Annotated in this window: 128 protein-coding genes, 1 other RNA gene, 1 pseudogene and 3 riboswitches (2 of these 133 cut by a window edge); of the genes and pseudogenes, 16 read left to right on the top strand and 114 right to left on the bottom strand. The window is 46.0% G+C overall.

The features are described from left to right. A protein-coding gene (locus AR442_RS08050) for a GNAT family N-acetyltransferase (RefSeq protein ID WP_014418173.1) crosses the window boundary here: on the top strand, positions 1-164 show its 3' portion. The gene continues 445 nt to the left of window position 1, outside the view; the window shows 164 of its 609 coding nt (coding positions 446-609); its start codon lies off the left edge, out of view; it ends in the stop codon at positions 162-164. Positions 165-192: 28 nt separating this feature from the next. On the opposite strand, the gene AR442_RS08045 is transcribed toward AR442_RS08050, so the two are convergent. Then, positions 193-501: an MGMT family protein gene (locus AR442_RS08045; protein ID WP_014418174.1), complete on the bottom strand. Its 309-nt coding sequence runs from the start codon at positions 499-501 to the stop codon at positions 193-195. A gap of 222 nt (positions 502-723) precedes the next feature. Between AR442_RS08045 and AR442_RS08040 the strand changes: the two genes are divergently transcribed. Further along, positions 724-987, top strand: coding sequence for a hypothetical protein (locus AR442_RS08040; protein WP_017418009.1), 264 nt, complete (start codon positions 724-726; stop codon positions 985-987). Between the two features lie 839 nt (positions 988-1826). Here the strand turns inward: AR442_RS08040 and AR442_RS08035 are convergent. Beyond that, positions 1827-2393: a cysteine hydrolase family protein gene (locus tag AR442_RS08035; protein WP_014418176.1), complete on the bottom strand. Its 567-nt coding sequence runs from the start codon at positions 2391-2393 to the stop codon at positions 1827-1829. 345 nt (positions 2394-2738) lie between these two features. Between AR442_RS08035 and AR442_RS08030 the strand changes: the two genes are divergently transcribed. Beyond that, the gene (locus tag AR442_RS08030; protein ID WP_007409505.1) at positions 2739-3014 is read left to right on the top strand and encodes a hypothetical protein; all 276 of its coding nucleotides are present in this window, start codon (positions 2739-2741) and stop codon (positions 3012-3014) included. 235 nt (positions 3015-3249) lie between these two features. Here AR442_RS08030 and pbuX read toward each other — a convergent pair whose 3' ends face one another. The 5 genes from pbuX to AR442_RS08005 all read right to left on the bottom strand — a co-directional run bounded on the left by pbuX (position 3250) and on the right by AR442_RS08005 (position 9295). Beyond that, entirely contained in the window at positions 3250-4554 is a 1305-nt protein-coding gene (gene pbuX, locus AR442_RS08025; protein WP_053284885.1) for a xanthine permease PbuX, read from the bottom strand. After that, positions 4551-5135: a xanthine phosphoribosyltransferase gene (gene xpt, locus AR442_RS08020; RefSeq protein ID WP_021494223.1), complete on the bottom strand. Its 585-nt coding sequence runs from the start codon at positions 5133-5135 to the stop codon at positions 4551-4553. Before xpt ends, pbuX begins: the two co-directional genes overlap by 4 nt. A gap of 98 nt (positions 5136-5233) precedes the next feature. Further along, positions 5234-5333: riboswitch (purine riboswitch) on the bottom strand. A 133-nt stretch (positions 5334-5466) separates the two neighbouring features. Beyond that, on the bottom strand, positions 5467-6969 hold the full coding sequence (locus AR442_RS08015) for a carboxypeptidase M32 (RefSeq protein WP_017418012.1): 1503 nt from the start codon (positions 6967-6969) through the stop codon (positions 5467-5469). A gap of 111 nt (positions 6970-7080) precedes the next feature. After that, a complete protein-coding gene (locus AR442_RS08010; RefSeq protein WP_017418013.1) occupies positions 7081-9000 on the bottom strand; it encodes an ATP-dependent DNA helicase in 1920 nt (639 codons plus the stop codon). Between the two features lie 103 nt (positions 9001-9103). Continuing rightward, complete coding sequence (locus AR442_RS08005) at positions 9104-9295, bottom strand: hypothetical protein (protein WP_003153550.1); 192 nt, start codon at positions 9293-9295, stop codon at positions 9104-9106. Between the two features lie 166 nt (positions 9296-9461). On the opposite strand from AR442_RS08005, the gene AR442_RS19905 reads away from it, so the two are divergent. After that, positions 9462-9614: a YpzG family protein gene (locus AR442_RS19905; protein ID WP_003153548.1), complete on the top strand. Its 153-nt coding sequence runs from the start codon at positions 9462-9464 to the stop codon at positions 9612-9614. A gap of 40 nt (positions 9615-9654) precedes the next feature. Here the strand turns inward: AR442_RS19905 and AR442_RS08000 are convergent, their stop codons facing one another. From AR442_RS08000 to AR442_RS07970, 9 genes and pseudogenes are all read right to left on the bottom strand, one after another. After that, the gene (locus AR442_RS08000) at positions 9655-10821 is read right to left on the bottom strand and encodes a THUMP domain-containing class I SAM-dependent RNA methyltransferase (protein WP_022553050.1); all 1167 of its coding nucleotides are present in this window, start codon (positions 10819-10821) and stop codon (positions 9655-9657) included. A gap of 96 nt (positions 10822-10917) precedes the next feature. Next, positions 10918-11299, bottom strand: an RNA gene (gene rnpB / locus AR442_RS07995) — RNase P RNA component class B. 55 nt (positions 11300-11354) lie between these two features. After that, positions 11355-11654 carry a cell division regulator GpsB gene (gpsB, locus tag AR442_RS07990; protein ID WP_003153541.1) on the bottom strand — a complete coding sequence of 100 codons (300 nt, stop codon included), beginning with the start codon at positions 11652-11654 and terminating at the stop codon, positions 11355-11357. Positions 11655-11733: 79 nt separating this feature from the next. Next, positions 11734-12282, bottom strand: coding sequence for an SLOG family protein (locus AR442_RS07985; protein WP_007409499.1), 549 nt, complete (start codon positions 12280-12282; stop codon positions 11734-11736). A gap of 88 nt (positions 12283-12370) precedes the next feature. Further along, complete coding sequence (gene cotD / locus AR442_RS19900) at positions 12371-12607, bottom strand: spore coat protein CotD (RefSeq protein WP_003153539.1); 237 nt, start codon at positions 12605-12607, stop codon at positions 12371-12373. Between the two features lie 83 nt (positions 12608-12690). Then, positions 12691-12798 (bottom strand): annotated as a pseudogene (locus tag AR442_RS20465) (hypothetical protein); the annotation flags it as partial. A 121-nt stretch (positions 12799-12919) separates the two neighbouring features. Next, complete coding sequence (locus tag AR442_RS07980; protein WP_053284886.1) at positions 12920-14158, bottom strand: ribonuclease H-like domain-containing protein; 1239 nt, start codon at positions 14156-14158, stop codon at positions 12920-12922. A 19-nt stretch (positions 14159-14177) separates the two neighbouring features. Then, positions 14178-16424 (bottom strand): DEAD/DEAH box helicase, encoded by a 2247-nt coding sequence (locus tag AR442_RS07975; RefSeq protein WP_014418230.1) that lies wholly within the window; start codon positions 16422-16424, stop codon positions 14178-14180. Positions 16425-16522: 98 nt separating this feature from the next. Further along, positions 16523-17029 carry a PTS sugar transporter subunit IIA gene (locus AR442_RS07970; protein ID WP_012117833.1) on the bottom strand — a complete coding sequence of 169 codons (507 nt, stop codon included), beginning with the start codon at positions 17027-17029 and terminating at the stop codon, positions 16523-16525. A 138-nt stretch (positions 17030-17167) separates the two neighbouring features. Between AR442_RS07970 and AR442_RS07965 the strand changes: the two genes are divergently transcribed. Further along, positions 17168-17581, top strand: a complete 414-nt coding sequence (locus AR442_RS07965; RefSeq protein ID WP_007612169.1) for an Hsp20/alpha crystallin family protein — start codon at positions 17168-17170, stop codon at positions 17579-17581. 29 nt (positions 17582-17610) lie between these two features. Here AR442_RS07965 and AR442_RS07960 read toward each other — a convergent pair whose 3' ends face one another. Then, on the bottom strand, positions 17611-18078 hold the full coding sequence (locus AR442_RS07960) for a YppG family protein (protein ID WP_014418231.1): 468 nt from the start codon (positions 18076-18078) through the stop codon (positions 17611-17613). Between the two features lie 186 nt (positions 18079-18264). Between AR442_RS07960 and AR442_RS07955 the strand changes: the two genes are divergently transcribed. After that, the gene (locus tag AR442_RS07955; RefSeq protein WP_003153532.1) at positions 18265-18447 is read left to right on the top strand and encodes a YppF family protein; all 183 of its coding nucleotides are present in this window, start codon (positions 18265-18267) and stop codon (positions 18445-18447) included. 38 nt (positions 18448-18485) lie between these two features. Here AR442_RS07955 and AR442_RS07950 read toward each other — a convergent pair whose 3' ends face one another. Together AR442_RS07950 and AR442_RS07945 are read right to left on the bottom strand one after the other, a co-directional pair. Further along, positions 18486-18854, bottom strand: a complete 369-nt coding sequence (locus tag AR442_RS07950; protein WP_014418232.1) for a YppE family protein — start codon at positions 18852-18854, stop codon at positions 18486-18488. A 45-nt stretch (positions 18855-18899) separates the two neighbouring features. Continuing rightward, positions 18900-19145 carry a DUF5446 family protein gene (locus AR442_RS07945; protein ID WP_014418233.1) on the bottom strand — a complete coding sequence of 82 codons (246 nt, stop codon included), beginning with the start codon at positions 19143-19145 and terminating at the stop codon, positions 18900-18902. 205 nt (positions 19146-19350) lie between these two features. Between AR442_RS07945 and sspM the strand changes: the two genes are divergently transcribed. Beyond that, a complete protein-coding gene (sspM, locus tag AR442_RS07940; protein ID WP_003153525.1) occupies positions 19351-19455 on the top strand; it encodes an acid-soluble spore protein SspM in 105 nt (34 codons plus the stop codon). Positions 19456-19498: 43 nt separating this feature from the next. Here sspM and AR442_RS07935 read toward each other — a convergent pair whose 3' ends face one another. Next, a complete protein-coding gene (locus AR442_RS07935; RefSeq protein ID WP_053284887.1) occupies positions 19499-20461 on the bottom strand; it encodes a DUF2515 domain-containing protein in 963 nt (320 codons plus the stop codon). Between the two features lie 41 nt (positions 20462-20502). Here AR442_RS07935 and recU point away from each other — a divergent pair, with 41 nt between their 5' ends. Both recU and AR442_RS07925 read left to right on the top strand, forming a co-directional pair. Beyond that, entirely contained in the window at positions 20503-21111 is a 609-nt protein-coding gene (gene recU, locus AR442_RS07930; RefSeq protein WP_014418235.1) for a Holliday junction resolvase RecU, read from the top strand. Positions 21112-21149: 38 nt separating this feature from the next. Then, the gene (locus AR442_RS07925; protein WP_053284888.1) at positions 21150-23933 is read left to right on the top strand and encodes a PBP1A family penicillin-binding protein; all 2784 of its coding nucleotides are present in this window, start codon (positions 21150-21152) and stop codon (positions 23931-23933) included. Between the two features lie 77 nt (positions 23934-24010). Here the strand turns inward: AR442_RS07925 and AR442_RS07920 are convergent, their stop codons facing one another. The 18 genes from AR442_RS07920 to AR442_RS07840 form a co-directional block, all read right to left on the bottom strand. Then, a complete protein-coding gene (locus AR442_RS07920; protein ID WP_022553044.1) occupies positions 24011-24502 on the bottom strand; it encodes a YpoC family protein in 492 nt (163 codons plus the stop codon). Beyond that, on the bottom strand, positions 24499-25158 hold the full coding sequence (gene nth, locus AR442_RS07915) for an endonuclease III (RefSeq protein WP_007612187.1): 660 nt from the start codon (positions 25156-25158) through the stop codon (positions 24499-24501). Before nth ends, AR442_RS07920 begins: the two co-directional genes overlap by 4 nt. Before the next feature lie 18 nt (positions 25159-25176). Continuing rightward, on the bottom strand, positions 25177-25875 hold the full coding sequence (gene dnaD / locus AR442_RS07910; RefSeq protein ID WP_003153516.1) for a DNA replication protein DnaD: 699 nt from the start codon (positions 25873-25875) through the stop codon (positions 25177-25179). A 94-nt stretch (positions 25876-25969) separates the two neighbouring features. Further along, on the bottom strand, positions 25970-27262 hold the full coding sequence (gene asnS / locus AR442_RS07905; protein WP_003153515.1) for an asparagine--tRNA ligase: 1293 nt from the start codon (positions 27260-27262) through the stop codon (positions 25970-25972). Positions 27263-27396: 134 nt separating this feature from the next. Then, positions 27397-28578, bottom strand: a complete 1182-nt coding sequence (locus AR442_RS07900) for a pyridoxal phosphate-dependent aminotransferase (RefSeq protein ID WP_007612190.1) — start codon at positions 28576-28578, stop codon at positions 27397-27399. 22 nt (positions 28579-28600) lie between these two features. Further along, positions 28601-29086, bottom strand: coding sequence for a cell wall elongation/penicillin-binding protein regulator TseB (gene tseB / locus AR442_RS07895; RefSeq protein WP_022553042.1), 486 nt, complete (start codon positions 29084-29086; stop codon positions 28601-28603). Positions 29087-29095: 9 nt separating this feature from the next. Further along, positions 29096-29266, bottom strand: a complete 171-nt coding sequence (locus AR442_RS19895; RefSeq protein ID WP_003153512.1) for a YpmA family protein — start codon at positions 29264-29266, stop codon at positions 29096-29098. A gap of 147 nt (positions 29267-29413) precedes the next feature. Next, positions 29414-32200 carry an ATP-dependent DNA helicase DinG gene (gene dinG / locus AR442_RS07890; RefSeq protein WP_053284889.1) on the bottom strand — a complete coding sequence of 929 codons (2787 nt, stop codon included), beginning with the start codon at positions 32198-32200 and terminating at the stop codon, positions 29414-29416. Between the two features lie 121 nt (positions 32201-32321). Then, a complete protein-coding gene (gene panD / locus AR442_RS07885; protein ID WP_003153510.1) occupies positions 32322-32705 on the bottom strand; it encodes an aspartate 1-decarboxylase in 384 nt (127 codons plus the stop codon). Position 32706: 1 nt separating this feature from the next. Then, the gene (gene panC, locus AR442_RS07880; RefSeq protein ID WP_029973653.1) at positions 32707-33567 is read right to left on the bottom strand and encodes a pantoate--beta-alanine ligase; all 861 of its coding nucleotides are present in this window, start codon (positions 33565-33567) and stop codon (positions 32707-32709) included. 3 nt (positions 33568-33570) lie between these two features. Continuing rightward, complete coding sequence (gene panB / locus AR442_RS07875) at positions 33571-34404, bottom strand: 3-methyl-2-oxobutanoate hydroxymethyltransferase (protein ID WP_007409480.1); 834 nt, start codon at positions 34402-34404, stop codon at positions 33571-33573. Between the two features lie 244 nt (positions 34405-34648). Further along, positions 34649-35626 (bottom strand): biotin--[acetyl-CoA-carboxylase] ligase, encoded by a 978-nt coding sequence (locus AR442_RS07870; protein ID WP_053284890.1) that lies wholly within the window; start codon positions 35624-35626, stop codon positions 34649-34651. After that, positions 35611-36801: a CCA tRNA nucleotidyltransferase gene (locus AR442_RS07865; RefSeq protein WP_053284891.1), complete on the bottom strand. Its 1191-nt coding sequence runs from the start codon at positions 36799-36801 to the stop codon at positions 35611-35613. Before AR442_RS07865 ends, AR442_RS07870 begins: the two co-directional genes overlap by 16 nt. A 4-nt stretch (positions 36802-36805) precedes the next feature. Next, positions 36806-37939: an N-acetyl-alpha-D-glucosaminyl L-malate synthase BshA gene (gene bshA / locus AR442_RS07860; protein WP_015240093.1), complete on the bottom strand. Its 1134-nt coding sequence runs from the start codon at positions 37937-37939 to the stop codon at positions 36806-36808. Beyond that, entirely contained in the window at positions 37936-38649 is a 714-nt protein-coding gene (gene bshB1 / locus AR442_RS07855; RefSeq protein WP_014418244.1) for a bacillithiol biosynthesis deacetylase BshB1, read from the bottom strand. The genes bshA and bshB1 overlap by 4 nt, the downstream gene beginning before the upstream one ends. After that, complete coding sequence (mgsA, locus tag AR442_RS07850) at positions 38642-39055, bottom strand: methylglyoxal synthase (protein ID WP_003153499.1); 414 nt, start codon at positions 39053-39055, stop codon at positions 38642-38644. Before mgsA ends, bshB1 begins: the two co-directional genes overlap by 8 nt. A gap of 23 nt (positions 39056-39078) precedes the next feature. Beyond that, positions 39079-39882: a 4-hydroxy-tetrahydrodipicolinate reductase gene (dapB, locus tag AR442_RS07845; RefSeq protein WP_014418245.1), complete on the bottom strand. Its 804-nt coding sequence runs from the start codon at positions 39880-39882 to the stop codon at positions 39079-39081. A gap of 8 nt (positions 39883-39890) precedes the next feature. Continuing rightward, positions 39891-40226 (bottom strand): nucleotide pyrophosphohydrolase, encoded by a 336-nt coding sequence (locus tag AR442_RS07840; protein ID WP_003153495.1) that lies wholly within the window; start codon positions 40224-40226, stop codon positions 39891-39893. Between the two features lie 142 nt (positions 40227-40368). Between AR442_RS07840 and AR442_RS07835 the strand changes: the two genes are divergently transcribed. Further along, on the top strand, positions 40369-41241 hold the full coding sequence (locus AR442_RS07835; protein WP_003153493.1) for a YitT family protein: 873 nt from the start codon (positions 40369-40371) through the stop codon (positions 41239-41241). 23 nt (positions 41242-41264) lie between these two features. Here the strand turns inward: AR442_RS07835 and AR442_RS07830 are convergent, their stop codons facing one another. The 35 genes from AR442_RS07830 to AR442_RS07655 all read right to left on the bottom strand — a co-directional run bounded on the left by AR442_RS07830 (position 41265) and on the right by AR442_RS07655 (position 73143). Then, positions 41265-42440 (bottom strand): oxalate decarboxylase family bicupin, encoded by a 1176-nt coding sequence (locus AR442_RS07830; RefSeq protein ID WP_014418246.1) that lies wholly within the window; start codon positions 42438-42440, stop codon positions 41265-41267. 29 nt (positions 42441-42469) lie between these two features. Further along, on the bottom strand, positions 42470-43252 hold the full coding sequence (gene ypjB, locus AR442_RS07825; RefSeq protein WP_025649791.1) for a sporulation protein YpjB: 783 nt from the start codon (positions 43250-43252) through the stop codon (positions 42470-42472). Positions 43253-43319: 67 nt separating this feature from the next. Next, positions 43320-43913, bottom strand: a complete 594-nt coding sequence (lhaT, locus tag AR442_RS07820) for a lipoprotein heptaprenylglyceryl N-acetyltransferase LhaT (RefSeq protein ID WP_014721418.1) — start codon at positions 43911-43913, stop codon at positions 43320-43322. A 107-nt stretch (positions 43914-44020) separates the two neighbouring features. Then, the gene (locus AR442_RS07815; RefSeq protein ID WP_007409471.1) at positions 44021-44788 is read right to left on the bottom strand and encodes a menaquinol-cytochrome c reductase cytochrome b/c subunit; all 768 of its coding nucleotides are present in this window, start codon (positions 44786-44788) and stop codon (positions 44021-44023) included. Between the two features lie 31 nt (positions 44789-44819). Next, a complete protein-coding gene (gene qcrB, locus AR442_RS07810; protein WP_003153485.1) occupies positions 44820-45494 on the bottom strand; it encodes a menaquinol-cytochrome c reductase cytochrome b subunit in 675 nt (224 codons plus the stop codon). Between the two features lies 1 nt (position 45495). Continuing rightward, positions 45496-45999: a Rieske (2Fe-2S) protein gene (locus AR442_RS07805; RefSeq protein ID WP_003153484.1), complete on the bottom strand. Its 504-nt coding sequence runs from the start codon at positions 45997-45999 to the stop codon at positions 45496-45498. 137 nt (positions 46000-46136) lie between these two features. After that, the gene (locus AR442_RS07800) at positions 46137-46583 is read right to left on the bottom strand and encodes a YpiF family protein (protein ID WP_003153483.1); all 447 of its coding nucleotides are present in this window, start codon (positions 46581-46583) and stop codon (positions 46137-46139) included. A 54-nt stretch (positions 46584-46637) separates the two neighbouring features. Further along, positions 46638-47177 carry a ReoY family proteolytic degradation factor gene (locus AR442_RS07795; protein ID WP_003153482.1) on the bottom strand — a complete coding sequence of 180 codons (540 nt, stop codon included), beginning with the start codon at positions 47175-47177 and terminating at the stop codon, positions 46638-46640. A gap of 73 nt (positions 47178-47250) precedes the next feature. Next, on the bottom strand, positions 47251-48522 hold the full coding sequence (locus AR442_RS07790; RefSeq protein WP_014418250.1) for a tetratricopeptide repeat protein: 1272 nt from the start codon (positions 48520-48522) through the stop codon (positions 47251-47253). 317 nt (positions 48523-48839) lie between these two features. Beyond that, on the bottom strand, positions 48840-50126 hold the full coding sequence (gene aroA / locus AR442_RS07780) for a 3-phosphoshikimate 1-carboxyvinyltransferase (protein ID WP_032863584.1): 1287 nt from the start codon (positions 50124-50126) through the stop codon (positions 48840-48842). Positions 50127-50137: 11 nt separating this feature from the next. After that, the gene (locus AR442_RS07775) at positions 50138-51253 is read right to left on the bottom strand and encodes a prephenate dehydrogenase (protein WP_025649795.1); all 1116 of its coding nucleotides are present in this window, start codon (positions 51251-51253) and stop codon (positions 50138-50140) included. A gap of 51 nt (positions 51254-51304) precedes the next feature. Next, a complete protein-coding gene (gene hisC, locus AR442_RS07770; protein ID WP_014418253.1) occupies positions 51305-52387 on the bottom strand; it encodes a histidinol-phosphate transaminase in 1083 nt (360 codons plus the stop codon). Positions 52388-52398: 11 nt separating this feature from the next. Continuing rightward, the gene (gene trpA / locus AR442_RS07765; protein WP_053284892.1) at positions 52399-53196 is read right to left on the bottom strand and encodes a tryptophan synthase subunit alpha; all 798 of its coding nucleotides are present in this window, start codon (positions 53194-53196) and stop codon (positions 52399-52401) included. Beyond that, the gene (gene trpB, locus AR442_RS07760; RefSeq protein WP_053284893.1) at positions 53189-54391 is read right to left on the bottom strand and encodes a tryptophan synthase subunit beta; all 1203 of its coding nucleotides are present in this window, start codon (positions 54389-54391) and stop codon (positions 53189-53191) included. Before trpB ends, trpA begins: the two co-directional genes overlap by 8 nt. Further along, positions 54372-55025: a phosphoribosylanthranilate isomerase gene (locus AR442_RS07755; RefSeq protein WP_053284894.1), complete on the bottom strand. Its 654-nt coding sequence runs from the start codon at positions 55023-55025 to the stop codon at positions 54372-54374. The genes trpB and AR442_RS07755 overlap by 20 nt, the downstream gene beginning before the upstream one ends. A gap of 4 nt (positions 55026-55029) precedes the next feature. Then, positions 55030-55782, bottom strand: a complete 753-nt coding sequence (gene trpC, locus AR442_RS07750) for an indole-3-glycerol phosphate synthase TrpC (RefSeq protein WP_029973645.1) — start codon at positions 55780-55782, stop codon at positions 55030-55032. After that, positions 55775-56791 carry an anthranilate phosphoribosyltransferase gene (gene trpD / locus AR442_RS07745; RefSeq protein WP_017418038.1) on the bottom strand — a complete coding sequence of 339 codons (1017 nt, stop codon included), beginning with the start codon at positions 56789-56791 and terminating at the stop codon, positions 55775-55777. The genes trpC and trpD overlap by 8 nt, the downstream gene beginning before the upstream one ends. Then, the gene (trpE, locus tag AR442_RS07740) at positions 56763-58310 is read right to left on the bottom strand and encodes an anthranilate synthase component I (protein ID WP_053284895.1); all 1548 of its coding nucleotides are present in this window, start codon (positions 58308-58310) and stop codon (positions 56763-56765) included. The genes trpD and trpE overlap by 29 nt, the downstream gene beginning before the upstream one ends. Before the next feature lie 223 nt (positions 58311-58533). Further along, positions 58534-58917 (bottom strand): chorismate mutase, encoded by a 384-nt coding sequence (gene aroH, locus AR442_RS07735; protein WP_003153463.1) that lies wholly within the window; start codon positions 58915-58917, stop codon positions 58534-58536. Beyond that, positions 58914-60002 (bottom strand): 3-dehydroquinate synthase, encoded by a 1089-nt coding sequence (aroB, locus tag AR442_RS07730; RefSeq protein ID WP_053284896.1) that lies wholly within the window; start codon positions 60000-60002, stop codon positions 58914-58916. The genes aroH and aroB overlap by 4 nt, the downstream gene beginning before the upstream one ends. Beyond that, entirely contained in the window at positions 60002-61174 is a 1173-nt protein-coding gene (aroC, locus tag AR442_RS07725; RefSeq protein ID WP_029973644.1) for a chorismate synthase, read from the bottom strand. The genes aroB and aroC overlap by 1 nt, the downstream gene beginning before the upstream one ends. 71 nt (positions 61175-61245) lie before the next feature. Then, complete coding sequence (locus AR442_RS07720) at positions 61246-62016, bottom strand: protein-glutamate O-methyltransferase (protein WP_053284897.1); 771 nt, start codon at positions 62014-62016, stop codon at positions 61246-61248. Between the two features lie 189 nt (positions 62017-62205). Continuing rightward, positions 62206-62652 carry a nucleoside-diphosphate kinase gene (gene ndk / locus AR442_RS07715; protein ID WP_007409456.1) on the bottom strand — a complete coding sequence of 149 codons (447 nt, stop codon included), beginning with the start codon at positions 62650-62652 and terminating at the stop codon, positions 62206-62208. Between the two features lie 120 nt (positions 62653-62772). Beyond that, positions 62773-63735, bottom strand: coding sequence for a heptaprenyl diphosphate synthase component II (gene hepT / locus AR442_RS07710; RefSeq protein ID WP_003153454.1), 963 nt, complete (start codon positions 63733-63735; stop codon positions 62773-62775). A 28-nt stretch (positions 63736-63763) separates the two neighbouring features. Then, complete coding sequence (menG, locus tag AR442_RS07705; protein ID WP_053284898.1) at positions 63764-64465, bottom strand: demethylmenaquinone methyltransferase; 702 nt, start codon at positions 64463-64465, stop codon at positions 63764-63766. 5 nt (positions 64466-64470) lie between these two features. Then, entirely contained in the window at positions 64471-65226 is a 756-nt protein-coding gene (hepS, locus tag AR442_RS07700; protein WP_007409455.1) for a heptaprenyl diphosphate synthase component 1, read from the bottom strand. A 156-nt stretch (positions 65227-65382) separates the two neighbouring features. After that, positions 65383-65610, bottom strand: a complete 228-nt coding sequence (mtrB, locus tag AR442_RS07695) for a trp RNA-binding attenuation protein MtrB (RefSeq protein ID WP_003153449.1) — start codon at positions 65608-65610, stop codon at positions 65383-65385. A 20-nt stretch (positions 65611-65630) separates the two neighbouring features. Next, positions 65631-66203, bottom strand: coding sequence for a GTP cyclohydrolase I FolE (folE, locus tag AR442_RS07690; protein ID WP_003153448.1), 573 nt, complete (start codon positions 66201-66203; stop codon positions 65631-65633). A 186-nt stretch (positions 66204-66389) separates the two neighbouring features. Next, entirely contained in the window at positions 66390-66668 is a 279-nt protein-coding gene (gene hbs, locus AR442_RS07685; protein WP_003153447.1) for a non-specific DNA-binding protein Hbs, read from the bottom strand. Positions 66669-67042: 374 nt separating this feature from the next. Then, positions 67043-68521 (bottom strand): stage IV sporulation protein A, encoded by a 1479-nt coding sequence (gene spoIVA / locus AR442_RS07680; protein WP_003153438.1) that lies wholly within the window; start codon positions 68519-68521, stop codon positions 67043-67045. A gap of 185 nt (positions 68522-68706) precedes the next feature. After that, the gene (locus AR442_RS07675; RefSeq protein WP_053284968.1) at positions 68707-69441 is read right to left on the bottom strand and encodes a hypothetical protein; all 735 of its coding nucleotides are present in this window, start codon (positions 69439-69441) and stop codon (positions 68707-68709) included. Between the two features lie 19 nt (positions 69442-69460). Continuing rightward, the gene (locus AR442_RS07670; protein WP_003153435.1) at positions 69461-69664 is read right to left on the bottom strand and encodes a DUF2768 domain-containing protein; all 204 of its coding nucleotides are present in this window, start codon (positions 69662-69664) and stop codon (positions 69461-69463) included. A gap of 318 nt (positions 69665-69982) precedes the next feature. After that, complete coding sequence (locus AR442_RS07665) at positions 69983-71020, bottom strand: NAD(P)H-dependent glycerol-3-phosphate dehydrogenase (protein ID WP_029973642.1); 1038 nt, start codon at positions 71018-71020, stop codon at positions 69983-69985. 17 nt (positions 71021-71037) lie between these two features. Next, positions 71038-72348 carry a ribosome biogenesis GTPase Der gene (gene der / locus AR442_RS07660; protein ID WP_003153433.1) on the bottom strand — a complete coding sequence of 437 codons (1311 nt, stop codon included), beginning with the start codon at positions 72346-72348 and terminating at the stop codon, positions 71038-71040. A gap of 192 nt (positions 72349-72540) precedes the next feature. Next, a complete protein-coding gene (locus AR442_RS07655; protein ID WP_014418265.1) occupies positions 72541-73143 on the bottom strand; it encodes a YphA family membrane protein in 603 nt (200 codons plus the stop codon). Positions 73144-73219: 76 nt separating this feature from the next. On the opposite strand from AR442_RS07655, the gene AR442_RS19890 reads away from it, so the two are divergent. Then, positions 73220-73351 carry a YpzI family protein gene (locus tag AR442_RS19890; protein WP_003153429.1) on the top strand — a complete coding sequence of 44 codons (132 nt, stop codon included), beginning with the start codon at positions 73220-73222 and terminating at the stop codon, positions 73349-73351. A gap of 34 nt (positions 73352-73385) precedes the next feature. Here AR442_RS19890 and fni read toward each other — a convergent pair whose 3' ends face one another. The 17 genes from fni to AR442_RS07575 form a co-directional block, all read right to left on the bottom strand. Further along, positions 73386-74435 carry a type 2 isopentenyl-diphosphate Delta-isomerase gene (gene fni / locus AR442_RS07650; RefSeq protein WP_053284899.1) on the bottom strand — a complete coding sequence of 350 codons (1050 nt, stop codon included), beginning with the start codon at positions 74433-74435 and terminating at the stop codon, positions 73386-73388. A 14-nt stretch (positions 74436-74449) separates the two neighbouring features. Next, positions 74450-75598 (bottom strand): 30S ribosomal protein S1, encoded by a 1149-nt coding sequence (gene rpsA / locus AR442_RS07645; protein ID WP_003153426.1) that lies wholly within the window; start codon positions 75596-75598, stop codon positions 74450-74452. 227 nt (positions 75599-75825) lie between these two features. Continuing rightward, entirely contained in the window at positions 75826-76500 is a 675-nt protein-coding gene (gene cmk, locus AR442_RS07640) for a (d)CMP kinase (protein WP_014418267.1), read from the bottom strand. A 78-nt stretch (positions 76501-76578) separates the two neighbouring features. After that, the gene (locus AR442_RS20460) at positions 76579-76755 is read right to left on the bottom strand and encodes a YpfB family protein (RefSeq protein WP_014418268.1); all 177 of its coding nucleotides are present in this window, start codon (positions 76753-76755) and stop codon (positions 76579-76581) included. A gap of 46 nt (positions 76756-76801) precedes the next feature. Further along, complete coding sequence (locus AR442_RS07635) at positions 76802-77458, bottom strand: flagellar brake protein (protein ID WP_014418269.1); 657 nt, start codon at positions 77456-77458, stop codon at positions 76802-76804. 87 nt (positions 77459-77545) lie between these two features. Then, entirely contained in the window at positions 77546-78895 is a 1350-nt protein-coding gene (gene ypeB, locus AR442_RS07630) for a germination protein YpeB (protein ID WP_007409448.1), read from the bottom strand. Positions 78896-78919: 24 nt separating this feature from the next. After that, positions 78920-79789 carry a spore cortex-lytic enzyme gene (sleB, locus tag AR442_RS07625; RefSeq protein WP_007409447.1) on the bottom strand — a complete coding sequence of 290 codons (870 nt, stop codon included), beginning with the start codon at positions 79787-79789 and terminating at the stop codon, positions 78920-78922. Positions 79790-79919: 130 nt separating this feature from the next. Further along, positions 79920-80576 carry a glutamic-type intramembrane protease PrsW gene (prsW, locus tag AR442_RS07620; protein ID WP_003153415.1) on the bottom strand — a complete coding sequence of 219 codons (657 nt, stop codon included), beginning with the start codon at positions 80574-80576 and terminating at the stop codon, positions 79920-79922. A 96-nt stretch (positions 80577-80672) separates the two neighbouring features. Further along, positions 80673-81656 carry a YpdA family putative bacillithiol disulfide reductase gene (locus tag AR442_RS07615; RefSeq protein ID WP_014418270.1) on the bottom strand — a complete coding sequence of 328 codons (984 nt, stop codon included), beginning with the start codon at positions 81654-81656 and terminating at the stop codon, positions 80673-80675. A gap of 105 nt (positions 81657-81761) precedes the next feature. Then, positions 81762-83036, bottom strand: a complete 1275-nt coding sequence (gene gudB / locus AR442_RS07610) for an NAD-specific glutamate dehydrogenase (RefSeq protein ID WP_003153413.1) — start codon at positions 83034-83036, stop codon at positions 81762-81764. Between the two features lie 160 nt (positions 83037-83196). Further along, on the bottom strand, positions 83197-83790 hold the full coding sequence (locus tag AR442_RS07605) for a genetic competence negative regulator (RefSeq protein WP_053284900.1): 594 nt from the start codon (positions 83788-83790) through the stop codon (positions 83197-83199). 151 nt (positions 83791-83941) lie between these two features. After that, complete coding sequence (locus AR442_RS07600; protein ID WP_022553024.1) at positions 83942-84730, bottom strand: metallophosphoesterase; 789 nt, start codon at positions 84728-84730, stop codon at positions 83942-83944. Positions 84731-84816: 86 nt separating this feature from the next. Further along, positions 84817-85275 carry a YpbF family protein gene (locus AR442_RS07595; RefSeq protein WP_007409443.1) on the bottom strand — a complete coding sequence of 153 codons (459 nt, stop codon included), beginning with the start codon at positions 85273-85275 and terminating at the stop codon, positions 84817-84819. A gap of 68 nt (positions 85276-85343) precedes the next feature. Continuing rightward, entirely contained in the window at positions 85344-86114 is a 771-nt protein-coding gene (locus AR442_RS07590; protein ID WP_014418272.1) for a LysM peptidoglycan-binding domain-containing protein, read from the bottom strand. After that, positions 86092-86679, bottom strand: a complete 588-nt coding sequence (locus AR442_RS07585; protein WP_007409441.1) for a CPBP family intramembrane glutamic endopeptidase — start codon at positions 86677-86679, stop codon at positions 86092-86094. The genes AR442_RS07590 and AR442_RS07585 overlap by 23 nt, the downstream gene beginning before the upstream one ends. 14 nt (positions 86680-86693) lie before the next feature. Further along, positions 86694-88184 (bottom strand): RecQ family ATP-dependent DNA helicase, encoded by a 1491-nt coding sequence (locus AR442_RS07580; RefSeq protein ID WP_014418273.1) that lies wholly within the window; start codon positions 88182-88184, stop codon positions 86694-86696. Continuing rightward, positions 88177-89235 (bottom strand): YpbB family protein, encoded by a 1059-nt coding sequence (locus tag AR442_RS07575; RefSeq protein ID WP_014418274.1) that lies wholly within the window; start codon positions 89233-89235, stop codon positions 88177-88179. Before AR442_RS07575 ends, AR442_RS07580 begins: the two co-directional genes overlap by 8 nt. 268 nt (positions 89236-89503) lie before the next feature. On the opposite strand from AR442_RS07575, the gene AR442_RS07570 reads away from it, so the two are divergent. After that, entirely contained in the window at positions 89504-89752 is a 249-nt protein-coding gene (locus AR442_RS07570; RefSeq protein ID WP_003153403.1) for a ferredoxin, read from the top strand. A gap of 135 nt (positions 89753-89887) precedes the next feature. Here AR442_RS07570 and AR442_RS07565 read toward each other — a convergent pair whose 3' ends face one another. After that, entirely contained in the window at positions 89888-90460 is a 573-nt protein-coding gene (locus AR442_RS07565) for a riboflavin transporter FmnP (protein WP_003153402.1), read from the bottom strand. A gap of 147 nt (positions 90461-90607) precedes the next feature. Next, a riboswitch (FMN riboswitch) is annotated at positions 90608-90742 on the bottom strand. Positions 90743-90949: 207 nt separating this feature from the next. Here AR442_RS07565 and serA point away from each other — a divergent pair. Beyond that, positions 90950-92527 carry a phosphoglycerate dehydrogenase gene (gene serA, locus AR442_RS07560; RefSeq protein ID WP_003153401.1) on the top strand — a complete coding sequence of 526 codons (1578 nt, stop codon included), beginning with the start codon at positions 90950-90952 and terminating at the stop codon, positions 92525-92527. A gap of 46 nt (positions 92528-92573) precedes the next feature. On the opposite strand, the gene AR442_RS07555 is transcribed toward serA, so the two are convergent. From AR442_RS07555 to AR442_RS07490, 14 genes are all read right to left on the bottom strand, one after another. After that, complete coding sequence (locus tag AR442_RS07555) at positions 92574-93677, bottom strand: hypothetical protein (RefSeq protein ID WP_022553023.1); 1104 nt, start codon at positions 93675-93677, stop codon at positions 92574-92576. Continuing rightward, on the bottom strand, positions 93613-94197 hold the full coding sequence (gene sigX, locus AR442_RS07550) for an RNA polymerase sigma factor SigX (protein ID WP_014418276.1): 585 nt from the start codon (positions 94195-94197) through the stop codon (positions 93613-93615). Before sigX ends, AR442_RS07555 begins: the two co-directional genes overlap by 65 nt. A 190-nt stretch (positions 94198-94387) precedes the next feature. Further along, positions 94388-96169 (bottom strand): ATP-binding protein, encoded by a 1782-nt coding sequence (locus AR442_RS07545; RefSeq protein ID WP_007409435.1) that lies wholly within the window; start codon positions 96167-96169, stop codon positions 94388-94390. Continuing rightward, a complete protein-coding gene (gene resD, locus AR442_RS07540) occupies positions 96166-96888 on the bottom strand; it encodes a DNA-binding response regulator ResD (protein WP_003153397.1) in 723 nt (240 codons plus the stop codon). Before resD ends, AR442_RS07545 begins: the two co-directional genes overlap by 4 nt. Before the next feature lie 81 nt (positions 96889-96969). Further along, on the bottom strand, positions 96970-98145 hold the full coding sequence (gene ccsB / locus AR442_RS07535; RefSeq protein ID WP_003153395.1) for a c-type cytochrome biogenesis protein CcsB: 1176 nt from the start codon (positions 98143-98145) through the stop codon (positions 96970-96972). 18 nt (positions 98146-98163) lie between these two features. After that, positions 98164-99792, bottom strand: a complete 1629-nt coding sequence (resB, locus tag AR442_RS07530) for a cytochrome c biogenesis protein ResB (RefSeq protein WP_021494252.1) — start codon at positions 99790-99792, stop codon at positions 98164-98166. Then, positions 99789-100328, bottom strand: coding sequence for a thiol-disulfide oxidoreductase ResA (gene resA / locus AR442_RS07525; protein ID WP_014418277.1), 540 nt, complete (start codon positions 100326-100328; stop codon positions 99789-99791). Before resA ends, resB begins: the two co-directional genes overlap by 4 nt. A gap of 84 nt (positions 100329-100412) precedes the next feature. Next, complete coding sequence (gene rluB / locus AR442_RS07520; protein ID WP_007612296.1) at positions 100413-101147, bottom strand: 23S rRNA pseudouridine(2605) synthase RluB; 735 nt, start codon at positions 101145-101147, stop codon at positions 100413-100415. Positions 101148-101240: 93 nt separating this feature from the next. Next, entirely contained in the window at positions 101241-101777 is a 537-nt protein-coding gene (gene spmB / locus AR442_RS07515; protein ID WP_003153387.1) for a spore maturation protein SpmB, read from the bottom strand. A 4-nt stretch (positions 101778-101781) separates the two neighbouring features. After that, the gene (locus AR442_RS07510; protein ID WP_003153385.1) at positions 101782-102372 is read right to left on the bottom strand and encodes a nucleoside recognition domain-containing protein; all 591 of its coding nucleotides are present in this window, start codon (positions 102370-102372) and stop codon (positions 101782-101784) included. Next, positions 102360-103511 (bottom strand): D-alanyl-D-alanine carboxypeptidase family protein, encoded by a 1152-nt coding sequence (locus tag AR442_RS07505; protein WP_014418278.1) that lies wholly within the window; start codon positions 103509-103511, stop codon positions 102360-102362. Before AR442_RS07505 ends, AR442_RS07510 begins: the two co-directional genes overlap by 13 nt. Before the next feature lie 112 nt (positions 103512-103623). Then, positions 103624-104109, bottom strand: coding sequence for a DUF3907 family protein (locus tag AR442_RS07500; RefSeq protein WP_003153380.1), 486 nt, complete (start codon positions 104107-104109; stop codon positions 103624-103626). A gap of 89 nt (positions 104110-104198) precedes the next feature. After that, entirely contained in the window at positions 104199-104792 is a 594-nt protein-coding gene (scpB, locus tag AR442_RS07495; RefSeq protein ID WP_007409428.1) for an SMC-Scp complex subunit ScpB, read from the bottom strand. Further along, positions 104782-105537, bottom strand: coding sequence for a segregation/condensation protein A (locus tag AR442_RS07490; RefSeq protein ID WP_014418279.1), 756 nt, complete (start codon positions 105535-105537; stop codon positions 104782-104784). The genes scpB and AR442_RS07490 overlap by 11 nt, the downstream gene beginning before the upstream one ends. A 207-nt stretch (positions 105538-105744) precedes the next feature. Between AR442_RS07490 and AR442_RS19885 the strand changes: the two genes are divergently transcribed. Together AR442_RS19885 and AR442_RS07485 are read left to right on the top strand one after the other, a co-directional pair. After that, positions 105745-105834 carry a YjcZ family sporulation protein gene (locus tag AR442_RS19885; RefSeq protein WP_003153376.1) on the top strand — a complete coding sequence of 30 codons (90 nt, stop codon included), beginning with the start codon at positions 105745-105747 and terminating at the stop codon, positions 105832-105834. 87 nt (positions 105835-105921) lie between these two features. Beyond that, positions 105922-106443, top strand: a complete 522-nt coding sequence (locus AR442_RS07485; protein ID WP_014418280.1) for a DUF309 domain-containing protein — start codon at positions 105922-105924, stop codon at positions 106441-106443. Between the two features lie 65 nt (positions 106444-106508). Here the strand turns inward: AR442_RS07485 and ribT are convergent, their stop codons facing one another. From ribT to AR442_RS07440, 9 genes are all read right to left on the bottom strand, one after another. Continuing rightward, positions 106509-106883: a GNAT family N-acetyltransferase RibT gene (ribT, locus tag AR442_RS07480; protein ID WP_003153373.1), complete on the bottom strand. Its 375-nt coding sequence runs from the start codon at positions 106881-106883 to the stop codon at positions 106509-106511. A 116-nt stretch (positions 106884-106999) separates the two neighbouring features. Next, positions 107000-107464, bottom strand: a complete 465-nt coding sequence (gene ribH, locus AR442_RS07475; protein ID WP_003153372.1) for a 6,7-dimethyl-8-ribityllumazine synthase — start codon at positions 107462-107464, stop codon at positions 107000-107002. Positions 107465-107496: 32 nt separating this feature from the next. Beyond that, complete coding sequence (locus tag AR442_RS07470) at positions 107497-108693, bottom strand: bifunctional 3,4-dihydroxy-2-butanone-4-phosphate synthase/GTP cyclohydrolase II (protein WP_014418281.1); 1197 nt, start codon at positions 108691-108693, stop codon at positions 107497-107499. 14 nt (positions 108694-108707) lie between these two features. After that, complete coding sequence (gene ribE / locus AR442_RS07465; protein ID WP_007409425.1) at positions 108708-109355, bottom strand: riboflavin synthase; 648 nt, start codon at positions 109353-109355, stop codon at positions 108708-108710. Next, positions 109336-110451: a bifunctional diaminohydroxyphosphoribosylaminopyrimidine deaminase/5-amino-6-(5-phosphoribosylamino)uracil reductase RibD gene (ribD, locus tag AR442_RS07460; RefSeq protein ID WP_014418282.1), complete on the bottom strand. Its 1116-nt coding sequence runs from the start codon at positions 110449-110451 to the stop codon at positions 109336-109338. The genes ribE and ribD overlap by 20 nt, the downstream gene beginning before the upstream one ends. Before the next feature lie 131 nt (positions 110452-110582). Continuing rightward, a riboswitch (FMN riboswitch) is annotated at positions 110583-110729 on the bottom strand. 119 nt (positions 110730-110848) lie between these two features. Next, positions 110849-111193 carry a hypothetical protein gene (locus AR442_RS07455; protein ID WP_003153366.1) on the bottom strand — a complete coding sequence of 115 codons (345 nt, stop codon included), beginning with the start codon at positions 111191-111193 and terminating at the stop codon, positions 110849-110851. A gap of 246 nt (positions 111194-111439) precedes the next feature. Beyond that, on the bottom strand, positions 111440-112015 hold the full coding sequence (gene lepB / locus AR442_RS07450) for a signal peptidase I (protein ID WP_014721447.1): 576 nt from the start codon (positions 112013-112015) through the stop codon (positions 111440-111442). 80 nt (positions 112016-112095) lie between these two features. Continuing rightward, entirely contained in the window at positions 112096-112587 is a 492-nt protein-coding gene (locus AR442_RS07445) for a CcdC protein domain-containing protein (protein WP_014418284.1), read from the bottom strand. Positions 112588-112736: 149 nt separating this feature from the next. Next, on the bottom strand, positions 112737-113168 hold the full coding sequence (locus tag AR442_RS07440; protein ID WP_003153363.1) for a peptidylprolyl isomerase: 432 nt from the start codon (positions 113166-113168) through the stop codon (positions 112737-112739). 284 nt (positions 113169-113452) lie between these two features. Between AR442_RS07440 and AR442_RS07435 the strand changes: the two genes are divergently transcribed. After that, positions 113453-113552: the 5' end (the start) of a DUF1002 domain-containing protein gene (locus AR442_RS07435; RefSeq protein WP_014418285.1), read on the top strand. It continues 800 nt past the right edge of the window; only the first 100 of its 900 coding nucleotides appear in the window; the start codon lies at positions 113453-113455; its stop codon lies off the right edge, out of view.

The following is a 113552-nucleotide window of genomic DNA, read 5'->3' as shown; positions in this document are numbered from 1 at the left end:
GGACTGCGATTTTGCGGATCGGAGCCCAATTTGAAGGGATCCGCCGCGCACACATTCCGGCTGTCGACGGCGGCCTCAGAGATACCGCCTACTACTCCATCCTTCGGGAGGAATGGCCTTATATCCGGCAAAACCTTTCTGGCCGGCTCAAAGCATATAACTGAAAAACCTGCCGATATACGGCAGGTTTTTTTACATATTCGGATCATAGACGTATAAATTGAGATCGATCCGTCCGTCTGACGTGACCGCTACCCCCTCAGCTTCAAGAGACAGCTTCTGTACGGAAAACATCTCTTCATCTCTCAATCCGATTTCGCCCTTTGCATTGATGACCCTGTGCCAAGGAAGATGATGCTTTTTACTCATGGAGTGAAGAATCCGCACAACCTGCCTCGCTCCCCGCGGACTTCCCGCAAGACCGGCAATTTGACCATACGTCATCACTTTTCCTTCAGGTATCTGTTTGATAATGGCTACCGCCCGTGCCGTAAATGTCATGCAACTCCTCATTTCGCAAGAGCAGATGATTTTTGAGAAAATCAGCTACTTCCTGATCTTATTTTTATAGATGATAATTGCTTCATCATCATACTTATTTCAACTCTGCGTTTAAATAGATTATCTGTTTGTTCACAAAAAATTAACAAAGATAAGCATGTACTTATTTAACATAATATGTAATAATACAATTGTATTAAAAAAAGAAAAGGAGTGTTTACAATGAAAATGAAAAAAACTTTAGCCGGCTCAGCCCTATCACTCGCTTTACTCTGTTCTGCCGCCCCTGCTTTTGCCGCAGGTCCTGCTGATACACCTTCTGCAGAAAGTAAAACGAAGGAAGTATCTGCTTTGGCGACGTTCATACTTAATGGTTCTGGCCCTGATTATCCTACTTCAATTTACCGGAATGGAATCACCTATTATTTAGACAACATCACCTTCCATGGTGCTGATGGCACTTGGACAGCCGTCTACAAAAGCTGATTTTTCATGACGGGCGGAAAGTTTGTCTTAAGTAATAACTAAAAAAAATCCGTATGTTACCGTGCAGATGAGAGAATAAATGATTGCTAACATGTTACTTTTTTCAACCAGACATTATTTTTCTCAATTCTATATTAAAGAAGTGTCAAAATTAAAACTATTGACATGTTCTGTATTAAAGAAACAAAGGGTTAAGAACTTGTGCAGCAGATCAGTTTGTTCCATGTTTGTTTTCCAGAAAAGAAGTTCCAAATATCTATTTTGACGGTGTCAATAATTGTTTTATCATGGAACGGAATCTGGTATGGGAATGATGAGCGCTGTTACGAATATGAAGGGGCTCTGTCCCCTTTTTTTAGTTTCACTGACCTTAATAATTGATCGATATATATGCCACTTTAGAAACTAATGGACAATTAGGCTACGAATTAAAAGATGACTGTAAGCCTTTAACCATCAAAGATCTTAAAAATGTGATCGATCCAAAATGTCTTAACAAAGAGCCTCGGCCTCAAAAAGATGATCAAGCCAATATATTCGAGGAAATCAAAAAACATCAGACTCAGCACAAGCCAAAAAATCTTGAATAATTCGCTGATTAGTAAAGCCTTTTGTTATTCAAAACCGAAGCCGAATCTGCCCGTTAACCGCCGAGCATTTTTACCGAAACCGGTTTACAAGAAACAAAAAAAGCATCTGAAGCAGATGCCTTTTTTCAATCGATATTGCGACGATGAAAAGAGTCGGCAACCCCCGTATTTTCCGACGAGGCCCTTGTATGCGCCTGAATATGCTTTTCAGCCGCCTATCCCTACCGCCGGGCTTAGCCATAATGTTAATCAGTTTCTTTTTTTAAAATCATTGATTAATTGATCAGTCGTTAATATTGTGGCGAATTCATCATGCAATGTTGCCAGAGATATATTGTGAATAGTCTCTGCATCATAATATGTATCATTTTGGTCTCTCATTCCAAAGGCTGCTGTTGCATCTGAAATCAGGTATGTATCAAATCCTAAATTACCGCTCATCCTTGTGGTTGTTGAAACACAGTGCGGTGTAGTCAAGCCAGTGATTACGACAGTTGTTATATCATTTGCTTTTAAAAGCTCTTCTAGATTAGTACCAATAAAGCTGCTGTTTACTTTCTTGGTTATAATGACTTCTTTATCCATAGGTTTAACGATTTCCTTTATAGCAACCCCCTCATTTTTTGGATAAAATAAAGAACCAGGTTTATCAGAAATATGTTGTATGTATATGACTGTCCATCCTTTTTCTCTCCATAATTTCAGTATTTTGCTGATATTTTCTTCCGCCTTTACGTTATTTCGTTCTCCCCACTTTTTATCATCAAAGGCTTTTTGTACATCCACAATGATTAAAGCTTTTTTCTTTTCTGCCATCAGATAACCTCCTATATTGAAAATTCGTATTTATAACATTTTAAATAAAGATTTTACTTTTGTACAATTGTTTCAGTGTTAAATTTCATATCGCACCTTCCCCGTTGGAAAAGCATTGAAATATCTAAAGCAAGCACTCACTCAAAAGCTGCAGATCACCAGAGGCCGGCAATATTCAACTCTTTTTCTCTATATACTTATCAATATCCTGAAATAAAGCCTCAACAGTGAATGATAGGATTGCCCCTAACTAAATTCACACTCACAAAATATTAACAAAAAAATCCTTGGTCATTTTTGTATTTTATGTAATAATACAATTGTATTAAAAAAGGAGTGTTTAAAATGAAATTGAAAAAGGTTTTAACTGGTTCTGCCTTGTCTCTCGCTTTACTCGTTTCCGCTGCCCCTGCTTTTGCATCCAGCCCTGGCAATACAAATAGCGACTCAACTCAAACAAAAATTTCGACACAAGCGACCAAAGATTCTTTTACAATGGATTACCTTCATAGATGGGATATCCCAAATACAACTGTTAAGAATGGTGTTACTTATTACCTTAAGAAAGTAGAGATAATCGAAGGGTTCTATCGCGCAACTTTTGAAGGATGGATTAATTAAAAGAAGGGGCTTTCCCTTCTTTTCACTCTCTTTTGTAAGGATCTGTGCACAAAATACTCGTTCACGTACATATAGTGCGGGACGGTTTTTCGGCGAAATAAGGCGGATGCCTCATCACTCAATTTAGTTTCTTTTTCAAAAAATGAAAGAGAATGCCTCGCAAAAAGTTCAGCAACTTTCGGAAGCATCCTCGATCTGGATAAAATAAGATGTTATTTTAAAGAAAAACGGATAACTAACCCTCTTGAACCCTTGTCACATCAAGGGTTTTTTTCGTTTTAGGAATCATATTATAAACAATATTCAAAATCACGGCGGTAAAGCTTCCGGCGACGATTCCGTTTGTGGTCAGCAGATTTAAGTAAGACGGCAAGTGCTTAAACATATCGGGAACGACGGTTACACCGAGTCCCAATCCGACCGAACACGCGACGATCAGAAGGTTTTCCTGCTTTTTAAAGTCAATTTGACTGAGCATTTTAATGCCATAGGAAATGACCATGCCGAACATGGCCACCATCGCGCCTCCCAATACCGAAGACGGGATGATGGTCGTGAAGGCTGCGATTTTCGGAAAAAGGCCGAAGAGCATTAAAAGTGCGCCCGTGACACCGATGACCGCGTTTTTCTTAATTCCCGTCAGCTGCACGAGGCCGACGTTTTGGGAATAAGCCGTGTACGGAAAAGCATTAAAAATGCCGCTGATGAATACCGCCAGGCCTTCCGCGCGGTAGCCTTTTGCTAAATCACGTTCAGACAGGCGCCGGTTTGTCAGGTCACCGAGAGCGAAATAGACGCCGGTTGATTCAACAAGGCTGACAATGGCAACGATGGACATCGTAATAATCGGTGCCGCATGAAATGTCGGCGTCCCGAAGTAAAACGGTTTAATCATTTGAATTGCGTCAGCACTCGCCACATTGTCAAATTGCACTTTTCCCATAAAATATGCGATGGCCGTCCCGATGACAATGCCGATTAAAATCGAAATGGATTTCAAAAATCCTTTTGTAAACCGATAAAGCAGCACGATGATGACGAGCACCGTAAATCCGAGGGCAAGGTTAGCCGGATCACCGAAATCCTCGCTGCCTTCCCCGCCGGCAATATGATTCATCGCGACCGGCATTAAGGTCATCCCGATAATCGTCACGACAGATCCGGTTACGACAGGCGGGAAAAACGATACGAGCTTACCGAAGAAAAACGACAGCAGAATGACAAGCAGACCCGATGCCAAAATGCTTCCGTAAATGGCTGAAATCCCGTACTCCTTACCGATGGAAATAATCGGCGCTACCGCGGTGAACGTACAGCCGAGCACAACGGGCAAGCCGATGCCAAAAAATTTATTCCTCCATACTTGAAGCAGCGTAGCCGCCCCGCACATAAAAATGTCAATTGATACGAGATATGTCAGCTGTTCTGCGTTCAGTCCCAATGCCGCTCCTACAATTAAAGGAACGACGACGGCGCCGGCATACATGGCAAGCACATGTTGGATACCGAGGGAAAGTGTTTTGGCATAGCCGTTTTTCATGAACGGACCTCCTGTACAAATGTCGCTTTTCCGTCTTCAAGCGATTGAATTCTCGCCAGCGATTCGACCCGGCATCCTTTTTTCACCAGCTCATCTCTTCCCGGCTGAAATGACTTTTCAATGACGATTCCGATCCCGCAAACCTCTGCGCCTGCTTGTTTTACGATGGATAAAAGCCCTTCTGCCGCCTGTCCGTTCGCTAAAAAGTCGTCAATGATTAACACGCGGTCTTCTTTCGACAGATGATTTCCGGAGATTGCAATCTGACTTTCTGTTTTTTTCGTGAAAGAATAGACGGATGCCGTCAGCAGATCATCCGTTAATGTGAGAGACTTCCTTTTTCTCGCAAAGATGACGGGAACGCCGAGTTCAAGGCCGGCCATCACCGCAGGGGCAATGCCCGAAGATTCAATTGTGACGATTTTGGTTATCTCGTCTTTTTCAAAACGGCGCGCAAATTCCCGGCCGATCTGCTGCATGAGAACCGGATCAATTTGATGGTTTAAAAAAGAATCCACTTTCAGCACTTGATCAGAAAGAACAATTCCGTCTTCTGCTATTTTTCGTTTTAATGCTTCCACAATGATTACCCCCGCTTATAAAAAATAAAAAAAGCATTGCCCGCTCTCCAAAAAAGAGCAAGCAATGCCGAATGATCTACACGCAACGGCCGAATAAAGCCGTTCCATTGCTCACTCATAGTCGGACATTTACGGTGACCGGTAGAAACTTGCGTGCCATATCCACGCGATTATATGAGTGTTCTTATGATATTAATCAAATTATAACAAGATACACTTCTTTTGCATAGTGAAATTTGAATATTTCCGAACTTTTACAAAGAATTGGTTTTCGATTATTCGTCTTTTTAGAATTTTTAGAAAAACGCCCGGTGTATACCGGGCGTTTCGTTTATAAATATAAATTTGAATATTTACCGACGAGATACTCAATGAGATATTGAACGTTCAGCTCTTCTCCCGTTGCATCTTTTATGATGTCAAGCGGCATTTTGCGTCTTCCGTGCTGATGAACCTTTTCTGTCAGCCATTGTTTGATCGGCTCAAAGTCGCCCCGTTCTATTAATTGATCAAATTCAGGCAGATCGTCAAGCATGGTATGCTTCAGCTGTGCCGCATACATATATCCGAGCGCATAGGAAGGGAAATAGCCGAAATCGCCGCCCGCCCAATGTACGTCCTGCAAAATGCCTTTTGCGTCAGATGGCGGCGTAATGCCTAAATAATCATGATATTTTTGATTCCACAATGCAGGCAGTTCTTCCACTGTCACTTCATTACTGAAAATTGCTTTTTCAATTTCATAACGGATAATAATATGAAGCGGATATGTCAGCTCATCGGCTTCAATTCGGATAAAGGTCGGTTTCGCCTCGTTGACAGCGCGTACAAAATCTTCTCTTTTCACATCTTGAAATTGATCAGGCGAAGCCTCAACCATTTTTTCATAATAGGCGGTCCAGAAATGTTGATTTCTGGCGATAAAGTTTTCATAAAATAACGATTGGGATTCATGAATTCCCATGGATGCACCGTCAGATAAGTTCGTTCCGCTCAGCGCTTCGTCAATATTCTGCTCGTAGATCGCATGCCCGCATTCATGAATCGTTCCGAAAATTGCCGTGCGGAAATCGTTTTCGTCATATCTGGTCGTCACCCGCACATCGCCCCGGTTGATTGTCGTCGCAAACGGATGCACCGTCTCGTCCAGGCGGCCGCCGTCAAAATCATACCCGAACTCTTTTAAGAAATACAAGGAGAGGTCTCTTTGTTGTTCTTTCGGAAACGTTTTCGTTATAAAGGAAGTGTCCGGTTTATTGCCGGATTCCGTCACTTTTTTGATAAGCGGAATGATCGCTTCCTTCAATTCAGAAAACAGCTGATCCAGCACCTTTACCGTAACACCCGGTTCGAAAATATCGAGCAATGCGTTGTACGGATGATCTTCATAGCCCCAATACGAAATAAACCGCTTATTAAAATCAATCAGCTTCTCAAGGTACGGAGCAAACATAGAGAAATCAGAGGCAGCCTTTGCATCCTCCCAAGCCGTTTCAGCTTTTGATGTTAAAATGACATATTCTTTATACTCATCTTCAGGAATTTTTTTATTATGATCATAATCTTTTTTCGCAAGTTCCGCCGCTTTCACTGTATCTTCAGAGAGCTCTTCTGCATGCGCGAGAAGGATGTCGATCAGCTCTTTCATCCGGTCGGATGTCTGGATTTGAAAAACGTCAGCCGAAAGCTGTCCGATGCTTTCCGCCCGATCATCAGAGCCTTTTTTCGGGGCTCCCGTTCTTAAGTCCCAATGCATAAGTGCAATGGCTTCGACATAGTGGGATACTCTTTTTAACAGATCAAAAAACTCTTTTTCATATGTATGTAAATCCATATCCGTTCCCCTCCCTTTTCACTATCAATTACAGGCTAATGGAATGCCGTGATAAAGTCAACTTCCCGGATTTAAAAAAGCCGCAGGATAAGAATCCTGCAGCTTTTGTTTTTATACAATTTTCGGTGTAACAGGCAAAACCTTTTTGACTTCGGCCAGGACCCGTTCACTTTCTCCGCCCGCATAAATGGATATGGTTCCGCTGTCCTGATTAGAACGGATAAGGCGGCCGATTCCCTGCCTGACTCTCAAGAGCATGTATGGCAGATCAACTTCCTCAAACGGATCTTTTTTCGCTCCGTTCCGCTTTGCGGTAAACACCGGATCATGAGGCGGATACGGCAATGCCCAAATGGTCACATTCCGGAGCGAGTCACCGGGAATGTCAAGACCTTCCCATAAGTGGACGGAACAAAGCACGGATTCTTCATCCCGCTGGAACTTTTCGACCAGACTGCTGATCTCTTCGTCACCTTCGTAGTATATCGGATACGGCAGCTCCCACGCGGCAGCCTGTTCTTTAAATTCTTTCATGTCTTCAAAGGAAGGGAAAAGAACGAGGGTGCGTCCTTCATTCTCCTTAATGGTTTCAATCGTTTCGGCTGTTTTCTGCTCAGACGTCATGTCACCGTGAAGCGCAACAGACATTTGCTCCTCGTAATCGTACGGAGATTCAACGGTGAATGATAAAGGATCACGGATTCCGAGGCTGTCAGCGATATAATCAAATGAACCGCCCTCAGAAAGAGTGGCCGATGAGAAGATATAAGGAATCTTTTTAGAAAAGACCTTTTCTCCCAGCACTTCGGCTACAGTTCTCGGCATAACGACAAACGTTGAGTCTGTATCCCGCGTTTCAAGCCAGCTGATGGCATCCTTCTGATACAGCGACAGCGAATATGCCATTTGTTCGACGTATTCTTCTACAACTGACAGCTCGTACTTATCAATCGTATACATTTCCGATTCAAATACGAGCGCCTCGCCGATTTTATCGAGCAGACGGCACAGTTCGTCAGCCGCACGCTTAACGCGCTGGTCGTTTTGGATGTCCAATCGGTGAGAGCCGGCGATTTCCTTCGATTCCTCTGACAGCACATAGAAAAACTCATCGTTTGCGGCAAGGGCATCTTCAATCAGTTCGGCGAATTCCTCTCTGATGTCATTTTGAAGCAGACGCTCTAAAAACAGCTCGAGCGTCGACTGCTTCACGCGATAGGTTAACGCTTTTTGCGCGGCGAATTCCAGCAGATGTCCTTCATCAAACACGACGGCGCTGTGATCCGGCAAAAGCGGCAGCTGTCCTTCCCTTTTACGTGATTCTTCCGTCCATACATGCTCCATGTAGAAATCATGGGAGCAAACAATCAGATCCGTTGATTTTCTGTAATGATCTCTTGAAAGTGTTAAACCGCATCTATGTCTCATATCACAAGTTAAACAATCTTGGAAGGAATCATAGCTGACGCCTGCCCACTCTTCATTCGTCAAATCAGCGTACTGTTTGCGGTCGCCGTACGGATAAAAGCGCTGCATCGCTTGTGATTCGTGTACGAATGAAGGCAGCGACTCATAAAGATCCAGCCACTTTTCATCATCAGAACGCTGCATTGTTTTCTCAAGCTTTTTCAGACACAGATACTGCTCATGGGATTTGGACAGCCGTGTATCAATCTGCAGATCCAAATGTTCTGTCAGCTTGGAAATGTCGCCTTCTTTTTTGACAAGCTGTTCAATTAACGTTTCATCGGCGCATGCGATAATGGCCGGTTTACCCGTATATCTGGCATAGCTGATGGCAAACAGCAGATACACCAGCGTTTTCCCCGTACCGACTCCTGCCTCAGCGAACATGACCTTTTTCTCTTTAAATGCCCGTTCAAGCTGAAACGCCATAAATACCTGCTCATCCCGAAGGTCAAAGCCTTTCTCGGGAAGGATATCGTAAAACACGTCACCAATCCAATTGTTCAATTCTTCGTAAAAATTCTTTTCTTTTGTTAAAGCAAAAGGCAAACGTGATGTTGTCACCCAACTCCAACCCCTAACTATTCGGCATTCAGACCATCTATAATATCATTTAACCCTTTTCAATACAACAAAAAAACTTGGCCTCGCCAAGTTTTTGTCATGATCATTTCCGGTTAATGATATGTGTACATAGGAACGGATGGTCTGTTGAATGTGTATGTTTTACCGCATTTTCAAGTTCTTCCTGTGCGTGTGTCATGGCGGAAGGACCGAACTCCGCTCCGGCTTCCTCCAGCCGGAAAGCAGTTGCGTCTAACGCCTTTTGTATTTTACTGAAGTGCTCGCTGTTCAGCATAAAATAAGATCACCTCTCAAATAGAAATAATCATCATTCTATGCCGATGTTTCACTTTCTATACATGCCATTCTGAATGATCCTCACCTGACCTGCACAAACTACAACAGATATTCGATCGAATATCCATCTTCACAAATTTATTCTACCCGGGAGTGATGGTTACATGAGTTATAAAGATCGATTAGATCAGCATTCTGAATTGTTTCATCACAATTGGACGCGGCCGAAACGCTCTAAATCGCAAGTGAACGGCCACACCGAAATGTCCCAGACCAACATTATTTTACGGAGCAACGCAAAAGCGCACCGCTGGTAATGGCAGAATAAAACGTAAAGATGCCGGAGAAGACGCTGTTTCAGGCGTCTTCTCTTTGTTGCGGCTTTTTCCGCTGCGGCCGCACTTTAGCCCAGTACTGATAATAATCCGTTTTGATAAAACCGTTAAAGAGCTTCCGTTTTTTGGTTGCTTTTCTTCCGTAGGCCTCTTCAAATTGTTCATTTGACGTTAACATGTAGACAGACCATGTATCAAGAGATTCAAATGCCCGGCCCATTTCTTTATACATCTGCTCGACTTCCCTTTTTTCGCCGAGCCGTTCGCCGTACGGAGGGTTTCCGACGATTACGCCGAATTCGAGTTTTGTCGTAAAATCCTGCACCCGCATTTGTTTGCATTCAATCAGGTCCCCAAGTCCCGCTTCTTCTGCGTTTTCTTTGGCGATGTTTACCATCCGGTGATCCACATCACTGGCAAAAATCTGCAGCGGCTGATCATAGTTCGCCTTTTCTTCCACTTCAAGACGCGCCTTGTCCCACAGTTCTTTTCCGATCCATTCCCAGTCTTCTGAAACAAAATCACGGTTAAAACCGGGAGCAATGTTTTGTCCGATTAAAGCGGCTTCAATGGCGATCGTGCCGGAACCGCAGAACGGATCGACGAACGGACGGTCAGGCGTCCAGTTGGTTAACTGAATTAACGCGGCAGCGAGCGTCTCTTTAATCGGAGCTCCTCCCTGATCAACCCTGTATCCCCGTTTGTGAAGGCCTGTTCCTGATGAATCCAGTGTAAGTACGGCTTTATCTTTTAAAAGGGAAATCTCCACCTTATACTCGGGTCCCGTTTCTTCAATCCATTCATTTTGTTTTCCTGATTGCAGTTTCAGCTTTTCCGCTATCGCCTTTTTGACGATCCGCTGGCAGTCAGGCACACTGGCAAGCACTGATTTCACGGATTTTCCGATAACGGGGAACTTTGCGTTTTCCGGAATGTACGCGCGCCAGTCAATCGCTTTTGTTTTTTCAAACAGCTCATCAAACGTTTTCGCCTGAAACTCGGCGACCTGTACTTTGATGCGGTCAGCCGTCCGCAGCCATAAGTTAGCGCGGCAGATCGCAAGCGCATCTCCTTCAAAAATGACTTTTCCGTTGTCTACTTTGCATTCATAACCTAAATCACGCACTTCTTTGGCGACGATCGCTTCAATTCCCATCGGCGCCGTCGCTATTAGTGTGTACTTCTTCATCGTATCACCCTGTCTCTTTTAAGCTTTCGTTTCATTCAAGATAAAAGCTCCCCTTTTAAGGAGAGCTCTAATTTGTCATATCAATAATGTTTAACGTTCTGTAAGCCATGTTTTGTTCCGTCGTACTGCAATCGGCTCATCACCTCGTACTCAGGCGGCAATCATCTATCTACAGAAAGTATTCTGTCCTTCTATCTGTTCAGTTCCTTCAAGAAGGTTCCCCTACCAAAATTTGGGTTTCTCGCTCGAGGGGTTTACCGCGTTCCACTCTCACCATTTCTGATGAGACTTCGTCACTGTGGCACTTTCAAGGATACTCAGCCATATCCGGAGACGTAGGCTTTTTTCCTGCCGTCAGCCTATCAAGGCTGCCCTAGCTTATTTCTTCGCTAGGCACGAACACTACGGGCATCTCAGCACCGTGCGAGCATGGACTTTCCTCTACAGATTCAAAGATCTGCAGCGATTACCCGAACGTTAAGAACACTTGTTCATTATAAAGCAACTTGTCTCATTTGACAAGTGCATCTGCCTTATTCGTCATAAAGTTTGCTGCCGAATACATGTTTCTCAAGGTTGGACAGCCTTTTCAGAATGTCAAAGTTGGTCGTATTGGACTGCACCGGCTGTTTTTTACTTGCTTCTTCAAGCTGTTTTTTCAGCTGCAGATTTTCCTGCTGCAGTTCTTCAATTTCTTGATGAAAGGTTTCATAATCCTTAATAATCATATCTAAAAATTTGTCAACGTCTTCTTGTCTGTAACCTCTAACGCCTGTTTTAAATTCTTTTTCCAAAATGTCTTTCGCAGAAAGCTTTACTTTATCAGCAAGCATCTTTTTCACCTCATATCGTGAATCATCATGTTATATTTTATTCAGAAACACGTCCCGTTGTCAAATATTCTCTGACGTGTTATGTAAAGAAATCTTCTTCTTCAACGGCGGCACGGAGATCATCCATCGTAATCGAATAAATCGGATATCCGTCTGTTTCACGGCGTTTTTCTGCCTGCTGCAGCATATATTTCGGCGATCCTTCCATTTCAGGATCATATAAAAGCAAAAGCGCATCTGACTTTTCAATAAAGAACGCGTTTTTCTGCCGGAATTGAAGCGGACTTTCGTACGGCCGATGCGTCAGGCTCTCCTCATAATCTGCCTGAGCAAGCACCGCTTCATACATTTCTTTATTCGGCTCCTTCCACTTTTCCTCCTGGCCGTAGAAAGGCGTGATAACGGCAACCTTTAATTCCGGATACTCTTCTCTGAGATCGTACGCCGTTTCTGCCGCCCAAAGCTCAGTCCCCAGCTGTCCGGATATGAGAATCCATTCCAAGCCTTCGTCAATAAAGCTTCTGAGTCTGGTTTCTATCGCCTTTTTTATATAAACAAGCGCCCGGTCATCCTGTTTAAAAATCCCGAGTTCAAACGGCTTGTATCCTGTTACGGCTAATACTTTCAATTGATCACCTGCTTAAAAAATGGGGCTCCCCATCGGGCCCCATTTTGATTTGCTGATATCCTAACCGATCTTGCTTAAGCGTTCAATACTAATGATCGCAGCAAGGGCTTCCGCACTGAAAATGCTGGTGAGTTGTCGGGTCAACATTTGAAAAAGTGTGCGGATAGTAATGAACGTGCTCAAAGTTGTGGTGATTTACGTTAGTTGTATGTTGCGGATGAATATGCGGCACAACTGTGTTAGAAAAACAATGGTGTTCACAGCAATGAGTCGGATGGACAATCGGCGGCATCACGTTTGGTCTGCAACAATGATGATGAAACATGCTAAATCCCCTCTCCATTAACTTTTATTACACTGTTAGGTTATGAAGAAAAGAGGGTGCATGTTCTAATTCAATCACCCAATTTAAAAGTGCGTCAGCAAGCTGTCTTTAAAATTCGAAAACACAAACGCAATCAAAAAAACCACGACAAAGAACAAGTAAAAAACACCTTTATACATACCAACTCTCCCCTATAAATAACTAACGCTATTTTACAAGATGCGGCACCATTCTACAACAAAATCGATGCGGATTCAGAAAAAAATATTTTTGGCGAAACAGCTCGGCTTTTGCGCTTTCCCGGGCAATATTTCAAGAGGAATATTTCCTCTTGAGCCGGGCAATTCTCACATGGAGCTTCTCGGCTTCTTTTTCCGATATTTCCCCGTCTTCTGCCGCCTGCTGCGCGGCCTGCAGAGCTTTTTTGTAATCTTTTGCGTGATGCTCAAAATAGATCGCCAGCTCTACCGCTGATTGGTGTCTGCATATGTGAAGATCAGAGCCCGTCAGTTTCTCCCAAAGGGGCACGGCGTCTTGCCTGCGGTTTTGTTTTTTATAAAGCATTGCTAAGTCAAAAAGGGCCCGATCTGAATCTTCAAAGGCTTTGCCTTGCAGCGCTTCCAGCTGTGAAACAGCCCGATCGGTTTCTTTATGAGCGATAAACCATTTCGCCATGGCGTATGCTTCCTGACGTTCTGACGTCTGATCAGAAGATGCAAAAATCTTTTTTGACATATGGATGTAAAGAGCGATGAGAGAAAGCACATCTTGTTCATTATGCGAGAGCACTCCCTTTAAAAGAGCCGGGTCCTCCGCCTTTAAAAATTGAAAATACAGCATCGGCGCCAAATAACCAGGGGTGTCTTCGTCCCTTTTAAAAGCAAGCTCTTCATTTTCAACCGCCGAAAGCGATACACGCTCTAATTTATGTTTCCAAAGCCGTCTCGCTCCGTGCAGAAGATCAAAGTGTCCGAAGTCAGGAAGTTTCGGAAGCCTGTCCCGCAGCAATGTATGCCTAGTTTTTACCTGCGGCCAGTCAAAGGCTTTTCCGTTATACGTAACAAGAGACGTAATGTCAACCTCACTTAAAAAGCTTTTGTAAAGAGCCGTCTCGTTTCCCGGTTTAGGAAGCAGATGCTGTTTAACCGCGACACGGTCTTCATACACTCTTGCATGACCGAGCAAAAAGATCATATTGCCGGCCCCGCCGCCGAGGCCGGTCGTTTCAGTATCAAAGAAGAACAGCTGGCTTTTTTCGTATCCTTCTGCTGATAAAGTATGTGTCAAACCGCCTTTATTCCATAATGCCATGACGTCATCAAGTTCACTGAAGCTGTACCGTCCGTGACGGTGCGAAAGCGGATAGACGGTTTCGCGGATAAGACAGTATTCATCCTCAAAAAAGAAAGGCTTCACTCCGAATGCCTCCCATTCTTCTCTAAATGGGACTTGAATATCCGGGACCGAAAATTGTGAAGCTGCCGGCTTTTTTTCAGCTTCCGGCACATTCAGGTGGTTTTTCATCCGCTTTAATTTATTTTTCAAGGACATCTTTCGTCCCCCTTTTCTTTTACACGTAATTCAAGAGCCGGAGTATCGCTTTCTTTGCATCTATTCCTTCTATTTCGGAGCCGATGCAGGAAGGACATCCGTCTTGACATGGACATTGTCTGATCAGGCGCTCAGCCCCTTCATTGATTTCATCAAATCGCTTATATACTTCATCAGCAAGTCCGATTCCGCCCGGATAATGATCATACAGAAAGATTGTCGGAAGTCCGGTATGTGCGGCTTTGATTTGCGGCACGACATGCACGTCATTTCGGTCGCACATGACGTATACAGGCACGATATGCTGCAGGACATGGGCAATGCCTAAAAGCAGCTGTTCAAGCGTTTTTTCGCCGATCTCCGAATCCGTCTCTTTCAATTCAAGCCAGGCAGCACTGGTATGCAGTTCTTCTTCTGGAAGATGAATCGGCCCTGATCCTATATTTTCAAATGTCGTCATTTTAATTTTTTTAAATATTGTCGGAAGTGCGTTCACGGTTACATCGCCGAAATGTAAGGCCGTTTTCTTTCTGCTGTCCGTTCTGTCAATGTCCAGCACTTTCAGCTGCACCGCTAAATTGGCATCTGTATAATATTCGACATCGACCTTTCGTACGTACGCTTTTTTATGGTCCCAATCAAGCTTTTCAACCTGGTACTGCACCCCTTCATGAAGATAAATCGCTTCATCATGAAGAAGCGTCATCGCGCTGAAACGGTCCATTTCTCCGATGATTTTTACATCAGCCGTCTCTGACCGGTCAACGATGACCACGTTTTCCTGTGACGCCGAACGGAGACTGATGTTGGAGGCGGGAAAAGATTCGCTCGCCCAGTGATAGCGTTCGCGGTTTTCGTGAAGCACCCCTTCTTCTTCTAAATACTCGAGAATGTCTCTTGCATCATTTTCTCCGAATGTTTCATCGGCTCTGAAAGGCAGCTCATACGCAGCGCATTTCAGGTGATCGACCAATATAATGAGATTATCAGGATTAATCCTTGCAGATTCAGGCGAGCGTTTAAAGAAATAATCAGGATGGCGCACAATATATTGGTCAATCGGATCAGAGTTCGCCACCATCACGATAAGCGCCTCTCCCTGCCGCCGTCCGGCCCGGCCCGCCTGCTGCCATGCGCTCGCGACACTGCCCGGGTACCCCGTCATCACGCAGACCTGAAGCTGGCCGATATCAACGCCAAGCTCCAGCGCGTTTGTGCTGACAACCCCGAGAATGCTGCCGTCTCTTAACCCCCGCTCTATATCTCTTCTTTCTTTCGGAAGATATCCGCCGCGATAACCTCTGACAGACTTCGCGCCGATTTCCTTTTTTACGATCTCCTGAATGTGGCTTAAAATAATTTCAACCCGCACACGGCTTCTTGCAAAAACAATCGTCTGGATCTTATTTTTCAAAAAAGTTTTGGCAAGTTCGTTCACTTCCACGGTGGCGCTTTTTCGAATATGCAACGGTTTATTTATAATCGGAGGGTTGTAAAAAGCAAAATGCTTTCTTCCGGCCGGGGCGCCGTTGTCGTCAATCAGGCGCACTGATTTTCCCGTCAGCTGCTCCGCCAATTCCATCGGATTGGCGATTGTGGCGGATGTGCAGATAAATGACGGCTTGCTTCCGTAAAAAGCGCAGATTCTCATTAAACGGCGGATGACGTTCGCCACATGGCTGCCGAATACGCCGCGATACGTATGTAATTCATCAATGACGATATATTTCAGGTTTTCAAACAGACTCACCCATTTTGTATGGTGGGGAAGAATGGCTGAATGAAGCATATCGGGATTTGTGATCACAATATGCCCGGCTTTTCTGACTTTCTGCCTGATGGCCGGAGACGTATCTCCGTCATAGGTGAAGCTTTTAATGTCCATGCCCGTCTCGTCTATGATTTCGTTCAGCTCGCTTTTTTGATCCTGTGCGAGCGCCTTTGTCGGAAATAAATAAAGCGCGCGGCTTGAGGCATCTTCCGCGATAGACTGAAGAACCGGAAGATTATAGCACAGTGTTTTTCCGGAGGCCGTCGGTGTGACAGCCACAATGCTTTCTCCGTTTTGAACCGTCTGAAAAGCGGAGTATTGATGTGTAAAGAGCCGCTCGATCCCCCTCTTTTCGAGAGCCGCCCGAATGTTCGGATCTACTTGCTCCGGCATCGGCATGGTTTTCGCCTCCCGCGGTTCCTCTTCATGCCAATGCACAATATTTTCATGATTTTTTAATTCCTGTATCAGTTCGCTCAGTGATTTTTTCTTCATCGTTCACACCTCTTTATGAGGTACAGTTTACCGAATATTTGTTTGCCTGGCTAGATGAAAATCCTGCACAAGAAAAAAAGCAGGGAATCAGCCCCTGCCTACTTCATTTTTATCGTAAAAAGCTCTGTTTGTCCTTTTTTCGCTTCATTTGCGCCTGCAAATTGCAAAGGTTCTGCGGCATCGCCATTCATAATCACCATAGGGATGACGGTGCTGCTTGCTTTTTCTTTTATTAAATCCAGCCGGCACGTTAAAAGCAGATCGCCTGTTTTCACTTTGTCGCCTTCTTTTACATGCGCTTCAAAGCCTTCACCGTTCATATTGACGGTATCCAAGCCGACATGTATCAAAAGTTCCGCTCCGGAAAGGGTGCGGATGCCGACAGCATGTTTTGTATGGAACAGCTGAATCACTTCTCCCTCAACCGGTGAAACAATGTCTCCGTTTGCAGGCTCGACGGCGATCCCATCCCCCATCATTTTTTGTGAAAATACAGGATCCGGCACTGAAGCCAAATCCATCACCGCTCCGTCAGCCGGAGAAAAAATCACTTCTTCGGCCGGCTTTTTCCGGCTGTCTCCCAATCCAAATAATTTTTTCAGCAATGTGTTGTGCTCCCCTTCCTAAATGTGAATCCGTTACCAGTTTATTCTCCACTATTTAACCATACTTTCTTTTTTCCTTCAATTCTTAACCATACGGCATAACATCGCATAGTCTGTTTGTAAAAAGGCGGTGGTCATATGGATCAATCACAAAACGATAAACTTGATCCGCAAAGAAATGAGGACATCATCAGCCATGCGATGGACCAATTTTTTCACTCAGGTCCCTTCGCAGAATTGATGCAGGGTTTTCAGCACCTTGTCAATTCGGCTTTTACTGAAGCGCAAGTGACGATTGACGTCAGAGAAGAGCCGACGGGCCTCGCGGTTGATATCGGCGTTCCCGAGACGTTCCGTGACGGGGATATGCTGGTGGAAACGAAAGGGTGCTACCTTCACGTTACAATCCGCTACGATCATAAACAGGCTCATTCATCCCACGTGTCTTCAAGCATGACAAGAACCGTTGTCCTCCCGTATAAGGTGAGTGAAGAAGATATGGAAACATCCTGGAATGAACAGACGCTTACCCTCTTTTTCCCTAAAAAATAAGCATGAATGATGGATATCATTCATGCTTTTTATTTGAAGATACTGGTGAAGCCTTTCACCAGCGATCCGACCTGATTTACGGCGCTTACCATCTGCCCCGTTGTATCCATCATTTTATTAAAGTCAAACTGTCCGTTCGTTTTTTTAAACTGGGAGAGTATGCCTGAGAATTGGGAAGACTGCTGCTGATTCGGTCTGGGAACGGGGTAAGGATTCACAAACCCCGGCTGCCCCCCGGGCATGGCTGCCTGAGGAGGAGGGGGAGCAAACGGCTGCTGCATATGACCGTATTCCTGATTCGGATAAAATTGCTGCGGGTACTGCCCTTGCTGTTGATATGGCGGCGGCTGCAATGGCTGTATCTGCTGCGGATACGGTTGCTGTAATGGCTGTATCTGCTGCGGACTCGGCTGCTGCAGCGGCTGTATCTGCTGCGGGTAGAAATATCCCGCCGGCTGCTGGTACATATTTTGATAGGGCTGCGCTCTCCATTGCATATGACATTCCCCCTTGTCTCTCACTAAGTTTCTGCTATATATGTATGAATTCCGCCTTGGTTATGTGCTTTCGGAGATTCTGATCTTTGTCAAATGCTGTCGAAAGTCTTAATTTTTTAAAAACAGAAAAAAGTCGAATCGTTATGTTACCATAATCTCAACATACATGAGAGGGGATGCACCATTATGAACGTATCATACTTAAGAAAGCGTTTTGCTGAAGTGAAAAAATATGAAACAGATTGTGCAGATAAACTGATGGACTTTGCAAAATTCCTCTATATTCAAGGCCATCTCACCGCAACCGAATTTCGAAACAGTATGAAGGTTCTCGAAGCAAGTGGAGCAGAAAACCCGGCGTATGAATAACATACCCGACCCCTTTATATAAAAGAAGGCAGCCGTTTTCAGCTGCCTTCTTTTTCAATTTCATCCCTTAATATACGAAGCGTATATAAAACAGATTCAGTTAAATCCCTGTATCTTTTTTTATGAATATGATGAACATATGATTGGAGCATCAGCTCTCCGAAATTTTCTGTAACGGCCTGAATTTGTGCGTGATGAACGTATTTCGGACGGTTTTCCTGAATAAACGCAAGCGCTGCTTTAGTCCAAAGCGCGCAAAGCCGGTCTCTTTTTTCAACATCGGGTTTAATAATCTCAAAAAAATCATATGAACGGCCTGACTCTTTTCCATCCTGATATCTTTTTTCAGCTTCCAGAACCGCCTCTATCATTTGTTCTGTCAGCTCCAATAACGACTGTGTCTGCAAACGGACTCACCTCAGTACATATGGTACCAAAGTTTTTGCATAAAATCAGCTGATCCGGCATGCTCTCGGCAAATCCTTTTTACGCCGGTCAGCCAAAAACAGGTCATCAATACAAACATGAAGCTCCCGCGCCTCTTCCTCAAGGCGGGAAAGTTTCTCCTGTCTGATTTCTTCAGCTTCCGCCTGACAGGATCTGACTGCTTGGGTAAGCGTTTTTTCAGCAGCAGAAATCCGGATTTCAATATCAGAAAGCAGACGGAGAATATCAGCCTTGCTCGTGTAAACAGACATTCATGTTCCTCCCTTTTATCACTTGCGTCTCTTTAGAATATAATTCTCGTTTTCATACCGCTCTCCTCTGCACATGACAAAACTAGAAGCAGTTCGGCAAACAAACAGAGATTATCCTAAAAGGCGTGCCTTTCGACAAAAAAGTGCCGCAAACTTTGTATGAACCGGCACGTTAATGCAAACGATACAGTTGAGGAGGTGCCGTATGAAAACGAGACCGAAAAATGCAGGTAAACAGCAAAAAACCGAAGCAAAAACGACTGATACGCTTGATAAAAAATTAGGCGGCCCAAACCGCCCTTCCACGTAACACATCAGCAGCCCGAAACCCCAGCGAACGGTTTCGGGCTTTTTCATTTCTTCAGCCACTCTTTAACCGCGAAGAGCGCATGGAGCTCCCGTCTTTTTTGGAAGTACCAGTCCGTCAGTTCAAGCTGTTTCGGCATTTTCTCCTGTAAGAAAGCCCCTTTTCTTAACCTTTTTTGAAACCAATCCGCCCTTTCGCCGTCTAATGGGTGGGCAACAATGGGATAGGTTGTCCTCAGCATCGGTGATGTTCTTTTTTTGATGCCGATCATTTTCTCCATATCAAAGCGCGAACCGGTATGAGGAACGGTATCAAGAAAACGGTAAAAAGAAGCGTGCAGATAAGGACTGAACAGAAGGCGGGCCAGCTGTTTTCCGAGCGTAATTCTTTCTTCGGTTTTCGAAAACCGTTTGACGGAAATTCCGTATAAATGTCCGTCAAATGAAGGGAATATCACCGTATTAAAGTGAAACCAATCACTTAAATAAAAAGGAATCGTGCCAAAAACATTCTTTTTAAACGAAGGATTTTGTATAATAGGTGCTTGGATAGTGTTTTGTTCATTTATAATAAGAGCATACATGAGCCGTTCCGTATCTCCGTCACGCCAAAAGCGAAACCATTCTTCCTGCATAAAAGCCGAGACGCGGAAATGAGGAAGATGACGGAAAAGAGGTTCGCCGATTTGTTTTGACCACTGGTAGACCAGAAGCTGAGGATAGGCATCAGAAAAAATCAGCCAATTCGCCCTTTCATACGAAAGGAAAAACCAGTTTTTCTGACTGCTGTCAAGGCCCTCCTGATAAAGGACGCCTCTTAAATCAGTCATCGACCAGCCCGCATTGCGGGACACAAAGGATGCCAAAAGCGGCCACTTGATCTCAGGATGGCGGTCATAATATGCTTTATAGGCATTCGTCCGGGAAATATTATCGGCATTTTTTATTTTTGTCTCTTTTTCGATCAGGCGAAGAATGGCGGTTACGGTCTGTCGTTTATGCACGTTCATTCACTTCCGTCACTATTAGTTTGATAAGGAGGATGGAAAAAGTGATTCGGTACCCGAATGGAAAAACTTTTCAGCCGAACAAAACGGTTTCATCCCAAAACAGCCAGAAACGGACCCATTCATACAGTAATCGCGGCATGACCCTCGAAGACGACCTGAATGAAACGAATAAGTATTATCTGGCTAACCAAATTGCTGTCATTCACAAAAAGCCGACACCCGTCCAGATTGTAAACGTCCACTATCCGAAAAGAAGCGCCGCAGTCATTAAGGAAGCTTATTTTAAACAGTCTTCAACAACTGACTACAACGGCATTTATAAAGGACGCTACATTGATTTTGAGGCAAAAGAAACAAAAAACAAAACGGCATTTCCCCTGCAGAATTTTCATGATCATCAGATTGAGCATATGAAGCAGGTGGTCAGGCAAGACGGCATTTGTTTTGTTATTATATCCGCTTTCGGAAAGGTTTATTTCCTCGAAGCCGACAAGCTGTTTGTCTTTTGGGACAGAAAGGAGAAGAACGGCAGAAAATCGATTCGCAAAGACGAATTAGAAGATGCTTCCTTTCCGATTTCCCTTGGATACTCACCGAGAATTGATTATATTAGTATTATTGAACAGCTTTATTTTTCGCAGGAACAGTAGACTGAGCGAAAGGTTGATAAACGAAAGGTTGAGATGTTATGTCAGATCAATTTATGAGCCGTGAAGAACGCCGTAAGGCAAGGCAGACGAAAAGCACTAAGCCCTCTTCACCGAAAAAAGGCAAGAAACAGCGTAAAGGCGGTTTATTCAAAAAGATTGTGCTGTCCTTGGTTATTCTGTTTGTCCTTGGCATAGTCGGCGGAGCGGCGGCATTTGCCGTTTTGGTTTCCGGCGCGCCCTCTTTAGACGAAGCCAAGCTGAAAACGCCTTACTCTTCAACGATTTACGATAAAAACGGCAAAGAAATCGCGGAAGTGGGCGGTGAAAAACGAACCTACGTCCCGATTAAGGATATACCCGATGTTGTGAAAGAAGCATTTATCGCAACTGAAGACGCCCGTTTTTATAAGCACCACGGTATAGACCCGATCCGGATCGGAGGCGCCTTGGTCGCAAACTTTACGGATGGATTCGGTTCAGAGGGAGGAAGCACAATCACCCAGCAGGTTGTGAAAAACTCGCTTTTGACCCATCAGAAAACGATTAAACGGAAAGCACAGGAAGTGTGGCTTTCACTGCAGCTGGAGCGCCATTATTCTAAAGATGAAATCTTAGAAATGTATTTAAACAGAATTTATTTCTCACCGCGTGCCTATGGCGTCGGTAAAGCGGCTGAAGAATTCTTCGGCGTAAAAGACTTGAGCAAGCTTACGGTTGAACAGGCGGCAACGCTTGCCGGAATGCCGCAAAGCCCGACCGGATATAACCCGGTTAAAAATCCGAAGGCTTCCGAAAAGCGCCGAAACATTGTTCTCAGCTTAATGGAAAAACAAGGATTCATTTCAAATTCTGAATACCAAAAAGCAAAGAAAGTGTCCATGAAAGATGAAGGCGTCGTCAGCCAAAAGGAATACGATAAAAAGGACACAAATAAATACAGCGCTTTTGTCGAAGAAGTTATGAAAGAAATTGAGACAAAAGAAAAGAAAGACGTCGATATTTCAACTGACGGACTGAAAATTTATACGACTCTTGATACGAAAGCACAAGATTATCTTGATCAATTGATGAACGGCGACACAGCCGGATTTACCGAAGGCATGCAGGGCGGCGTCACGCTCCTTGATACGACAAACGGAGAAATCCGCGCCATCGGAGCAGGCAGGAACAGAACTGCCGGGGGATTCAATTATGCAACACAAGGTAAAACCCAGCCCGGTTCAACGATAAAACCGATCCTTGATTACGGCCCGGTTATTGAAAATAAAAAATGGTCGACGTATGAGCAGATTGACGACTCGGCTTATACGTACTCTGACGGCACTCCGATTCACGACTATGACAATAAATACAGAAATATGATATCAATGCGAGAGGCCCTCTCAGACTCGCGTAATATTCCGGCTCTGAAAGCATATCAAGCAGCCGGTAAAGATAATGCCGTCGACTTCGCAAATGACTTAGGACTAGGATTAAACAAAGAGAGTGTAACCGAATCTTATTCGATCGGAGGATTTGGTCAGGATAACCGCGGTGTATCTACTATGACAATGGCGGGCGCCTACAGCGCTTTCGGAAATAACGGAACGTACAATGAACCGCATGCGGTCACATCGATTGAATTTAATGACGGCACTAAGCTTGATTTAACACCGAAACCGAAAAGTGCTATGAGCGATTACACGGCATTCATGATTACCGATATGCTCAAAACAGTCGTGCAGTCAGGAACAGGCAGACTAGCTCAAGTACCGAACGTGGAAGTCGCCGGTAAAACGGGTACCACTAACTTTACTAAAGAGGACATTCAAAAATATAATATCGCACAAGGCGGAGTCCCAGACTCATGGTTTGTCGGATACACCCCTCAATATACAGCAGCGGTTTGGACCGGAGTTGAGTCTGGCAACAAAGCAGGTAAGAAATCACTGTCTTCTGCTGACCAGCAAGTCGCAAAACGGATTTTCCAAAAGCTGATCTCATACGTTGATGACGGTAAAGGAAGCTTCAAGCAGCCTGACAGCGTCGTCAAAGAAACGGTTGAGAAAGGCTCGAATCCTGCCGCTTTAGCCGGACCGAATACACCGGATGATAAAAAAGTGACGGAGTACTTCGTGAAAGGAACGCAGCCAACTGCCGTTTCTAAAACGTACACGAAAGAAAAAGCCGATAAACCGACAGGATTGCAAGTGAAATACGACAAAGATAAAAAATCATTAACCTTAAGCTGGGATTATGACGGTGATGCAACATTCAATGTCAAACAATCCGTTGACGGCGGAAGCTACAGTGACATTCAAAACAGTTCGGCAAAAGAAGCCGTCGTCTCAGATGTCACGCCAGGCTCCACATACAGCTTCCAGGTGACAGCGGAAAACGATGACGGAAAAAGCGATACGGCATCAGCATCTTTCAAAGTCCCGAAAGATGAAGAAGACGATGCAGATAAAGATAAAGCGACTGACGATGAACAGAAGTCTGATGAAGATAAAGATAAAGACAAGACGCAAACCGATGATTCAAACACAGATGACAATCAGACAGATACGTCTGACGGATCGGATCAAACACCCACTGATGACTCAGATAAAAATCAGGATCAATCCGATAAGGATCAAACGGATGACAACAATCAGAATCAGCCCGGTAACGGGACGGATAACAACGGACAGCAAGATAACGGCTCTGATAATGATTCCGATTCCGGTTCAGACGGCACAAATAAACCTGACAGCGGTCAAACGGACAAAAACCAAGACTCATCTTCAAATATCAACGGGCAGTCCAATTCGTCAACCATCCAGTCAAATTCCGCTCATTAGCGGACGAAATCCTTCACCTCAAACAGGTGAAGGATTTTTTTCATACAAAAAAACCTCCTTATGAGAAAAGGAGGTTTTTAACATTTGTTCATGGCTTCATGTTTATGATATTGCTTCTTCATCTCCGTCATCAATTCATCAAGCTGAATAAACGAGTGAAATTGAGTCGGTTTCGTTAAAATAAACGCCATTCGCTCCGCCCAATTGATCGGTTCGGCGGGAAAATGTTTTGTTTCAAGCACAGTCCAGTCGAGTGATGTAACCCGCTCCCCTGCCGTCCAGTGAAAAGCGGCAATCAGACAGGCAATTCCCTTCAGCATGTCATTTTGATCACATCTCGATTTTCTTGTTTGAAAAACGGGAAGCAGCGTTTCTTTCGTTTCGTTCCAAATCTGAAACAGAAACGGGACATATTCGCCCCTTTCCCTCCATGGCTGCACTGTTGGCTGACCGCTGAAATCCATATACAGCGGATGGCGGCGCAGCGCCGTTTTGATCTCGTGGCTTTCCAAGTCCGTAAGGCTGCGCAGGTATGTTTCATAGCCTGCCAGAATGTCAATCGCCGTCACCGTTTCACCAGCCCTTTTTTGTCACGCTTCTGCCCTTCTCTGCATAGCGGAAGCAAAGGACATTCCGCACAGCGGGGAGATTGCGCTTTACAATGATACCTGCCGAAAAATATTAATCTGTGATGCGTAACAGACCAATCCTCTTTCGGCACTTTTTTCATTAATGTTTTCTCTACTTCCAAAACAGAGTCCTTCCAGCGGCAGATACCGAGCCGTTTAGAGACCCGCTCCACATGAGTGTCTACTGCAATCGCAGGTACGCCGAAAGCAACAGACACGACCACATTTGCCGTTTTCCGTCCGACACCCGGCAGATTCACAAGCTCATCCCGGTCTTTCGGCACTTCTCCGCCGTACTCTTCGATGATCATTTTGCTCAGCTTTTGAATATTTTTGGCTTTATTACGGTACAGGCCGATTGATTTAATATCCTGCTGGAGTTCTTCCAGCGATACGGCAAGATAATCTTCGGGCCGTTTATATTTTTGAAATAGCGTTTTTGTCACTCTGTTGACGAGAGCATCCGTACATTGCGCGGATAATGCGACTGCCACAACCAATTCGAAAGGATTTGAATGGACAAGTTCACATTCTGCGTGCGGAAACATATCGCCGATTTTTTCAAGACAATATTCAATCTGCTTTAAATTTAACACGTTTCTCCCCTTCTCATGTTATTGTTCCAGCCAATTGTAAAAAGGCACCTGCCTCGTATACTCTTTTTGCGGATCATTTTGTTTCGTTTGAACACGCCGGAATTTTTGGCTGTGCGCCTTCGCCTGCTCAACCGTTTTGAAGCCGTTCTTTTTCCATTCAAATAAAATCCGGTCAATATAGCGAAAACTGAGTTTCCCCGATAAAACGGCTTCTTTTAAGGCGTGTTTAATCAGAATCGCATCATGCTGATCCTGATCCTGCCATATGGCCAGCGTCTCGCATTCAAGCGGCGACAGCGGTCTTCCGAACTCTTCTTCAAAGATGGTATACAGGCTTTTTTGTTCTCTTTCTGACGTTCTTTCCTGCGTTTCGTTTTGTGAATGCTGCATGTAATCATACAGCTTCGCCCATAACGGCTGCAGAGAATATTTTTCAAACTTTATGCCGTTATGGTCTTCACATTCTTCAATAAACAGAAAACCTTTTTGAATAAACATTCTCAGGCAGCTTGTACATTCTTCAGCAGAGATGGACATGCCTGATTGAAGTTCAAACGGCGTCGGAAAATAAGAGCCTTTTTCCAAATGCATTTTAATCTTCAAAAGCAGGATCAATTCGGTTTCATTCAGCCCAAGCTGCCGGTAATGTGTCAGCAGCAGGTTGGGAATGCTTGAAATGCCGAGTTCCTGCATATCTATAAATTGCTGTTTTTTCATCCTTACACCTCTTACTGTAAAAGGTTATCTCCGGGAGCTTTCCCCTTTACTTAGAAAAAGTCTCCCTTGCAGGAGACTTCGTTTTTCATAACTATTACGGATACAGACGGTTCAGAAGTCTCGGGAACGGAATCGTTTCACGCACGTGAGGCGCTCCGCTGATCCAAGCCACTGTCCGCTCAAGTCCAAGGCCGAAGCCGGAGTGCGGAACAGAACCGTATTGTCTGAGTTCAGCATACCATTTGTAAGCATCTGAATCCAGACCGTGTTCTTTTAATCTTTCTTCCAATAAATCCATATCATGAACGCGTTCTGAACCGCCGATGATTTCCCCGTAGCCTTCCGGAGCGATTAAGTCGGCACATAACACGACATCGTCACGATCTTTGGCAGGCTGCATATAAAACGGTTTTAATGACGTCGGATAATGAGTGATAAACACCGGTTTGTCATAGCTTTCTGCGATCGCTGTTTCATGCGGCGCACCGAAGTCATCTCCCCACTCAATATCGTCAAAGCCTTTTTCTTTCAGGAATTCGATCGCTTTATCGTACGTAATGCGCGGGAATGGCGCTTTGATTTGTTCAAGCTTCGATGTGTCTCTTCCTAATGTGTTCAGCTCGATCTTACAATGTTCCAGCACGCTTTGCACGATGTATGCAACATAATTCTCCTGAACTTCAAGGTTTTCTTCAAATTCAACAAATGCCATTTCAGGCTCAATCATCCAGAATTCGATGAGATGGCGTTTCGTTTTCGATTTTTCCGCTCTGAACGTCGGTCCGAAAGAGAATACTTTTCCGAGCGCCATTGCAGCTGCTTCCATATACAGCTGGCCGCTTTGAGACAGGAAGGCATCTTCATCAAAATATTTCGTCGCGAACAGCTCAGTCGTGCCTTCCGGAGCGCTTCCCGTCAAAATCGGCGGATCAACTTTCACGAAGCCTTCTTTGTTGAAAAATTCATAAGTCGCACGGATGATTTCGTTGCGGATTTTCATAATTGCGTGCTGGCGTTTCGAACGGAGCCATAAATGTCTGTGATCCATTAAGAATTCCGTACCGTGCTCTTTAGGCGTAATCGGATAATCAGTCGCTTCGTGAATGACTTCAATGGATGTAACAGCAAGCTCATAGCCAAGCGGTGAACGCTCGTCCTCTTTCACAATTCCTTTTACATAAAGTGACGTTTCCTGCGTCACTGATTTCGCGATTTGGAAGATGTCTTCTTCTACTTCAGCTTTGACGACAACTCCCTGAATGAAGCCGGTACCGTCTCTCAGCTGTAAAAATGCGATTTTACCGCTTGAGCGTTTATTAGCGACCCAAGCTCCAATCGTTACTTCCTCGCCTGTGTGTTTATACACTTGGTTGATTGTTGTTTTCAAACTCTTTCCCTCCAGAACAAGAAAGACATTCAGGAATCTGCCTGAATCTCTTTTTTCATCACTTTATTATACCCGTTCTACTCTAACGGGGTCAATGCAAGTGAAAAGCGGCTTTAAAAGCCGCTTTTTCAGAATCAGCTGTGTTTTTCCGTGAAGCGGCGGATTCTTTCGACCGCTTCTTCTAAAAGATCAAGTGACGTTGCGTAAGATAAACGGACGTTGTCCGGTGAGCCGAAGCCCGAGCCCGGCACGATGGCGACTTTTTCTTCTTCCAGAAGCGCCTTGACGTATTCATCGACATCTTTGAATCCGCAGTTTTCTGCGGCCGCTTTGGCGTTAGGGAACAAGTAAAACGCCCCTTCAGGCTTGACACAGGTGAATCCGGGAATTTCACTGAGCTGAGCGTAAATGGTGTTCAGTCTGTGCTCAAATGCCTGTCTCATCTCTTCCAGCGGCTCAGCCGGACCGTTATAGGCCGCAATAGCGCCGTATTGAGCGATGGACGTCGGATTTGATGTGCTGTGGCTCGCAAGGCTCGTCATCGCTTTAATAATCGTCTCCGAACCCGCCGCATAGCCGATCCTCCAGCCCGTCATGCTGTGAGATTTCGAAACGCCGTTAATGATGATCGTCTGCTCTTTCAATTCATCTGAAAGCTGTGCGATTGAGACGTGTTTTTTTCCTCCGTATGTAAGCTTCTCATAAATCTCGTCGGAAACGATCAGAATGCCATGCTCCAGACACACTTTTCCAAGTTCCGCAAGCTCTTCTTTCGTATACATAACACCTGTCGGGTTGCTCGGTGAATTGATAATGAGCGCTTTTGTTTTCTCGGTGATAGCCTGCTTCAGCTGCTCCGGTGAAATTTTAAACTGATTGGATTCCAGCCCTTCTGCATAGACGGGACGCCCCCCTGCCAGTTTCACCTGCTCAGGGTAGCTGACCCAGTAAGGAGTCGGTATAATCACTTCGTCCCCTTCATCAAGAATGACCTGAAATAATGTATACAGAGCGTGTTTCGCTCCGGTGCAGACAATGATTTCTGACGGCTTATATTCAATCCCCTGATCGTTTTTGAATTTTTTTGCGATACTGTCTTTCAGCGCCGGCAGACCGCCTGAAGGCGTATATTTTGTGTGGCCTTCATTCATGGAACGCACCGCGGCATCTATAATGTGCTGAGGCGTATTAAAATCCGGTTCTCCTGCTCCGAGGCCGATGACATCATGGCCTTCTGCTTTCAGCTCTTTCGCTTTTGCAGTAATTGCAAGTGTTGCAGACGGTGTTAATGCGGATACTCTTTTTGCCAATTTCAACTTGAACTCCCCCTAATACGTCTCACGGTGTGATGTTTTTGAGAATCTTGCCGCTTGTAAAGTCCACATAGCTAAAGCTATACTGCCCGCTTTTGTTGATATAGGTCACTTCCCATAACGGAACATTGTTTTCTCTCGCCGGGTGAACGCCATTCAGCTTGGAAACAAGCCCTTCGTCCCGAACGATCTTGGCAGCCTTGCCGCTTGAAATGCCGTCACTGGCTTTTTTTGAGAGGATTTTTGCTTTTTTGTCGGCCGGAACCCATACATACATATCTTTTCCATGTTTATCCGTTCCGGTAACAACATAATATTTCTGTTTGCCGACAAAGGTCTCCACTTTCTCAGCATCTGTCAGATCCGTTTTTTCTTTAGCGGCTGCGGCAGCTGTTTCGTGGCCTTCTTCTTTTTGAGCCATTGCAGATTTAAAAATGCCGGCCGAAAATAAAAGAACTGCTAAAAAAATAATACCAAATACGGCTGTAAATATTAATGCTTTTTTTCTCATCTTTTTCACCTATGTACGATAAATGGTGAAGACCGCTTCATTTTGATTTTCTTCGTCGAGCGCAAGGCCGAACATCAGATTGTCCCGTTTCAAAGTCCGGTTTAATGTATCGACGATTTTATATAAATCATCTGAATGCTCCACATTAATCGTTGACAGAATTTCAATTTTACTTTCCATTTTTATACCCTCCATCGGTCGAACAAATTTTGTTAGTCATAACGGGATGCGCCCGCGGCATAATAAAATCACAAGGCGGCATGAACCCGCTTTTACTATAAAAACAATTCCTCATCCCACACCACGAAAGCCGCGTTTATGCGGCTTTTATTCCGTTTGGCTGACATAAGCCCCGAGTTCGGCATCCGTCAGCTCCAAAAGGGATGAAGTCGGGAGCGCTTCAAGAAACAGCCGTCCGTATCCCGCCGTCTTTACACGCTGATCTAAAAGAACGATTGTTCCCTTGTCTCCCGCCGTACGGAGCAGGCGCCCGATCCCCTGTCTGAACGTTAACACGGCCTCAGGCAGGGAAATCGTCTGAAACGGATTTTTCCCCTGCTTCTTGGCAAATTCGCATTTTGCGGCATGAAGCGGATTGTCAGGCGCCCTGAAAGGAAGCCTTGCGATCATGACGGTTGACAATTCATCCCCCGGAAAATCAACGCCTTCCCAGAAATGATTCGTCCCGAGCAAAATCGCCCGGCTTGCCGTTTTAAAAGTTTTCATTAATTTACCGGGACTCCCGCCCGAAATACCTTGGGCGAGAAGCTGAATGCCTGAGATCTCCATACTGAGTTTCAGTTCCTGATACACTTTTTTCAGCATATCATGAGACGTAAACAGGACAAGGATCTTCGGCTGTTTTCCCTTTGACATGATTTCCGCATACTTGGCAATATGCTCAATGACTTCCCGCTCCCCGTCATATTTAACGGATTTCATCTCTTTCGGAATGATGACGTTCATCTGATCATCGTAAGAAAAAGGAGACGGGATGCTTTTGGTGCGCGGATAAAAATCCGCAAGTCCGAGCCTTTCAATCATAAATTGAAAAGACTGCTCCACCATTAAGGTCGCTGATGTGAGCACAACGCTTTTTTTGCGGGCGAAAAACTGGTCTGCCAGCATTTCACCGGGCTCCAAAGGCTGCGCATAGATGCTGACGGCGTTTTTTGCGCCCTTCGCATCAATTTCAACCCAAACGGCTTCTTTCTCATCATTTTCAAACAGCAGCCTGCTGAACGTATCGCGATATTCTTTCAGCCCCCTGATACACTTTACATATTCGGCCGCTAAAAAAGCCGCTCCGCTTTTCATCTGATCAAGCTTTTGATGTAACAGTTTCTCCTGTACTGAAAACATGTCAAGCAGCTGATCCAGCATCGCACAAAGCCGCTCCGCTCCGTCCGTTATCATGTGAAACCCTTTATCCTGGCTTTTATGATTGAGACTATAGACGAGACGGTTCAGATCGTCTTTAGGTTTTCTTCGTTTGACAAAAGAATGCACTGAACTGAAAAATGCGTCGCTTTCCGATTGAATATGCTTCATCCACTCATCGGCGTCAAAAAAACTTTCCGCCGGCAGTTCATACGTATAAAACAGTTTTCTCATCCGCTTTAACAGTCCGTGTTCCTTTAAAGTTCCGATTCGGCTGAGCTTTGTGTGCAGTCCGATGTATGAAGCTCTCTTCCCGAGGTGCTCGCTGGCAGCGCGTTCGAAATGATGCGCTTCATCAATGATGACCGTTCCGCTTGCAGGCAGTTTTTTCGTTTCACTGCTTTGATCTGAAAACAGCAAAGCATGGTTTGTGATAATCAGATCTGCAGCCTGTGCTTTTTCTTTAGCCCGTTCATAAAACCCGGCAGCCGAGTCCTTCCCTTTTTTCAAAAAAGAATTCTCATCGTAAGCCATGCGCTCCCACAGCAATCTGCCGCCTGATGGAAGATTCAGCTCAGCGGCGTCGCCCGTTTCAGTCTCCGTCAGCCAGACGAGAAGCTGTGCTTTCGTCAAAACCGCATCATAGTTGTCATCTTCCTCATGCAGAATATGTTCAAACTTAGGCAGGCACAGATAATGTGATTTCCCTTTTAAAATAGCGGCTTTGACCGGCCAAGGAAACATACGCTCCAAAAGCGGAAGATCTTTAGACATGATCTGCTGCTGCAAAAGAGTAGAGTACGTGCTGATAATCACGGGAGTTTGTTCCGCTTTGGCAAATAAAACAGCCGGAACGAGATAACCGATCGTTTTTCCGATGCCGGGCGCCGCTTCAATCAGCGCATGCTCCCGATTGCGGAAGGCGCCAAGCACTTCATCCATCATCGAAAGCTGCCCTTTCCGCTTTTCATAGCGGGGGATGATATCGGATAAGATCTGTTCTTTTTCTTCGTTCCACTTTTCAAGGTCAATGGCCGCATTCACCGGACGGGAAACCGGAATGTGATCGGGCTCTTTGATTGAAAAAGAGGCGTATGGAATGCAGCTCTTTTCTTCCGCCGGCCTGCTTTCATGTATAAAAGAATCCAAAAGCAGCGTCAAATCGCTGATAAAATGCTGTGAAAGCCTTCTAAGCTGCTTTAACGTCGGTAAAGGCAAATGTTTCAGTTTATGTAAAATGTCTAAAAAGACCAGTCCCGTAACCTCCGCATCGCTGTCTGCGCGGTGAGGGCGGTCATGAACAATATTCAGCTCCGCGCACAACTCACCGAGCTTATATCCTTCAAACCCCGGGAAAACAATACGCGAAAGCTCAACCGTATCAAGCACTTCACAATCCGGCAGCTCATAGCCCGCTTCGCTCAGTTCATGCCGGACAAATCCGAGGTCGAAATGAATATTGTGGGCAACAAAATACGCGCCGTCAAGCAGATGAAAAATCTCCTCTGCGACCGCTTCAAACGGCAGTTCATTTTCAACCATTCCGGACGAAATTCCCGTCAGCTGTTCAATAAACGGCGGGATGACCTGATTCGGATTGATATATTTTGAAAACCGCTCAGTTATTTGTCCATTTTCAATGACAACCGCTGCGATTTGAATGATTTTATCGCCCTTTTTCGGCGAATTTCCTGTTGTTTCGACATCTATGACAACGAACCGTTGTTTGTTCATTAAAATGGACACCTCAATTCTTGCATACGAGAAAAGTGTAACACGTTTTGTTGAGAAATGGAGCCAAAAAACAGCTTTTGCCCCTAAATCTTAAAAGAAAACCCCCATGAAGGGGGCTCTTTTACAAAATCGTGTGTGCCGGCTCCTGGCCCAGCATCTGCTCGATTTTATTCTGATCATCCAGTACGGCCACCTTCGGCTGATGGCTTTTTGCTTCCTGATCAGACATCATTTGATAAGAAATAATAATGACTTTATCTCCTTCTTGGACGAGACGGGCGGCAGCTCCGTTTAAACAGATGACGCCGCTCCCCCGCTTACCGGGAATAATATACGTTTCAAGTCTCGCTCCGTTGTTATTATTCACAATCTGAACTTTTTCATTAGCGAGCATTCCGACGGCATCTAAAAGATCTTCATCAATCGTAATACTGCCGACATAGTTTAAATTGGCTTCCGTCACGGTAGCGCGGTGCAGTTTTCCGGCCATCATAGTGCGGTACATATTATGATCTCTCCCATTCATCAATATCAATAATGATATTATCAATCAGTCTGGCTTTAGAAAATTGGACGGCGCAGGCCAGAATGACCTTGCCGTTTAATGTTTTAAGCGGAGTCAGCTCCGGATAAGCGTACAGTTCGGCATAATCAATGACGCCGCTTGTGTTTTCGATGATATCGGTGACGGTTTTTATGACGGTTTCCGGATTTCTTTCACCGTCTTTGATCAGTTCGGCACCTTGCTGCAATGCTTTATAGATCATCGGCGCTTCTTTGCGTTCCTGCTCAGTCAGATAGACGTTGCGAGAGCTTTTGGCAAGTCCGTCTTCTTCTCTGACCGTGTCCACTGCAACCAATTCGATATCCATAAAGAAATCCTCAATCAATCCGTCCACAACCGCTGCCTGCTGGGCATCTTTCAGGCCGAAGTAGGCGCGGGTCGGTTTAACGAGATTGAAAAACTTCGTCAGCACAGTGGCCACTCCGTCAAAATGGCCGACGCGGGAGGCGCCGCACAACACGTCAGTTCTCCTTTTCACTTGCACGGCAACATTTTGCTCGCCTTTATACATGTCACTTGGAGACGGCGTAAACAAAACATCTGCCCCCGCCTGTTCTGCAAGCCGGGCATCGCGCTTTAAATCCCGCGGATATGCTTCGTAATCCTCGCCCGGTCCGAATTGAGTCGGATTGACAAAGATGCTCATCACGACAATATCGTTTTCTTTGCTTGCTTTTTCAACCAGCGTCAGATGTCCTTCATGAAGAAAACCCATTGTCGGGACGAATCCGATCGTCCGGCCTTCTGAGCGGTATTGTGCAATTAATTCTTTCAGCTGTTGAGTTTCTGTCAGTTGTTTCATCGCTTACTTTCCTCCGTACAAGCCTTGCAGCACAGTTTGGTTTATCTGAAAGGAATGCTTTTCTTCCGGGAAAACCCGTTCTTTCACATCACGGACATAATCACTGAGGGCCGACTCAATCGTGCCGTCGATTTTGGCGTATTGCTTCACGAACTTGGGTGTTCTGTCCACGCCGTGGCCGACGACGTCATGATAAACAAGGACTTGGCCGTCCGCTTTTGAACCGGCTCCGATTCCGATGACGGGAATGGATACTTCTTCTTTTATTTTAGCAGTCAGTTCAGCAGGCACGCATTCAAGCACGAGCATCATCGCTCCTGCCTGCTCGCATTTGATGCTGTCTTCAATGAGCTTTTTCGCGCTTTGCTCATCTTTTCCCTGCACTTTATATCCGCCTAATACGCCGACAGACTGCGGTGTGAGGCCTAAATGGCTGACGACGGGAATTCCGCCGAGAGTCAGCGCACGGATGGATTCGAAAACGCCGTCTCCGCCTTCCAGCTTTAACGCGTCCGCGCCGCTTTCCTGAATAATAGCCGCGGCGTTTTTCAATGTATCTTCTTTTGAAAGGTGGTAAGACATAAACGGCATGTCAGTTACGATAAACGTATTTTTCGCACCGCGTTTTACCGCTTTTGTATGGTGAATCATGTCACTGACCGTTACGCCGACTGTTGAATCGAGTCCGAGCACGACCATTCCGAGCGAATCCCCGACTAAAATCATGTCGACTCCCGCCTGTTCCGCAAGCTTTGCCTGCGGATAATCGTAAGCGGTCAGCATCACGATCGGCTCTCCGTTTTCCTTCATTTTCATGAAATCCAGTTTTGTTTTCATTCTGTTTCTCCTCCTCTAAACGGTGAGGAGATGAGCCGCCAATTCTTCGCAAGCAAAAAAGCCTTCTGTAAAATAAGAAGGATTCCCACTTGTTTAACGTTCGGCGAATGTCATCCCTCTGTCCCAGTCCTTTTTTGGATCAAGGCAGACTTTTCGTAATCTCTGTTCTGCTGATCAGGTGCAGTTCATTATGATACTGCCCATAGGAAGTATACCAAATTCACGAGGCTTGTACCAACTAAGATTAATTGAGCTCAATATCGGCAGAATAGATCTTCTTTATACCGGCTCTCGTTTCCAGGAGAAGAACTCCCTCATCATCAATGCCGAGCGATTTCCCGTAAAACGTTCCTTGCAGCGTTCTCGCTCTGAGCTCGTTCCCCAGTCCGACCGCATAGCTTTCCCATAACAGCTTGATCGGTGTAAAGCCGTGCTTCAAATAATCCTGATAGCGTTTTTCAAAAGTCAGCAAAATCTCTTGTATCAGACCCGCTCTGTCAATTTTTTCGCCGGCTTCCATGCTGAGGCTTGTCGCAATGTCCTGAAGCTCGCCGGGAAAATCGGTTTCCTGCTGGTTCACGTTGATGCCGATCCCAAGAATAACCGAACGGACACGGTCTTCTTCTGCCTGCAGCTCAGTTAAAATCCCGACGGCTTTTTTGCCGTGAATCATTAAATCATTCGGCCATTTAATGGCGGGCTGTACACCTGTAAAAGCCTCGATGGCCTGTACGACCGCAACGGCGGATAACAGGGTGAGCTGAGGCGTTTTTTGCAAAGGAACGTCGGGTCTCAGAATGAGGCTCATCCAAATCCCGTTTCCCTCCTGTGAATGCCACACTCTGGCCATTCTTCCTCTGCCTGCCGTTTGTTTATCGGCGACTACGAGCGTCCCTTCCGGCGCACCGTCATTGGCAAGTTCATGAGCGGTTTTTTGGGTGGACGGCAGGACGTCCCGGTAATGAAGCTGTTTGCCCAAAACCTCTGTTTTCAGCCCGAAACGGATTTCGGATTCACTGAGTTTCCCCGGTTTTTTAATGAGCCTGTACCCTTTTCGTCTGACCGCCTCAACCTCATAGCCCTCTTTGCGGAGCTCCTCTATATGTTTCCAAACGGCGGTTCTCGAGCAGCCGAGCGCGTCACTTATTTTCTGCCCGGAGATAAAGCCGTCACCCGCCTCAGAAAATAAATCAATTAATCGGGTTCTTAATGTTGATCCCATGATGCGAGCCACTCCTTTATGTCATGTTTTCGGTTAGGGAGCTTCCCTGCCAATACCGCTTCTTCGATCCGGCGAAGTTCCTCGGCCACCCATTTACCCGCGCGGCGGTTTCTGAGCTTCATCAGATCAGCGCCTGAAATGTCGAGGTCTCGAAGGCTTTTGATCGGCAGCTGATCATACAGGCTCTGAACCTCTTTCAGCTTTTGTTCATCAATCGTCTTATGCTTTTTCAGCATCCCGATTTTAACGGCTGAAAACAGCGCCTCTCCCGCCCGGTACATCGCTTCCGCTTCCAGCTGCGCCGGATAAACGCTTATGATCTGCACCGCTTTTTTTATGACTTTTCCCGGCAGTTTCCATTGTTTTAAAAACGCCTCGGCGCTTTTCGGACAAAGACCGAGAAACAATAACAGCGCTGCCCAGCGTTCTTCGCGTGCATCTAAAGAAGAAAACGGAAATCCGCTCGCTTCAAGCATTTGCTGCTCATAACCGGAAAGGCCGGGCAGCTCTTGTATCAGACCTGTTTGCACCATCGTTTGGATCGCTTCTTGTGAGGAAGCGCCCTGCATCAGCTTTTCAAATTCGACGGTCTTTCGTTCTACTGATACATGTGCCAAAAGCTCCCTGTCTTTTATGACGGCCTCTCTTGTTTCTTTTTCTAACAGAAAGCCGAGCTGACTCATAAAGCGGACGGCTCTCATCATCCGCAGAGCGTCTTCCCGAAAACGGTCTTCAGGATTACCCACCGTACGGATCAGCTTTTGACCGATATCATGCGCGCCTCCGAAATAATCAAGCAGCTCTCCCTCGGCAGACATCGCCATCGCATTTATCGTTAAGTCTCTCCGCTTTAAGTCTTCTGATAAAGAAGTAATGAACCGCACAGCTTCAGGGCGCCGGTAGTCCTTATATTCTGATTCGGCGCGAAAAGTGGTGACTTCATAGGTTTCATCTTCCCACAAGACGATTACGGTGCCGTGCTCTTTTCCTACATCGACAGTCCGCTTAAAGAGGCGCTCCACCTCATTCGGCGAAGCGCTGGTTGCGATATCCACATCACCTATTTTCCGTTTCATATAGCTGTCTCTGACGGCTCCCCCGACAAAGTACGCCTGATGGCCCGCCTTCATCAGATGATGAAGGATGGGGAGGGCTTTGACAAATTCCTGTTCCATAAGATCACTCCGGTCCTGCCAATTCGTCATAAATCCGTTCATACTGACTGACGATTCTTTGCGAAGAAAAGGCGGTCTCCACCATTTTCAGCGCATGATCAGTCAATCGTTTGCTGAGCTGTTTATCTTCTAAAACGGCAAGCGCTTTTTCAGATGCCGCCTGAATATCTCCGACTTCCACCAGAAAACCGCTTACTTGATCTTTAATCACTTCCGGGATTCCGCCGATATTTGTTCCGATGCACGGCACGCCGCAGGCCATCGCTTCAAGGAGGACGAGTCCGAAACTTTCTTTTTCAGACAGAAGAAGCTTAAGATCGCTGATGGAATACAGCTCTTCCACTCTGTCCTGATTTCCGAGGAGCAGCACTTGATCCTGCAGTCCGTATTTTTCGACAAGCTGCCAAGCGACGCACTTTTCCGGCCCGTCGCCGACAAGCAGGAGCTTCGCCTTTGTTTTGGCTGCGATATTACGGAAAACGCGGATGACATCTTTAACACGTTTTACTTTTCTGAAGTTCGAAACATGGATGACGACCTTTTCATCCGGCAAAATGCCATGTTTCTCTTTTATACTCTCTGTATTTTTCTTAAGATAAACACGTTCATCAATAAAGTTGTAGATGGTCTCAATTTTTTTATCCGGCTTGATTAAGTCATATGTTTCTCCGGCAAGCGCGGTTGATACCGCCGTCACTCTGTCGGACGCTTCGATGGCAAAACGGATTAAATCCTTTAATGACGGATCATATCCTAAAACGGTGATGTCCGTACCGTGAAGCGTCGTCACGATGCCGATGTCGCGCTTGAGCATCTGTTTGGCGAGATAAGCGCATACCGCATGCGGCAGCGCATAATGCGCGTGAATGATATCAAGATTTTCCCTCGCGGCAACCTCGGCGATTTTGCTCGCCAGCGTAAGGTCATAAGGCGGATATTTAAATACCGCGTATTGGTTGACTTCCACCTCATGAAAATGAATATTCGGATGATATGTATTTAATCTGAACGGGATGCTTGATGTGATGAAATGAACCTGGTGCCCTTTTTCCGCAAGCAGCTTGCCGAGTTCCGTCGCAATAATACCCGAGCCTCCGACACTCGGGTAGCATGTAATCCCTATTTTTAATGGTCTCATTGTCCGCCCCCAAAAACATCATCATTCAAAACGGGAAGCTGTTTTGAAAAGAAACCTTCGGCATACCCCGTCCCGGCTTCTTTACCATACAGTCTTTCCCTCGCTTCCACCATTTCGATATAACCGTTGGTCAGCGGTGTGTTCACTGACTGCGCCGTAGGAATAAACTGGCTTTGATAGGCGTGCAGGCTTTCTTTTTTCAGATCGATGGTTTCCGTTATGTCGATTACAAAGTCCGGACGGTGAAACCCGTTGATCATATAATAGTATACGCGCTGAGCCTTATGAGCCGGCAGTTCCTGGTGATCTCTGTATTTATGAATTCCTGCCGAGAACACCGCTTCTTCGACCAAAGCCGCCGCATTGCCGTGGTCAGGATGACGGTCTTTCGGATAAGGCATGAAAACGGTTTTCGGCCGGCAGGCTCTGATGACACTGACAATCCGGCGGATGCCGTCCTCACTTTTCAAAAGCCCGCGGTCGGGAAGCGTAAGCTGGATTCTCTCTTTTACGCCAAGAATTCGGGCCGCCTTTGCCGCTTCTTCTTTTCTTATCCCTACCGTTCCGTTAGATGATAGTTCGGCCTCGGTCAAATCGCATATCACCGCGGTTTTTCCTTGAGCCGTAAATTTTGCGATCGTGCCGCCCATACCGATCTCGACATCATCACTATGGGCGCCGAACGCCAGAATATCAACGTGTTCAGACATTCGGCTCTCCTCCGCGCACAAGATTGCGGAAATCAAATGCCCCGCCATCCAGCGTCCGGACGAGGATTTCCGCTGTTCCCATATTTGTGGCGAGCGGGATCGCGTATACGTCACACAGCCGGATCAGCGCCGAGACATCCGGTTCGTGAGGCTGCGCAGTTAACGGATCGCGCAGAAAAATGACGAGATCCAGGGCATTTGCTGCAATCAATGCGCCGATTTGCTGATCTCCGCCGAGCGGGCCGGATTGAAAACGTTCAACAGACAATCCGGTCGCTTCCTGGATTTTCAGGCCCGTCGTACCTGTCGCGTATAACTCATGATGGCTCAGTATATCTTTATATGCGGTCGTAAACTGAACCATATCCTGCTTTTTTTTATCGTGAGCAATCAAAGCAATTTTCATTTGATGTTCTCCCCCTTGCCGATTCAGTCGATAATATTTTCGAGTCCGTATACAAGCTGGTCGATTTTCATCACTTGCTCCACTGACAGCTTCACTCCTGACATAAAGGAAGCCCGGTTATAGGAGTCATGGCGCAGTTTCAGCGTCTGGCCGTCCATGCCGAACATGACTTCCTGGTGGGCGATAAGGCCCGGCAGACGCACGCTGTGAAGGCGGATGCCGTTTAATTCAGCACCGCGGGCGCCCGGCAGAATTTCTTTTTCATCAGGATGGCCCTGCTGCTTTTCTGTACGGACGCTTGAGATCATTTCCGCTGTTTTCAGCGCCGTTCCGCTCGGGGCATCCAGCTTTTGATCATGATGAAGCTCAATGATTTCTACATCTTCAAAATAGTTGGCGGCCATTTGTGAGAACTTCATCATCAGCACCGCGCCCAATGCAAAGTTCGGAGCGATGATGGCGCCGATTCCTTTTTCTTCAGTCAAGGCTTGAAGCTCCTCTAAATCCGCTTCAGAAAATCCGGTCGTTCCCACAACGGGGCGGACGCCGTGTTCAAGAGCGGCTTTCGTATGTTTTTTGCCGATTTCAGGCGTTGTCAAATCGATCAGCACATCCGGTTTTGTTACTTGGAAACATGTGCGGATATCCGTATAAATAAGAGCGTCTGAATCAGCTGACATCACTTCCCGCAATGTTTGCTGATCGTATGTATGGTCAATGGCGCCGACAAGCTCAAAATGAGGCGTGCGGACGGCAAGTTTTACGGCCTCCTGGCCCATTCTGCCTCTCGGTCCGGCAATGACGACTTTAATGGTTTCATTTGACATGGTTTCTCCTACTTTCCTTCTTCTTTTCTAGTCCAGCGGTCTTTATCACGTGTATTAAATTTATGCATGACGCGGTTATGAGCTTCCTCCAATGAAATATCAAGGGAGTTGGCGAGGCAGATCAGGACGAACAGCACATCGCCCATTTCCTCTTCCATGCTTTTCTCATTTTCCGTCGTTTTCTTCGGCTTTTCCCCATAATAATGGTTGACTTCTCTTGCAAGTTCGCCCAGTTCTTCCGTGAGACGGGCCATCATGGCAAGCGGGCTGAAATAGCCTTCTTTGAATTGGCCGATATATTCATCGACCTCAGCTTGTAAGTCTTTCATCGTTTTGTCACTCACTGTGCGAATACCTCCTGTCATCTCTTCCATGTTAGCTAATTCAAGTACATTTGACAAATGTTAAAAACGGCAGTTTGCTGTTTTCTTTTGTATCCACTATAATATTTACGCAATCTTATGGAAGGAAAAGGGGTTTGATGCAATGCTTGGAGAAATCAGAATCAAAAACATTTGCTTTATTTTAATCGGCGCCGCTGTTTTTTCATTCGGACTGGTTCACTTTAATATGCAGAACAATTTGGCGGAAGGCGGATTTACCGGCATTACGCTGCTTTTATATGCGTTATTCCACATCAGCCCTTCTATTTCCAACCTGGTATTGAACATTCCTATCTTTTTCATCGGCTGGCGTATGCTCGGCCGGACGATGTTTGTCTATACCCTGATCGGCACCGTCTCTCTTTCTGTTTTTCTGAGTGTTTTTCAGCGCTACGAAATTCATATGCCGCTGTCCCATGATTTAGCGCTGGCCGCCTTGTTCGCCGGTGTATTTATCGGCGCGGGTCTCGGCATTATTTTTAAATACGGCGGCACGACGGGCGGGGTCGATATCATCGCCAGGCTGATCAACAAATTTTTCGGAATCCCGATGGGCCGGACGATGTTTGCCTTTGACGCCTGTGTCATTCTTCTTTCTTTGTTTACGTATCTTTCTTACAAGGAAGCGATGTACACGCTTGTAGCCGTTTTTGTCGCTGCGAGATTGATTGATTTTATACAGGAAGGCGGCTATGCCGCAAAAGGGGCAACGATTATTTCTTCGAAAAACGATTTGATCCAGCAAAAAATCATTGAAGAGATGGAGCGCGGCGTCACCGTTTTGAAAGGACAGGGATCATATACAAAAGAAGACAGGGACGTTCTTTACTGCGTCGTTCCGAAAAACGAAATTGTGCTTTTGAAAAGCGTCATCACTTCCGTTGACCCGCACGCCTTTGTTGCAGTAAGCGACGTCCATGATGTGCTCGGCGAAGGATTTACGCTTGATGAAAATAAAAATCCGATCAGACGATAATAAAAAGGCGGCTTTTGCCGCCTTTACTGTTCGTGTTTCCATTTGACAACCGGTGATTTTTTCTTTTTCAATCGGCGGGCGAATGCCGGACTGACATTGAGCGTCTGCTCGACGAAGCGCTGCGGCGTCAGTGCCAGCCATTGGTTTAAAGAGACGTCTTCGAAACGGTCGCTTTTGAAGATTTCCAGAAAGCGAAGCACGGTGTCACCGGTATTCTGAACATAATGTCCCATTGCAAAAGGAACATATCCTACGTCACCCGCTTGATAGTTAAATGTCCGCGCTCTTCCTTCCGCCGCAAACACCGTCATTTTCGCTTCTCCTGAAAGATAATACTGCCACTCGTCCGTATTCGGATGCCAATGCAATTCTCTCATGCCCCCGGGTTCGACCTCCACAAGAGCTGCGGCAATCGTTTTTGACACCTTAAACGTTTTTGAATCGACAATCTTTACTCTTCCCCCGCTGGTAACAAGGGGCTCCTGCCGGGAAAGCTTGTAGCTGAACGGCTCCAAAACGGTGCCTTCCGGGGAAGAAACTGCTGCCTGCTCGATAGGTGGAGGAGGTTCCAACTGGAACATGTAACGCTCTTTCTTGTGAATATAAGCCAACTCATATCCGGGAACACCGAAGTTCGCCTCCAGCACGCTGCGCGGGGTATGGGCAAACCAGTCCGTTACTGAAAAGGTGCTGTTTTCTGAAAAAGAGCCGTCATCAAAGACGAGCAAAAACTCACTTCCCTGCTCTAATCCTTGAATGGAATGAGGAATGCCGGAAGGAAAATACCACAGATCCCCTTCACTGACATTATCAATAAAATTCCGCCCATTTTGATCGACCGCAGTTAAACGGACTCCTCCGTTAATCACATATCCCCATTCGGCTTCTTTATGCCAATGAAGCTCCCGCACAGCTCCCGGCTTCAGTCTCATGTTCACCGCCGCGATGTTTTTGGATACCGGCAGTTCCCTGACCGTCACCTCTCTGGACCATCCTCCGTCTTCAAGCCTCATATGCGTATCAGAAAATGAGAATTTCAAATTTTGAACCGTTCCTGCATCCGTTGAAGGCGGAACGAGCATGTCAGGATTCTGGAAGTCACGCGGGAGGTTTCGCGGTCCTTCGTCAGTCGCCCCTTTTCTGCCTCTGATCGGCTGCGGGAGGTGTTTTGAAGCCAATTGCTGGATGAGTTTTTTCACTGGCTTAGCTCCTTTACAGCAATTTGTGTTTATTTAGACTTAGGATACTCACGCTTTTTCTCTTTCTTTTTTTCCGCTCTGTATTTTCGGTAGCCGACATATGTCAGCGCAGTAATAATGATACCGCCTGTTGTCAGAATGACCCAGAGCAGCGAAGGATCAGCGTCATCCCGCTCCACCTTGTCAAAAACCCGCTTTAAATCCTGCTGCAGGAGCGTCAGACGCTCAAGCTTTGTTCCTTTTGTCATCTGCTGAAACCCTTCCTGCTCAATTACCTCGATATGTTTCGCCACCGTATCAAGCTGGCCGGCCGACACATCCATTGTCAGGCTGGGATAAATTAAATCATATAATGATATAAATTCATTCCACTTTTCATTGAAATTTTCACTTCCGTTTCCGCTGACATCTTCTTTTAAGGCGCTGAATGTCGCCATAATCGGTCTTTCAAGCGAACCCCACAGCGGATCGGAGTGGTCTTCCATCGCATCCATTACCAACCTGAACTGGGCGGCTGCCCGGATTTTTTCGTTATCTGAGGCGTCTGCCTGTTTCAGAACGCGCACTAAATCATTGAAACCCAGAGTCACCTGCCTGACTTCGGCGCCGTTCAGTGAGTTTACGTGTGTCATTTTTTTCTTAAAGTAGCCAAGCACTTGCAGAGCCTCATCATACTGCGAATGCCGCGTCATTTGGAAAACGGTATCCGAAAGGTCGTTCAGTTCCTTGAGACCGCCCTCATCTTCAGCTTTGGCAGTTGTGATGAAACACATAAGAGCAAGTAAAAGACAGATCGTCAGCTTTCGTTTCATAGAGGTCCCTCCCACTCCTTCTCTTTACAGAATATGAGGAGCGGGACAAGGTTAGACCAAGATTCTATCAGTGTAAGTCAAGCTTTATCCGTCTTTTGGAAATCACCAAATAGTATGCAAGGCTGAGTGAAAATATGCTCAGCCAGAATGTAGCATAGCCGATCTCTTGCATATAGTCATTGAGCATTGAGTAGCGGGGCATCATGCCGAAAAGATAATCAATGACATCATTATGAAGCGTCCAAACAGCGGCAGCGGCAAGATGCCATAACCGGAACCGAAAATACGGGCTGTATAAAACGCCTTGAACGGCCATGGCAAAATGTGAAGCAATCAGCATGTACCCTTCCCAAGGCATCTGCCCCATTTTGGCCAACACAAAGACATTCATTCCGACCGCCCACAGCCCGTATTTTACAAGAGTTACAAGAGCCAGCGCTTCAAACAGCGGCGCGTTTCTTTTCATGAGAAATGCCAGAAGCACGAACAGGAAGAAAAACGTCGCCGTCGGGCTGTCAGGCACAAATATCAGAAATCGGAACGGCGTGTCCGCAAGCTGAGGCACATACCAATAATAGCCGTACACCGTACCGATAAAATTAACGGCAAGAACAAGCAGAAGCATGCCGCGCAACCCTAAAAGATAAGAAATCCACCTCATACCATCAACTCTCAGTCCGTAAAAAGTATGTATCATGCAAAAAAAGCTGACATCCGGTCAGCTCTTTTCATAAAAGTATATCCTGCTATTATCTGCTTCACAATACGTTATTTCGCTGTCGTTTCAGAAATGAACTTCGCCAGCTGATCAAGCTGTTTGTCATTCCCTTTAAAAATGCCGGCTGGCATCTGCCCTTTCCCTTTGACGGCGATTTTTTTAATTTCTTCCGGGCTCAGCCCGTTATCGACCAGGGACGGACCGGCGCTTCCGCCTTGAAGATTATCCCCGTGACAGGAAATACAGCCTTGTTCTTTAAATACCTTATAACCGTCTGATTCAGTATCAATGGCGGCTTCTTTTTTGATTTTCCCTTGCTCCTCCGCCTTCGCCCAGTCATGCGTCGCGACTGACTGCCACGTTAAAAAGACCGTAGCGCAAAGCGCTAAAAGCATCATGCCGACCGCAACCGGACGCTTCCACGGCCTTCTTTCAGACCCCCTGTCGAGAAACGGAGCCAAAAGCAGCGACCCGAAGGCAAGACCCGGTATAATCATCGCGCCGATAACGGTGTAGCTCCCTGCGGCATATTCATATTTTAATAGCTGGTATAAAAATAGAAAATACCAATCCGGCAGCGGAATATACCCTGTATCCGTCGGGTCCGCCACCCGTTCCAAAGGCGGCTCGTGCACAATCGTTAAAACGAGAAATCCGACGAGGAAAACGGCCCCGACCATCCATTCTTTCAGCAGGAAGTTCGGCCAAAACGCCTCTGTCTTTCCAGGATACTCTGAATAGTCTTTCGGTATATTCGGTTTTTTTTCAGCCGGTATCCTTGAATCTCCTACAAACTTCATTCCTTTCCCCCGGTGCATGTCATCCCCTCCCTTTTATATCAGATTAGTATTAAAGCGGTCCTGAAATTCCCTGCTTGCGGATCATGACAAAGTGGGCGCCCATGAGCGCAAACAAAGCGGCAGGGAGAAAAAATACGTGAATCGCAAAAAATCTCGTCAGCGTTTGGGCGCCGACAATATCGTGGTGGCCGGCAAGAAGAGTTTTCACCTGCGCTCCGATCAATGGCGTCGCCTCCGCAATCTGAAGACCTACCTTTGTCGCAAACAGCGCCTTCATATCCCACGGAAGCAGATACCCTGTAAAACCGAGACCGAGCATCACAAAAAAGATCAGAACACCGACGATCCAGTTCAATTCCCGAGGCTTTTTATAAGCTCCCTGAAAGAAAACCCGCAGCGTATGTAAAAACATCATCACAATGACTAAACTTGCGCCCCAATGGTGCATACCCCTTACAATCTGCCCGAAAGCGACTTCATTCTGCAAATAATACACAGATTCCCACGCGTTTTTTATATCCGGCACATAATACATCGTTAAAAACATCCCGGACAGCACTTGGATAACGGTTACAAAAAACGTCAAACCGCCGAAACAATAGACAAAAGCCGAGAAATGGTGAGCGGGATTTACATGTTCCGGCACTTCATGGTCGGCGATATCCCGCCACATCGGCGTAATATCGAGACGTTCATCCACCCAGTCATAAATTTTATTCAGCATGTCACCCTTCCCCCCTAGGCTTTGCTTTTCCAAGATACAAAAAGCCGTCCTTTACTTTTTGCTCATAACGGTCAAGAGGCGCGAGCGGCGGCGTGCCCGGAACGTTCGTGCCGTCTTTTTCATACAGCCCGTAATGGCAGGGACAAAAGAACTTGTTCGGATTTTTAGGATCATTGTTCCAGTTTACGGTGCAGCCCAAATGCTTACAGATCGGAGAAAGCGCTATAATTTCATCCCCGTGCTTGTAAACCCAGGCTGACCTGGATTCTTCCGATTCGTACCAGGCGTCGACTTGATGAATTTTAAAGTCAAACCGCTTTGGCTCCTTCGTCAGCTCATCCACACTGACAACCTGCACCATTTTTTGATCTCCCGTCGGTTTTAATACCGGGTCCAGCGCAAAACGGACCATGGGCATAAGCGCACTGGCGGCCATAAATCCCCCCACGCCGGTGAGCGCATAGTTTAAAAATTGTCTTCTTGATATATCTTGTTTTCCGCCCATCTCTTCCCCCCCTAAAGATTGACCAAAAATTAACTAAAATAGAAAATAATTCAGAGATTTGACACCCTCATAATATATGAATCTTTCAGCAAGGTCAACAGAGGCAAAACGGGTGTTTTGCGGGATGTATGGAGTTTTTAAGAATTGTTCCACTTCTGTAACAAAACGTTCAAAATTTCTCCGCACTTGTCATCCGCTATTTTTCTCTTTAAAGAGTCTTTCATATGTTCAAACGGAACGGCAGGTATGTATATGACATCAGACCCTATTTCAGAATCCTTCCATTTTTCGTCTGCCGTCAGGAACAAGGCGTGCCGGAAGTTGGTCATCACCTCTTCTTTAAGTTTTTGAAGCAGGGCGATTTGTGATTGGTCTATATCAACATATGTATAAGAGGGGAATAAATATACCCGTCCCTTCAATTGGCGCTCAAGCTCTTCAGAAAGCAATTGGGTGCTTTCCCCCTGTTCAACGGCCTCTTTTAAGCCTCCTGAAGATGTTATGGAAATTAACGGAATGACAGCGGTATCAATGTAATCCGCAGATTGTAAATAGGCATCGGCATCAGCGGCCCTCCATCTCATGTCTCGTTCCTCCTCTTTACGCAACAAGCCTTGCATACTCTGCAAGGCTGTCATTTATGTGAGCTGATTCAATTGGCGGGAAAGCTTTTCAAATGTTTCTTTGTCGTGGCGGTCCAGCGCCTCGTCGATATCTTTAAGCAGCTTTTCCCGCTGGAAAGTGGAAATGGCATGTTCTAATATTTTTTCAGCCATCCCCTGATCCTGTTTATTTTCAAACAGGTCTTTCGGCAGATGCGGATTTGATTCAAGAACAGCGGCATATTCCGGTGAGCTGTAGGCCGAACGGAAATTCAGCTGGATAAATAAATCCTGCTGTTTATTTAACCGGATGTCGTGAAAAGATTTTTCCGCGTCCGTAGTCATGACATTTTCTTTGTAAAACCTAAACGGCACCTCATCAACGCAATGAGTAGACATGATAATGCCTCGCGGGCAAAATTCAGCTTGTTCTACAAAATGGACTTTTTCCATTAATGAATCATGACTCATTAAATAATTTAAAATCCAGACGCACTCCCGGCGTTTAAGCTGATAATGATTTAAAAACCAACGGATAAAATCCTTTTTTTCATTGACAGAAACAGGGGTCTGCATGTAATTCCCTCCTCTATCGATCGTATAATCTGACATCACTTATACATTCAGCAAGCATGGTCCAAAATCCTGCTTATCTTAAAAATTCATCCTCTATCCGTAAGATTGTTTCTTCAAGCTCTTCGTTTGTTCCATCCATTGAAAGCACTTGTTTTAAAAGCGGCAGCGCTTCTTTCTGGAGGCCCTCTTCCAATAAGAAGTGAGCGTATTCATATAAGAAATCCCGATCATCCTGATAATGGAGATACGCAGCTTCGAAGCTTTTTTTCGCTTCAGCGTATTGCTCAAGGCCTGTATAGGCACCCGCCAAATACCAATTGTATTTCGGATCTTCTTCTCCGTAGCCGCGGACTTCCTGAATCAGATCAATAATCTCTTCAAAGCTTTCTTCTTTATGATAGACGGCTAAAAGCGTATGGAGCGCTTCCACGTAACCCGGATCGAGCGCCAGCGCTTCCTGAAGAAGCTTTTTGCCTTCCTCTTCGTTGCCGAGCTTTAACGCCATTTTCGCCGCATAGAGAAAAAGCTCTTTATTGTATTCATCGTAAGTAATACCTTCTTTAGCGGTTTTTAATGCATCTTCATACATGCCTTCTGCCTCATAGCTTTTTGCAAGCGGCATATAAAGCGATGAATAGGAAGGGTCAAGCCCTTTTAAATCAGACAGCTGCTTGATGGCTGTTTTGACCATTCCCGCCTGATAGGCTGTGAACCCGTATCCGAAAATCGTATTCGGTTCTGTATGTTCTGCCGCCGCTTTTTCATACCATGAAATCGCTTCCTCAAATTCGCCCGCCGCGCTCAATGACTCAGCCAGCCTCTGATGAACATTTACGCCGCCGATTTCGTGCCGTTCTTTTGCCGTCTCTTCATAGTACGGAACGGCTTTTGCGTATGACCCCTGAGTGAAGTATAATTCCCCCAGAGCGAAATCAATAACAGGTTCATCTTGTAACATCGCTTTCGCCTGTAACAGCTTTTGCTCACTTACTTCAAATAAGCCCTGCATCTGATACAGATCAGCCATTAAAAGAAGGCTTTCCGCGTAAGACGGGTCTTCCGGAGAAATCGTCTCCAGCACCTCAAGAGCTTTTTCTTCTTCATCAATATCTATTAACAATTCGGCGTAAAAATTCGTCAGCTCAGACTCATCCGGATAAAGGTCATGCAGATCACTGATCAGCGCTAACGCTTTTTCGGCGTTTCCCCATTCATAGTAGAGCTGGGCTGCAATGGCTTTGTCTTCGTCATGAAGCTGCGTTTCAGCTTTTGAAAGCGCTTTGAGTCCCTTTTCGGTTTCACCTGCTTCAACTAATTTTATGGCTTCTTGAATCAATGTATTCAAATCAGACCGGTCCTTTCTTTTCCTATACCTCATCAACCAATGAAAAGGGTTTTTATTCGGGTTATTCTTATCATAATTCAGACAGGGCCTGCCCGCAAATAAGATGCTTCACCCGGCATTATAGTTTATCAGAAAATGGTTAAGAGGAAAACGGCAAAAAAGGGGACGGCATCTTTATACGCAAACAGCGCAATTTGTTCCGGCTGTTTCTGTAACGAAAACGCATTCCCCCTTTCTTTTATTTTTCTGTTTAAGACAAGCTATGTCAAAGCCCAAGATTTTATGACTCATGAAGAAAAAAGCCCGAAGAATCGTCTTCAGGCTTTTTTGGCTAATTGATCTAAATGCTCAAAAAATGACGGATATGAGACATGGATCGCCTCAGTATCACGGATGTCAATCGGCTCTTCTGTCAGGCATGAAGCGATACCGAGCATCATGCCGATGCGGTGGTCGCCGTGGCTTGACACATCGGCTCCGCCCGCAAGCATTTTTTTGCCGTGTATTTTCATGCCGTCTTCAGTCGGTTCAATGTCTGCGCCGATTTTCCGGAGCTCTGATACGACGGTGTCGATCCGGTTCGTTTCCTTCACCTTCAGCTCCGCAGCGTCTTTAATGACAGTTGTGCCTTCAGCCTGCGTTGCCAAAAGGGCGATAATCGGGATCTCGTCAATTAAACGGGGAATGATTTCTCCGCCGATTTCTGCCGCTTTCAGATCTGAAGACTCAATAACCAGGTCTCCGTAAGGCTCCGCGCTGTCCGCTTCTGAACGAATCACTTCAAGTGAAGCCCCCATTTGCTTTAAGACATCAATCATTCCCGTGCGTGTCGGATTCAGGCCGACATTTTTCAGCACAATCCGGCTTCCGGGAACGACAGCGCCTGCGGCGAGGAAAAAGGCCGCTGAAGAAATATCGCCGGGCACGAAAATATCAGCTCCCCGAAGCTTCTGACCGCCCGTTACGGAAGCGCTCGTCTCCGTTTCCGCAAGCTCGGCGCCAAAAGCGTTCAGCATCCGTTCCGTATGGTCTCTTGATTTATGAGGCTCAGTGACGGTCGTCGTCCCTTCAGCCTGCAATCCGGCAAGCAGCACGGCGGATTTGATCTGCGCGCTTGCAACAGGGGAGACGTAATCAATGCCTTTCAATTGTCCGCCTCTTACGGATAAAGGCGTAAATCCTCCGTCCGCTCTTCCGTCAATCGCGGCTCCCATCTGTTTTAAAGGCTCCGTCACCCTCTTCATCGGGCGCTTTGCAATACTTTCGTCGCCCGCTACCGTACTGTGAAATGGGCGTCCGGCTAAAATGCCGAGCATCAGGCGGATGGTCGTGCCGGAATTTCCGACATCAAGAAGGCTGTCAGGCTCACAAAGTGCGTCAATGCCCTTCCCGTATATCGTTACATCACTTCCGTTTTGTTCAATGGAGACACCCATTTTTCTGAAGCAGGCAATGGTGCTCAGACAATCGGCTCCGGGCAAAAAGTTTTTTACCGTTGTCGTTCCTTCCGCAAGCGCTCCGAACATAACAGAACGGTGGGAGATGGATTTATCCCCCGGAATATGAATTTCACCGTTTAAAGACATCACTTTTTCTCTTTTCAATGTTTTCCACCTCAGTCAGCGTAAAATGTGTCATATTTAGCGCGGGATTGAATGCAGGTTTCCGCCCGCTTCCTGTCATCATCAGTCTGGAAACTGATTCTGAGAATTCCGTTAATATCTTCTCTTGTTTCGATAATGCGGATGTTGGTGATACTGATTTTTTCTTCTGCCAATATCGCCGTAATTTCCGAAATGACCCCCGGATGATCGGGAACATCGACATAAAGGTCATAAAAGGACGGGATCGCTCCTTTTTGACGGAGCGGCAGACCGTCGCGATAATCTTTCGCTTTTTTAAAATATCCGAACAGGCTGTCCGCATCTTCATTTTCTACATAAGATTCGATCGTGTCAATCTCCCGTTTCCATTCTTTGAAGCGGTCAAGCAGTTTATCTTTGTTATGAAGAAGTATGTCCCTCCACATCGCCGGACTGCTTGAGGCGATCCTGGTGATGTCCCGAAAACCGCCGGCTGCGAAACGTTTCAAAAACGGATAATCTTCTTCAGCATGATGAGCCTGATGTACGAGGCTTGCAGCAACGATATGAGGGAAATGGCTGATGACGCTCGTTACGCCGTCATGCTCCTCGGGAGTCATCTCCACAAAGTGGGCGTTTGCCGCTTTCAAGAGTTCCTTCAGATGCGTTACTGACTCTTTAGAAGTTGATTTTCCGGGTGTTAAAATGTAAAACGCATTTTCGAATAAAAATTCTTTCGCGGCAGCGGCCCCGGATTTATGAGATCCCGCCATCGGATGGCCGCCGACAAATTGATAGTGAGCCGGAAGCACTTTGTCGGCGTAGCTGACGACTTTCTGTTTCGTGCTGCCGACATCCGTAATCAGGAGTTCATGGGTGATGTCTGATTCGGCCAGCACATCGAGCATTTTCAGCGTTTGGGCGACAGGCGTGGCGATAATGACAACAGACGCTTGCTGCGCCCCTTCCGTAAATGAGCCGGCCCGCTCGTCAATAATTCCGAGCTTCAGCGCGGCAGTGAGCTGTTCTTCCGAAATATCCACACCGATAATCCGTTTATGCGGATGCTCCTTTTTGATGGCCAATGCGATCGATCCGCCGATCAGCCCGATCCCCGCAAGCAATATAGTATCCTTCATTTCACTCATTTCCTTTTTCAACTATTTTAATAGAGCAAAGAGGTGATGCCTGATCACCTCTTATAATATTGCAGCTAAAATTGTGAGAATTTCCTCATTCTGCTCTTTCGTACCGACCGTAATCCTTAACGCTGTCGGAAATCCGAGCGCCTGTCCTGAGCGGACGATATATCCTTTTTCCAACAGGGCTTGGAACAGTTCATCCGCCGGGCGGTTAAAATCAATGAGCACAAAGTTGGTTTGTGAAGGATAACAAGTTAATCCGTGAGTTTCTGCAAAATCATAATACTGCTTAAGGCCTGCTTTATTTTTCTCGACGCATTCCTGAATAAATGTCTGGTCATCAAGCGCTGCCAGTGCCGAAGCCTGACCGATTCTGCTCGTATTGAACGGCTCTCTCGCCGGTTCAATCTGGCGGATCAGCGCTTCGTCCGCAATGCCGTATCCGACGCGCAGCGCGGCAAGTCCGTACGCTTTAGAGAAGGTGCGGAGGATCATGACATTCGCATATTGCTTTAAAAGCGGAATGCTTTCTGGGTAATCTTCCGCCGTAACATACTCGTAGTACGCTTCATCAAGTACAACGAGTATATGCTCGGGAACTCTGTTTAAAAAGGCGATTAGCTCTTGCTCAGAAGTATATGTCCCCGTCGGATTATTGGGGTTGCATACCCATATGACTTTCGTCTTGCCGTCAATTGCTTCCAGCATCCGGTCCAAATCATGAGCGCCGTCGCTGCGGAGCGGCACCTCGCGCACCTCAGCGCCTTCAATCACCGCATTGTGTCTGTATTGCGGGAAAGTCGGGGCGGCGGTAATCGTGTTTGCCTGATCATTTAATAAAGAACGGCAGATAATCTGCACAAGCTCATCAGAGCCGTTGCCGAAAATAATAGAAGATTCACTGACCTGCAGATGCTCACTGAGCCGCGTTCTCAAAGCGGCACTGTAACCGTCGGGATACAGCGCAAGCTGCTCAATCTCCTGATGCAGCGCATCTTTAGCGGCCTGTGAACAGCCGAACGGATTTTCGTTAGAAGCGAGTTTTACTACTTTCTCAAGCCCGTATTCCATTTTCACTTCTTCTATTGGTTTGCCCGGCTGATACGGTTTCAGCTGCCGCAGCTGTTCTTTAATCTGCAAATCCAGTCACCTCATTTTACACTGTACAGTCGTCCGAACGTCTTTGCGTATTCTTCAAATTCAAGAAGCGCATCAGCTCTTGTGCCAGGATTCACAAGCTTTGTTTTAAGCTCTTCAATTTTTTTGACAAGCGCGCTGCCGACAACGACACCGTCAGATATTTCATTCATCCCGTCAACCTGTTTGCGGTTTGAAATGCCAAAACCGACCGCCACCGGAACAGAGCTGAATTCTTTCACCTTACGAATGAAAGAGTATACAGACGGATCGAATTCGCTGCGTACGCCCGTCACTCCTAAAGAGGATACACAATACACAAAGCCGCAGGCCTGTTCAGTAATTATTTTCAAACGGTCTTCACTTGTCGGCGCAACCAGTGAGATATAAGCGATGTTCTCCTTTTTGCATGTCATTTGCAAAAGGGCGCTTTCCTCTAATGGAAGGTCGGGTACAAGCAGACCGTCTATGTCGTTTTCCCGCAGTAAAGCGAAAAAGTGTTCTTTTTCTAATTGTAACACAGGATTATAATACGTAAAGAGGATAATTGGAATATGAACGCCGTTTTTTTTCATTTTGCCGCCAAGTTCAATTGCTTTTACGATATTCATTCCGTTTTCCAGAGCCCGTTTTGAAGCCCGTTGTATGACGGGTCCGTCCGCAAGCGGATCTGTGTAAGGAACGCCGATTTCAAGGGCAGACGCGCCTGCATTCTGCAATGATATTGCCAGCTCAACAGAAATGTCAGGAAGCGGATCGCCAGCTGTAATAAAAGGGATAAATAATTTTTCAGAATCTCGCAGATTAAACATGTGTCTCCACCCCGTTTTCCAAAACATTCATCAGCGTATGAACATCTTTATCTCCTCTTCCCGACAAACTGACGAGAATGATTTTGTCTTTATCCATGTCTTTTGCCATTTCAAACGCTTTTGCCAGAGCGTGGGCAGATTCAATAGCCGGAAGAATACCTTCTGTTTCAGAAAGCAGACGTAACGCGGCAATCGCTTCATCGTCTGTCACGCTTTCGTACGTTACACGGCCGCTTTTATGCAGATAGGCGTGCTCAGGGCCGATCCCCGGGTAATCAAGGCCTGCTGAAATGGAATACGGTTCGATAATCTGCCCGTATTCATCTTGTATTAAATAGGTCATTGAACCGTGAATCACCCCGAGCGTCCCTTTTGCGATCGTTGCCGCATGCAGCGGTGTATCAATTCCTTTTCCGGCAGCCTCGGCGCCGATCAGCTCAGTATCTTCGTCTAAAAAGGCCTGAAAAATGCCTATCGCATTGCTTCCGCCGCCGACACATGCAACAACCTTATCCGGGAGCGTTCCTTCAACCCGGCGGAGCTGTTCTTTCGCTTCCTCGCCGATGATTTTCTGAAATTCGCGAACGATATACGGATATGGGTGCGGCCCCACTACAGAACCGATAAGATAGAAATGATCTTCACAATGCTGGACCCAATACCTGATCGCCTCATTCGTCGCATCTTTCAGCGTGCCGTTTCCGCTTGTGACCGGCACCACTTCCGCGCCGAGCAGTTTCATCCGGAATACGTTCAGCGACTGGCGCGCAACGTCTTCTTCACCCATAAAAACCGTACACTTAAAGCCGAATTTTGCGGCGGCTGTCGCGGCAGCCACACCGTGCTGTCCCGCACCGGTTTCGGCGATGATTTTCGTTTTGCCCATCTTTTTGGCAAGCAGAATCTGGCCTAACGCGTTGTTAATTTTATGAGAGCCGGTATGGTTTAAATCTTCTCTTTTCAGATAGATTTTCGCCCCTCCCAAATACTCTGACACCCTGTCTGCGAACGTTAATGCGGTCGGTCTTCCGGAGTAATCAAACAATAGTTTTTTATATTCGGCATGAAAAACGGGATCATTCTTTAATTCTGTGAAAGCCGTTTCGATTTCCTCAAGGGGCCGCATCAATGTTTCAGGGACAAATTTGCCGCCGAATTCGCCGTATCTTCCGATTTCATTTGGATATGGATACATAGTGGTTCATCCTTTCTTCTAAAAGCCGGATCAGTGTTTGATCCTTTTGTCCGTTTTTTTCAATTCCGCTGGCAAGATCTATACCGCACGGACGCGATCTCAGTAAGCCGGTAATCGTTCCAGGATTAACGCCGCCCGCGATAAAACAGCGCTTGTTTGCATTTTGAGCCTGCTTTCGGTACAAGGGGACACGGGCCCATGAAAACGCGATTCCCGTGCCGCCTCTCATTCCTTTTACTGAAGAATCAATGACATAGCCGTCGACAGCAGGTGCAAATTGAGTCATCTGACGGAGCGTTCCTTCCCCGTGATGGAGCGCTTTCCATATTTCCGAGCGCACAAGCGGGCGGAGGCGGCGGGCATCCTCAGGCGATTCATCACCGTGAAGCTGGATGGCGTCAAGTGCCAGATCAGAGGCGATTTGAGCAATGTTTTCTATCGTTTCATTTACAAATACTCCGACATGTTTCTTGTCTGTCCGGACCTGCTCTTTCCATTTCCGGATCTCATCCGGCGTTACTCTCCGTTTGCTTGCGGCAAAAATAAATCCCAGATAATCCGCTTCTGAAGCTGCCGCAAGTTCATAATCACGCTTCGATCGTATTCCGCAGTACTTTAACTCAGGCTTTTTCATATCGTCACTCCCCGAACAGTCCGCGGATCGCCTTTTGCTGCGAATTCTCTCTCATTAAGGATTCTCCGGCCAATACAGCCTGCGCCCCGTGCTTGTTGACAAATTGCAGGTCAGCCAAAGAACCGATGCCGCTTTCGCTGACCAGCAGGCAGCCGTCCGGTACAAGCTGCGCTATTTTTTCCGTTTGCGAAACAGAAGTACGGAACGTTTTTAAGTCCCGGTTGTTTATGCCGAGAATGTCCGGCTGAAACACTTGTAAAATCCGTTCAAGCACAGTTTCATCATGGACTTCAACGAGAACGTCCATGCCCTTCTCGCGGGCTTCCAGATAAAGCTCATGAAGCTCTGAAGGTTCCAGCGCTTCCCCGATCAGCAAAATGGCATCGGCGCCGATCCTGAACGATTCCTCCACCTGAAGGGAATCAATAATAAAATCTTTTCTCAGCACGGGTAGAGACACGGTTTGTTTAATATCTGTCAGAAATTGATTTCTCCCCTGAAAAAAACGGGTATCCGTGAGAACTGAAAGGGCGTCGGCTTTAGCCGCTTCATAATCCGCCGCAATCGTTTCCGGAACAAAATGCTCTTTAATCAATCCTTTAGACGGCGAAGCTTTTTTCACTTCGGCAATCAGCCCGATAAAACGGTTCGGGTTCAGGAGCGCTTTTTTAAAGGATCTCCGTTCAATTTGACAGGTTTCCGGCAGCACGATGGATTTGATTTCTTCTTTTTTCTGCTGAATGATTTGATCAAGCATACATTTCTTCCTCTTTCTGTTTCAGACGTTCGAGCTGCCTTTTGGCATCTCCGTTTTGAATCGCTTCTAAGGCGGTTTTCGTTCCTTCTTTCAGATCGTTTGCAAGACCTGCCGTATAAATGGCCGCGCCCGCATTTAAGGCGGTAATATGCAGAGCGGATGACGGAGCTTTATTTGCAAAAATATTCTGAATGAGGAGCGCGCTTTCTTCCGATGAACTCACTTGAATATCCTTCAATGAACCTTCTGCAAAACCGAATTGTTCAGGTGAAACGGAATATTCCAGACGTTCACCGTTTTTCAGTTCAATGATATCGGTCGGTGCTGAGATGGACAATTCATCTAATCCGTCACGGGCCGACACAAGCATGACGTGTCTGACATCAAATTGTTCCAAAGCGCTTGCCATCAGGCGCGCTTTATCAAATGAATAGACGCCGATCACCTGCCGCTTCACCTGCAGCGGGTTGCTGAGCGGGCCCAGCAGATTAAATACGGTTCGGAAGCCAAGCTCTTTTCTTGCGGCGGCGACGTGCTTCATTGACGAATGAAACAGCGGCGCAAACAAAAACCCCATTTGTTTCATTTCAATGCTGCGTTTAACGCTTTCTGGAGTGGCTTGAATGGAAACCCCCAGCTTTTCCAGCACATCCGCGCTGCCGCTTTTAGACGAAACGGAGCGATTTCCGTGCTTGGCAACTTTAGCTCCGGCGGCAGAAGCTGTAATCGCCGCTGCCGTGGATATGTTAAACGTAGAAATCCCGTCTCCGCCTGTTCCGCACGTATCAACGACATCCGCCAAGCCACCTGATGTCTGTGCCCGCGCCCGCATCACTTTTACAAATCCGGCAAGCTCCTCCGCCGTTTCACCCCGGTGGGCTAATACCGATAAAATCCCGCCGATCTCAGACTGCGACATGTCCCCGTTCATCATCATCTCCATCAGCTTTTCGGCTTCTCCAATTTTCAGCGTACGGCCATTAACGCAAGATTGCAGAAATTTGTTCATCCGTCTTCTCCTCCCCGCCAGAAAAGATGTCTTCTGCGATTTGAATCGTTTTTAAAAGCGCCCCCGCTTTGTTACAGCTTTCTTCATATTCGGCTTCCGGGACGGAATCGGCGACTATTCCCGCGCCCGCCTGCACCGATGCCGTACCGTTTTTGACACTCATGGTGCGGATGGTAATACACGAATCAATTGACCCGTCAAATCCGATATAAGCGATACATCCGCCGTAGGTTTCTCTGGAAGTCGGTTCTAATTCATTTAAAAGCTGCATCGCGCGGATTTTGGGAGCGCCCGTGAGTGTTCCTGCCGGGAATGCTGACATCAGCGCGTCAACGGGATGGACGCCCTGTTTTAAACGGCCGGTTACAACAGAGATGATGTGCATCACATGTGAAAAAGAAACGACCTTTGTGAATTCCGGAACGGCTACGGAACCGTACTCCGCAACTCTGCCGATGTCATTGCGCGCCAGATCGACGAGCATGTAATGTTCAGCTTTTTCTTTTTCGTCATTCATCAGCTCTTTTTTCAGGCGTTCGTCCTCTTCTTTTCCGGCGCCCCTTCTTCTCGTTCCGGCAATCGGATGAATTTCCAGGTGCCTGTCATGCACGCGGATCAGACGTTCAGGCGAACTCCCGACAATGTCTCTGTCAGGCAGTTTGATATAGTACATATAGGGTGAAGGATTGATGATGCGGAGCACCCTGTACAGCTCAAATGAATGTCTGGATACCGGAATGTCAAACTTTTGCGAAAGCACCCCTTGAAAAATGTCTCCCGCTTTTATATATTCTTTCAGTTTATTAACACCGGCCATAAACTCTTCTTTCGTATAATTGGATGTCACATCGGCAAAACTTGGCGTGTCAAACGTTTCTTTAGAAAAAAACGGCTCTTTCATATCTTTCGATTCTGTCAAAATACCGATAAGCTTACGAAGCTCCGCGCAATTTTCTTTAAAAACGGCCCGCTTTTCTTCCTCCGTCTCCCGACCGTTAAGCTCCGCATATTGAATGAAATGCACTTGTTTCGTTTCGTGGTCGTACGCGATGATTTTCCGGCAGACAAACAGCATGCATTTTTCGAAATCTGTTTCTTTCGCGTGGCTTGGCACGGAAGGCTCAATCAAAGGAATCATGTCATAGCTCAGATAACCGACAGCCCCTCCCGAAAATGGGATATCAAGCTCGGGTGTTTTAATGCGGAAGCTCTCATTCATCCAGTCAAGCACGGCTTTTAATTCTCCCGCTTCAAACAGCGTATGCCCATTTGGATCAGCGGCAGTGAATGTGTTATGACTCTCTTTAATGGTGATAAAAGGATCGAGGCCGATAAAAGAGTATCTCGACCAGCTTGACGACTCATCCTTGCTTTCTAAAAGATACGTAATGTTTCTGTCCAGTTTTTCAACCATCTGAATGGGTGTGATCGTGTCGACCGTAAAAGTCTCTGCGATTGGAATGGTGCGGTGTGTCAGACTGTCCTTTAAAAATAAAGAAACATCCGATTGTAAATTCATGATTCTCCTCCTTACGGTAAGGAGAATGAGATGAAGAGTGAGAGGAGTCTTGCGTATAAGAAATAAACCCAAAAGAAAGGATTCTTTTGGGCAGAATAAAAACGTGTTTATCTCAGCTCAGCTAAACTCATTCTCTGCTACCCTATTCTAAACTCAACTGTTCAATATCTTACTTACCAGCTCTATACACACTCTTGTGTATTTCTAAGCTTTGTTTATCGTATTACATGTCAGTATTTTTTGTCAATGATAAATCCGGCCTTAACACAACGGCTTTTTCTAAATAGACATGTTTGATTTCATCCTGAGGCGTATCCGTCTGAACCGTCATCAGGACACGGATACACTTTTGCAGAGCGCCGGTGACATCCATTTCCTGCATACACGTCACCGGGACGTACTGCCACCCGGAAAGGCGGCGGACCGCTTTTGCCGGAAATACGGAATGGATATCAGGCGTGGCGGATAACAGGATCTGCACAACGTCTTCCGGCTTGCATCCATTTTGTTCAATGATTTTTTCAAGCAGCTGCTGTGTTTTTTCTAAAATTTCTTGTTCGGTGTCTTGTTCCACCGTTGTTGCTCCGCGAATGCCGCGTATCATCATGCTGTTTCCTCCATTCGCCATTTGTTCAGCAAATTTTCGAGCTCATCTTTTGAAAGCATGCAGTCCCGCGCTTCGCCTAATTCTTTTAACACGATGAACTGTGTCATGCCTCCGCGCGTTTTTTTATCATTCATCATCCGAGCGGAGAGAACCGGCGTTTCAATATCTTGTCTGATGCTTCCCGGGTAGCCGAGCCCAATCAGCCATTGTGTGAGTTCTTTCCTGTTCATCTTGCAACCTGCAACCTGTTCACTCACGTAAAGGGCAAACTGCATGCCGAGGGCGACCGCATCTCCATGTGTAATCCGGCCGTAGCCGTATTCCGCCTCAACGGCATGGCCGAGCGTATGGCCGAAATTCAGAAAAGCTCTTATCCCCTCTTCCTTTTCGTCCTCGCGCACGACGGCCGATTTGATTGAAATTCCTTTATAAATCATTTCATTGAGCTCAGCGCTTGTCAGTCCTTGCAACGTGTCAAACGTGAGAAGTTTTTCTAAAAAAGCATGATCGGCGATAAACGCGTGTTTGATCACTTCAGCCATGCCCGATCTCAGCTCTTGTTCCGGCAGGGTTTTCAGAAGCTCCGTATCGTAAATCACCGCTTTCGGCTGATAAAACGCGCCGATTAAGTTCTTTCCGAGTTTATGGTTGACGGCCACCTTGCCGCCGACCGCGCTGTCATGGGCAAGCAGTGTCGTCGGCATTTGAATGAAATCAATTCCGCGCATAAAAGTTGCTGCGCAAAAGCCGGCCAAATCACCTGTTACGCCGCCTCCGAAGGCGATCATACATGAGGAGCGGTCCATATGGAAAGCGATCGCTTCCGTTTGAATCCGTTCATACTCTTTTAGAGACTTCGCTTCCTCTCCGCTTGGAACGATCACTTTTTTCACGGGCCATGTTTCGTTTAAAAGCCGGAACATCTCATCACCGTAAAGCCGCTCAACTTCAGCATCGATGATGAGAAGGATCTTTGTCAGCGGCCTGTTCAGTGAAGACAAAAGGGCAGCGGCCTGTTTCCTTATGCCTTCACCGATATACACGGGATATGCGGAGGTAGCTGTCCGAACCTCAAGCTCTTTCATCAGAATTCCCTCGATAGTTTTTTCATGTTTTCAACATTTTCTTTAATGCGGTCGATCTGGTCAAGCCCGAATTGTTCGACGACGGCATTTGCGATTTCCCAGGCCACTGCTGCTTCAGCCACTACGCTTGCTGCCGGAACCGCGCAGCTGTCTGAACGTTCAATGCTCGCTGTAAACGGTTCTTTCGTTTCAATGTCGACGCTTTTCAGCGGCTTGTACAAAGTAGGGATCGGTTTCATAACGCCGCGGACGACAATCGGCATTCCCGTCGTCATACCGCCTTCTAATCCTCCGAGCCTGTTTGTGGCGCGTGTATAGCCTTTCTCTTCATCCCATACGATTTCATCATGAACTTCACTGCCGTTTTTGCCGGCCGCTTCAAAACCGATGCCGAATTCTACGCCTTTAAACGCGTTAATCGACAGAACGGCAGCAGCAAGCTTGCTGTCCAGCTTACGGTCATAGTGGACATAGCTTCCGACACCGACCGGCATACCTTCGACGATCACTTCAACGATTCCGCCGATCGAGTCGCCGTTTGCCTTCGCTTCATCAATGGCTGCCATCATTTGACGGCCAGCTTCTTCATCGTAGCATCTGACCGGTGATTCTTCCGTTACCCGTTTGAGATCCTCAATGGATGTGTAATCGGTTTTCTCTGCTTTTACGCTGCCGATTTGCAGGACATGCCCGGCGACTTTAATGCCAAGCTCCGCTAAAATCTTTTTAGCGACGGCTCCGGCAGCCACGCGAACCGTTGTCTCACGCGCGGAAGATCGTTCTAACACATTTCTCATATCGCGGTGATTATACTTAATAGCACCGTTCAAATCTGCGTGTCCCGGTCTCGGTCTTGAAATCTGGCGTTTCATTTCACTTTCTTCTTCTTCTGTAATCGGTGCGGCGCCCATGATTTTTGTCCAGTGAGTCCAATCTTTATTCTCTACAACGAGCGCGATAGGTGAACCGAGTGTCCGGCCATGCCGCACGCCGCTCGTGATCTTCGCTCTGTCCGTTTCAATCTGCATGCGGCGTCCGCGGCCGTGCCCTTTTTGACGTCTGGCAAGCTCAAAATTAATGTCTTCTTCAGTTATATAAAGCCCCGCAGGCACACCTTCTATAATTGTCGTCAGCTGCGGACCGTGTGATTCTCCGGCTGTTAAGTATCTCATTTCTTTTTTCTCCCTTCATCGCATTAACGCTTTTAAGTAAAACTATAACACAAGTTTTCATTAAATGTCTTCTATCTTTTTTGATAAAAAAATGTATCAGTGCTCTCAAGGCCGAATTTTTCCGGGCTGAAAATTTGTTCTGTACTGCCGACAAACAGAATTCCGTTCTTTTTCAGACTGCCCGCCATTTTCACATACAGCTCTTCTTTTGCTTTTTCAGTAAAATAAATAAAGACGTTGCGGCAGACGATCAGGTCAAAATCCTGTTCATAGCTGTCGGCAAGCAGGTTGTGCCACTTAAACCGGATGTTTTTCTGAATCTCTTGTTTTACTTGATAGCTGTTGTCAGCCTGCTTGGTGAAATAACGGCTTTTCACGGAAGCCGGCACCTCTTGCAGCGAGCGTTCCTGATAGATGCCCCGCTTGGCTTTGCTGAGCGCCTTTTCATCAATATCTGTCGCCAATATATCAAATCCGGCCAATTCCGGCTGCTGATTCAGAATCATAGCCAAAGTATAGGGTTCCTCTCCCGTTGAACAGGCCGCACTCCATATTTTTAACGGTTTGTTATGCTTTATTAACGGAAGAATTGAGGTTTCAAGAACTTCCCACCGTTTATAATTTCGGTAAAATTCAGAAACATTGATCGTCATTCTGTCCAATGTTTCGTTTAATAAAAGCTTGTCCTTTTCCAAAGCGGCGGCAAATTCCTGAAAATCTCTGAACCCCTTCTTTTCATAAAGGGACGTAAGCCGCCTTTTCATCTGTGCTTCTTTGTATAAAGATAAATCAACGCCGGTTATTTGTTTCCACTTGGTGATAAAAATGTCGTAAGGCTCCATTGCTTCTCTCCCAATCTCGCTGTCTTTTGTCCTAGTATAGCCTGTTTTCTTTCTAATTTGTACGATTTCAATAAAAAAATCAGCCCGCGGGCTGATTTGTGAGAAACGAAAAGACAGGGCAACACAGCCTCTGTCTTTCATAAATGATGTAAACCTTTTCATAATACGAGAAAAAGAAAGGCTGACGGTTTAGTACACCCAGTCGGCCATTAATTTTTGATACGGTACAAGCTCTTCCTGTTTAAAGAAAATGTGAATTTCCCGCTCAGCGCTTTCTAAGGAGTCTGAACCGTGAATGATATTTTTGCCGACAAACATGCCGTAGTCACCGCGGATCGTGCCCGGCAGTGCATCTTTCGGGTTCGTTTTTCCGATCAGCTGTCTTGTGATCTCTACTACATTTTCCCCTTCCCATACCATTGCAAATACGGGTCCTGATGTAATGAATTCCACAAGCTCGCCGAAAAACGGCTTCCCTTTATGTTCAGCATAATGGTTTTCAGCCATCTGTTCTGAAACTTGCATTAGCTTGGCTCCTGCCAATTGTAAGCCCTTACGCTCAAATCTGGATAAAATCTCTCCGATCAGCTGGCGCTGTACGCCGTCCGGTTTTACCATGATAAAAGTTTTTTCCATAAGATTCTCCACCCCATCATTATGTATAGGCTTTCAAGTTGCACACCGAAATCGTAACATCTTTCTGACAATTAATCAATCCAGGGCGGAGAATGTTCACATCTTGTTCGTAAAAGGAATTTAAAATTTCCGTTTGCCGATATATTTGGCGATGGCGGCCAATGATGAGCGCGCACGTCCTCTCGGCAGTGTATTCAGTTTTTCAAACGCTTTTTTTAAGTACCTGTCACTGACGGCCATTGATTTTTCAATCGCGTCTGTGCGTTTAATATTTTCAATAATGGGGGCGAGCTGCTCCTGTGTTGTTTCACTGTTAATTAATTTCAGCTGATTTTTCAATTCAGGCTGACGGAGCGCGTACAAAACGGGCAGAGTGACATTTCCTTGCAGCAGATCCCCTCCGACCGGTTTTCCCAGTTCCTCTTCCGTTGAAGTGAAATCAAGAATGTCGTCAATAATCTGATAGGACATGCCCACATAATAACCGAACCAATATAATGCTTTATGAATCTTCTCATCAGCTCCCGAAGCGATGGCGCCGAGCTGGCAGCTGACGGCAATGAGAAGAGCCGTTTTCCGTTTGATGCGGCGCAAATAGGTTCTGAGGTTTTGCTCCATATTGTATTTATCTCTGATCTGTTCAATTTCTCCGAGGCATACTTCTACGATGGTTTTGGACAGGATCCGGTGGGCTTTCGGCTCATCCAATCTCGTCATCATCTCAAGTGAGCCCGCAAGCATATAATCACCGGTATACATGGCGATGCGGTTGTCCCACTTGGCTTTGATGGTCGGTTTTCCCCTCCGCAGCTCGGCGTCATCAATGACGTCGTCATGCACGAGGGACGCCATATGAATCATTTCCAGCGTCACCGCAACATATTTTATTTTATTAATGTCATAGTCGCCGAACATGCCGGAAAGCAATACGAAAACGGGGCGGATCCGCTTGCCTCCCGCCTGGAGCAGATGGAGCCCGGCTTCACTCAGCAAGGGATAGTCTGACCGCACCGTTTGCTCAAGCTCCCTTTCGATCACATCAATATCGTCATTTAAAAAAGAATAGGCCATTTTAAATTTCATATCATTCACCCAAACATCTGTATATTCATCATTTCCAACCGATATGCGTAGCGGCCACTCCGCCGGTAAACGAATGGTATTTGACATTCGTCAGGCCCGCTTCTTCAAACAGACGCGCAAGTTCTTTCATACCGGGAAATTCTCTTGCCGATTCTTGAAGCCAAGAATATTCTTTATAGCTCTTCGCAAACATTTTTCCGAAGAAAGGCATGATGTATTTAAAATAAAGAAAATATGCCTGTCTGAATCCGAACATTTCCGGCTGGGATGTTTCCAGACATACGACCTGCCCGCCCGGTTTGACGACCCGCCGCATTTCTTTCAGCACGGTCAGATAGTCGGGAACGTTTCGCAGCCCGAAGCCGATGGTGACAAAATCAAAAGAATCATCAGCGAAAGGAAGCTCCATCGCATTTCCGTGCAAAAGCTCAATTTGGCTGTAACCGCCCTCTTTCACTTTTTTCTCACCGATGCTCAGCATATTTTTGCTGAAATCCAGTCCTTTGATTTCGCCGTTTTTTCCGGCCGCTTCTGCGAGGGCAATCGTCCAGTCAGCCGTTCCGCAGCAGACATCAAGCGCTTTTGCGCCTTCTTTTACATTCATGATCTGCATCGTTTTATCGCGCCATTTTTTATGCTGCTGAAAACTGATAACAGAGTTCATTTGGTCATAATTTTTATAGATTTTTTCAAACACGCCGTGTACGCGCTGTTCTTTTGACTCCTGCATGTTGATTACCCTTCTTCCACTTTCTGATGATATGTTTTGTCCTGGCTGATCGCCTTAAGCCGGTTCAGCATTAGGTTTTGGATTGGTGAATTGAGCGGCAGCAGCGTTTCAATGCTTTGCTTTGCCTTTCGGAAGCTATCTTCCATTATGTCAGCCTTTGATTTCCCTGACTTTACAATATTGCCGATGACATCGAGAAATATAGCATTGCCGTTCATCAGCCGCTTATATACAAAAAAATCACTCGCCAGCTCTTTCCAGCGCGGAAGATTAAAGTGGTCTGACACTCTGTGAAACAGGGCCGCTTCCACAATTGCCATGCTTTCGATCAATTGATTCAAGTCATTGACAGACCGATCGTACAGACGGATTTTATGCTCATTGATTTCTTTAATTGCCGTAGCGAGCGTCCGTATCATATAGATATCCTTCATTTCAGATAAAAGCGAATAATACAGTCCGCTGAAATAGTCGCCGGCAAGCACGGTGAGCTGCCGGTTTTTATTTTCGTCTCGCTTTAACGCTCTGGCTGTTGTCACTTCATCGTGGGTATCAAGGGCGCTTTGGACAAGCATCGCAGTTACTATGTAATTTTCTCTGTCGTTGTTCTTAATGTCCGCCTCTTCAAACAAAGCGTGAAAAAGAAGAAGCTTATCCTCATCGATTTTAGGCGCAGAAATATGTTTCGCTAAATAAGGATGAGACAGCTTTTGTTTTAATTTCGTATTTAGATTCGCTAAAGTTCCGTAGATGTCTTGCAAAAATATCACCCTTGTCCCCAAATTCACATTTATTCTAATATGTATGAGATTTACTCGTCATTATTATACGCAGGTATCATTATAGCATAAAAAAAAGAAATTGGCTGTATTCTCCCGCCGTTTGCGGGCATTTGGCAAAAGCGGGAAACAGCCGGCTTATTTTTTTTCGCTGTTCATTTCTCCGTAAGCGGTCTGGATGAGGGCGTTGCCTCTCACTTTGATGGCAGAGGTATGCTCAGTAAACTGAGCGATAATTACTTCGCCTTTGTCCAGTTTTTCGGAATGGTGAAATTTCGTATCCGTTCCTCTCGTTAAACCGATGACGTTCACGCCGTCCTCGACCGCTTTAATGACGACAAAATCACTTGAATGCTTTGAATTCATATCTGCACCCTCTATCATTATTAATCCGCACGTTTAATATGTTCTAACACTTCGGAACGCGCCGCTGCGTCATCTTTAAAAATACCTCTTACAGCGGAAGTCACTGTTTTTGCACCCGGCTTTCTTACGCCCCTCATCGTCATGCACATATGCTCAGCTTCGACGACAACCATGACGCCGTGGGGATCTAAGGTCTCTACGATGCTTTCGGCAATCGTTGAAGTGATGCGCTCCTGCAGCTGCGGGCGTTTTGAGACGGCTTCCACCGCCCGCGCCAATTTACTCAGGCCCGTCACTTTGCCGCCGCGCGGAATGTAGGCAATATGCGCTTTTCCGTAAAAAGGAACAAGGTGATGTTCACACATGGAATGAAACGCGATATCTTTTACAAGAACAAGCTCCTCATGGTCTTCTCCGAAAACGGTTTTAAAGTGTTCTTTCGGGTCTTCGTTTAATCCCGAGAATACTTCCGCGTACATTTTTGCCACGCGTTTCGGCGTATCTAAAAGCCCTTCCCGGTCCGGGTCTTCTCCAATCGCCTCTAAAATCTGGCGAACCGCCTGTTCAATCTGTTCTTTATTAACTTCTTTCATTGTCTGTGTCCTCCACCATTGAATACATTTAATTTCGATTCTAGCACATTTGCCGCGCCAAAAGCAAAACGAAAGTCCTGCCCGGTGACCAAGGCTGCTTAAATATGAAAAGCCCCTTTATCAAGGGGCTTTTCTGTGAAGAAACAAAGTGTATGTATCAGATGCATACACGATCTATATTCACAATTATTTTCCTGCAACAGCGTCTTTAAGAGCTTTACCTGGTTTGAAAGCAGGTACCTTGCTTGCAGGGATTTCGATTTCTTCACCTGTTTGCGGGTTACGTCCTTTACGTGCAGAGCGCTCGCGCACCTCAAAGTTACCGAAACCGATCAGTTGGATTTTATCACCGTTTTTAAGTGCATCTAAAATCGTATCAAAAACAGAATCAACTGCTTTTGTAGCGTCTTTTTTAGACAATTCGCTTGCTTCAGCAACCGCATTGATTAGTTCTGTCTTGTTCATGCCTTTCACCTCCTCCCAAAAGGGTATCAAATCAGCAGTTTATTATCATTTCTTCACAGTTCAGCCTGATTCTAAACCTGTCTGATAAAAAATCAAAGCAGGGAAGAACAGACAAGTAAACGGCTTTTCATAAGAAAACAGACACTTTGAGGAATGTTTGTCCAACAAAGTGAAGATTTTCTGTATGTAGAGTAACACATATAAAAAGCCATATCAAGCATTTTAAAGCCTCAATCCCTTGCTCGTCAAGGTTTTCACGTGTTTTACCGAACAAATATTCCTTTTTTTGCTTTTTTCCTCCTAATCCTTGATTGATTTCCAGTATCTAAAAAGAATAAAAAAAGACCCCCCGTTTCAGGAAGAGGTCCTTCAGCTTACAAAATAATGGCGATCAGGCCGCCTGAGCCTTCGTTAATAATTCTCTCCAGCGTTTCTTTCAGTTTATATCTCGCATTTTCCGGCATGAGTGACAGTTTTGCGGAGATTCCTTCTCTTACGATAGAGCTCAATGATCTGCCGAAAATATCGGAGTTCCAGATAGAAAGCGGATCATCTTCAAAGTCCTGCATTAAGTAGCGGACAAGTTCTTCACTTTGTTTTTCCGTCCCGATGATCGGCGCGAATTCACTTTCCACATCCACTTTGATCATATGAATGGACGGAGCGACCGCTTTGAGTCTTACTCCGAACCTTGATCCCTGCCTGATGATTTCCGGTTCATCAAGGCTCATATCGGTTAAGGCCGGGGCGGCAATGCCGTAGCCGGTCTGTTTCACCATTTTCAGCGCATCTGATACCTGATCATATTCTTTTTTCGCGTGGGCGAAGTCCTGCATTAATTCAAGCAGGTGGTCTTTCCCCCGGATTTCAACGCCGACCACTTCTTTTAAAATCTGGTCATATAAATGATCCGGCGCATACAAATCAATTTCTGCGACACCCTGGCCAAGTTCGATTCCGGCCAGACCGGCGCTTTCAATAAACTCAAATTCACTGAAGTGGCCGACAACCCGGTCGACATCGCGCAGGCGTTTAATATCTTTTACGGTTTCTTTCACTGATTCCTGGTAGCTCTCTCTGAGCCAGTGATTTTCCTTCAGCACCATGACCCAGCTCGGAAGGTTGACATTGACTTCCAGAACAGGGAACTCGTAAAGCGCTTCTCTGAGGACGCTTAACACATCTGTTTCCCGCATGCTTTCAACACTCATGGCGAGGACGGGAATATCATATTTCGCGCTTAATTCAGCTCTGAGAGCTTCTGTTTCCGGGTGGTACGGTTTTACCGAGTTGATGACCATAATAAACGGTTTGCCGACTTCCTTCAGCTCGTCGATGACTCTTTCTTCCGCTTCCACGTAATCGCCCCGCGCAATATCGCCGATTGAGCCGTCTGTCGTAATGACGACCCCGATTGTGGAGTGTTCCTGGATGACTTTTCTCGTACCGATTTCCGCTGCCTCATGAAAGGGAATCGGTTCTTCGTACCAAGGTGTATTGATCATCCTCGGGCCGTTTTCATCCTCATATCCCTTCGCCCCGGGAACCGTATATCCCACACAATCCACAAGCCGGATGTTGACATCAAGTCCTTCCGCGACATGAACGGACATGGCTTGATTCGGGACAAATTTTGGTTCTGTGGTCATTATCGTTTTTCCTGCTGCGCTTTGCGGAAGCTCATCCTGCGCCCGCGCTCGATCGGCCTCATTGCTGATATTCGGGAGCACCACGAGCTCCATAAATTTTTTAATGAATGTAGATTTCCCTGTACGGACAGCGCCAACGACTCCTAAGTATATATCGCCCCCTGTTCGTTCAGCGATATCCTTGAAAATATCGACCTTTTCCAAGTGATCCCCTCCCGGACTTCCTATCCTTATCATTTTTCATTCACCATTCTCCAATCAAATACAGGACACTATATGTGTATGACGTTGTCCTATTTCAATATGACATCTTTAGAAAATTTTCAGGCAGTCTTTTCTATCAAAATCAAAAAAACCTTTCTCCCTATTTGTATGCGCGGGAAAAAGGTTCATTCCTGTTTCGTTTGACTTTCTAAAAAAACGGGTTCCTGTTTTTCATTTACGGTGTATGTGACTGAAAAGGCCGGGACGAAAGGAGTCTCTTTCCATAAAATATCCTGAATTTCCGCGCCCGGTTTGATTTTCTTTTTGTTTTCCTTCAGGCAGCGGGCGAGATCGACGCGATAGTCGGCATAGATTTCTCCGTCAGTGCCGATTAAAAGCGGCAGAGACGTGCCTGAAACCGGACTTTTGACTGAAGGAGAGTCTTTCATGCCGAGCTTTTTTTTATTTAAAGTGAACAGCCCTTTTGAAACGGCGTCCTCATAGGGAGGATATGTATGCTTTTCCTGATACATTTTGACACGCAGCTTCATATCGCGGATTGCTTCCGCCATTTGGAGATCGACCAGCTTGACGGTCGGCTTATTTTCCACATCGACAAGCACGTATTGGTACATTCCTCCGCTTTCATAAGCTGAGGCCGGCGGCTCCTCTATGTATCTGGGCGCGAGCCGCTTAAAATCTATCGGATATTTTTGATAGAGCGGTGTTTTCATATCTTTTGTCTGAATCGGCAGAAGTCCGCCGTTCGCCTTTTTAAATTCATCCACTGCCGCTTGCACCTGCTGAAGCTGATGTTTGTAAGATACTTTATTTTCAGTTTTTTCCGCTTCAGGGTACAGACAGCCGGACAGCAGAAGCACCGCCATTGCCGTTATGACGGCCATTTTAAACTTATGCATTCCGCGCCCCCTTTCGGCTTTATTCATTGACAGGCCCGCTGAAAACGACCATTAACACGATCAATCCCGAGATGACCATGCAGGCATAAGCGAGTGAAGAAACCGCTGCTTTTATCAGTTTGTTTTTCACTTTGTACCTGCTGACATAAATAGAGGCCACCGCAACAAACATTAATCCCATAGCACCAAGCGCAAACCACATTTTCATCAATGCCACACTCACGTTCGTGCCCCCCGTCCCATCATTGTAAGCGTTATATTTCATTTTAATATACAAATGTTGAAAAGATCAACAGGTTTTCCATCTATTGAAAAAACAAAAAAACTGAAGCAAAGAGGGGGACTTTGCTTCAGTCAAGTTGACTATATTCACCTGTACGTCTGAGATACACTCTCTTGGACTTCGATGCTATAGTATGCGTAGATGCGTACGTCTGCATCCTCTTCTGCCTAAATCAGCAAATGTTTTAAGCGATTTCAGCCGGAGAGTTCTGCGTTTTGGACTTTCGTCACTTCAGAATATGCTGACGGCATGTTATTGTCACTTCACCCGGTTTTCGAATGTGTTGACCAAGTCTTCCATCTCATGGGTTTTCACTCTGGCCATTAAGGATTCTACGGCCGTTTCTACCTTCTGCCCGTTAAATAATACTTGGTGAAGCGCCTCTGTGATCGGCATTTTCACTTGGTATTTTTGAGACAGCTGATACGCAGCTTTCGTCGTCCGCACGCCTTCAACAACCATCCCCATCTTATCCAGGACAGCTTCCAGCTTATATCCTTTGCCGAGCAGGTTGCCGGCGCGCCAGTTTCGGGAATGAACGCTTGTACACGTCACGATCAAATCGCCTACGCCGGTCAGGCCGGAAAAGGTGAGCGGATTTCCGCCCATCTTTGTGCCGAGTCTGGCGATTTCAGCAAGACCTCGGGTGATTAAGGCCGCTTTTGCATTATCTCCGTATCCCAATCCGTCTGTAATCCCCGCTGCAAGAGCGATGATATTCTTTAACGCTCCCCCTATTTCAACACCGATCATATCCGGATTGGTATAGACGCGGAAATGCTGGTTCATGAATAAATCCTGAACCGCTTCTGCAGCCTTGATATTTTTTGAAGATGATGTAACAGTCGTCGGGTGTCTTAATCCGACTTCCTCAGCGTGGCTCGGCCCTGAAAGCACGACGATGTCTTTTCTGTACTCCTCAGGCAGCTCCTCTTCCATTAATTCTGAAATACGGAGAAGCGAATCCGGCTCAATTCCCTTGCTGACATGAACAAAAATCGATTGTTTCGGGATGTACGGCAGAGCCTTTTTCAGCACTTCCCGAATGGCTTTTGTCGGAACTGCCACAATGATAAAGTCCGCTCCTTTTAAAGCCTCGTTTAAATCAGCTGTACCGATGATAGAACTTGATAGCTCCACCCCCGGCAGGTAATCTTTGTTTTCATGCAGGTCGTTGATTTGATCGATCAATTCGGCACGGTGTCCCCACATCATAACTTGATGTCCGTTATCAGCCAGCACTAAAGAAAGTGCAGTGCCCCAGCTTCCCGCTCCAAGCATTGCCACTTTTTTCATCTCTGTATCACACCTTTTTATTTTCTTGCTCTTGCAAATATTTTAATTGGCGTACCTTCAAATCCGAAAGCGTCCCGGATTCGGTTTTCTAAAAAGCGTTCATAAGAAAAATGCATCAGTTCCGGATCGTTGACAAAAACAACGAAGCTCGGCGGCTTAACAGCGACTTGAGTCGCATAATAAATTTTCAGACGGGAGCCGTTGTGCGTCGGAGTCGGATTCATGGCGACCGCATCCATGATGACATCATTTAAGACATTTGTCTGCACGCGGAGAGAGTGGTTTTCACTCGCTTTAATAATCGCAGGCATGAGTGTATGAATCCGCTTTGTCGTCAGTGCCGACATAAACAGCACCGGCGCATAATCAAGAAATTGGAAATGTTCCCGAATATTTTGTTCAAATTCTTTCATCGTGCGCTCGTCTTTATCAACGGCATCCCATTTGTTTACGATAATGACGACGGCTTTCCCGGCTTCATGGGCGTATCCGGCGATCCGCTTGTCCTGCTCAAGGATGCCTTCTTCTGCATTCAGCACAACCCCGACGACGTCTGAGCGGTCAATGGCTTTTAACGCCCGAAGCACACTGTATTTTTCTGTTGTTTCATATACTTTACCCTTTTTTCTCATTCCCGCCGTGTCAACGATTACAAATTCCTGCTGATTGTAGGTGAACGCCGTATCCACAGCGTCTCTAGTCGTTCCGGCTACGTTGCTCACGATAACCCGCTCTTCGCCGAGCATCGCATTGACAAGGGATGATTTTCCGACATTCGGGCGGCCGATCAGGCAGAATTGAACGACATCATCACTGTACTTCGTCTCCGGAATGTTTTTAAAATGCTCGGCACAAGCATCGAGCAAATCTCCCAATCCTAAACCGTGTGTGCCCGAAATCGGATACGGTTCTCCAAAGCCGAGCGCATAAAAGTCATAGATGTTCGCTCTCATTTCGGTATTATCTAATTTATTAACGGCTAATACGACCGGTTTTTTCGTCCGGTACAGTATTTTTGCCACTTCTTCATCCGCAGACGTCACACCTTCGCGGCCGTTCACCATAAAGATGATCACATCAGCCTCGTCCATGGCGATTTCAGCCTGCTGGCGGATCTGTGTCAGAAACGGTTCGTCTCCGATATCAATTCCGCCCGTATCAATCAGGTTAAAATCATAATTCAGCCATTCCGCCGAACTGTATATCCGGTCCCGCGTCACTCCGGGGGTATCTTCTACTATTGAAATTCTTTCACCCGCAATCCGGTTAAAGATTGTGGATTTTCCCACATTCGGTCTTCCGACAATGGCTACGACAGGTTTACCCATAGTACCCTTCCTTTCAATCCAGCCGCTTACATTTTCACAAAAAATTGTTCAACCGGTTATTAAAAATCATCTTCGCTATGAAAAGAACCCTTCAAACAGAAGGGCTTAACTCATTTATTATATCAGTTTTCACTGAGATCACAATGTATTCTTCAAAATGTTTCGCATTCATGTAACAGTCTTCGTCTGTTTTCAAGACATTTTTGTCGCTCCTTTGCCCTGCTTTTTGCTTTTTTGGCTGATGCGCGCCGCAAGCTGTTCATATGTAGTCAGTCCGACGAGAAGAATCACTCCCGCCGAACATCCTGAAAGCCATTGATAATCACCGACGGCTGCCGCACCCGCAATATTGCGGATGACCGCAGCATACAATAGTTCCCCCTGGCACATGCCGAGAACAAAAAGACAAAGCCTCTCAGGGAACCGCCCCTCAACGGAAAGCGTAATAACGGTAAGCAGTATAACCGCCGCCCATTCAGGTTTTATGATAAACCAAACAGGGTCATATAATGCAAAAAGAAAAATAAAGCCGTACGCCGCAGACGCCGTCAGATGAATCACAATATTACGGAGCCGTTTATGCATGCCGAGGCTTCCCGCATAAACAAATGCCGCAGTAAAAAACATGACATATGCCGCATTCAGCGTAAAATAAGCCGTAATCTGATGTATGCTTGCCATCATATTAGTCAAAATAAAGACTGATACGTAAAAACGGCTTTTCGTCTTGGCAAAAATAAAAGTCGCAAGTATCCATAAAAACCACATTGACCAGTAATAATAAAACGGTTCCATAATCGCTCCTCCTCTGATCAGTATGGAGCGGGAGCGCATTTTTTAAACCAATTATGCCTGAAAGGAGCGGATAAGGATGGGAAAAGACAGACAGGAGAAAAAACTGAAAGCCTCCCGACGAGTGGAATCTGATCGCGATGATTCGATTCACCATAAAGGAGCGACAAGCCTTGAGCAAAACGGGGAATTCCGAAAAAGAAAATCGTAAAAAACAGAAAAAGGCATGCGGGTCCGCATGCCTTTTAACGTCTGCTGAAACGGGATGTGTCAATTCCCCGTTCAGAAAGCCAGTGATGTGTGTCACCTTTTATGACCAAAGGCGCCTTTTGCAATTGGGCAACCGATTGGCATCCGAGGGCGGTCATAATCATTTTCAGCTCTTGCAAAAGCGCCGTCATCTCGTCAAACAGGCCCTCTTCTCCTTTAGAAGTGAGAGCTTTCAGGAAAGTGCCCGCCATTCCCGCGCTGGAAGCGCCGAGGGCAATCGATTTGGCGACATCCAGGGCGCTTTGCAGCCCGCCGGATGCGATAATTGATTGATCAGCGGAGAGCGAGTGGATTTCCGCTAAGCTTGCGGCAGTGGAAATTCCCCACGTATTAAAAAATTGAAGCGCCTTCTCTCTGCGCATATTTTCGATCTTAGAGAAATTTGTACCGCCGTATCCGCCGGCATCAACTGCTGCTGCGCCGGCATCAAATAACTGCCGTGCCGATTCCCTGCTCATTCCGAAGCCGACTTCTTTGACAAAAACGGGCACTCCCGCTTCCGCCGCAATCCGCTCAATACGGCCGAGAGCGCCAGTAAAGCTTCTGTCACCCTCTGGCATGACGATCTCCTGAATCACATTTAAATGAATCTGCAGGGCATCTGCTTGAATCATATCAACTGCCCTTTTCGCCTGCTCGGCATCCGCCTCGCTGCCTAAATTGGCAAATATCAGCCCGTCCGGATTCTCTTTTCTGACGATCTCGTAAGAATACCGTTCGGAGGGATCTTTTAAAGCTGACATTTGCGAACCGACAGCCAGCGGCATGCCGGCTTTGCGCGCGGCTCTTGCCAGCGATCTGTTAATTTCGTATGTAAGCTGTCCGCCGCCGCCTGTCATCGCATTGATAAAAATCGGCGAACTGCTTGTGAGTCCGCCGATTTTCGTTGAGATATCCACTTTTTCCAATGCTAGGTTCGGTAGGCTGACATGAACAAACGCAATATCATCAAGCCCTGTTTCCCGGTTTTGGCCGGTAGACAGCGCATGATTTATATGTTCTCTTTTTCGTTCTGCTCGTGTCACGTTTTATCACCAATTTATTTTAATTTATTAAGCTTGTCTCCGATTAAATCGCCAAGCTGGAAGCCGGTGCTCGGCTCTTCTTTCGCCTGGTATTGGCGGAAGTCCTCCTGATCGGCTTTCGGCGCTTCTTCAAGCTCACGCATGCTTAAGGAAATGCGCTCTTCGCTTTCGTTCACGTCAAGCACTTTCACTTTAACAGTCTGTCCTTCTTCAAGCACTTCATGCGGCGTTCCGATATGTTTATTGGAAATTTGCGAAATGTGCACAAGTCCTTCCACGCCCGGAAGAATTTCAACGAAGGCGCCGAAGCTTACAAGGCGCTGCACTTTTCCTTCAAGCACATCTCCCTGTTTTACCTTTTCGCCGATCTGGCTCCAAGGTCCCGGCAGCGTTTCTTTAATAGATAAAGAAATACGCTCGTTATCGCGGTCTACGGACAGTACTTTCACTTTTACGTCCTGACCTTCTTCCACCACGTCAGACGGTTTTTCGACGTGTGAATGAGACAGCTGCGAAATATGAACAAGCCCGTCAATTCCGCCGATGTCGACAAATGCGCCGAAATCAGTCAGACGCTGCACTTTTCCTTCAAGCACGCTTCCAACCTCAAGCGTTTGGAGAAAATCATGCTTTTTGGCTGTCTGTTCTTTTTCCACTACAGCCCGGTGTGACAGAATCACCCGGTTTTTATCACGGTCGAGTTCAACGACGATAAGAGAGAGGGTTTTCCCTTTATAGTCAGTGAAATCCTCGACGAAATGAGCTTCGACAAGTGATGCGGGAATGAAGCCGCGAACGCCGATATCAACGACGAGACCGCCTTTCACCACATCTTTCACTTCAGCTTCAAACACTTCTTTTGTGTCGAATTTTTTTTCAAGGTCTTCCCAAGCGCGGTCAGCATCAACGGCACGTTTAGATAAAATCAAAGCATCGTCTTCCACTTTTGTTACTTTCAGGTCAAGCTCATCGTCAACTTTTACGACATCCGATGCTTTCTCTACATGAAGACTTGATAATTCACTGATTGGAATGATTCCGGACTGTTTGACATTGACAATTTCGACATCTACATGCTTGTCCTCTACCTTTGTCACAATCCCTTTTACTACATCTCCAACCTCTGGCACTTGAACATCAATTTGATTCATTTCCTCTGTCATTTGAATAACCTCCTTGGTCCAAACCTACACAGCTTAATTAATACGGTTTGAAAGCTGAACATGTGAATGTCCGCTTTTCAGCCGAATATGTATTAAAGAATCATCCAAAAAAGATTTTGAATGATCAATAAAAAGTTTTATTAGTATTAACTTCTAATAAATGGACTGGTTTGTCAAGCAATAACATCTTGTCTTTCGAAAAAAATTATAAAGCGCTCCGCCCGGGCTTAACGTGATTTCTGATCGACGATCTCCAGAATTTTTCCTGCGACTTCGGCAATGCTTAGTGACGTCGTATCGATTTCAATCGCGTCTTCCGCTTTGCGCAGCGGGGAAACTTCCCTCTCTGAATCGAGTTTGTCGCGTCTGGCAATTTCTTCAATGAGCGTCTCGTAATTCACGTCATAGCCTTTTTTCTTATTCTCTTCATATCGGCGCTTCGCTCTTTCCTCTACGGACGCGAGCAGAAAAATTTTCACTTCGGCATCAGGCAGCACGTGAGTACCGATATCACGGCCGTCCATGACGACACCGCCTTTTTCTCCGAGCTGCTGCTGTCTTTTGACCATTTCTTCTCTGACGCCTTTATGCTTGGCGGCGATTGATACTTGGTTGCTGACTTCGTCTTTTCGGATTTCTTCTGTCACATCTTCTCCGTTTACCAGAACGATTTGTCCTTCCGGAGCGGATACAAGCTCAATTTCCGTATGCTTCAGCAGCTCTGTAAGCGCGGCTTCATCGGTTAAATCGGCATTCTGCTTGAGCGCCGTATATGTAATGGCACGATACATCGCTCCTGTATCAATGTACACATATGATTTTTTCTCAGCCACTATTTTAGCAACGGTGCTTTTTCCGGCAGCGGCCGGCCCGTCGATCGCAATTGATAATTTCTTGTCCATAATCTCTCTCCTTGCTCTTTACTCCTCTATGGATTGTATCATGAACTGCCGGAAAAGGGGCGAAAAAATTGAGCTGATTTACCGCTTTACCGTTTCAATCCATTCTTTTTTCTCCATTTTATCAACTCCCTCATATTTCACAGCTTTCGAAATATAAGGTTCAATAGGCTGATAATGAAGCAAAAACTGCACCGCGCCCAAAATGATAAGCTGAATGCAGACCAATTTGATCAGCAGACGTTCAAACGTTTTCATACACGCGCACCTCCATTAGGATTAGTATGGAAAAGTGCGCTGCTGTTTATTCCGACAGACTGTTTCTTCTCTGCTGCAGCTGCGCGCGCATACAATATTGGAGTAAAAGCTGCTGCGAAGCGGGAGCGATTTCTGCAAATTCAAGCGTCATTTTTTGTTTATCCGCCTTTTCATCATAAAAAATCCGCTGGATAACAGCCTCGGCAATAATATCCGCCGTATTTTCCTTGCCGGGAAGAGAAAATGAGACATACAGCTTTTCACCTGGTTCCGCGGAAATATGCTCAGGCATCACAACAGCGATTCCGCCGGCGCTGATATTAGAGGAAACCGTTTGGAAAGCGGTTTTTTTCGCTTCCATTTTGACGGATACATCCAATACTGCGTCTGCACGGACGTATCGGCGTCTTTGAATCCGCTTCATTTCCTCCTGAGGGGGGATGTCCAATCCGATCATCGGGATGGGGTCTTTTTTCTTTCCTTTGATTATGCTTTTAAATTGATACGGCACTTGGCCATTCCCCATAAATTCCGCTGTTATTTCCAATCCTTTATGCAAAAAGACCGTCCGTCCCGAATCCAGATCGACGGGATATGAGATGTGCAGTTCGCCGTTTTCAACGCTTACTGCTTTGCTCCTCGCTTTTTTGGGCTCATTGTTCTCTATGTATTCAATCCAAATATAATCTCCGACAGCTATCATGGGCCTTCACTCTTTCATTATTTATGCTTTTATTAAAGCATGTAACGAAAAAAAGGAAAAGACTTTTAGTCCTTTCCTCCTTTATTTTTATAGGTCTTTATATATAGGTTCTGCACTTTTTAACTTTTCTATTTTTTCCTCTTTTCCATCGTCCGCATTGATGAACATTTGATACGTGTCTTTTCCGATCGTCCCGAGCATTTCGTAGCAAAGCACTTCCTGACCGAGTTCATTTGTGATCAGCGCCTGCCGGGTCTCCCGCACTTCAACATTTTTATTCAGCTTCGCTTTCGCTTCATCAGCTGACAAAGCGGGAGCCGGAATCGTTCTCGTGCGGTGCGCCGCCAGGTAATCACGCGCGGAAAAACCGACGACTTCACCATCATCCAGCGCCACTTTCATTCGGATGGCTTCCGGATAAATGCGGACATTTTTCTCCACGGGGATAAAAGAAAAGACGCCGATGTTATTATATTGCGCGCTTTCATCAATTTCGAGGCCTTTTGTTTCATATCCATTTTTCTTTAAAAACGCGACGGCCCGGTTAGATGCTTCATTGAGGCTGATCTTTTGTTTCTTCACGGCCCGTTTTTGAATCAAATAGACCGGATGTCCGCCTTTTTGGGTAATATCCATATAGATAAAAGACTTGTTGTCGGCGTCTTTCATGCGGATGCTGTATACGTCCCGATTCGTCTTCCTGCCGCTTTTGACCACTTTAATTGAATAATTATGATCAGGCGCAAACCGTTGTGCGATTTTGACCGCTTCTTTTTCCGTAATTTGTTTTCCTTTCAGATGCGTAAAACCTTTTCGTTCTGTATTTGCTCCCGTAAATGTGGGGCTGATGCTGTCTTCAGAAAAAGCGCCTACATTTTTTTCGACTGTTTTAAAGCTGTCGACGATCGTATTATCGCTTTGTTTTTTGTCAGAAGCGAGCGCCATCTCAACATCCATCCACCGTAAATTTTTGCTCATGACGAGATGCTGAACGCTGCGGAGCTGGTTTTGAATGTTCTCCGCCTGTTTGTACAGGCTGTTCAGCGTTGTATATTCTTTCTTATCAAGCGGTTTTTGGTCTAAATCCCGGACGGATGTTTTATAGCTGAAATCTCCTATGTTGGATAAAAACTCCTCCGTCTTATTAAAAGGCATGAGAGTCAGCGGCAGCTGGCTCACATTGTTATGAGCTTCAGATGTTATTCTCCATACATCAATGAGCGCCGGAGACAGAGATTTTTTACTGTTCATCGCAAGCGTCGTCCCGATTTTGTCGTGAAGCTGATCTACATGGTACGTCAATTCATGAAAAGCCCTCTGATAATTATTTTCCGCATGCAGAAGGACCGCATCTTTTTCCTGATGCTCTTTATATCCCCAATATCCGGTTGCGGCGATCGCGACACCGAGAACAGCGATAATGATTCCTCTAATCATGTTAACACCTCATTTTGCGTACTTTTACTCACAGAAAATGTGTTTTCCGATTCTTTTTATCTGCGGACGTCCCCAAATCCATTTGCTTGTCGCCGTATCAGGATTAAAATAATAAATCGCGTTTTCAGAAGGGTCCCAGCCGTTGATCGCATCAAGAACCGCTTCTTTTGCTCTTTCATTCGGCTGCATATATATTTGGCCGTCGGCAACAGCGGTAAACGCGAGCGGTTCGAAAATGACGCCGGCCACCGTATTCGGAAATAACGGGCTTTTAATACGGTTTAAAATAACCGCGGCGATGGCAACCTGCCCTTCAAACGGCTCACCGCGCGCTTCCCCGTACACAGCCTGTGCCAAAAGATTGATGTCGTTGTTTGAGAAACCGCCAGGCATATTGGCCGCTGTCGTATTTTGCTTTTGATTTGACTGGCCGCCTGTATTGTTTTGCGGCTTTTGAGCAGGCTTATTCGTTCCCGCCGGCTTCTGCGTTCCGGCTCTCGGTTTTGTTTGGTTTTCCAATGGGACGTTGCCATAATGAGTGAACGTATTCCCTTTTTGGATCTGCTCCATTACATATTCACGGTAATATTTTGATTTTGAAATCAGCACCTGTTTGGTTTTCGCGCCGACGAGGCCGTCAACCGGCTTCATGCCGAATTTCTCCTGAAAATTTCTCACGGCCCAGTATGTGGTCCAGCCGTAAACACCATCGATTTTCCCGTTATAAAATCCGTTATATTGAAGACGGGCCTGCAATTCTATAACATCATCACCCGTCGCGCCTCTTTGAATCACTTGATTTGAAAACGCATGAACCGTTTCATGATGATCGAAGAAAGCGGCGGCGAAAGAAAATAGAATGAGACATGCCATAAAGGCTCCTTTGCACTTCATCTCTTCAAGCCTCCTACTGCAAAATTTAAAGTGTACCCGTATTGTCTGTCACGAGGTTATTTTTATGCACGTTTCCTTCTTATCCCCTGTCAAGGCATAAAAAAGAAACCGCACGCGACGCGCGGTTTCTTCACACTTGGATCATATTGACGGAGCGTGCTTTTTTTGCCTTTCGCAGCCCGAACCACCATAAAAACAGCATAAACGGCAGCATATAATATACCCAATGATTGAGGGCGGTAAGAATAAAATCGTAAGAACCGTGCAGACATGAAGGCACGGCCAGCGAAATCACAAGCCATTTGACACGGGCTTTTTTCTGCGAAAAGCGGGCTTTTCCGAGATAAAATCCCATAATCACTCCGATCAGCGCATGGCAGGAGACCGGCAGAAGCGCCCTGATGAAAGCATGCTCAACGCCGTGGCCGAATAGATACAGAATATTTTCAAGCGTGGCAAATCCTAAAGACACACTGGCCCCGTAAACGATTCCGTCATAATGCTCATCAAAATGAGCATGCGGATACACACTGATCATCAGAACGAACCATTTCACCGATTCTTCCAGAAATCCCGAAGACAAAAACGAAACGAAAAAGCTTCCTCCCCCCACATGCTCTTTTTCAAGAACATATTGGATAAACATGGTCGGAAACACAAGGACAACCCCGAGAAAAAAAGACCTCAGCACCATATGTACGGGTTCATTGTCATACTGATCTTTTAAATAAAAATAGCTTAACAGCGCAATGCCGGGAGCAATTCCTGCAGAGATGATTGCAAACATCAGGCAACCTCTTTCCTTTATATTCCTATATCTATGGTACCATGTTGTTCATATTTTTACATCTTTCAATTTTTTTAAAAAAGAGCATATGAATGATCATATGCTCTCTCTACCCAGCCGTTTTGATATTTCGTTTGCGATCAAGCCGCCGTGAAAACGGCCGTTCTCGATAAAAATTTCATTGGCGTTATTTCCAGCCGCAATGACTCCGGCGATAAAAACACCGTCAACATTTGTTTCCATCGTTTCTTCCCGGAAAAACGGCCGGCCTGATTCAGCATCAATCCGCACACCGATTTTTTCGAGGAAACCGTGATCGGGATGGTATCCCGTCATGGCAAATACGAAATCGTTTTTCAGCCGGACCGTCTCATTTCGGCCGGAGCGGAAAATGATTTCATCTTCCGTCACTTCTTCAAGACAAGCGCCGAATTCCATCCGGATTGTGCCGTTTCTGACAAGGGCCTCAAACTCAGGCAGAATCCACGGCTTGATGCTCGGGGAGTACTCATGTCCTCTGTAGAGCACAGTGACGCGCGCACCGGACTTCACCAGTTCCAAAGCCGCGTCAACACTTGAGTTTTTCCCGCCGATCACAGCAACATCTTTATCAAAATAAGGATGGCCTTCTTTAAAGTAATGAAATACCTTAGGAAGCCCTTCACCCGGGATGTTCATATAATTCGGATGATCATAATATCCTGTCGCAATGATACAAAACGGAGTGAGGTAGCGGTCTTTTGATGTTTCTACAAGAAAACGGCCGTCTTCCTGTTTCGTTACGCGCTCCACTGTTTCAAAGGCGTTTACGCGCAGCTCTTTTCTTCTGACGACCTCTCTGTAGTAAGAGAGAGCCTGTATTCGGACCGGTTTTCTGTTTTCCGTAATAAAGGCAACATCGCCGATCTCCAATTTTTCACTTGAACTGAAAAAAGTTTGGTGGGTCGGATAGTTATAAATGCTGTTTACGACATTCCCTTTTTCGATCACAAGCGCGTTCACGCCAATTTGCTTCAGATGTATAGCCGCCGATAATCCGCAAGGACCTCCGCCTATTATAATTGCTTTTTCTTCTGTCATGTCCTTCAACTCCTGCGATTGGCATTTCCATCATAAGTTTCCACTCATATAAAAAATCTCCTATATTATCATAGGAGATTTTTTTTGTTTATGCAAACGATTGGTTTATATCCAGCCTCTGAAACGCGAAGCCTCAGCCATTTTCCGCACGCCGACCATGTAAGCCGCAAGCCTCATGTCAATCCGGCGGTTTTGGGACATTTCATAAATATTATTAAACGATTTTATCATCATATTTTCCAGTTTTTCCTCGACTTCTTCTTCACTCCAGTAGAAGCCTTGGTTGTTTTGAACCCATTCGAAATAAGAAACCGTTACACCGCCGGCGCTCGCCAGAACATCGGGAACCAGCAGCGTTCCTTTGTCTGTCAGGATTTTCGTTCCTTCCAGTGTCGTCGGTCCGTTTGCCGCTTCTACAACGATTTTCGCTTTGATGCGGTCAGCGTTTTCTTCTGTAATTTGGTTTTCGATCGCCGCCGGGACAAGTATATCACAGTCCAGCTCAAGCAGCTCCTGATTCGTAATGGTGTCATTGAAAAGCTTCGTCACCGTTCCGAAGCTGTCTCTGCGGTCAAGCAGATAATCAATATCAAGACCGTCCGGATCGTAAAGGCCTCCGTACGCGTCAGAAATTCCGACAACTTTCGCGCCGGCGTCATGCATAAACTTGGCCAGATAGCTGCCCGCATTTCCGAAACCTTGTACGACGACGCGCGCGTTCTGAATATCGAGACCTTTTTTCTTGGCCGCTTCTTTTATACAGATGGTAACGCCTTTTGCCGTAGCTGATTCCCTGCCGTGGGACCCGCCGAGTACAAGCGGTTTTCCCGTAATAAAGCCGGGTGAGTTAAATTCATCAATTCTTGAATATTCATCCATCATCCAAGCCATAATCTGCGAGTTTGTAAATACGTCAGGTGCCGGGACGTCTTTAGTCGGTCCGACAATCTGACTGATTGCTCTGACATATCCCCTGCTCAGCCTTTCAAGCTCTCTGAATGACATATTTCTCGGATCACAAACAATTCCGCCTTTACCACCGCCATAAGGAAGATCAATAATTCCGCATTTTAAACTCATCCAGATGGAAAGTGCTTTCACCTCTTTTTCAGTTACATTCGGGTGAAAACGAATGCCGCCTTTTGTCGGACCTACGGAATCATTGTGCTGCGCACGATAGCCTGTAAATATTTTCACAGACCCGTCATCCATCCGAACAGGAATTTTAACCGTTAATAATCTGAGCGGCTCTTTCAGCAGTTCATACACTTCTTCTGGATACCCCAATTTTTCCAGAGCTTTATGTATTACGGTTTGGGTTGATTTTAATACATCATGTTTGTCTTCTTCATTATGACCGGTGAATCGATCGGCTGCCATTTGAGTTAACCTCCTAAAATCTTCTGTTTCTCTCATGCTCCCTTTCAGTGACTAGTATACACCTTCAATATCTCCGTGCATAGAAGAAAGACAATGATTTTTCCATTATTTCGCTTAAAAAAAGACGGCCGCTGAAAACAGCTGCCGTTTCAAATCTTTTTTATGAAAAATGTTTCTGGATGGTCTCCACAGCATTGCCGTCCATGATGAGTTTTCCGTACTCATGGAGTCTGTAAATCGTAATCGTCGCCGGGTGTCCGTATTCAGCCAGCACCGCGATGACGCCTTCGGCGGAACGGGAGCCGAGGTCTTCAAGGCTTACATAGTATTGGTTCTCATAGTGGTAGACGGTGCCGCCGGTAATCCCGATTCGGTGAAGGCTTCCGGCAAGCTGAATGATATCTTCAAACGAATGGAACTGATAAATAATATCCGGGCTTTCGTCAAGTTTGACCTGCATCTCGATATAATCATCGTCATATTCGTCATATTCGTCATCTTCTGCGTCCGCGTCATGATTTTTCGTTACAATCACAACCATGCCTTGTGCCTGAAGAGAATATACTTCCACCGCGATCGGACCATTCGCTTCAAAGCCGAGCTCTGTATTTGCTTCATTCATCATATCTTTAAATAACTGGTGGACTTTAAACGAGTCCTTCCAGAGGTCTTCTTTTGTCAGTCCCCGATCAGTCAAATCGTCGAGGGTTAAAAAGATTTTAATCTTATTATAGTTCAGACGCTCAAGCCGCATAATGTTCCCTCCTGCCTCTTCTTGCACACAAATCATATAACACAGTATATGAATAAATGAGTCATAGGTTCTTAATTTGTTATCAGTTTACACCGTGTACAGCGGGAAGACAAGCAGAATGCCGTTTTTTATCACCGCGGCCGGGTTTGTTTCAGGAAGACGGCTCATCCGGTCCGCACAGCGTAATCATATGCGTCTCCGGTTTCGCCCCGAGCCTCAGCGGAACTTTTGTCGTCCCGTAGCCGTTGCTGATCAGGTAATGCGCTTTTTTTACCGTTCCCGTCCCGCCCAATTCGTACGGCCCGAACCGGCCGAAACGGATTTGGCCGCCATGCGTATGGCCGCTGAACACAGCGTCAATCCCGTCTGACTCCCTCATCTGCTCATGGATGTCCGGGTTATGGCAAAGCAGGAGGTTTACTTTGTCAGCATCCGTATATCTGATTGCAGATTCGTAATCATCCATCATCATCCTGATATCATCCACCCCGCAGATCGTAACGGTTTCCCCTTTATAAGCAAACTGAACCGATTCATTTCTCAGCGGGATCACTTTATATGCCCGTAAAAGAGAGAGCAGTTTTTGCTGGCTGACCTCGTAATCGTTATTTCCCCACACATACATGACAGGCGCAAGAGCCGTCAGACGTTTGATGTTTTCTTCAATTCTGGCGTAAGGAACTCCGCCCTCCGCCAAATCACCGCCGAGCAAAACGGCATCCGGCTTATGAACTGCCGCTTCGCGGAGAAGCTTTTCATCAATTAAACGGCGGTGCACGTCAGATATAAAGAAGATGGTGAGCGGCTTCATCCCCTTCATTTTATCAAGCGTAAATGTATGTGTTTTCAGATGGCTGCCGTTTGCCGTTTTGTACATAACGGCCGCCATAACCGCAGCCGCTCCCGCCAATGAGCCGAGAATTCCCGCTGTAAGCTTCATAAACGCACTCTCCATTCTGTCATTGTCTTATATTAGACGGACAAACAAAAAAAGACGTTTCTATCCTTTCCGGAAAACGCCTCATTTTATTTGCTTTCAAAATAAAGATTGATATCATACCGATGTTTCATCAAGTGAAAAACAGATTCTCTCGCCCTCCATTTTTCAGGCTGGGGCCATAAATCCGTGCTTTTTTGGATAATTTCACATCTCAGTTTATGAAATTCACCCTCAGCTTTTTCTTCCTTTTTTTTAAAATAATAAGAAGTGCAATACGCAAAAGCGGAAGCCATAATCCAGCACAAGTAAACCGTATGGCCTAATATTTCCTGCAGAATCAGCTGCGGAGAGGCTTGGGGGGCATTAAAGCTTTTAAACATCAGCAGTATGCACATCAGGGAAAAACAAACGAGGGACGCCCACTGCCATCTTCGGCATTGTGCGGCATAATTTTCGTATTTTAATTTCCGTTTCACCAGCGCCTGAAGCATTTGTTTCGTCGGTCCGTCAGCAAATCGGTCTAATTGCTTCCATAAAGAATCCATGCGCTTCACACCTTGTCCGTTTTCATTGGTACACTATATGAAAAACACGGTGAAAACATGCATTTATTTTAATCAGACAGCGGAATGTTCAGAACCTGGCCGGTGTACACGTCGTTTCCGTTTAATCCGTTGTAGCTGCGGATTTTTTCTTCGCCCGCCCGGCTTTTATAATATTTCATTGAAATGCGGTAAAGCGTTTCTTTCGGCTGTACAGTATGCTGTACGGTCCGCACTTTTTTCGGGACAGTCCCGGCTTGATCACTCGCGGAAGCCGGAGCCGCTTTTTCACGGACAGCCGGCGGAGACTGCTGTTTTGTCTCCGCGTATTCGGTGTCTGTCGGCTTTACTTGTTTTTCTGAGGGCGTTTCCGTTTTTTCAGGTGTTTTTTCACTTGGTTTTTCTTTCGTTTTTTCAGATGCAGCCGCTTCTTTCTTATCTTTGTCGTCAGACTTTTTTTTCTGTTGTTCTAAAAGAGCGGTTTCTGACGTTTCTTTCTGAGCGCCTTTCGGAATAACGGCAGGCGCGCTTTCACTGTGGTCTATGAAGACATCTTCATAGTCCTTCGGGTCAAATCTGCTGCTGTTCGTCATATAAAGAAGACCGAAAAAGACACCGATTGTTACGATAATGAACAGGACGGTCAGAAAAGTGAACAGCGGCGTTTTTGTTTTGGTTTTTTCCTTTACCTGCTCTTCCTTTTTTTTACGCTCCTCTTTTACAGATTGTCTTGTCGGGAGGCTGTCTTCAAGATATTCAATTTGTTCATCCGCGGCCGCGGCAACCTGCTGCTCGGCACGCAGCTGAGCTTTTCTTCTTTCAACTCTTGACATTTCCGTCATGCAAACCCCTCCTAACATATTGAAAACGGATCTGACAGGCAAATACCGCATCAATAATAAAATGCGCTGTAACCGGAACGAATAAATTGCCGGTCCATTCATAGATAAGCCCCAGCAAAAGACTGATGCCCGCAACCATCATAAACAGAAGCCACTTCGCCAAGTATCTGAAATGAAGCACGGTAAAAATGAAGCTGGCGGCCCATAAGCCGATATGTGTCTGCAGAACACCTCTGAACAAAATCTCTTCGCTGAACGAAATGAGAAGCGTCAAAAACAAAATGTGCAAAACCGGCCTGTTCTTAAAAAGCAATACATTAATGCCGCCGTCATCATATAAATGCGAAGGACACCATTTCATCACCGCAAGATCGGCAAAAATGACAAGGACGGCAAGAGTTACACCGTACCATATGATATTATCGTCACGTATATGCCACAGCTTTAAAAAATCGTGAATGTCGGTGAAAAAGAAAAAGCCAATAACAGCTGAAACCGCCAATATGAGCAATTGGGTGGCATACAGCTGCATCACAATCTCCCGGTCTGAGAGCTGCCGGATCAATTCGCTTTGCCGTCTCAGCTGAACTCACCCGCAGACTCTGAACCGAAAATCCGGCCTAATTCCAGCTTCCAATCTTCAAACCGTTCCATGTTTTTACGTTCTCCTTTTTGCTCGTACGGAGCCAGATCAAGTCCGCAGCTGCTGCAGCATTGTCCGGTTTGACCATCAGGCTCATACGGTTCATCAAAATAAGACAGCAGCGCTTCTCTTATACATTCTTTCCGCTCTAATAACGCCGAAAAACGATTCATTTTACGCAGCTTTTTTTCCACGCGGTATGTCAGTTCTTCCTGCAGCTGCTCTTTTGTGGTTTTTCCTTGCAGATACAGATGGACGGCCGTTCGCGCCTGTGTTTCCTGGACGCCCTTATTGATCAGAACGTCCCGAAGCTTTCGCTCATCACCCGTACCGGCATCCCGTATGACGGCCAGAATGGCTTCCAGGTCATAATCAGACAGGCTTTCTGTCTGAATAATCTGCTGCTGAAGCTCGGTATCGCCGGGCGCCCTCAGCAAAATACTGACACTCGGGCTGCCGTCGCGTCCCGCTCTGCCGATTTCCTGCATAAAGGCCTCGGCCGTTTGGGGAGGATAAAAGTGAATGACAAAGCGGATATCTGACTTATCCACACCCATGCCGAACGCATTGGTGCAGCAGATGCAATCAAGCTGGTTATGGATAAATTGCTGCTGGATCAAGATTCTGTCCCCTGTATCCATTCCGCCGTGATAATAATCCGTCCGCTTTCCCGTTTTTTCATTCAGCTCAGCCGCAAGCTCTTCCGCCCATTTTCTGGTCGGACAATATATGATACCCGGGCCTTCAAGCTTTTCGGCAAGCTCCGTGAGCCTGCTTATTTTCTCGGCATTATCCGCCAAATGTTCTGCCGCCAGGAGAATATTCGGCCGGTTGACTGAATAAAGATGACGCACCGCATGCTCAAGGCCGAGCACATCCGTCACGTCTCTGAGCGTTTCTTTTGTCGCTGTTGCGGTCAGCGCCAATACAGGCGGCTTTCCGAGTGCCTGCCTGAAAGGTCCGAGCTTCGAATAATCAGGCCTGAAATCATGTCCCCATTCTGATATGCAATGAGCCTCATCAATAACAAATAAACTGACCGGGACATTTTTCAAACGGTTCAGCACATAAGGTGAAGAAAGGGCTTCAGGAGACATATAGAGAAATTTATACCGGCTGATGTTGCTGAGGATAAAATGCCGCTCTGCGGAATTCAGCATGCTGTTTAATGCCGCAACCCGCTTTTCCCCTTTCGCTTTCAGCTGCTGCACCTGATCTTCCATTAATGAAAGAAGCGGTGAAATAATCAGCACCAGCCCGTCCATCATGTAACCCGGGAGCTGATAGCATAATGATTTTCCCCCGCCGGTCGGAAGCATGGCGATCGTATCTTTTTTTTGGAGCACGCTAGTCATAATCTCTTCCTGCCCTTTTTTAAAGGAATGCAAACCAAAATACCTGGATAAAGCTTTATGCAGCTCAGTCATGCTGATTCACCGTCTTTGCCAGCGCCAGCCTGATCTGAAAATAGCTGAAGCGCATCTGCATTCCTTCGCGAATCCGTTTAATTTTATTCGTTTGATGCTGTTTTGCAAATGCCGTTATCATACGCTGTTCCTCTTCAGAAAGATACTGTTCTATAAAAAATGCAGGCTGGTGCAATGATATTTCTACGATATGATCTTCGATTGTGGCGGTTTTTAAATTTCTGACCGCGGCGATCCGTTCAATCGGAAACCCTTTTTCCAACAGCTCAAAGGTTTTTCTGGCAGACTGTGTCAGCGCGCTTTCCGCCTGCAGATCGGACAGCAGCTCGCGCAGAGCGGGATATGCACATTGCGGAAGCGATTGAATAACATAATGTACCGCTCCCCAAAACTGGACGGACACATACCATTCATCTTCGTTCAGCTGGAGAGCGAGCTGCTTATTCGTTTTGCCGATTCTGTTGAATGAAGTTAAAGAATAGACAAAAATAAGCGCCTGCCGTTCACTTACGCCTTGCAGAAGCTGAAACAGCGCGTCATGCATTTGGACGGAAAGCTCTTTAGCATCTCTGTTTTTCCGCATGAACCGTTTGACCCATCTCAGCGTCTGCACATCGTTGGTAACCGGGATATATTGACTGCATTGATGCTCTTTGTTTGACAGGACTTGAATGAGCAGGGAAAGCCGCCTCCACAGGGTGCCAGCAGGCGTTTGATAATTCGCGCCGTGGCAGTGCTTCGGCCAAGGCCGCTCGGCAAACGCCCGTTCAAGCTTTTGAACGCCGCGCGCAGTCACTTTCCACGTCCCCTCTTCTTTTCCGGCTGTGATGTATGAGCTCTCGGTGAGTTTATGCAAAGAAGCAGCAATATCGCCGCGTTCACACTGTGAAGCCATGCCGAAATATTTAGCGATCTGAAATAAGCCGGCATCCTGAATGGTTTGAGACGACTTTTTTCCTTTTAATAAATGAAACACAGCACTCGGAGTCCGTTCGCCGTCTATTTTGTCCAGACAGTCGAGAACCACGGTATCAAAGAAGTTTATCGCCAATCTAAACACACCTACATTTCTTCTGTGACAAGTTTCGTTTTTTGGTTCTTTTTATTTTAACAGATTTTCATATAAATTTGACGTTTAAAGTCATCTTTTAGGGGGAAGTGCTAAAGAGAATCCCTTATGTGATAAGCATTCTCAATCATTTTTCTGTTGAAATTTGACACTAACATCATTACAATAAGTAAGAGGAATAGGTGTTATATTTAAAAATATATAAGGTAAACCATTTGTTCCAACACGAACAATCTGGGAGGTTTTATTCATGGCAAAGTACACAATTGTAGATAAAGATACGTGTATTGCATGCGGCGCCTGCGGAGCTGCGGCACCAGACATTTATGATTATGATGATGAAGGCATTGCGTTCGTTACGCTTGACGAAAATAAAGGCGTCGTCGAAGTTCCGGAAGTTCTGGAAGAAGATATGATTGACGCATTTGAAGGATGCCCTACTGATTCAATCAAAGTTGCGGATGAACCGTTCGAAGGCGACCCGCTGAAATACGAATAAAAAAGCCCTCTCCGTGAGAGGAGCTTTTTCGTCCTGAATAAGACTCCGGCTGTTATCGGCCGGAGTCTTATTTTTTGCGATCAGCACAAACAAAAAAGCGTCCGGCTGTTTTCACAGAGCGGACGCTTTCAGTCTTTATTGTGTTTGGATGCTGCGTTTTTGTTCAATCCAAGGTTTCAGCTTCGTAAAGATGAACGTAAAGACGATGGTGATGATAATGCCTTTTACAATGTTAAACGGCAGAATTCCTGCGACAACCGCCGTTTTTAACTGGCTGTTTGACAGTGCCGGTGAATGTAAAAACCAAGTATACGCGGGCAGGATAAGAATATAGTTCAAAATACTCATCAGCACGGTCATCGCCGCGGTTCCGGCCAGAAGGCTCACCGCAAGACCTTTTGCAGAATTGAGCTTTTTAAACATAAACGCCGTCGGCAGAATAAACAGCGTTCCCGCGATAAAATTGGCTGCCTGCCCGACAGGCACGCCGGCCATGCTTCCTTGAATGATATACTGCAGAATATTTTTAATCGCTTCAACCGCAATCCCCGCCGCAGGCCCGTATACCAAAATGGCGATAATTGCAGGAACGTCACTGAAATCAATTTTCAAGTAATCCGGCAGACCCGGAAACGGGAAATTTAACAGCATAAGCACAAAAGCAATACTGCTAAGCATACTGATGACAACTAATTTTTTTACTTTCACAATGCTCTCTCCTTTTCGATCAAATCTCTCGAAAAGAGGAAAGGTTCTTTTGCGCCCCAATAAAAAAACCGCTTTTGTTAAAAAGCGGGAGCTTACTAAGGCTTGGCAAAGAAACGTTTGATATAAGCATCAAAACGTCTGCTGAACCTCCATCTTCTCCCATCCAGACTATACTGTCGGCTCCGGAATCTCACCGGATCCTGCCGCCGAAGCAGCTCGCGGGCTTAGAGCATGATGCTCATCACCGCCGGTAGGGAATTTCACCCTGCCCCGAAGATTGATCTTATGAATTTATTCACATTATATATGATCAAATTGCAATTGTATAGAGAACTGCTCAAATTTAAATAAAATATTGGGGAAGCCCGATTTTCAGCTGATTCTGCGGTGTCCTTTTCTCCTTTACTGCGTCACTACACATTGACACTCTATTGAGAATATGATAAATTATCAGATATTTAGTCAGCTAAACTAGGAGGAAATCTAACAATGTTTCGAGTTTTGGTCTCAGATAAGATGAGCAATGACGGCTTAAAGCCGCTGATGGAATCAGACTTTATAGAAATTGTTCAAAAAAACGTCGCGGATGCAGAAGATGAATTACATACCTTTGATGCCCTGTTAGTCCGCAGTGCCACGAAAGTAACCGAAGAATTGTTTAAAAAAATGACCTCTTTAAAAATCGTCGGCAGAGCCGGTGTCGGGGTAGACAACATCGACATTGATGAGGCCACAAAACATGGGGTTATCGTGATAAACGCGCCGAATGGAAACACCATTTCAACGGCAGAGCATACATTCGCGATGATTTCTTCATTAATGAGACACATTCCGCAAGCCAATATCTCAGTAAAATCAAGAGAATGGAACCGGACGGCTTTTGTCGGGGCGGAGCTCTACGGAAAGACTTTAGGCATTGTCGGTCTGGGCCGGATCGGAAGCGAGATTGCCCAGCGCGCCAGAGCGTTCGGTATGACGGTTCATGTATTCGATCCTTTCTTAACCGAAGAGAGAGCCGGCAAAATCGGCGTAAACAGCCGGACATTCGAAGAAGTGCTTGAAAGCGCGGATATCATTACCGTCCACACGCCTTTAACAAAGGAAACAAAAGGACTGCTTAACAGAGAAACCATTGCCAAAACAAAAAAAGGCGTCCGCCTTATCAACTGCGCAAGAGGCGGCATTATTGATGAAGCTGCGCTTTTGGAAGCGCTGGAAAGCGGCCATGTCGCAGGCGCTGCCCTTGACGTGTTTGAAGTGGAACCGCCAGTTGAATCAAAGCTTCCCGACCATCCGCTGGTGATCGCCACACCTCACTTAGGCGCTTCAACGAAAGAAGCACAGCTGAATGTCGCGGCACAGGTTTCTGAAGAAGTGCTGCAGTTTGCAAAAGGTCTGCCTGTCATGTCAGCGATCAATCTGCCTGCGATGACGAAAGATGAATTCAAAAAAATCCAGCCTTATCACCAAATTGCCGATAAAATCGGAAGTCTCGTGTCACAATGTATGAAGGAACCCGTCAAAGATGTTGCGATTCAATATGAAGGCACCATCGCCAAACTTGAAACATCATTTATTACAAAAAGCCTGCTGTCCGGTTTCTTAAAACCGCGTGTAGACTCAACGGTCAATGAAGTGAACGCCGGCGGTGTAGCAAAAGAACGCGGAATCAGCTTCAGCGAGAAGATTTCCTCCAATGAATCAGGATATGATAACTGCATCAGCGTAAAAGTAACCGGAGACCGGAGCACATTTACGTTAACGGCTACGTATATCCCTCACTTCGGTGAACGAATCGTTGAACTGAACGGCTTTAATATTGACTTAAATCCTGCCGGCCACCTCGTTTATATCCAGCACCAGGATACGACTGGTGTAATCGGACGCGTCGGACGCATCCTCGGCGATAACGATATCAATATCGCTACCATGCAGGTAGGCCGTAAAGAAAAAGGCGGAGAAGCCATTATGATGCTTTCTTTTGATAAACATTTAGATGATAAAGTCGTCAATGAGCTGACTTCAGTTCAGGATATTGTTTCCGTTAAACTGATTGACCTTCCGTAACCAACAAAAAACCCAAAACATTCATATGTTTTGGGTTTTTTTACGTTTAATGGCTTGGAAGCGGATTAGGCGCGGCAGGCACAGCGATAGGTTTTGTCACATCATAATTACCGATTTTCTTTGTATGCGCATGTGTGAACAGCACCTCAGAATAACCGAATTCCTTCGCGGTTAACAGAAGCCCTTCGATCATTAAAATCCCTTCCAGCGAATCTTCAACCTTATGTTTTTCGGACAATTGAATCCGCAGCTGCTCGCCGTCTTCCCTTTCCGATACCGATGCAATCGCACCTGCTTCTATAATGCTCGCGGTCTGTGAGCCTCCGTCTGTTGTCTTCATCCCGTCAATAGCCTGATATACTGAATAATAGGTTTGTTCAGACGGGATGAGATACTCTTGTCCCAGACTGTCGCTGTAAGAAAAATACGCCCGGTTTGTCTGTTTATGTACGGACATCTCAGCGGAAATGCCGTAAGATTTATAAAAATCCTGTCCGGCTCCGTTTTGAACCTTTTTCAATTTAATCCGCTCGTAAGGACTCCATGTCAAAGTCTCTTTCAGCATCTTTTTCAATAAGTCAGCATCGGCAACTGATTCGATAGAAAGCCGTCCGTTTACCTGCACAAGCAAATCCTTCTTATCCGCCGTTACCTGCACACCGTCCAAAAGGTTCGGCACAGAAAGGAAGGATTCGGGCACTTCTAGGTTTTCCGCTTCGGATAAAGCCTCTGATACCGATTCATCCGGCTTCTTTTTTTCAAAACTGACCGGAATGACGGCGGATGTTTCTGAATCGGCAAATGCCAAAGTAATGTAATTGTTTTTGTTTTGGTTTGAGACGACGAACGTCTTCTGATCCGGCGGCTTGACAGAAGCTGACTGACTGGCTTTTTCAGTCTGGCGGCTGTCAGCGGTCAGATCACCGGAAGATTTGTTTGTCATCAGGTGAGGAGATATAATCAGAGCGATGCACAATGCGCAGACGCCGGCTGCGGCGGGGCCGATCCAGCTTCGGGCCGGCTTTTTCCTGTACGGTTTACCCGTTTCAATATTCCGGTAAATGGCCTCGGGTGAACGATGATCTCTAACCGCCGGAAGTTGTCTTAACAACTCCTCTACTCTTTCTTCGTTCCAATATGACTTCATCATCCATTAGCTCCTCCCTCAAAAGCTCCATCTGTTTCCGAAGTATTTTGAGCCCTCTGTGTTGGGTCGTTTTGACTTTGCTTTCCGAGAAGCGGAGAGCGGCGGCTGTTTCCTGAATGGAATATCCCTGAATAAATCTCAAGATAATAACAGCTCTTTGATCAATGGTGCAATGATCAAGCGCGGTATAAATTTCCCGGACGTTTTCATGCTGTACGGCGAGTTCGTCCGGAAGCAAATGCTGATCTCTGACATCTTGTGTATCCCAATCAAACGTACCCATAATACGCTGTCTGATCGTCTGCTGCTTGCGGAACCAGTCAATCGCCACATGGCGTGCGATGGACAACAGCCATGTTTTTTCACTGCTTCTTCCTTCAAATGTATGATAGGAATTCAAGACGCGGATATACACTTCCTGCGCCAAATCTTCAGCCTGCGACTTATCTTTTACCATATAAAATAAAAATTGATATAAATCTTGATGGTATGCATCATATAATATCTGAAAGGTTTCTTCCATGGGAAACCCCTCCGTTCACTTTTTTGTCGTAAAAATGCGTTGAAAAGTTACATTACAACTATATTACGAGAAACTGGAATTTGGAAGGGAATTTATATTAACATATTCTTAAATTTTTAAAGGAGAAACAAATAAAAAACACCCGCAGAACATGCGGGTGTTTCGTATGGAACAAGATTGTTCGTCAATTTCAGACGTCATCCTGCACTTTTGTCGGAATATAAAATGTAAACGTCGTCCCTTTATCGATGCTGCTGTGAACCGCAATTGAACCGCCGTGGGCTTCCACGATATTTTTTACGATGGCGAGTCCGAGTCCGGTTCCCGCCCTGCCTCTTGTTCTTGCTTTGTCCGCTTTATAAAAACGTTCAAAAATAAAAGGCAGGTCCTCTTCCGGTATTCCCGAGCCGGAATCTTTGATATCGATTTTCAGTCCGTCTTTTACGGTCTGAGCCGCGATATGAACGCTTCCGCCTGACTCCGTGTGGCGCAGCGCATTATCTATAAGGTTGGTAAACACCTGTTCCATTTTATCTTCGTCAAAGACACACTCCGGCTGAGACACCGAGATGTCTTCTGTGAGCGAAACGCCTTTTTCCTTCGCTACCCCGGAAAATTTGCGGGAGATCTTCTCCAGAAACTCATGCAGGTTTACCGTTTCATAGTGCAGGCCCGTATGTCCGGATTCCATTCTGGCCAAATCCAGCAAATCATTGACGAGCCGGCCCATGCGAAGAGATTCATCATAAATGATCTGCGCGATTTCTTTTTTCTCCTCTTCGGTGCTTGCAATGTCGTCCACTATTGCTTCGCTGTATCCCTGCAGCATAGAAATCGGGGTTCTGAGCTCATGACTGACATTGGCAATGAAGTCTTCACGCAATTTATCGAGCCTGCGCTCTTCGGTCATATCACGGAGCACGGCCACGGCGCCGCGGACGTGTGATTCCGCATAAAGAGGCGACATCAATAAAACCCATGACCTTCCTTGAAGCGTCATTTCAATCATTTGCTCTTTTTCCGTGTTCACTGCATTTTGAAATAGCTCTTTTGCTTCAGGGGGAAGGTTGTCTCCTTCTTTAATGTTCATGTTCTGCTCATAATACCATGCCTGCAGAAAACGTTCGGCCGGCGGGTTGGTCACCAAAATGGTGCCGTCGATATTAATGGTAATGACACCGTCTGCCATACTGCTTAAAATATTGGACAGCTGTTCTTTTTCCTGATTCAGCGCGTTAATATGGAAATTGAGCTGCCGTCCCATCTGATTAAAGGCAATAGCCAGTTCCCCGATTTCATCTTGGGTCAGAATCGGAATTTTTGTATCAAACTTTCCTTTCGCCAAGTCTTGGGCGCCTTCCCGCATTTTCCGAAGGGGATATGTCACCCTGCTGGATAAAAAGAACGCGAAAAACGTTGTCAGGACGATGGCAATGCCCGCCGCAAGAAAAATATAGCGGGTTGTATGTTTCGTCGTATCTTTGACGGCAAGCAGCGATTGGGATAAAAAGACCATGCCTTTTTTGCCGTCTTTTTCATACGGCACTCCGACGATCAGCCGTTCGTTATCCGAACCGGCATTGTTGGGCACCGCACGTTTGCTTACTTTTTTGCGGTCTGTCAGCGCCTTGTGCAGATCCCGGTCATGTTTGATCTGCTCTAATGTAATAGAGGATAAATGATTATCGTCATTGGGCGAATACCAGACATGCTTATCATCCTGAATGATCGCGATGCTCGTTAAATTGTCCGCCAGTTCCCACGTGATGGATCTGGCAAGCGGCTGGTCTTCATGATTTTCTATTATGACCGCAATTTTATCGGCAAGCTGCGTTAAATCTTTTTCCGCTTCTTCAACGTGGTAATTTTCTATAAATTCCAGAAGCAGCACCGTTAAAATAAATAAAACAATTAACACGAGTGAAAGAATGGTAAACCAAAGCTTACCTACTACGCTTTTCCAAAACTTCATTCAGCGCCTACCTCAAATTTGTATCCGACTCCCCATACGGTGACGATTTTTTTCGCCGCTCCCGGGGATACTTTATTTAATTTTTCACGGAGCCGTTTGACATGGGTGTCCACCGTTCTGAGGTCTCCGAAAAATTCATACTGCCACACTTCTTTTAAAAGCTTTTCCCTGTCGTACACTTTGTCCGGTGTTTTCGCCAGGAAGTACAGCAGTTCATATTCCTTCGGCGTCAGGCTCACCTCTGTGCCGTCGGCAGTCACCCTGTGAGCATCGTGATCAATAGATAGATGCGAAAAGACGAGCACATTTTTTGTCGGGGTATTGGCTGTCAGATAAGATGTTTGGGAAGCCCTTCTTAAAAGCGCCTTTACCCGAAGCACCACTTCTCTCGGGCTGAAAGGCTTGACGATATAATCGTCCGTACCCGCTTCAAACCCCTGGACGCGGTTGGCTTCTTCCCCTTTTGCCGTCAGCATGATAATCGGCGTCGCTTTTTTTTCTCTGAGCTGCCGGCATACTTCGATTCCGTCCGTTCCCGGCATCATTAAATCCAAGAGCACCAGATCATAATCTGATGCCAGCCCCATTTTAATGGCCTCGTCGCCGTTTTCCGCTTCTTCAATCACATAGTTTTCCCGTTCAAGGTACATTCTTAAAAGGCGTCGAATTCTGGCTTCATCATCTACTACTAATATTTTAGTTTCATTTGTTTGATCCATCGTTTTCCCCCTGCTTTCCTTCTGTTACTTTCATTTTAACAAACTGTGCGGCAGCTTAAGAACTGTATCGGCTTTTTGCATCTATGCGTACGAATGAAGTCCGGCAAGCACGAGATTCACAAAAATCAAGTTAAACATAATAATGGCGAAGCCGATGACGGCAAGCCACGCGGACTTTTCGCCATGCCAGCCTCTTGACAGCCGCAAGTGCAAATACGCTGCGTAAAATAAAAAGGTGATCAGCGCCCATACTTCCTTCGGGTCCCAGCCCCAAAAACGCGTCCATGCAAGCTGCGCCCAAATCATCGCAAACACAAGCGCGCCGAGTGTGAATACCGGAAAACCGATAGAAACAGCGCGGTAGCCGACTTCATCGACCAAGTCCAGATTCACATTTTTGACGAGCGGGCTTATAAGAGCGCTGATTCTCTTTCTGAATATCAGCCTGAGCGCACCGTATAAAACGAGACCTGCGCCAAACGACCAGATCACCGTATTGACCTTTCTGCCTGAAAAAATGGCCGGAAGCTCAATAAGCGGCTTCATTGCGCCTTCCGTAAGCAGTTCTCCGTCATGCGGGCCGACAAGCGCAGGCATATCATATATCATGACGCTTTTGGCCTCTTTTTTATCCACCCAATTAAATTCAGCTTTGTAGTCAGCCAGCCGGAATGCCGACGTGACGGCGATAAATGCCACGGTCGTCACGAGTATAAACATGATGACTTCAAGCCAGAACGTTTTTTTGCCCGGTCTGGATTGGTCGACATGCTTTAACAGGAAAATGACGCCGGCTACAAAACTGATCGCAAGAATCGCCTGCCCGAGCGCCGCCGTTGTGACGTGAATGTACAGCCAATTGCTCTGCAGTGACGGAATAAGCGGCGTGATGTCTGTCGGAAACATGCTTGCATATGCGATAAGCAAAAGCGCGATAGACAATGTGAACATGCCTAATGAAGGCAGTCTGTAAATAAAGTAAATAATAATAAAAGCGAGAACAAGCATCATGCCGAATGACGTCGTAAATTCAAACATATTGCTGACAGGCGCATGTCCGCTTGCCGACCATCTCGCAATGAAGTAGCCGAGATGACAAAGAAATCCGAAAATGGTTAACGTGATTCCGATAGCCGACCAGCGGCCCTTACCGTCCTTAGCACCTTTTGTTCCCCGGATGGCGCCGCCGAAAACCGGGACGGCAATTAAATAAATCAAAAAGGCAGCATAAAGAAAATTTGCGCTCAGCTCCGCCATGACACCACTCCTTTTTCACTAGGTCTGATTTTTGGCCAATTCTTTTTGATCGGCCGGCTCTTGAATCCCGGTCCCGCTAAGAACAAATTCGATATCTTTTTTCAGACCGAACCAGTTTTTGTTCGTATGTCCCGCCACAAGCACTTCATGATCACCTGTTTTGATCCAGATCCTTCTGTGCTGCCAGTACATTCCTTGAATGACGCCGATCATAAAGATCGCGCCGCCGACGGCAAGCACCCATAAGGTTAAGTCTTTTCTGACGGTGAGTCCTGTAATGTTTTTCGTTTCCACATGGTCGAATTTTAATTTGTACTTGTTACTTTCGGAACCTTCAACAGTCTGCTGAATCGCAACAAAACTTTTCTCCCCTTTCGGCTTGTCAGGAGCCGTGATTTTAAAGACAAAAGCCGGATTGTTAGGAACCTTCGTTTTCGTGCTCGGTTCTCCGTCCTTGTTAAAATAAAAATCAGGAAGATAACTGGCGATCTGCACTTTGTAACCGTTACCAAGATCATAGTCCGTGTCGGGATCAAGAAGATTGATCTTCAGTTTGCCGAATGACTGTTTTGTTTTTTGGTCGATCAGCTGAAATACCATCTGATCGAGCTGGTTTTCTTTATAGTCCACCTGATACACAGAATAGGAGTCAAAGCGCAGCGGTTCATTGACGCGGATATTGTTTTCTTTGACTCTTTTAAGCTTCGGCTTTTCACCGAATACAATGTCGCCTTCCCTCTTGTACAAAACCGCGTCCGTTGTGAAGGATTTGGCGACTTTGCCGTTTCCGGCTCTGTCAATGGCGTCGGCGAATACTTTTTTCTCAGTGTCTTTGTTATATGTCTGCATCGTGAACCGGTTGTTTTTTAAGTAATACTTGCCGTCAGTGCCGGGGATCTGGGCGGTTTCGCCTTCACGGACCCAGAGCGTTTCATCGACATACATACCGGGTACAAATCTCAGCATGGCTCCGATCAGAAAAATGATCAGGCCGATGTGATTGACGTAGGGCCCCCACCTTGAAAAACGGCCTTTTTCCGCCAGAATGCTTCCCTCTTGTTCTCGCACTCTATAATGCTTTTTTTTCAATCGTGTTCTGAGGCTATCAGCCGCATCCCCGCTCAGCTCGGTTTCTGTCCGGCTGTATAGACGCTGCCTCTTCAAAAAGACCGGATTCCGCCGAACTCCTTGATTTTTCAGCGCTCTGTACAAAGGAATCACCCGATCCAGGCTGCAGATGACCAGTGATATGCCAATGGATGCGATCAGGAGCATATACCACCATGAGCCGTACAGGTGATGAAATCCCAGCAGATAATACAGTTGACCGATTATGCCGTACTGCTGTTCATAATATGTATCCGGCTGGGCGCCCGGCGGCAGATAAGCTTCCTGCGGAAAAACCGTGCCGAAAGCAGACGCCGCCAGAGTAATGACGATCAGCCATATTCCGACTTTTACGGAAGAAAAGAAGTTCCATACCTTATCTACGATTGTTTTGTTATATGTTTGCGAACGCCTTGCGCTGCCGTCGTACCGCATATCCGCAAGCGGCGATTTTTGATCATCAAGCGGCTTCCCGCACGACTCGCACAAAACCGTCCCGGCTGGATTCACGTGCCCGCATTCACATTTGACCTTTTTCATGAAGACGCCTCCGGCTTAATTAAATTCATATAGTCATGAACCATGCGTTCTGTCATCGTGCCGGTCACCACTTTCACGACGTTTCCGTCGGGATTGATCAAAAATGTCGTCGGAATAGGTGATACGCCGTACGCGTCCAGCACTTGCCGGTCAGTATCGAGCGCAACCGGGAAATTGACGCCGTATGTTTTCATAAAATTATGTACTGCAATTTTTGATTCGCCGACATTTACCGCAACCACCTCGACACCGAGGTCTTTAAAATGCTTGTATTGATTCTCCATGTAGGGAAATTCCTGCTTGCACGGCTCGCACCACGTTCCCCAGAAATTCAGAAAAACACCTTTTCCTTTTAACTGACTCAGTTCTATGAGTCTGCCCTCTGTATCTTTCAGCGCGAAATTCGGGGCTTTGGACCCCTCAGATATACGCTCTCCGTTTGTGTATACGGCATTATAGATGGTATATCCGAGCGCGCAGAGTAAGATGAGAAGGATGCCGGTCCGAATGAATAAACGCCGCCGTTTTTTGTTCATTGTACACTGCTCCCCTCCCCTGCCTGCAAATCCATTCAATTATATCATCAACACGTTTTGTAATTTTTGAAGGTTATGTGAAAATTAGAAAGCGTTTTTACCGTGTTCAGCTAAAGCCCGCAGCCTTTTCACTTCATGCGGCGACAATTCTCTTGCGTCTCCTGTGCGCAGGCCTCTTAAATCTAAAAATGCGTATTCTTCACGTTTTAGTTTCAGCACGTCATGACCGATCGCCTCGAACATGCGGCGGACCTGTCTGTTCCGGCCTTCATGAATCGTCAGCTGAATGATGCTCGTCTGCTTTCTTTTGTCCAGGGAAAGCATTTTCGCTCTGGCCGGCGCCGTCTTGCCTTCTTCAAGCTGAATGCCGCGCTCAAGCTTTCTCAGAAGTTCCTTGGAAGGAATCCCCTTCACTTTGGCGACGTATGTCTTATCAATTTCGTATTTCGGATGCATGAGTTTGTTGGCAAACTCGCCGTCATTTGTCAGCAATAAAAGTCCGCTCGTATCATAATCAAGCCTGCCGATCGGATAAATGCGCTGCGGCACTTCTTTGAAAAAGTCGGTCACCACTTTCCGCCCTTTGTCGTCATCAGCTGCTGAGATCACTCCTCTCGGTTTATAAAGCAGAAAGTACACGGGTTCTTCCCGCTCCACCTTTAATCCGTTTACTTCAATCTGATCAGAACCGGTCACTTTTACGCCGAGCTCTGTTATTACTTTTCCATTCACCTTTACTTTTCCTTCTTTTATCAGCTCTTCCGCCTTTCTGCGTGATGCCACGCCGGCATGAGCAATAACTTTTTGCAGTCTTTCCATGTCGTTCACCTCAAGTATAATCTTACTTTTTTCCCCTTGAACAAACAAGCTTTTTCAGGGAGAGTTATTCTGATATATAAAAAGCGCCTGATTTCAGGCGCTTCCAAATAATAACGTAACTATGATGATTGATGCAACCACCCCGATCAAATCAGCAAGAAGACCAACCTTTAAAGCATCCCCCATTTTTTTGATGCCGACCGCCCCGAAATACACCGTCAGGACATACAGCGTCGTGTCAGTCGATCCCTGCATGACCGAGGCCAGCCTGCCGATAAATGAATCAGGCCCGTACACGGCGATCAGATCTGTCGTCATGCCGAGCGCCGCCGTCCCCGAAATCGGGCGGATCAGAGCAAGCGGCACGACTTCTGCGGGAATGCCGAGCGCTGTAAAGAAAGGCTTGCACAGCCCCATGACAAAATCCAGCGCGCCTGAGGCCCGGAATACGGTAATCGCCACCAGCATCCCGACCAAATACGGAATGATGGAAAACGCAATCTCAATTCCTTCTTTTCCGCCTTCAACGAATGATTCATACGTCGGCACTTTTTTGATCGTGCCGTATATCAATATACCGGCGATAATAATCGGAATCATGGCTAAAGACAGCCAATTCACCATTTCCATTCGCTTACCTCCCTTTTCTTTTGCGGCGGTACCAGAAGTAGCGGTCAATGAAAATCGCGCCGATTCCCGAAATTAAAGTCGCTAAGATGGTCGGCCCGACGATATCGGTCGGTGATTTCGCCGAGTAAGCCATGCGCACGGCAATGACGGTTGTCGGTATCAATGTAATACTCGAAGTATTTACCGCCAAAAAGGTAATCATGGAACGGCTGGCCTCAGACTTACCTCCATTCAGCTTTTTCATCTGCTCCATGGCTTTAATGCCGAGCGGTGTCGCCGCATTTCCCAGTCCGAAAAAGTTTGCCATGAGATTTGATAAGATGTATCCCATCGCCGGATGATCAGGGGGAATATCGGGAAACAGCTTAGAAATAAACGGGCGGCACATTCTGCTGAATATATCCAAAAGGCCGGACTGCTCGGCTATTTTCATCAGGCCGAGCCAGAACACGAGAACGCTCATTAATCCGAACGAGATCGTAACCGCTTCTTTCGCTCCTTTAAAAACGGCTTCATTCACATCCTGCAAGGTACCGTTAAACATCGCAAAGACAAGTCCGATTACCGTCAGACATACCCAGATTAAATTGACCATGACGAACCGCCCGCCGCGCTCATAAACAGGCTCGTAAACGTCTCAATGAAATGCTTTTTCGGTTTTTTATGGCGCTCATTTTCATAATAGACGGGGATCTTGGCGATCACTTTCCCATCATGCATAACAGTCATCCGGCCGACGACATCAGGAATGAGAGAGGCGTCCTTTTTCCAGGCTTTTTTCGGTTTTATTAAGATTGTGCTGATTTTTACATCGTCGATTTCATCCTCTTTTAACAAATATTTGACATCCCGGGCAATAAAAGCGCGCTTTCCGTAAAACGTCTTTTTCAGCTTCGGAATGCCGCCTTTTTTAGCGACGACATAGGTTTTATAGTGATCAAAGACATAATTAAACATATTCATATGGTCATCCCAGTCGTCCGGATCATTTATGGTGACCGCGATGAGATCCGTACCGTCTTTTGAGGCCGTCGAGACGAGCGTCCGTTTCGCGATTTTTGTGTAACCCGTTTTTCCGCCTGTGCTGTAACGGTAGAGCCCAGTCAGAAGCTTGTTTTTATTTTTCCATACCCGATTCATCGTTTCCGCCTTATACACTTTTGTGCCTGAAACGGTCCGGTATTCCTTGATTTTCATCGCGTATTTAGTCAAAAGCGCCATGTCATACGCCGTTGAATATAAATTTTCATGGTCGTCCAGCCCGTGCGGATTTTGAAATTTTGTATTTTCCATCCCGATTTGCTCGGCTTTTTTGTTCATCATAAATACAAAACCGTCAAGGCTTCCGCCGACATATTCCGCTATTGCCGCAGCGGCGTCATTTCCTGATCTCAGCATAAGCCCGTATACGAGATCTTTCAGCTTTACTTTTTGTCCCGGCTGAAGATAAATGGCTGAGCCTTCCGTTTTTACGGCATTCGGGGAAACCGTCACGGTCTCTTCCATCTTCCCTGATTCAATCGCCAGCACCGCCGTCATGATTTTCGTAATGCTTGCAATCCGCCGCTTATGATGTTCATCCTTGGCGAATAACACCCGGCCAGATGCTCCGTCGATTATAATCGCGCTTTTTGCGCTGACATGTATTTGGGCATGTGCCGTATTGCCGTCTGTAATGGAAAAAAGAATAACAAAAGTCAAAAGAAATACGGCAGCTTTTTTGAGAAAGCGCATGAATGCTCACGTCCTTGTTGTGGGTTTGTACAAGTTTATGCGCATGTCCATGACTTATGAATACCAATTGCATCACTTTCACATAAAAAAACTCTTCCAAAAGGAAGAGTTTTTATCTGACTGATGCCATATTTGAGCCTGATGCTTCATATTGCGCCAATTCTTCCCGCATGCGCAGAAATTCACTGCTGAGCGAAAGCAGAAGGCTCCGCAGCGAATCCGGCACTTGCTGGTAGAATTCAATCGCGCTTTGGCCTGTATAAGCGGCGCGGCTGTTTTCGTACCATGTATCCTTTTTCGGCATGAAAAATTCTTCCACGCACTGATGATACACTTTATACAGCGTTTTTTCCGCTCTCACCTCATGAAACGGCTCCTGCATTAAGAGCCGGCGGCAGGCTTCCTGGGCGCCTTCGCAAAAGACGGTCATCCTCCTCAGCACACTGAGCACGTCGCGGCAGTATGCCTCATCCGCCTCTCCTTGAGCCCGCATCTCCGGCAATGTTGTATGATTTAAATAGCTGCTGACCATCGTGACAACCTCGGCTAAAAATTCACCAGTTTCTTCAGTATGGGCCCTCACAATCGAATTTCCCATTTCCGTCCGTTTCCTTCCTCTCTTTTACTTCGTCATTTGCGTCATTCATCAATGGCCTTTCCCTACTATCGTATGATGAAAAACGATTATTATTTAATATCCTCAAAAGTTTGGTTGAAGTTTTCAAAGAATAAATCGGCTTCCTCCTGGAGAACGTCTTCCTCCGCATTTTCAGGAAGCGGCGGGAGCTCCTCCAATGTTTTTAAGCCGAATTGTTCAAGAAATACCGGTGTCGTGCCGTATAAAATCGCCCGGCCGGGACCGTCGGCGCGGCCCACCTCACACAGCAGCGCTTTTGACACGAGGCTGTGCAGAATCCGCTCAGACTTCACGCCCCGGATATCTTCAATTTCCGCCCGTGTGATCGGCTGCTTGTACGAAACGATCGCCAGCACTTCCAAAGAAGCCTGTGACAGCCCTTTTGACGGCACTTCAATTAGTTTTTTCAAATAAGGCACGAATTCTTTTTTCGTTCCAAGCATATACGTATCCGCATATTCGGTAAGCTCGATGCCCCTGTCATCTTCCTTGTACTGAGCGGCCACTTCTTCCATGATTCCGGCCAGTTCCGCTTCTTCTATTTCAAGCACCGTCACCAATTGCTTTTTGGTCAGCCCTTCATCACCCGCCGCATACAGCAGGGCTTCCACAATCGCTTTCCAATTCACGATATCAAGCGCCATGAATGGATTCACTCCCCGTAATGTATATATCTGAAAAGTTTTCTTCCTGTTCAATGATAATCTGCTGATTTTTCATCAGTTCCAGGACTGCTAAAAACGTCACGACGAGATGATCCTTTTGCCGAGAAGGAAAAAGCTCCGTGAAGTTTATTCTTCTCCCCGCCGTTTTTAAGCTATTTACGATTTCGTTCATTCTGTCTTCAATCGGTATTTCCTGCCTTGTAATGGTCGTTTCTTTCGGCCGCGTGATTTTTTTACGCTGAAGCACCTTTTGAAACGCGCCGATCATGTCATAAACGGTCACCGACAGCTTCTGCTCGGTCTGTTTGATTTCTTTTGCATACTCACTTAAATCACTCGGCGGCTTGGTAAATGACTTTTGTCTTTCTTCTTCCCGCTCTTTTAAATCCTTCGCAGCGGTTTTATACTTTCTATACTCAATCAGCTTTTCAATCAGCTCGTCCCGAGGGTCTTCTTCTTCAAGCATTTCGTCTTCAAACAGCTCTTCTTCTTGTTTCGGAAGCAGCATTCTGCTTTTAATGCTGAGAAGCGTCGCTGCCATGACCAGATATTCACTGGCGACATCAAGTTCAAGCTCTTGCATTGTATGTACATATAATAAATATTGTTCAGTAATGGTTGCCACGGGTATGTCGTATATGTCGATTTCAAGACGGTTAATCAGATGAAGCAGCAGGTCCAATGGGCCTTCAAACGTATCAATTTTCACTTGATATTCTACCATTATCTCACCATTTTCAATATCACTCTCATTGCCGGAAAAACTGGCTACCCTTTAGTATAATCCACCGAAATGCTCTCGTCCAATACTTTTATACACGTCCTCCGTTATTTAGAAAATACTGAAAAAGAAGATATACGCCTATACCTTTAAAGGCGGATGCACATATGATAGCCGTGTAAACTTGAAACAAAGGGAGGCTGATTTCACATGAGCGGAGCTTGTTTCGGCGGGGGTTTTGCATTAATTGTCGTTCTGTTTATTTTGCTCGTTGTCGTAGGAGCATCTTACATCTGCTAGTTCCTCAGGCTTCAGGCACCAAGCCGCTCTTTTTTCCTTTTCATAGCGCTGTGGTACACTGGTTTTAGCATAAAAGGAGGAAGCGGCTTGTATCCTAAAGCTTATATCGGCTTTTTGGCCGAATTTCACGCATCAAGAGATTATTTTGAGTGTCATGAACTGTTAGAGGAATATTGGAAAGAAAACCCGGCTGAAAAGCGGAGCATTCATTGGGTCGGCCTGATTCAGCTTGCCGTCGCTCTGTATCACCAGCGCAGGGGAAATGAAGCCGGGGCGAAACGGCTGATTGCCAACAGCTTACGTATTCTCCGGTCTGAAAAGCAGGCGGTCTGTTCTCTCGGTCTCAGCCATCCGAAGCTGATTGAGCTGATAGAAACGCTGTCAGACGATATAGAAGCGGGCCTGCCTTACAGAAGTGTTATGCTGCCGATTAAAGATGAAGCCCTGAAAGAAGCATGTCTTGCCGAATGCCGCCGAAAGGGCTATACATGGGGGCAAGACGGCGTATCAGATACCTTTCTTATTCATAAACACCGCCTGCGGGACAGGACGGATGTCATTAAGGAACGCGAACGGGAATTTGAGAGAAGAAAAAAAAGCAGAGGCTGACGGTCAGCCCTGCTTTTTCTATATCAAAACAGCTCCCGAAACCGTGAAGATTCCGGGAGCATTTGTCAGTTATTATATGAGATATCCTGATCTTTTTGATGTTGACAGCGTTCAAAAAAGCTTTGCGTTAATTCATTCGGAACGAGTGCCTCCGTTTTGAACAGACGTTTTAAGGCGTCCATCATTTGCTTTCCGATTCCTTGATGGCGGTGAGAAGGATTCACGCTGATATGCCGGATTTCAACTTCTGAGTCCTTTTTTTCGACTCCGATCGCTCCGACGATATCTTCATCCTCTTTCCAAAGAAAGAGCTGGCGGCCAGTATCCGTTTCATAGTCCTTTATTGTCTGCTGAAGCTGCTTGAGATCTTTTTCATTCGGCATAAATGACAGAAGACCCATCGCAATCTTTTCAAACGATTTTTTATAACGAATTAACATAAAAACCCCTCTATATCCAAAATGTCCATTCATGTCCTATCAAACGGATACATAAAGGCGATCCGTTTCCTCACATTATATCATTTTCGCCGCTGTTTTAAACGCTTTTCAACAAATTATTCAAATGAACGGTTTAAATTTGCCATTTCAATGGCAGATACTGCGCAATCCGCTCCCTTATTTCCGGCTTTTGTTCCGGCTCGTTCGATGGCCTGCTCAATGGTTTCAGTCGTCACAATGCCGAAGATAACCGGGACGCCCGTCGCCGTTCCCGCCTGGGCAATGCCTTTTGCCGCTTCATTGCAGACATAGTCATAATGCGTTGTCGCTCCTCTGATAACCGTGCCGAGCGTAATGACGGCATCGTATTTTTTCGTTTCCGCCATTTTCTTTGCCGCAAACGGGATTTCAAACGCTCCCGGCACCCAAGCGACGTCAATGTCGTTTGATTCTACACCGTGGCGAAGCAACGTGTCTTCCGCTCCGCTTAACAGCTTGCTCGTAATAAATTCATTAAATCTGCCGACGACGATTCCGATTTTAAGTCCTGTTCCTACTAGGTTTCCTTGTATGATATTCATATGTTATCCATCCTTTTTTGTGAGATTTGTTTTTAGAAATGAAGCAGATGTCCAAGTTTTTTCATTTTGGTCTGTAAATATTGCTTGTTATGCTCACTCGCTTCCATTTGAAGCGGCACCCGTTCTGAAATGCTGAGACCGTATCCTTCGAGGCCGGCGATTTTCCGGGGGTTATTGGTTAAAAGTTTCATATGCTGAACCCCTAAGTCGCGGAGAATCTGGGCGCCGATGCCGTAGTTGCGCAGATCAGGCAGAAAGCCGAGCGCTTCGTTCGCTTCAACCGTGTCATACCCTTGTTCCTGCAATCGGTACGCCTTCAGCTTATTGATTAAACCGATTCCTCTGCCTTCCTGGCGCAAATACAATAGAACGCCGCGGCCTTCTTCAGCAATTTGCGCAAGCGCGGCATGAAGCTGAGGTCCGCAATCACAGCGATGGGATGCAAACACATCGCCCGTCAGGCATTCTGAGTGCACTCTGACAAGAACGGGTTCGCTGTTAAACGGGACATCCCCCATGACAAAGGCGAGATGTTCTTTTCCGTCAACCTCGTTTGTATATCCGTAAACCCTAAACGTGCCGAAGTCAGTCGGCAGCGTAATATCAACTTCTCTGTTCACAAGTGTCGTAATGTTGTAACGGTACTCTATTAAGTCTTTTATCGTAATCATTTTCAGCTGGTGGCGTTCGGCGATTTCGGCTAACTCCGGCACTCTGGCCATTGTGCCGTCTTCATTCATAATTTCACAAATGACGCCCGCTCCCTGAGATCCGCAGGCTTTTGCAAGGTCAACGGCTGCTTCCGTATGGCCGGCCCGCTTCAGGACGCCTCCTTTTTTTGCGATTAAGGGGAAAATGTGGCCCGGACGCTGAAAATCGTCAGACACAGATTCTTCGTTCAACAGCGCCTGAATGGTAAAGGATCGTTCCTGAGCGCTGATGCCCGTTTTTGTCAGCCTGTGGTCAATACTGACCGTAAACGCGGTCTCATGTGAGTCCGTATTATGATCGACCATCGGGTGAAGATCCAGCCGGCCGGCGATGTCTTCAGACAGCGGCGTGCAGATCAGGCCTCTCCCATGGGTCGCCATAAAATTAACCACTTCCGGCGTGGCATGCTCAGCCAGCGCTATGAAATCTCCTTCGTTTTCTCTGTCTTCATCATCAACAACAATAATGACTTCACCTTTTTTCAGCGCCTCTAACGCCTCTTCTATCGGATGAAACATATCGATCTTCCTTTCTAAAAGCCGTTCTCGCTTAAAAAGGCTTCCGTGATAGTTTGATTGCTTTTCGTTTGTTCTGTTTTGTGCAAAAAGCGGTATAAGTATTTACCGATCATGTCACACTCAATATTTACGGTCGATCCGACTGTTTTCGTCTGAAAAATCGTTTCTGAGATGGTATGCGGAATGATGGATACCGTCACGCTTTCGTCTGATAGACCGAAAATCGTCAGGCTCACGCCGTCTACCGTAATTGAACCTTTCAATACGAGCGTTTTTGTCAATTCCGGCGAAAGTTTTAAATCGTAATAGACCGCGTTGCTTTTTTTCTCGATCCGCGTAATTTCCGCCGTTCCGTCCACATGCCCTGATACAAAGTGGCCGCCGAACCGTCCGTTGGCGGACATCGCTCTTTCCAGGTTTACTTTACTGCCTTTTGACAAGCCGTTCAGCGAAGTGGCTTTCACTGTTTCCGGCATGACATCAACCGTAAATTGATTGTCAGAAAATCCGGTTACGGTCAGGCAGATGCCGTTTACCGCAATGCTGTCGCCAAGCTTCACATCACTTGTCACTTTTGAAGCGGCGATGGTTAATGCCATGGAAAGGCCTGTCTTTTTGATTGCTTGGATCGTGCCTGTTTCTTCAACGATTCCTGTAAACATCGTCACCATCCTTTCCATCTTTAGGTATGGCCGTCAGTTTTATATCCGGCCCGATTTGGGTGATTTGTGTGAATTGTAAATGGGGGACATCTTTCATTGATTGAAAACCTTCACCGGAGATCAAGCTGGGAGCAAGCGTTCCTCCGATTAATTTAGGGGCGAAATAGAAATGAAGCTCTTGGAAACAGCCTTCCTTGACAAAACTTCCGTGTACGGATGCTCCGCCTTCCACATAAACGGACATTATGCCGTTTTCAGCGAGAATGCTGAGCACTTCAGGGACGTGAATGCGGTCTGTATCCAGCGGAATAACTTTTATTCCGAGTGCGGTCAGCCGGTCTTTCTTTTGCACGTCTGCATCTTTGGCCGTAAATATCCATGTCGGCGCAGCGCCGTCAGTGAGCACATTTGCCGTTTCAGGAATGGTCAGCTTTGTATCGAGAATCACTCTGACCGGCTGCTTCACTGCATCAGGAAGCCTGCAGGTCAGGCTCGGATTATCGGCTTTGACTGTGCCTGCTCCGACAAGAATGCTTTGATGCGATTTCCTGTATTGCTGGGCATCAAGCCTTGCCGCCTCTGATGTAATCCATTTGCTGTCACCGGTTTCAGTCGCTGTTTTCCCGTCAAGGCTCGCGGCCGCTTTCAAGGTGACATACGGAAGTCCGGTCCGCATGAAGTGAAGAAACATTTTATTCAGCTCTTCTGCCTGCTGCCTGAGAAGTCCGGTTTTCACTTCGATGCCCGCTGCTTCCAGCATTCCGATGCCTTTTCCGGCTACAAGCGGATTCGGATCTTTCACAGCGATGAACACCCTTTTTATCCCCGACTTTATTATCAGTTCGGCGCATGGCGGTGTTTTTCCGTAATGGCTGCAAGGCTCCAGCGTCACATACAAATCGGCGCCTTTTGCGTGTCTGCCGGCCATATGAATCGCGTGAACCTCGGCATGCGCTTCACCGTATTGCAAATGGGCGCCCATTCCGACGATCTGTCCGTTTTTGACGACGACAGCGCCGACAAGAGGATTGGACTGTGTCTGTCCTTCACCGCGTCTGGCAAGTTCTATTGCCGTATTCATATAATATTCTTCCATCGTTATCCCTCCCTTCTTCCACGCAATTTGGCGTCAAAAAAGCCCCGAATGTTTACACAGTTCGGGGCTTTGCCAGTTTTAATCCATAGGAAATAAGCCTATACAGTAAGTTTATTTTTTGCATAGCTTCTCTCATCCTTCTCCCATCCAGACTTTCACTGTCGGCTTCAGCTTTTCACTGAATCCACCGTATACAGATGCATACGGGTCACGGGCTGTAAAGCGCAAAGCGCCTTATTACCGCCGGTCGGGATTTTCACCCAGCCCCGAAGGATACAATCAATATTTTTTTGTCCTTATCCGCTATTATAACATCCTTTGCGGCAGGCGCAATGAATTTGCACCTAATTATTCAGAAAAATAAAAAGCGCCCTTTTCCCATAAAAGGCGCCTTTATTTATTCGTTCACTTTGACGACCTTCAATAAGCCGTCAATCCGGTTTGATTTGCTGAAATACGCTTTAATTTTATCTCCCTTTTTCACATCGGAGAGATCCTGCTTCAGCTTGTCGCCGTTAAAAATAATTTTTGTGCCGTTTGCTGCCGTACCGTGGTACTCAGTTCCTTCGATTTTCGTAATTTTATATGTTTTGACTGTATATTCTTCTTTTTCCTGGGACAGGGTTTGTCCGATTGCAGTCGGCACGTCTTTCAGTTCAATATCGTTTATGACCATATAACCGCCCGCCAATAACAGCAGCAGTACAAGTAAAATGGCTGCTTTTGTTTTAATTCTTCCCATTTTTCTACCTCCAGCCCGTATCAATCTATTCATTACTATGTCATATTCCTTTTTTTCATGAATAGAAAACCGTTCTTCCCTGCGTGAGTTATTCATATAACGTTTCATAAAGGGAAGATGTTTCATGTATCTGTAAAACTTTCTATCTATTAAATAGATATACGAATTTATGTTCTGTTTTTGAGGGTGGAAAGATAAATTTATATAAAAAAAGCAGTTTTCTTATAAGAAAACTGCCTGTACGGTTTATTTCGTCTTGCGAATTTCGTTAAACGGGAAGAAGACGAATTTTGATGTGCCCGCTATTTGTTTTTTCGTAAAAAGACCGAGGCCGTTACGGCTGTCCATAGATTCTCTGCGGTTATCACCCATGACGAAATATTTGTCGTCCGGCACTTTCACCGGGCCGAAGTCTTCCGTCAGCCGGTCATAGCCGTCTTGCTTCGCTTTTTTCTTGTTTGCCGCTAAATACGGTTCGGACACTTTTTTGCCGTTGATATACAGCTGATCGTTTTTCATTTGCACCGTGTCGCCGGGAAGTCCGATAATCCGTTTGACATAGTGTTCATTTTCTCCGTTCAGAACGACAATCTGGCCGCGTTTGAAGTCGCTTATGTATTTGACCGTCATATTGACAAAGATTCTCTCGCGGTCATGCAGCGTCGGATCCATTGATCTTCCATCAACGAGATAAGGGGCAAATAAAAAGTTTCGGATGAGCAGTGCCAGAACGACAGCGATGATAATGGCTTTCGCCCAATCAAGTACGGCGCTTTTTTTAGAAGTTTTTTCTTTTTCTGATTTCAAGTGATTTCCTCCCATAAGCCATGGTCGTTTTTATTTTACCATGAATCCCTGCACAGAGGGCAAATAAGCCCCGCACCCCATCCATTTTTTTCATTTTATAAGCCGGATTTGCTGATTTTACGGTATTTCACAAAGCTTCCGATCCGCCAAATGCACAAATACACAAAAGCAAGTTCCATCGTTAAAACGGCGAATTCCGCCGCGTCAATGTTTTTGAAATATTGGCTGAGCACGATGCGGATCGCAATAATCGCGATAATGACATATTTAAAGTTTTTATTCCGCTTGGAGTAGACAAAGCCGTCTTCCCGGATTTCATAGGCGGTTTGCGACAGCATGATGACACCGAATACCGCGCCTAACAGTCCGGCGATGGCGAGCTCCCAAAGAGCGGGAAAATGAAACGGCTTTCCCGGGATATTCATGAGCTGGCTGATGCTGAATGTAAAAATGACGGCGATAATCAAAAGCGGGAGAATGATGCCGAAGCCGCCGCCTTTAATCGGCCTGTTTCCCTTTTTCACCCTGAACCAAATCATAAGTGCGAGAATGATAATGACAAATAAAACGGTTGCCAATTGAACCAACGTTTCTACCTCTTTTCATTGTTGTAATCGGTCTTTTTCACTATACCAGAATGATCGCTGATGTTCATATATGTATTTTTTCATGATTTACACATGAGAATTTTCATATACACAAAAAAACCCGCCTGAAAAAGGCGGGTTTTACGTCATTATCCTTCTACACGGATTTCTTTCATTTTGTCTCCGTTAGACATGTTTTTCGCATGCTCTAAACCGCTTGTCACTTTTCCGAATACAGTATGAACGCCGTTTAAATGCGGCTGCGGCTCATGTACGATGAAGAATTGGCTTGAACCCGTGTCTTTACCGGCATGCGCCATTGATAAAGAACCGGCTTCGTGCTTATGCGGATTGCCTTCTGTTTCACATTTGATCGTTTTTCCGCTTCCGCCCATGCCTGTCCCAGTCGGATCTCCGCCTTGGCTGACAAAGCCCGGAATCACGCGGTGGAAAATAACGCCGTCATAAAAGCCCGTATTCGCCAGGTTTTCAAAGTTAGCGACTGTATTAGGCGCTTCATTCGGATAAAGTTCAAATTCGATTCTGCTGCCGTTTTCCATTTCGATGTAACCAGTTTTCATTCTCATTCCTACTTCCGTATTGTTTTTTGTCAAAGCCTTCTTCAATATGAATTTCAATTGTAAGCCGGCTTTCTTTTTGATATTCTTTTGAAGGAAGAGGCCTCTGCTCTTCTTTTCGCGGCTATTATACCACACCTTCAGCCGGAAAACGAATCTCCCCGCTTCCGCAGAAAGAAAATGAAACCAGAACAGCTTCACAGCCGTCTATGTATCGGAACTGCTTCACGCAGGCCCTCACAAACCGCTTCAAAACGGCATTTGTGAAAAGAAGGAGGTTAACCGCTTTGAAAAAAATGTGGATTGGATTGCTGGCGGCGGCCGTTGTATTGTGCACAATACCGAAAATCAGCCTGGCCGATGCCGCAGTCGGAGATGTCATCGTCA

The sequence above is a fragment of the Bacillus velezensis genome (assembly GCF_001461825.1).
GTDB lineage: Bacteria > Bacillota > Bacilli > Bacillales > Bacillaceae > Bacillus > Bacillus velezensis.
Note: the sequence above shows the minus strand (reverse complement) of the source record. Positions and strands in the feature narration are given on the sequence as shown.

Excerpts from the sequence above, each read along its gene's own strand:
- AR442_RS19890 (WP_003153429.1), top strand. The coding sequence starts at position 73,220 with ATGGGAAAAGACAGACAGGAGAAAAAACTGAAAGCCTCCCGACGAGTG.
- AR442_RS19895 (WP_003153512.1), bottom strand. The coding sequence starts at position 29,266 with ATGGAAAGTAAAATTGAAATTCTGTCAACGATTAATGTGGAGCATTCA.
- AR442_RS19905 (WP_003153548.1), top strand. The coding sequence starts at position 9,462 with ATGAGTTATAAAGATCGATTAGATCAGCATTCTGAATTGTTTCATCAC.
- trpC (WP_029973645.1), bottom strand. The coding sequence starts at position 55,782 with ATGCTTGATCAAATCATTCAGCAGAAAAAAGAAGAAATCAAATCCATC.
- AR442_RS07605 (WP_053284900.1), bottom strand. The coding sequence starts at position 83,790 with ATGCGGCTTGAGCGTCTGAACTATAATAAGATTAAAATCTTTTTAACC.
- AR442_RS07510 (WP_003153385.1), bottom strand. The coding sequence starts at position 102,372 with ATGGTCAATTTAATCTGGGTATGTCTGACGGTAATCGGACTTGTCTTT.
- AR442_RS07675 (WP_053284968.1), bottom strand. The coding sequence starts at position 69,441 with ATGCATAAGTTTAAAATGGCCGTCATAACGGCAATGGCGGTGCTTCTG.
- AR442_RS07570 (WP_003153403.1), top strand. The coding sequence starts at position 89,504 with ATGGCAAAGTACACAATTGTAGATAAAGATACGTGTATTGCATGCGGC.
- AR442_RS07775 (WP_025649795.1), bottom strand. The coding sequence starts at position 51,253 with ATGAGTGAAATGAAGGATACTATATTGCTTGCGGGGATCGGGCTGATC.
- AR442_RS07490 (WP_014418279.1), bottom strand. The coding sequence starts at position 105,537 with ATGGTAGAATATCAAGTGAAAATTGATACGTTTGAAGGCCCATTGGAC.
- AR442_RS07975 (WP_014418230.1), bottom strand. The coding sequence starts at position 16,424 with ATGAAGAAAAAATCACTGAGCGAACTGATACAGGAATTAAAAAATCAT.
- AR442_RS07580 (WP_014418273.1), bottom strand. The coding sequence starts at position 88,184 with ATGACTGAGCTGCATAAAGCTTTATCCAGGTATTTTGGTTTGCATTCC.
- sleB (WP_007409447.1), bottom strand. The coding sequence starts at position 79,789 with ATGAAGTGCAAAGGAGCCTTTATGGCATGTCTCATTCTATTTTCTTTC.
- AR442_RS07600 (WP_022553024.1), bottom strand. The coding sequence starts at position 84,730 with ATGAAGCTTACAGCGGGAATTCTCGGCTCATTGGCGGGAGCGGCTGCG.
- cmk (WP_014418267.1), bottom strand. The coding sequence starts at position 76,500 with ATGGACAAGAAATTATCAATTGCGATCGACGGGCCGGCCGCTGCCGGA.
- trpE (WP_053284895.1), bottom strand. The coding sequence starts at position 58,310 with ATGAATTTACAATCGGATGTTTCTTTATTTTTAAAGGACAGTCTGACA.
- folE (WP_003153448.1), bottom strand. The coding sequence starts at position 66,203 with ATGAAAGAAGTTAATAAAGAACAGATTGAACAGGCGGTTCGCCAGATT.
- AR442_RS07595 (WP_007409443.1), bottom strand. The coding sequence starts at position 85,275 with ATGGATTCTTTATGGAAGCAATTAGACCGATTTGCTGACGGACCGACG.
- AR442_RS07955 (WP_003153532.1), top strand. The coding sequence starts at position 18,265 with ATGAACGTATCATACTTAAGAAAGCGTTTTGCTGAAGTGAAAAAATAT.
- aroC (WP_029973644.1), bottom strand. The coding sequence starts at position 61,174 with ATGAGATACTTAACAGCCGGAGAATCACACGGTCCGCAGCTGACGACA.
- AR442_RS07545 (WP_007409435.1), bottom strand. The coding sequence starts at position 96,169 with ATGAAGTTTTGGAAAAGCGTAGTAGGTAAGCTTTGGTTTACCATTCTT.
- AR442_RS07440 (WP_003153363.1), bottom strand. The coding sequence starts at position 113,168 with ATGAAAACTGGTTACATCGAAATGGAAAACGGCAGCAGAATCGAATTT.
- AR442_RS07635 (WP_014418269.1), bottom strand. The coding sequence starts at position 77,458 with ATGATAGCTGTCGGAGATTATATTTGGATTGAATACATAGAGAACAAT.
- AR442_RS08005 (WP_003153550.1), bottom strand. The coding sequence starts at position 9,295 with ATGCTGAACAGCGAGCACTTCAGTAAAATACAAAAGGCGTTAGACGCA.
- rpsA (WP_003153426.1), bottom strand. The coding sequence starts at position 75,598 with ATGACAGAGGAAATGAATCAAATTGATGTTCAAGTGCCAGAGGTTGGA.
- AR442_RS07870 (WP_053284890.1), bottom strand. The coding sequence starts at position 35,626 with ATGGGATCAACATTAAGAACCCGATTAATTGATTTATTTTCTGAGGCG.
- AR442_RS07455 (WP_003153366.1), bottom strand. The coding sequence starts at position 111,193 with ATGGGAAGAATTAAAACAAAAGCAGCCATTTTACTTGTACTGCTGCTG.
- AR442_RS08045 (WP_014418174.1), bottom strand. The coding sequence starts at position 501 with ATGACATTTACGGCACGGGCGGTAGCCATTATCAAACAGATACCTGAA.
- ccsB (WP_003153395.1), bottom strand. The coding sequence starts at position 98,145 with ATGGCGGAGCTGAGCGCAAATTTTCTTTATGCTGCCTTTTTGATTTAT.
- aroH (WP_003153463.1), bottom strand. The coding sequence starts at position 58,917 with ATGATGATACGCGGCATTCGCGGAGCAACAACGGTGGAACAAGACACC.
- scpB (WP_007409428.1), bottom strand. The coding sequence starts at position 104,792 with ATGGCGCTTGATATCGTGAATTGGAAAGCGATTGTGGAAGCCCTGCTG.
- resB (WP_021494252.1), bottom strand. The coding sequence starts at position 99,792 with ATGAAAAAGGTCAAATGTGAATGCGGGCACGTGAATCCAGCCGGGACG.
- qcrB (WP_003153485.1), bottom strand. The coding sequence starts at position 45,494 with ATGCTGAATAAAATTTATGACTGGGTGGATGAACGTCTCGATATTACG.
- trpD (WP_017418038.1), bottom strand. The coding sequence starts at position 56,791 with ATGAACAAATTTCTGCAATCTTGCGTTAATGGCCGTACGCTGAAAATT.
- AR442_RS08000 (WP_022553050.1), bottom strand. The coding sequence starts at position 10,821 with ATGAAGAAGTACACACTAATAGCGACGGCGCCGATGGGAATTGAAGCG.
- AR442_RS08015 (WP_017418012.1), bottom strand. The coding sequence starts at position 6,969 with ATGGATTTACATACATATGAAAAAGAGTTTTTTGATCTGTTAAAAAGA.
- bshA (WP_015240093.1), bottom strand. The coding sequence starts at position 37,939 with ATGAGACCATTAAAAATAGGGATTACATGCTACCCGAGTGTCGGAGGC.
- hbs (WP_003153447.1), bottom strand. The coding sequence starts at position 66,668 with ATGAACAAGACAGAACTAATCAATGCGGTTGCTGAAGCAAGCGAATTG.
- ypjB (WP_025649791.1), bottom strand. The coding sequence starts at position 43,252 with ATGAAACGAAAGCTGACGATCTGTCTTTTACTTGCTCTTATGTGTTTC.
- AR442_RS07755 (WP_053284894.1), bottom strand. The coding sequence starts at position 55,025 with ATGAAAAAGCCTGAGTTAAAGTACTGCGGAATACGATCGAAGCGTGAT.
- AR442_RS08040 (WP_017418009.1), top strand. The coding sequence starts at position 724 with ATGAAAATGAAAAAAACTTTAGCCGGCTCAGCCCTATCACTCGCTTTA.
- menG (WP_053284898.1), bottom strand. The coding sequence starts at position 64,465 with ATGCAGGAGTCAAAAGAACAGCGCGTACACGGCGTGTTTGAAAAAATC.
- AR442_RS07805 (WP_003153484.1), bottom strand. The coding sequence starts at position 45,999 with ATGGGCGGAAAACAAGATATATCAAGAAGACAATTTTTAAACTATGCG.
- AR442_RS07815 (WP_007409471.1), bottom strand. The coding sequence starts at position 44,788 with ATGCACCGGGGGAAAGGAATGAAGTTTGTAGGAGATTCAAGGATACCG.
- AR442_RS07980 (WP_053284886.1), bottom strand. The coding sequence starts at position 14,158 with ATGTCCTTGAAAAATAAATTAAAGCGGATGAAAAACCACCTGAATGTG.
- AR442_RS07470 (WP_014418281.1), bottom strand. The coding sequence starts at position 108,693 with ATGTTTCATCCGATAGAAGAGGCGTTAGAGGCGCTGAAAAAAGGTGAA.
- pbuX (WP_053284885.1), bottom strand. The coding sequence starts at position 4,554 with ATGAAAAACGGCTATGCCAAAACACTTTCCCTCGGTATCCAACATGTG.
- bshB1 (WP_014418244.1), bottom strand. The coding sequence starts at position 38,649 with ATGTCTGAACACGTTGATATTCTGGCGTTCGGCGCCCATAGTGATGAT.
- AR442_RS07505 (WP_014418278.1), bottom strand. The coding sequence starts at position 103,511 with ATGCGCTTTCTCAAAAAAGCTGCCGTATTTCTTTTGACTTTTGTTATT.
- sspM (WP_003153525.1), top strand. The coding sequence starts at position 19,351 with ATGAAAACGAGACCGAAAAATGCAGGTAAACAGCAAAAAACCGAAGCA.
- AR442_RS07935 (WP_053284887.1), bottom strand. The coding sequence starts at position 20,461 with ATGAACGTGCATAAACGACAGACCGTAACCGCCATTCTTCGCCTGATC.
- resA (WP_014418277.1), bottom strand. The coding sequence starts at position 100,328 with ATGAACAAAAAACGGCGGCGTTTATTCATTCGGACCGGCATCCTTCTC.
- trpA (WP_053284892.1), bottom strand. The coding sequence starts at position 53,196 with ATGTTTAATCTGCGAGATTCTGAAAAATTATTTATCCCTTTTATTACA.
- AR442_RS07925 (WP_053284888.1), top strand. The coding sequence starts at position 21,150 with ATGTCAGATCAATTTATGAGCCGTGAAGAACGCCGTAAGGCAAGGCAG.
- mgsA (WP_003153499.1), bottom strand. The coding sequence starts at position 39,055 with ATGAAAATTGCTTTGATTGCTCACGATAAAAAAAAGCAGGATATGGTT.
- trpB (WP_053284893.1), bottom strand. The coding sequence starts at position 54,391 with ATGTATCCATATCCAAATGAAATCGGAAGATACGGCGAATTCGGCGGC.
- gpsB (WP_003153541.1), bottom strand. The coding sequence starts at position 11,654 with ATGCTTGCTGATAAAGTAAAGCTTTCTGCGAAAGACATTTTGGAAAAA.
- AR442_RS08035 (WP_014418176.1), bottom strand. The coding sequence starts at position 2,393 with ATGGCAGAAAAGAAAAAAGCTTTAATCATTGTGGATGTACAAAAAGCC.
- AR442_RS07795 (WP_003153482.1), bottom strand. The coding sequence starts at position 47,177 with ATGCAGACCCCTGTTTCTGTCAATGAAAAAAAGGATTTTATCCGTTGG.
- lhaT (WP_014721418.1), bottom strand. The coding sequence starts at position 43,913 with ATGAGGTGGATTTCTTATCTTTTAGGGTTGCGCGGCATGCTTCTGCTT.
- dnaD (WP_003153516.1), bottom strand. The coding sequence starts at position 25,875 with ATGAAAAAACAGCAATTTATAGATATGCAGGAACTCGGCATTTCAAGC.
- mtrB (WP_003153449.1), bottom strand. The coding sequence starts at position 65,610 with ATGAATTCAAAGCATTCAAGTGATTTTGTCGTCATTAAAGCGGTCGAG.
- ribE (WP_007409425.1), bottom strand. The coding sequence starts at position 109,355 with ATGTTTACAGGAATCGTTGAAGAAACAGGCACGATCCAAGCAATCAAA.
- lepB (WP_014721447.1), bottom strand. The coding sequence starts at position 112,015 with ATGGGAGGAAATCACTTGAAATCAGAAAAAGAAAAAACTTCTAAAAAA.
- AR442_RS20460 (WP_014418268.1), bottom strand. The coding sequence starts at position 76,755 with ATGAAAACGTTTGAACGTCTGCTGATCAAATTGGTCTGCATTCAGCTT.
- resD (WP_003153397.1), bottom strand. The coding sequence starts at position 96,888 with ATGGATCAAACAAATGAAACTAAAATATTAGTAGTAGATGATGAAGCC.
- aroB (WP_053284896.1), bottom strand. The coding sequence starts at position 60,002 with ATGAAAGAGCTTGAGGTTCGGACAGCTACCTCCGCATATCCCGTGTAT.
- ypeB (WP_007409448.1), bottom strand. The coding sequence starts at position 78,895 with ATGATTAGAGGAATCATTATCGCTGTTCTCGGTGTCGCGATCGCCGCA.
- serA (WP_003153401.1), top strand. The coding sequence starts at position 90,950 with ATGTTTCGAGTTTTGGTCTCAGATAAGATGAGCAATGACGGCTTAAAG.
- ribT (WP_003153373.1), bottom strand. The coding sequence starts at position 106,883 with ATGTTAATTCGTTATAAAAAATCGTTTGAAAAGATTGCGATGGGTCTT.
- AR442_RS07945 (WP_014418233.1), bottom strand. The coding sequence starts at position 19,145 with ATGTCTGTTTACACGAGCAAGGCTGATATTCTCCGTCTGCTTTCTGAT.
- panD (WP_003153510.1), bottom strand. The coding sequence starts at position 32,705 with ATGTACCGCACTATGATGGCCGGAAAACTGCACCGCGCTACCGTGACG.
- AR442_RS07655 (WP_014418265.1), bottom strand. The coding sequence starts at position 73,143 with ATGGAACCGTTTTATTATTACTGGTCAATGTGGTTTTTATGGATACTT.
- rluB (WP_007612296.1), bottom strand. The coding sequence starts at position 101,147 with ATGGAAAGACTGCAAAAAGTTATTGCTCATGCCGGCGTGGCATCACGC.
- AR442_RS19885 (WP_003153376.1), top strand. The coding sequence starts at position 105,745 with ATGAGCGGAGCTTGTTTCGGCGGGGGTTTTGCATTAATTGTCGTTCTG.
- AR442_RS07800 (WP_003153483.1), bottom strand. The coding sequence starts at position 46,583 with ATGAGATGGAGGGCCGCTGATGCCGATGCCTATTTACAATCTGCGGAT.
- AR442_RS07665 (WP_029973642.1), bottom strand. The coding sequence starts at position 71,020 with ATGAAAAAAGTGGCAATGCTTGGAGCGGGAAGCTGGGGCACTGCACTT.
- AR442_RS07615 (WP_014418270.1), bottom strand. The coding sequence starts at position 81,656 with ATGACAGAAGAAAAAGCAATTATAATAGGCGGAGGTCCTTGCGGATTA.
- AR442_RS07960 (WP_014418231.1), bottom strand. The coding sequence starts at position 18,078 with ATGCAATGGAGAGCGCAGCCCTATCAAAATATGTACCAGCAGCCGGCG.
- ndk (WP_007409456.1), bottom strand. The coding sequence starts at position 62,652 with ATGGAAAAAACTTTTATCATGGTAAAACCGGACGGCGTACAGCGCCAG.
- ribD (WP_014418282.1), bottom strand. The coding sequence starts at position 110,451 with ATGGAAGAATATTATATGAATACGGCAATAGAACTTGCCAGACGCGGT.
- sigX (WP_014418276.1), bottom strand. The coding sequence starts at position 94,197 with ATGGAAGAAACCTTTCAGATATTATATGATGCATACCATCAAGATTTA.
- AR442_RS07590 (WP_014418272.1), bottom strand. The coding sequence starts at position 86,114 with ATGACGGAAATGTCAAGAGTTGAAAGAAGAAAAGCTCAGCTGCGTGCC.
- tseB (WP_022553042.1), bottom strand. The coding sequence starts at position 29,086 with ATGAGAAAAAAAGCATTAATATTTACAGCCGTATTTGGTATTATTTTT.
- AR442_RS07865 (WP_053284891.1), bottom strand. The coding sequence starts at position 36,801 with ATGGAACAGGAATTTGTCAAAGCCCTCCCCATCCTTCATCATCTGATG.
- hepT (WP_003153454.1), bottom strand. The coding sequence starts at position 63,735 with ATGAAATTTAAAATGGCCTATTCTTTTTTAAATGACGATATTGATGTG.
- panC (WP_029973653.1), bottom strand. The coding sequence starts at position 33,567 with ATGAAACAACTGACAGAAACTCAACAGCTGAAAGAATTAATTGCACAA.
- panB (WP_007409480.1), bottom strand. The coding sequence starts at position 34,404 with ATGAAAACAAAACTGGATTTCATGAAAATGAAGGAAAACGGAGAGCCG.
- prsW (WP_003153415.1), bottom strand. The coding sequence starts at position 80,576 with ATGTTTGCAATCATCTCTGCAGGAATTGCTCCCGGCATTGCGCTGTTA.
- AR442_RS07835 (WP_003153493.1), top strand. The coding sequence starts at position 40,369 with ATGCTTGGAGAAATCAGAATCAAAAACATTTGCTTTATTTTAATCGGC.
- AR442_RS07555 (WP_022553023.1), bottom strand. The coding sequence starts at position 93,677 with ATGATGAAGTCATATTGGAACGAAGAAAGAGTAGAGGAGTTGTTAAGA.
- AR442_RS07500 (WP_003153380.1), bottom strand. The coding sequence starts at position 104,109 with ATGGGAAATTCGATTGTGAGGGCCCATACTGAAGAAACTGGTGAATTT.
- gudB (WP_003153413.1), bottom strand. The coding sequence starts at position 83,036 with ATGGCAGCCGATCGATTCACCGGTCATAATGAAGAAGACAAACATGAT.
- AR442_RS07720 (WP_053284897.1), bottom strand. The coding sequence starts at position 62,016 with ATGGAGCCTTACGACATTTTTATCACCAAGTGGAAACAAATAACCGGC.
- ribH (WP_003153372.1), bottom strand. The coding sequence starts at position 107,464 with ATGAATATCATACAAGGAAACCTAGTAGGAACAGGACTTAAAATCGGA.
- spmB (WP_003153387.1), bottom strand. The coding sequence starts at position 101,777 with ATGGAAATGGTGAATTGGCTGTCTTTAGCCATGATTCCGATTATTATC.
- dapB (WP_014418245.1), bottom strand. The coding sequence starts at position 39,882 with ATGTCAAATGAAACCATTAAAGTCGTCATTGCCGGACCGAGAGGCAGA.
- der (WP_003153433.1), bottom strand. The coding sequence starts at position 72,348 with ATGGGTAAACCTGTCGTAGCCATTGTCGGAAGACCGAATGTGGGAAAA.
- AR442_RS08030 (WP_007409505.1), top strand. The coding sequence starts at position 2,739 with ATGAAATTGAAAAAGGTTTTAACTGGTTCTGCCTTGTCTCTCGCTTTA.
- dinG (WP_053284889.1), bottom strand. The coding sequence starts at position 32,200 with ATGAACAAACAACGGTTCGTTGTCATAGATGTCGAAACAACAGGAAAT.
- AR442_RS07965 (WP_007612169.1), top strand. The coding sequence starts at position 17,168 with ATGGATCAATCACAAAACGATAAACTTGATCCGCAAAGAAATGAGGAC.
- cotD (WP_003153539.1), bottom strand. The coding sequence starts at position 12,607 with ATGTTTCATCATCATTGTTGCAGACCAAACGTGATGCCGCCGATTGTC.